Genomic DNA, 115,343 nt, shown 5'->3' with positions numbered 1-115,343 from the left:
CTTGTTCGATTATCTTTTGGGTTACTTCACGATCTTTAGCCGAGCCAAACAACCACACTTGGTAACCTTGCTTTATCATCGCTGTCGCTGCTGTTGCAAAGTGATTATCAGGCCAACGTTTCGCAGGGCCAAACTCAGCACCAGGACATAAACCAAGGACAGGCCTTTGATTGTTTAAACCAAATTGCTCCATAGCCTCTTGTTGGCTGGAGTCAACAACTTGTAGGCTTGGAAAAGGTAATGATGACAATTCACCTAAACAACCACTACCCGTCATTTCAGCTTTAGTGTGCGCTAACGCTACATATCGCTCTAACATGTATTGAAACGCTTTTTTATTGGTTCTAACGTCATTAAGCAAACCAAAACGCATTTCACCTTTCCAGCCAACTCGTTCAGGAACGCGTGCAAATAGGGGAATTAAAGCTGATTTCGCGGAGTTAGGTAATACGTACGCTTTATCGTACTGTACTTCCCTCAACGATTTGCCGATCTTATAACGAGATTTCAGATCAAATTGCCCATGCCCTAGTGGCATTTCAAGAGCTTGATTGACTTGTGGCATTCTTTCCAAAATAGGCTTACACCATGCTGGCGCTAAAACATCAATTTTTGCGTCAGGATACTGTCTTTGTAACTCAATATATAAGCCTTGAGACATCACCATGTCTCCAACCCATGACGGGCCAATAATCAGAATTTTCATTTGTCTTGCTCATTAATAGCGTGTTCGTTAATAGCTTGGCCAGATAGTCTAAAATATTCTTGAAGTGTTTTAATGCAAACCAATTTTTCTAGTTGTTCATCTTGGAAAGGAGCAAGGTATTCATGCGCATTTTTGATCATCTGTTCAGACTCTTTAGGGTTGTCTAAATAGTATTTTATTTTTTGCTCAAAATCCGACCAGTCATCCTTCACCTCTACATAATGTATGCCTGGTTGCAGAGTGCCTTCCATAAACCACGTTTCAAACTTCATTTTTGGAGTAACGACAAGTGAGTTCGAAGACATCGCCCATTTCAAGTTTGATGCAACATCGTTCCCTTCAAGGCAAATAATAAATTTGTACTGAAGCTGCTCTTCTACTGTCATAAATGGCTGTTGCCACTCTGGGTGCTGCTCTGAAACATTCGATTGACCTGCATTCATCAGTGGATGACCATACAGAGTTTCCATAAAACGAATTCTGTGTGGTTGAGTCACGGCACCACGAAACACAGCCATATTTTTTTTATCAGAAAAACTTAAGCTATCATCTACGAATCGGAAATGACGACGCTTATCTAATTTAAATAGTACAGAGTTACTATTGTTCCCATCAATCGGACGAGCTTTAAATAAAGTTGGAACTGGCTCTATATGCGTTTCATCACCAAAGTAGTAACTGAAACGAAAGTACTTTGGAAAATAATGAAGAAACTCTTTAAGATCAAAGAAATAAGATGTATATCCTTTTCGAGAATAATTATTAATCTCGCAGCTTAGACTAGCCTTATCAAAGTCGCCGAGCCCTTTCACATAATAATTTACTCTGGTTTTTATATAGTCAGCTTGACCGGAATATGAATTTTCCAGCTTTTCAAACTGTTTTGAAAAATACAAACGAGGTGCGATAGAGAGCAGGGCATGTTTTAGATAATAAAATATCTTCATAGTTTCTCTTTATATTTTATTTTTGCGTAATGTAACGAAGGCAAAGTCAGCAGCCATAGGTAAGGAATTATCTACAAAGCTCTAGAGGTAGACTCTGCCTTTAGAAATGAAGACGACAAATTCCACAATAATACCTGTAATTTTATCAGATAAAGTGCCCTAGACACAGCTTCAAGTGATATCAACTTCTGTATTGAGAAGGACACATCTATACCTGACAGCTAGAGCAATAAAACGTGTTTCTTTGCCCGATTTTAAGTTCCTGAATCAGCTCTTCACAGTTAGGACACTGTTCACCAGCCTTACCATACACTTGCAGTTCTTGAGCGAAGTATCCAGGCTTGCCATCCGCTTGGGCGAAGTCTTTGAGTGTGGTGCCGCCTTGTTTGATGGCGGTAGCGAGTACTTGTTTGATCTCTTTGGTTAACAAGACCCACTCTTCTTTTGTCACTTGGCTTGCTGCGCGAAGTGGATGAATTCGCGAAGAAAACAGCGCTTCATTAGCGTAGATGTTACCCACACCTACCACTACTTTGTTGTCCATAATGAACTGTTTGACGGCAACCTTACGCTTTTCTGCTTTCTCAGCAATGTAATCTGCGTTGAAGTCGTCAGTTAGTGGTTCAGGGCCAGAGCCTAGTAGCACAGAATGAACCTCATCCGATGCCGACCACAACCACGCACCAAAGCGACGCGGATCGTTGTAACGCAATATCTTGCCATTGGTTAACTTAAGATCCACGTGATCGTGTTTTGCTGGCGGGAAATCGGCATCCAACACGCGCAGTGAACCCGACATACCAAGATGCACAATCGCAGTGCCTGTATCTGTCTCAATCAATAAATACTTTGCGCGACGCGAGATTGAGCGAATCACCTGCCCTTCTAATCGCTTAAGTTCTTGAGGGATATCCCAGCGCAGTTTAGGAGTACGAAAAGTCAGAGTTTTAATCTTCTCTCCGACTAAATGAGGCGAGATCCCCATGCGGCTTACTTCAACTTCGGGTAATTCAGGCATAGTTATTCGTCCGATTTAGGTGGTTTTTCTGATATAGATAGCTTGTCTGACTTAAATGAATCTTCTGAGCCAAAGCTTGGAAACAAGTAACTCTCTTCAATAGACACCGCCAACCACTGATCATTCCAGTTTTTTAGCAACCAAAACTCAGCAAGTTGATAATAGGTAATACGCTGTGGCTCTTCTTGGTCTTGATACCAAACTTCAATGGTGTGCGGCGTATTAAGCTGGGGAGTCAGGTCGGTATAAGTTTTAGCGTCGACTTCCGTGCCTACTAGCTGTTGCCAGCGTTGCGATAATTCTTGGGCACTCACACTTTGCTCTGAGACAGACTCTTTCATTTGATAAACCCAATGGCCGTCTTCTTGCACTACCGACCACTTAGTAAAGTGTAAGGCTTGAAGTTCTGCTTTTGGGTTTAAAAGATAAGGGTAAGGGCTGCTTGCCTGAAGTTCAGGCTCAGGTTCGATAAGGTACGTTTTGATCAATGTTGGAAGGTTTAGCACCCCAATAAAAGCGATCACGCTTAACATGAGTATGTTGTTCCATCGACGTCCACGATATCTCATCTGATTCTGCTCATCTAACCTATTGAGTGTTCAGTATATCGTGAAAATGGCGACACATTCTATCCTGAGTAATTTTCTATCACATAAGCTCATCGGCAAGTGTAACGTCTACCGGCTAGGTGCCAAATTGAGCCCATACTGCTGACACTTATCAAAAACACTGAGTCTTCTCGAAAAACTTAAGCTTGTCAAAAAGCCTCAGGTTTCTCAAACACAGGAAGGGGCTTCCCAAATTTTGGGCATAAAAAAACCCAGCTATAAGCTGGGTTTTTAATTTATTCTTCTATAAAAGAAGAGACAAAGGGGCTATCAATTACTTGATTTTAGCTTCTTTGTACATAACGTGCTGGCGAACTACTGGATCAAACTTTTTGATCTCAAATTTGCCTGGCATGTTACGCTTGTTCTTGTCAGTTGTGTAGAAGTGACCAGTTCCAGCAGAAGATACTAGACGGATTTTCTCACGAATGCCTTTAGCCATTGCTTAATTCCTCTTAAACGTTTTCGCCACGTGCACGGATATCAACAAGAACAGCATCGATGCCTTTCTTATCAATAATACGCATGCCTTTAGCAGTTAGACGTAGTTTAACAAAACGTTTTTCGCTCTCTACCCAGAAACGGTGAGTTTGTAGGTTCGGCAGAAAACGACGCTTGGTAGCATTGCGTGCGTGTGAACGGTTGTTACCCGTTACTGGACGCTTACCAGTTACTTGACATACTCGGGACATGAATGTCTCTCCAAATCGTTTCAGCTCGATATCAACCTTGGTGGCCGAACCTCTCTATCAATTCTGAAAATAGAGGTAAAAACCATAATGGAAAATCCATTCAAGGCTATCAAAGGTCGCGTATTATACTAACTTGACATGCATTGCTCAAGACCCGAACAGATCCTTTTTAAGGATTTCGTGATCTTTTTTTGAACAGGGCAGCTATTTGAGTAATCAGAGCTGATTTAAGGTTCTAAAATGTGGGCGGAATGATAGCAGATTTAACGCAACTAACAACCTAAAATGTGATTCAAATCCATCCGCGCTCTGCAAAAGAGATAACTTCGCCATCTCCAACGACAAAATGGTCGAGAATTCGGATGTCCACTAGTGCCAATGCGTCGGTTAATCTACGTGTAATTCGCCTATCTGCTTGGCTTGGCTCCGCGACACCGGAAGGATGGTTGTGCGCTAGGATTAAAGCGGCTGCATTATGATGAAGTGCCCGTTTAACCACTTCTCTCGGGTAAACAGATGCTGCATCGATGGTTCCTTCAAACATCACTTCATCCTTTATTACTCTGTTTTGGTTATCTAGGAACAGTATATAGAAGGCTTCTCGCTGGCGATCACGCAATATACTCGAAAGATACAACTTGGTGTGACTTGGGCTAGTTAGTGCATCCCCTCGAGATAAAGTCTCGGCCAAATAACGTTGCGTCATCTCCAAAACAGCCTGCAACTGGACATATTTCGCCTGCCCCATCCCTTTATGGGCACAAAACTCAGCCTCCGTTGCAGAAAAAAGATGGCGAAGCGAACCAAAATCTTTGATCAACTTGTCTGATAGCTCTAAAACATTCATTCCTTGTGTGCCCGTTCGAAGAAATATCGCTAACAACTCCGCATCACTTAAGGAGTCGGGGCCTCTACTCAGTAACTTTTCTCTTGGCATCGACTCAACAGGCATTTTACTTATAGGCATATAAAGGCTATCTAGGGTGATGAATACGATCCATCAGCCTAAACCGTTTGTCTACGGAGAGCTTCCACTGCGTTATAAAGAAGACTAATGCCTAGCAAAACCGTGTAATTGATAAGTTTGATAACATCAACTTGATGAGTGTCAAACCTGTTCCAATTCTGCTTCTAGGCACTAATCCTTTGTTCTGATATCGTTAGTCCCAGAGAAATTAAGGAACAGAATCATGCAAACATTGGTTAATCAACTGGATAACGCTGACCAACAAGGCCTAGCTGGAAAAAAAATCCTACTTGGCATTAGTGGTGGTATCGCAGCTTATAAATGTGCCGAACTGACTCGACGCTTAATCGAACGTGGTGCGCAGGTACAAGTCGTCATGACTAATGCGGCTAAGGAGTTCATTACTCCTCTCACCATGCAAGCTGTCTCTGGAAGGCCAGTGTCTGATAGTTTGCTTGATCCTGCTGCTGAAGCTTCCATGGGGCACATCGAACTGGCGAAATGGGCTGACCTAGTCTTATTAGCACCCGCAACCGCAGACCTTATTGCGCGTATGGCCGCAGGCATGGGTAACGACCTACTGACCACTTTGGTTTTAGCAACCGATGCGCCAGTTGCGGTATCCCCAGCAATGAACCAACAAATGTACAGCCACCCTGCAACTCAAGAGAACATCGCAACGCTAAAACGTCGTGGATGTGAAATCTGGGGTCCGGCAGCTGGTGAACAGGCCTGTGGCGATGTTGGTATGGGGCGTATGTTAGAGCCAATGCAACTGGTCCATCGTTGTGAAGACTTCTTCCAACCTAAACCTCTGACTGGCCGTTCGGTGTTAATTACTGCGGGTCCAACTCGCGAAGCGATCGACCCAGTTCGTTACATTACCAATCATAGCTCGGGCAAGATGGGCTATGCACTGGCTGAAGCGGCCGCGAAACAAGGTGCTACGGTAACTCTAATTAGTGGCCCTGTATCACTCGCGACACCAAATCAGGTTAATCGCATTGATGTAGACAGCGCACAACAGATGTTTGATGCCGTGAATGCCAATGCTGCTCAGCATGATATTTTCATCAGCTGCGCTGCGGTTGCTGATTACCGCCCAGAGACCATTGCAGACCAGAAGCTTAAAAAAGTCGATGGTAAAGATGACATGACCATTCAAATGGTTAAGAACCCAGACATTGTGGCTTCCGTTGCCTCAATGATCGAAGATCGTCCATTTACTGTCGGCTTCGCAGCAGAAACTCAAGATGTCGAGAAGTATGCGCGCGGAAAATTGGAAAGAAAGAACCTCGACATGATTTGCGCCAACGACGTTTCTGTCGAAGGCCAAGGCTTCAATACCAGTAGTAATGAGTTGCACCTTTATTGGAAAGGTGGCGATAAATCTCTACCTCTAGATAGCAAAAACTCTCTTGGTTTCCAGATCCTTAATCAGATCCAACAGCTTATTGACGTATAAACGCACAAATTTTACCCTGACAATACGCTGACACCTCTCGATTCTGTTGACCTAGGTCTTACAAAACTAGGAACAGAATTGAATGGTGTTTATAATCCTTCTTCACTCAATCCTCATCTTTAGGAAAGGAAGTAAATAGATGGCCGGTACTCGAAAATCAAACCGTCGTGAAGAAATCCTGCAAGCTCTAGCACAAATGTTGGAATCGACCGAAGGCGCTTCTCGTATCACAACGGTAAAGTTGGCCAAGCAAGTTGGTGTTTCTGAAGCTGCGTTATACCGCCACTTCCCAAGCAAAGCTCGCATGTTTGAAGGCTTGATCGAGTTCATTGAAGAAGCGTTGATGTCTCGAATCAACCGTATTCTAGATGAAGAGAAAGACACACTAGAGCGCATACGCCTAGTGCTACAACTTATCTTGGTTTTCTCAGAACGTAACCCAGGCCTGACTCGAATTTTATCGGGTCATGCTCTAATGTTTGAAAATGAACGCCTACGCGATCGCATCAATCAGCTTTTCGAACGTATTGAGACACAACTTCGTCAAATTCTACGAGAAAGAAAGCTTCGTGAAGGGAAGTCATTCCCGGTTGATGAAAAAATCTTAGCGGCTCAATTGTTAGGTCAGGTTGAAGGAAGTTTAAATCGATTTGTTCGCTCGGACTTCAAATATCAACCGACAGAAAACTTTGATGCTTATTGGGCTCTACTCAGCGCTCAGATTAAGTAAACTCAATATCTTAAGTGATGGTTATGACGACGAAAAACTCTCCTGCAAGTAGCACGGTACAACACGTTATTAATAAGCCACCTTTTACCCTAGCACTACTGCACCCTAAATATTGGGGAGTTTGGTTTGGCTTTGGGTTACTGGCTTTTATAGTCAACATTCTACCTTACCGAGTATTACTACTATTAGGCCGTTCGTTAGGTGCTCTTGGTGCCCGCTATGGAAAAAAACGCGTAGCGGTAGCGACACGTAACTTGGAATTAGCCTTCCCCGATAAGCCAGCAGATGAAGTCGCGGCAATGGTCAGCGAGAATTTTAAAAATACTGGTATGGCATTGGTTGAAACCGGTATTACGTGGTTTTGGCCAACATGGCGCTTCAAGCGCATCCTAGTTGATAAAGATACCGAAGTTCTTCGTAGTCATCAGGCTAACGGTAAAGGCGTTCTACTATGTTGTGTTCATGCCTTGAATCTAGAGATCACAGCCCGAGCAATGCCGATCTTGGGTATTCCTGGCCTAGGTGTTTATCGCCCGCATAACAACCCAGCTTATGAGTTCATTCAATACCGCGGTCGAACTCAAAACGGCAACCGTCTAGTTCACCGTAAAGACGTAAAACGTATGATCCGAAGACTGCGACAAGGTGAGACCCTTTTCTACCTCCCTGATCATGACTACGGTCGCAATAAATCTGTATTCGTACCTTTCTTTGCAGTAGAGGATGCAAGCACCACCACTGGAACCAGCATTTTGGCTTACACCAGTCGATGCGCGGTCGTTATTGGGTCTGGCTTTAGAAATGCCGACGGAAAATATGAAATCATGGCCGACGAATCAATCGAAGATAACTATCCGCAGAAAGATGAAAAAGCGGCAGCAGCGTATATGAACCGCTATCTTGAGAAGATTATCTTAAGAGCCCCAGAACAATGGATGTGGCTACACAAGCGCTTCAAAACCATGGAAGATCCAGAAGCGGAAAAAGGCATTCGTTACAAGTAAGCGAGCCTTGTTCTGTCCAATAAGATTTAAGTAAAAAAATGCCCGAAAGAGTTTCATCTCTCGGGCATTTTTCTTTTTTAAGCTCTAAACCTAAGGCACTAAACCATTAGGTTCAACTTCTTCAGTTTACGAATTAGATTCCGTATTGAGTTCGGTACGCTTTTACTGAATCAAGATGTGCTGCGTCTGTGCCTTTCTCTTCAAGAAAAGTCACTAAATCAGTCAGGCTAACGATTGAGATAATCGCACAGCCGAAGTCGCGCTCTACTTCCTGAATCGCAGACAACTCGCCTTTGCCCTTCTCTTGACGGTCGATAGCAACAAGCACACCCGCTAAGTCAGCGCCGTTTGCTTGGATGATTTCCATCGACTCACGGATTGCAGTACCTGCAGTGATCACGTCATCCACTAACATGATGCGACCTTCAAGTTCGCTACCGACTAGGTTGCCACCTTCACCGTGGTTCTTTGCTTCTTTACGGTTGAAGCAGTAAGGCGTGTCCACATCGTGGTGATCAGCAAGTGCAACCACTGTTGTTGTTGCGATTGGGATACCTTTGTATGCAGGGCCAAATAGTACATCGAACTCAATACCTGAATCTGCTAATGCTGCTGCGTAGAAGCGACCTAAGCGTGCTAGGTCACGACCTGTATTAAACAATCCAGCATTGAAGAAGTAAGGGCTCTTACGGCCAGACTTTAAAGTAAACTCACCAAACTTAAGTACTTCTTTCTCTAGTGCAAATTCAATAAATTCACGTTGATATGCTTTCATGTTCTTCCTCTACGTTTATTCAATAAAACTTAACTTACGCTCTGCACTACCCTTTCGGGTTTTACAGACAAAAAAATAGCTCCTTGTGAAAGGAGCTATCTAAAAACTATTCTGCTAACGCCGACTTCTGCGCTTCAACAATATCGGCAATGCCCTTATTCGCCAGGGCTAAAAGCTGCATCAGCTCTTCGTGGCTGAACGGTTCGCCTTCTGCGGTGCCTTGAATCTCAATCATCTTACCGTCTTCCGTCATTACAACGTTCATATCGGTATCGGCTGCTGAGTCTTCAACGTACTCAAGGTCACACAGTGCTTGTGCACCAACGATGCCCACTGAAACTGCCGCTACGTGGCCTTTCATTGGGTTCTTCTTCAGTTTGCCGCTTGCTAGTAGGCTGTTGATAGCATCAGCCATTGCAACGCTTGCACCTGAGATAGAAGCAGTACGAGTACCGCCGTCTGCTTGGATAACATCACAATCGACAGTGATCATGATTTCACCCATTACTTTCAGGTCAACAACAGCACGTAGGCTACGAGCGATCAGACGTTGGATTTCCATCGTACGACCACCTTGCTTACCGCTCGCCGCTTCACGACGGTTACGAGTGTGCGTCGCACGTGGAAGCATGCCGTATTCAGCCGTTACCCAACCCTTTCCTTGGCCTTTCAACCAACGCGGTACGTTTTCTTCTACCGTCGCATTACATAGAACTTTAGTGTTGCCGAACTCAACTAATACAGAACCTTCAGCATAAGCAGTGTAGTTACGAGTAATTTTAATTGGACGAATTTGATCTACAGCGCGGTCATTTGGACGCATTGGTATCTACCTTATTAACAGTCTGAAGTGATTTACTATCGAAAGAGTGCATCACCTAAGAAAGGGGTGAGACAGTTTTGATTGGGGCAAGATTATATAGCAGTTTATCTTTCAAATCTATTTACCATTCAAAGTGGCCTACTACTTAAGGCGACTTACGACTCAAAGATACTTACCGTGAAGGCTATTTATAACGGAAAATCGACAAGCTTCGGGAGCACACCATATCGTGATACTATGCGTGCGCGTTATTTTCAGAATGATAAAAGACAGGAAAATTCGATGATTTATAGTATGACCGCGTACGCGCGCAAAGAAGTAAAAGGCGATTGGGGTACAGCAGTATGGGAAATCCGTAGTGTAAACCAACGCTACCTAGAAACTTACTTCCGTATGCCTGAACAGTTCCGTGGTTTAGAGCCAATCCTACGCGAGCGTTTCCGTAAGCGTCTAGCTCGCGGCAAGGTTGAATGTAACCTACGTTTTGAAGCAAACCCAGCAGCGAAAGGCGAGCTAAGCATTAACGAAGGTTTGGCTCAGCAAGTAATCAATGCTGCTAACCAAGTAATGACGATGACAGGTGAAGACAGCCGTTTGAACCCATTCCAAATTATGAACTGGCCTGGCGTAATGGAAACGCCAGAGCAAGACATGGATGCCATCAACAAAGATCTACTTGAAGCATTCAACGATGCAATCGCAGAGTTCATTGACGCTCGTGCTCGTGAAGGCGAAAACATGAAAGCGCTCATCGTTCAGCGTTTAGATGCAATCACTGAAGAAGTCGTTAAAGTTCGTGCACGCATGCCTGAGATCCTAGAATGGCAACGTGAGCGTCTTCTTACCAAATTTGAAGATGCGAAGATTGAACTTGAAGGTTCTCGCGTTGAGCAAGAGCTTATCCTACTGGCTCAGAAGTCAGACGTAGCAGAAGAACTAGACCGCCTAGACTCTCACGTGAAAGAAGCGAATGTAGTATTGAAGAAAGGTGGCGCTTGTGGCCGTAAACTTGACTTCATGATGCAAGAGTTCAACCGTGAATCAAACACGCTAGCATCTAAGTCTATCAGCACAGACATCACAGCATCGGGCGTTGAGCTTAAAGTTCTTATCGAACAGATGCGTGAGCAGATCCAGAACATTGAATAACAGTTCGTCAGTAACACACTGTGGATAGCCACTAGCTGAATCAGTGTTGATTAGATCAAGATAAGCTCCTAGTTTTAGGGGCTTTTTTTATGGATACAATAATGACAATCAGGATGAGTAAGTTGAGCAGGTTGTTACGCAGGAGATGTACTTAGCACAAAAAATAGATACAGCGATAGATAGAACTGATCAGGTGTACAAAAGGATTTTTAATATTTAGAGGAGGTGTTGCAAGTGGAGGAGAATGTTACGGTAAAACTGAGGGGAAACTGGTTTGAGAGAGAAAGTGACGCAAGTTGCTATTGCAACCTGCGCCGACTTAAAATCTTATAGAGCTACAACGTTTGCAGCTTGAAGACCTTTTTGGCCTTGCTCTACTTCGAAAGACACTTGTTGGCCTTCTTTAAGAGTCTTGAAACCTTCAGAAGCGATTGCACGGAAGTGTACGAATACGTCAGCGCCGCCGTTGTCTTGAGTTAGGAAACCGAAGCCTTTCTCTTCGTTAAACCATTTTACTACGCCGTTTGTTTTGTTAGACATGATGTGTCCCTTATATAAAAATAAAAAATTAATCGCCAAAAGTGCGATGCGCTGAAAGCTTGAATTATTTAATGTATCTATGAAGCCAAGGGAAACACTGAGAATAACAATGAAGCAATACTAAGGGTTTTACTTTACAACTGGATGTTTCATTTAATAACCCTGAAAACAGAGCAAGCACATTCTTGGTGATCCTGACCAGGTTGTAAAGCGTTATTTGAATAAAATGACTATTTTTTGTTCAATTAACTTCTATTCAGCCCCACAACATCACTGAACTTCATTTACAAAGCTATGATCTGAAGAAATTTACTCTTCCGCGGTTTGGTTCGGGCAACACACACGGCCAGTAATAATGTTCTACTAGAATCAAGAGTACGACAAAAGCAAAAGCAAGCGCCGTGGCAGCACTCTCCACGTAACTAAACTACCTGTATCTTCACACCAAGTTCTCGTAAAGCATCAAGCACCTTAGGGTCAGCGCCGTCATCTGTAATCAATGTGTCAATCTGAGAAGCGGTAGCGAGTAACTTTCCACCATGTTTACCTACTTTGCTGCTATCTATCAGAGCCACAATACGATCACCATACTCCAGCAGCTTTTTCTCTGCCATATAGACCAATAGATCAGAGGTATGCACACCAGCTGTCGTAACACCCGTACCCGTAAAGAAGACAAAACGACTTTTATGGTCATCTGCTGCTTCTTCATCTGGAGAAATAGTGATCTGACGTTCGGGTAGATATTGACCACCAAGTATGATGATACTTTGATGATCTTGACTAATCAGCTGATAAGCCAATGGCATAAAATTCGTCACAACTTGCACATCACGATGCGCTAAATGCTCTCCCATCAAAAAAGTCGTATTGCTACCACTCACAATAATACTGTCGTGTTCTTCACACATATCTGCCGCAGCTTTAGCAATTCGCTTTTTCGCTACATAGCTTTCTATATCTGTTTCGCAGGGGATAAAGCTGCTTGGTGCATGAGTTGCGGCTAGGGACGAGTCAAAATTGATTACCTCTGCCCCATTACGGATTTTTTTCAGCCTCCCTTCTTCCGCCAACTTTGTAATGTCCCGACGAGCTGTAGATAAAGAGATATCTAACATCTTCACATAGTCATTTGTCGTTATAAACGTATGACTCGTTAGATGATCTAACAAGCTTCTATGACGCTGAGCTTCATTCATTGTTCATACCATTAAGTTCTTTTGAATTATTTTGACGCATTATGAACTTTTGAGCAATTAGATTCTCAAAATGAACTCTTTTGAATTAATTTGACTCACAATGTGTGATCGAAACCATTATTTCGCTCATAATAAATCAAAAATGACTTTACGTGACCGCATTTGACCACTTATAGTCACTTTGCGTCATGAGATATCACTGGAGAGTAAAATGAAATACCAAGCAGTAATGATTGATTTAGATGGAACACTGTTAAGTGATGCTGAGCAGATCTGCGTGACTAACAAACAAGCGATTTGTCTTGCCGTTAATAATGGATATCAGGTGAGCTTGGCGAGTGGTAGACCGCACCAGTTGATGATGCCATATGTTGACCAGCTTCAATTATCACAACCAATCATCTGCTGCAATGGTGCCTATATTTATGACCCTAAAACACAACGTGTTCAACATCAGCACACAATTAGTCATGAATCACTAACGGGTCTGTTGAGCTTACTGAATGATGGACATTTCGCCTTCACCATCTATTCAAGTAAAGGCATCTTTGCTCAAAAAGAATCAACTCATACAAAGGGTTTAGAAAAAAAGGCTGAGGTTATTAATGCCGCAATGGAGCTGCAGATTATCCCAACGCTGACCGAACTCATCGCTCGCAGTGGCGATGTATACAAAGTATTAGTGTCTAGCCAAGACAAAGAATCTCTAAACCAGTTACGAGATTCCTTAAAAACGCACTTCCAAGCTGACTTATCAACACCGAATAAATTGGACATTACGTCTAAAGCAGCCACCAAAGGTCACGCTCTTCAACAGTGGCTAAATGACCAAAGAATTTCATCTCATAACACCATTGCTTTTGGGGATGGGGACAACGATGCCTCTATGTTCCGACTTGTCGGAGAGCCTGTCGCAATGGCTAATGCCAGCCCTGCTTTAAAAGGCATGGCTAATCTAATTGTTACCAATAACAACGGCTGTGGAATTGGCCAGTACCTTCGCTTGATAGTGCAAGAAGGCCAACACACATGCCAAAACACTTTTAGTTACTAAGGATAAATCATGAAAAAAGTAAAAATTGCCGCAGGATTAGCACACGTAGATTACGGCCACATTGCAGACGTAGTGAAAGAAGTATCTGATGCTGGTGCCGATTACATCCACTGTGATGCAGCAGATATGCATGACCTGAAAAACCTGCAATTGATGGGGGGGCATCAAATTGTTGAAGGCATTCGTCCTTACACTGAAAAGCCAATTGAAGTTCACGCTTACTTCAAAGATTGCGACAAATTATTTATCGATAAAATCGCAGCTGCTGGTGCAGACATGCTGATTCTACCAGCTGAGCATTTTATCGGTGCTCCTCTGTGTTACATCATTAAGTACTGTCAAAACCACGGTATGAAATTTGGTTTAACCGTTGGTGCATTAACGCCAGTGTCATTTGTTAAAGAATCTATCTACTACCTAGACCGTTTACACATTGTTATTCACGGCATTACTGATGGCGATGATGAATGGTTATGGCGCAAATCTGCGATTGCAATGATCCGCGAAGCACGTGAACTCATCAACGAACGCAACCCTAACTGTGAGCTATGTGTAGATGGCGGTATCCGTAACCACAACATCGAAGAACTGCTTAATGAAGATATTGATGTGATGGTTGCATCGACAAATATCTTTGGCCACAAAGACGGCATCACAGCAGGCGTTCGTGACTTCCGCGCAGCAATCGACCAACTGGAAGATAAAGCAGCGGCAGATACAAAAGAAGTCGAAACCGTTTAAGTAATTGCCTAGCGCAGTTTCTATCGAATCGATGCGCCACAGCAATCTAGAAATAACGGTGCTAAACCTACCCCCCTCTATGCTCGGGTTTGGCACCACTACCAAGGATTAAACCATGACACAGTTTCAACACTATCAACCGACCAAGCTAACCTTTGGTGCGGGTGAGATTCAGAAAATAGGTCAGCTTATCGCTCAATATGGCACACGTTGCCTAGTAGTATCCGAACCTATTTTTGATGCAGTAAAGCCAGCCTATGACCGCATTTTTACTTTGCTTTCAGAGCAAGGAATTGAAGTGACTCATTTTGATGGTGTCGTACCGAATCCGCCTACAACCGTCGTTGAACTTGGCCGCCAAGTGGCCATCGGAAATAACTGTGATGTGGTTTTGGCTATTGGTGGTGGTTCATCGATTGATACAGCAAAAATCATTTCGGCAACGATCAATACAGAGTCTCTAGATTGGGCCCATTGGTTTGCCACTTATAATTCACCGTTTGGGGACGTCAACCCACTACCCGCGAAAGTCGTACCTTTGATCGCTGTACCTACAACATCGGGAACTGGCTCTCAAGTGACGCAAGCGGCAGTGATTACCGACCTTGAGCAACATGCAAAACTAACACTGTTTCACCCTGAATTTTTCCCTTGTGAAGCGTTAATCGATCCAGAGCTCATGCTGACACTGCCTCCACGTATGACAGCTATGACCGGATTTGATGCTTTTTCACATGCGTTTGAATCATTTACGGGTACTCGACCATCTCCATTTGTTGATGGTATGGCGTTAGAAGCAATGAAGCTTGTCATTGATCACCTACCGAGTGTTGTCGACAACGGCGCAGATTTACATGGCCGCTGCCAACTCGCGAAAGCAGACACACTTGGCGGGATCTCGCTAGCTAATGGCGGTGCGGGGGCACCACACCCTTTAGGCGAAATCTTAGGTAGTAGCAAAACAAACCTACCACATGGGTTAACACTCGCAGTGGTTTATCCAGCTTATGTACAACTTCAATGGCGCAAGCAACCAGAGAGATTTGCTCAAGTGGCTGAGTTATTTGGTGCTGTGGGAAGTACCGAAGAAAAAGCTCAATCATTAGCGGCTGCTCTTGTGAAATTCCTTGAACGTATCGGTCTTGAATCGAACTTAACTCAAGTAGGTGTCACCAAAGAAGATGTTCAAAAGTTGGAGCCGGCTTTTTGCTTTGATCTACCACTAACCAGTGGTGAAGAAATGAAAAAAGTATTGCAGGCCAGTTTGGTTGAATAAGCGACAGTCACGAATTCACGTTTGTCATAATTAAAGAAAATGGAGATTGAAACATGGAATGCAAGAACAACACTTTAGGTCATACAGCTTTGAAATTGGAAAGAGAGGAATTCATTGCCAGTAACCTAAAAGCGTTGGTCTTTGACTTCGATGGCCTTCTCGTCGATACCGAAACCTGTATGTTCAAAGCCTGGGAAGCTTTGTTAAAACCATACGGAGTTGAAGTTTCGCCACTCCAGGTTGCTGGCCTAGTTGGGAGCTCAGCGCCAGCAACCTACCTTTATCAACTATTCAACAAAGCGTCGAATCAAAAGCTGTCCGATTCACAAATTCGCGATCGAGTGATCGCTCATGCCTACCAATTAATTGCTTCAATAACAGAACGAGAAGGTGTCCGTCAGTATCTAGACTTTGCTAAATCACACTCATTGAGCATTGCACTGGCCACCAGCTCAGAGGCTGAACATTACATGCCAATTCTGAATCGTTTGAACCTTACACCCTATTTTGACTGTTTTATCGGAGCAGAAGACATTGCCTCAGATAGACGGAAACCACATCCCGATGTGTATTTAGCGGCATTAGAACAACTCGGTGTATCTGCCCATCAAGCCATCGCTTTCGAAGATTCCCCTCCTGGAATTATGGCGGCTCGATCGGCAGGAATACCAACAGTTGCAGTAACCAATTTGCTCACTCGTCACCTCGATGTCTCGCTAGCCAACGTGGTGCTGAGTTCGATGAATGATCAAACGCTACTGCAATTGATAAACCAACTTACCGAGAATGAACGATGAATAAATTAGAACAACTGAAAAAGCACACCACTGTCGTTGCCGACACAGGTGATATTGATGCTATTGCTGCATTTCAACCTGAAGACGCCACAACCAACCCATCTCTAGTACTAAAAGCCGCAGAAATGCCGCAATACGATCTCTTAATCGCCGATGCGATCACTTGGGCAAAAGCACAAAGCAACGACAAATCACAACAGTTGATCGACGCTGGAGACAAACTGGCGGTCAACATTGGTTTAGAAATTCTAAAAACGGTACCGGGGCGCATCTCAACAGAAGTTGACGCTCGTATGTCATTCGACAGAGTCGCAAGCTTGGCAAAAGCTCGAAAGCTTATCGGCATGTATAACGAAGCTGGCATCAGTAACGACCGAATCCTAATTAAGTTAGCGTCAACTTGGGAAGGCATTCGAGCAGCTCAAGAGCTAGAGAAAGAAGGCATCAATTGCAACCTAACGCTGCTGTTCAACTTTGCACAAGCCAAAGCCTGTGCAGAAGCCGGTGTATTCTTAATCTCACCTTTTGTCGGTCGTATCCTAGATTGGTACAAAACCAATACCGATAAAAAAGAGTACCTTCCTCATGAAGATCCTGGTGTCGTTTCAGTCTCTGAAATTTACAACTACTACAAAGATCATGGCTACAACACGGTTGTGATGGGCGCGAGCTTCCGCAATGCCGATGAAGTCCTAGCATTAGCGGGCTGTGACCGTTTGACCATAGGCCCTGCAATTTTAGACCAACTTGCAGCACAAGAAGGCTCTGTTGAGCGCCTACTCTTTGCCGACCGTGACACCATCAAAGAGACACCAACAGCTATGACTGAAGCACAGTTCCGCTGGGAGATGAACCAAGACCCGATGGCAACAGAAAAGCTCGCCGAAGGCATCCGTAACTTTGCCGTCGATCAAGGCAAGTTAGAAACCATGATCGAAGCACGCCTGTAGGAGAAGCAGAATGATTACACGAACTAAATTAGCTGACGCTATTCGCGTTCTAAGCATGGACGCTGTACAAAAAGCAGGCTCGGGCCACCCCGGAGCACCGATGGGCATGGCCGATATCGCTGAAGTTCTATGGCGTGATTTTCTAAAACACAACCCGAGCAACCCTAACTGGGCCGACCGCGACCGTTTTATCTTGTCGAATGGCCATGGCTCAATGCTTATCTATAGCTTGTTACACCTATCTGGTTACGAGCTATCAATGGATGACATCAAATCTTTCCGTCAATTACACAGTAAAACCGCAGGTCACCCTGAATACGGTTACGCTCCAGGCATTGAAACCACTACCGGCCCATTAGGACAAGGCATCACCAACGGTGTCGGCATGGCTTTGGCTGAAAAGGTTTTGGGTGAACAGTTCAACCGTGAAGACCACGATATTGTTGATCACCACACCTACGTGTTCATGGGTGACGGCTGCATGATGGAAGGTATTTCTCATGAAGCATGTTCACTTGCCGGTACGCTTGGACTAGGGAAGCTGGTCGCTTTTTGGGATGACAATGGCATTTCGATTGATGGCGAAGTCGACGGCTGGTTCTCTGATGACACACCAAAACGTTTTGAAGCCTACGGTTGGCATGTTATTGCTGATGTTGATGGTCATAACGCTGATGATATTCACAAAGCGATTACTGAAGCTAAAGCCGTAACAGATAAACCAACCTTAATTTGCTGCAAAACCGTGATTGGTTTTGGCTCACCAAACAAGTCAGCCAGTCATGACTGTCATGGTGCTCCGTTAGGTGCTGATGAAGTCGCATTGGTTCGACTCAACCTCGGCTGGGACCATCCTGAATTTGAAATTCCTCAAGATGTATACCAAGCATGGGATGGGAAAGATAAAGGACAAAGCAATGAAGATGACTGGCAAACACGTTTCAATGCTTATCAAGAGGCGCACCCAGAATTAGCCGCTGAGTTTTTGCGTCGTAGCCAGAACCTATTACCTGAAAATTGGGATCAGCACACTCAAGATCTAATCCAGACTTTGCAAGCGAATCCACAAACCATCGCGACTCGCAAAGCATCACAAAATACTATAGAAGCATTCGGACCATTACTGCCTGAGTTTTTGGGAGGTTCAGCCGATTTAACCCCTTCAAACTTAACTAACTGGTCAGGCTCAAAAGCAATTACCGCTCAAGATGCGTCAGGAAACTACTTGAGTTACGGCGTTCGTGAATTTGCGATGTCTGCAATGATGAATGGCGTGGCGTTGCATGGTGGCTTTATCCCATACGGCGGTACGTTCTTGATGTTCATGGAGTACGCTCGTAACGCGCTTCGTATGGCAGCACTAATGAAGCAACGCAGTATCTTCGTTTATACCCATGACTCTATCGGTTTGGGGGAAGATGGTCCGACACACCAACCGGTTGAACAAATCGCATCGCTTCGACTTACTCCAAACATGAGCACTTGGCGTCCTTGCGACCAAGTAGAAACCGCGGTGGCTTGGAAGTCTGCTATCGAACGTTTTGATGGCCCAACGTCATTGATTTTCTCTCGCCAGAACCTTGTTCAATTCGAACGTGATCAAGATACGCTTTCCAATGTAGCAAAAGGTGGATACATCCTTTCTGACTGTGAAGGTGAACCACAGCTGATTCTAGTCGCTACGGGCTCTGAAGTGGCACTCGCCATGGAAGCAAAAGCACAGCTAACTCATGTTCGTTGTCGTGTTGTTTCAATGCCGGCCACCGATATTTTTGATGCACAAAGCGCGGAATACAAGGAACAGGTTTTACCAAGCCATGTTACAGCACGAGTTGCCATAGAAGCTGGTATCCGTGACTACTGGTTCAAGTATGTCGGGCTACACGGTGACATTGTGGGAATGACAAGCTTTGGTGAATCAGCACCAGCAGAACAACTCTTCGAAATGTTTGGATTTACGGTTGAAAACATCGTTGAAAAATCCCTAGCGGTTCTGGAGAAGTAATATGAGCATGGCACAACGCTTTATTGAAAACCAAAGCCAAGACTGCCTGCGAACTAAGGCTGCAAAAGTAGCCTTAGAGCAAGTCCTAAAAACGCTAACACCTTCTAGCGTGATTGGTATCGGCACTGGTGCAACAGTTGAAGTCTTCATTCAACTATTGAAAGAAAGTGGCGCTGAGTTTGCTCATTGCGTATCCAGTTCGGTTCGCTCAAGTCGAGCTTTATCCTCTGCAGGGCTGAATGAGATATCCATATCTGAATGTGGCCGTGTTGATTTCTACATTGATGGCATTGATGAAGGTCTTACAACCGGCATGACCGTGAAAGGTGGTGGTGCAGCACTGGCTCGTGAAAAAGTACTCGCGACGCTTGCTCTAAGCTTCATCACCATCGCAGATAGCGGTCGATTGGTCACTCAACTCGGAAAGTTTCCACTCCCTGTAGAGGTTTTACCTGCCGCACAAACCGCTGTGTTTAATGCCTTACAAAGCCTTGGTGGACACCCGACGTTGCGCCAAGACTGCACCACTGATAACGGCAATATCATTCTCGATGTTGCTCATTTGGACATCGCTGAACCAAAGCAATTAGAACTCCAAATTAACGCTATTCCTGGCGTCGTCGAGAACGGTATTTTCGCGCAAAGAACGGCCGATTTCATGGCTTTTTCGAATGCAGAAGGTACGTATTTATTATCAAAGCAACACGTTCAATAGCTGGGATTTATAATCAAAATGAGACCTCGCTTGCAAGTCTATTTACAAGCATGTCAGTAAGGATAATTTAGGAATAAAACATGACGGAAAGCAATTTTTCAGCTCAAACACTGCGCTATTTTGATTCAAATATTGAAACGTTTACGCATGATCTATCTGAGCTAATTGCTATTCCGTCTGTACGAGATATCAGCAGCTGTTCACCCAATGCTCCTTTTGGTTTACCGATTAGAAACGCATTCGACTTTCTCATTTACTGGGCGAAACGAGAAGGGTTTGAAGTCCGTGATCATGATGGTTATGCCTTGGACATCAGCTTTGGCGAAGGCTTACAAGAAATCGGCATATTGCATCATGTAGATGTGGTAGAAGCAGGTAATTTGGACTCATGGTTAACCCCTGCATTTGATATGCACCAACAAGGTGATGACTTATTGGGGCGAGGCGTTACCGACAACAAAGGCCCGTTAATGGCCAGTCTGTATATTCTCAAGATGTTTAAAGCGCTTGATGTAACACTCGACAAAAAAATAAGAGTGATCATCGGCGGCGCAGAAGAGACAACTTGGGAATGTGTAGAGCATTATTTTAATCATAACCCTCAACCGGATTATGGTTTCTCTCCAGATGGCGACTTCCCAATCGTTAATGGAGAAAAAGGCATCCTATATGCGTCATTGCAACGAGAATTCCCAACTCACAATGGCCTAGGAACTTGTCAGATCGTAAGCATTGAAAGTGAGCGTGACAGAACATCCACCTGCTATCAATTATCGATTTATCTGACAGGAGAAAAAGCGGCTGAAGTAGCAGCAACATTTGAAACTTCAGCAACGGTCACTCTTGCCAATGTGGCACAAAGTGACAACCACCAACAAAAGGAGTTGTACTGCGTTGAGTTGTCAACGCCGTGGGAGAAATCTCGCAACCCGCATAAGGTCGATAACTGTATGGATCAGTTTGTTCGTCACATGCGACATGTTGAAGGGTTAGACACTAACTCTCGAAATTTAATTGATTTACTAGACGCGTGTTTTAGTGATTCCAATGATGCTTCGAAATTAGGGCTAGCACACCAAGATAATGAAATGGGGTCGACTACATGCTGTGTCTCCTCCATCAATTTGAGTCAACATGGCTACAACTTGGATTTTGATTTTCGGTTTCCTAAAGGACTGACTATCGATCAAGCTCGTACCCAACTCCAGTATGTATCCCAACAATACGGAGTGAGATTGATTGAACACCAGTACTTACCTCTATCTTACCTCTCACCCGAAAGTGAACTTATCCAAGCAATGGGAAAAGCTTATTCCGAAGTTACCAAAATGGACGCTCAATGCTTTAGCAAAGGTGCAGCTTCTTACGCGCGCGCGCTAAACAATGGTGTGGCATTCGGACCTACTTTTCCTGGTGATGTGACTCGTGTCCATGAGCCCAATGAAAGGCTCAGCCTCGAGTCATTAAAAAGAGCAATAACAATATACGTGAAAGTTCTCATATCACTTTAGGAGTAAATTATGAGAGATAAGGTTCAAGCACTTGCTGGAGGTATGATGGTATCCATCATCGTACTGGTTATCGCAGGTATATTTATTGGTGTAGGCGCTGGTGTTGTAAACCAAATGTCTGCTACCGACTCTGTTATTTGGGCATTCTTTAAGCTGATGTTAGATCTTGGCTTGATGGTCATGCGCAATCTACCGCCTTTCTTTGCGATTGGTCTAGCGTTCGCGCTGGCGAAATCTGAAAAAGGTTGGGCAGCCTTCACTGGCTTTACCATGTTCATGTGTTTCAATGTCGCTATCGGATCGATCGCTGCATTTCACGGATGGACTCAAGAAACTACAAGCGTTGCGTCATTAATGAATGATGCTGGCTACGACAAAGTAGCAGCGCAAAACTTCAACTCTTTATGGGGTGAGTCTTTAGGTATCTTCGCTTACAACATGGGGATCTTTAGCGGTATTCTTGTTGGTTGCATTACGGCTTGGATCCACAACCGTTACTACAAATTCGAAATGCCTGCACTCTTGAGCTTCTTCTCTGGCCCTCGTGCCGTAGTGATTTTCGCTTACTTCGCTATCATGCCTATCGCGCTGTTTGTTTACTACGCTTGGCCGCCGATCGCTGGGGCACTGCAGTCCATCACTACCTTGATTACTAGCTCAGGTATTTTTGGCTCTTTCCTATTTGGCGTATTTGACAAAGGCTTATTGCCATTTGGCTTACATCACCTTATCGCCTTCCCTATTGAATACACTCGTGTTGGTGGCGTAATGGAGATTGATGGTGTTGTTTACGAAGGTGTTCGTAACATCATGAATGGCCAAATGAGTTCACCAGAGGCAACGAGCTACATTACACATAACTTTACCAGCGGTCGTATTCCAATCCAAATTGGTGGCCTAACGGGTGCTGCTTATGCAATGTACGTAACAGCAAAAACAGCCAATCGTAAGAAGGTAGCCGCTATCATGGTGCCTGCAGTATTTACGGCTGCTGTTATCGGTATTACCGAGCCACTGGAATACACCTTCCTATTCGTCCAACCATTCCTATTCTTTGCAGTGCATGTTCCGCTAAATGGTCTTGCTTATGTGATCACCGAAATGATGGGTGTTTCAATTCACGGTAATCAGCTGCTATTTATGGTGCCTAACCTACTACAACCTGAAAAGGTTCATGCTTGGGCTCTATTGTGGATTATCCCACTATACTTCGCGATTTACTTCTACACATTCAAGTTCTTCATCCTGAAGTTTGATTCAAAAACTCCAGGTCGCGAAGACGAAGATGGCGATATCGCACTTTACTCAAAGGAAGACTTTAAAAAGAAAAAAGAGCAAACCTCAAAAGGTCTGCCAGTTGAAATCATTGAAGCGCTTGGCGGTGCAGACAACATCGAGAACGTAACAAACTGTGCGACTCGACTGCGTGTTTCGCTGCACGACGAGTCGCTAGCCGCGAGCGATAAAGTATGGAAACAACAGCTCAACGCTATTGGAGTCGTCAGAATGAACAAAGGCATTCAAGTGATATACGGAGCGAACGTTATTACGATTGCGTCTGGTATCAAAGAAGCCCTTGGCATTGATTCTTAACCAAGCACTTCCTCGGTAACCCTACCGTTACGAGTTTATAAAACCTTAGCAATTGCAATCTCTCCTGTGGCTACAAGTCACAGGAAGGGGTTCGTGCACCTGAAATATGGAAATTATAAAAATGAAAACAATAACTAAACATGCAGTTACTTTACTTGCTCTTTGTGTTTCTGGCGTCCTACACGCAAACGAAAATACAACATCAAGCTGGTCTGAGCGCAACCCTATCGCCTTCTGGGGAGATAGAGCCAATGAAGACTGGAGCTATGTCGATGGTCTAGACGAAAGTCAAAAAAGCTTTTCAGAAAAACTCAAACGCTTAGATATTGATGACAGTGGTGACTGGAAAGTCTCATTTAGCGGCAATGTAAAAGCGGCACTCGATAACCGTTGGAATCACATGTACGACGGAGAAAACCGCAAGAAAAATGAACTGCGTACTCGCATGCAATTCTCCACCGATGTGACTTACCAAGACTGGATGCGTGTATTTGGTGAAATTCGAACCAATTACACTAACCTCGATAGTCCGGGTCCAGTAGACGATGCCGGTACTGACTTCCACCAGTTGTTTACCGAATTCAAATTACTCGATGACGGTGAGCAATACCTAAGTACCCGCCTTGGTCGCCAAGAAATATACTTAAATGAATGGCAAATGATGAACCGTGAACCAACGCCAGTTCAATCAAGTTGGAATGCAGCCAGCGCAAAATACAGCGTAGCAGGCATCAATTTTGACGCATATTACGGCGAGGAAGTATTCCCTCTCTACAAAGATGGCAGCTTCGGTGGTAACTGGGATGATAAAACCAATGGCAAAAAATCGACCGGCTTATTCGCTAATTGGAGAACTGACTTCGGGGCAATGCAAGCCTACATAATGAGTAACAAACTCACCAATGAAAGCTTTGTTAATGCACCAGGCGGTGACGTCGACATTCAAGTTTTAGGCTTACATGCACATGACTTTGTGAGTGAAGGGTTTGGTTACATGCTCGACGGTGTTTACCAATTTGGTGATCATGCAGGTAAAGATATCTCAGCCTACATGGCTTATGCCGATTTGAACTACAACTGGAAAGCAGACTGGAACTATCGCTTAGGTCTGAACCTACATTATGCATCAGGTTCAGATAAAGACAGCGACAAAGTGAACACGTTTAACCCTTTGTGGACAGGTGACCCACTGGGTTTCGCGCATGACGGCGCTTACGGCAACGCAATGCAGGTCGGTTCTTACACTGTGATTGAGTATCAGCCGAAACAATCCATCATCGCTGGCTTTATGTCGACATGGCGTGCCAACACAGATGATGCAATCTACACACTCAACCAAGATGTATTATTTGGTGCAGAGTCTGACGAAAAATACGCTTACACCCAGTTCTATCTGCAATTCCATAATTACATCACAGGCAACTTAAAGTCTGAGTTAAATATGTACTACGCATTAGATAGCGACTACACACGTGACGTAGTCGGCAGTAGCAGTGATGACATTTCCCGTGTTGAAATCGCACTGATCTATAACTTCTAACACTGCTTATCAGGTTAGTATGTTACTAAATGAATTCGCCCAGCAGTGCTGGGCGAATTTTTTAGATCATCATATTTCAGTTAATTGAATTACTCATCCGGCTGCTTGGTTCGAAGATCCACATATGGCCAGTAATGGTGCCCGACTCGAATCAAAAGTGTTGCTGCTGCTAAGATAAACGCTGCAACAGACAACCAAACGATGAGTACTGCATCTAACTCTTTCATGCCTAAAGTGATGTAGCGAGCTATTGCCATCATCGCGATGTAAATCGGATATCGAACCGGGATCTTACCGTTCATCACAAACTGCTGAACCATCGCCAACACTTCTAAATAGATAAACATCAGTAGAATATCGGTCAATTGCACTCGACGTTCAGCAAAAACATGCATGAACTCTTCGACCATCGCAAACAAGGTCGCCAGTGTGATCGCTACCAGTAATACCGCTTCCATAATGTGAAATACTTTTAAAAACGGCTTACTAAAAGATTTAGGTAAGTGAGAAGGCATAGTCACTCTTCAAAAAATAATTAATCCAGTCTCTACATTAGCATGCGCTCTAGAGAAGCGACGAATACAAAAATGGCCCCACATTCACTGCAGAGCCATCGACTTGTTTTTTTACTTAGCCACTTTCTAGTGGCTAACTAACCTTACAACAGAATCAGGTACGTTAAGAACACCACACACAGCCCGTAGATCAATGGGTGCACTTCTTTGCGCTTACCTGCAACAACCATTGTGAATGCGTAGCTGATGAAACCCATCGCCATACCGTTCGCTGGTGAGAAGCTTAGCACTGTGAACATGATGGTGAAGAAAGCTGCAATGCGTGACTCTTTCTTTTCCCAGTTAATCTGACCAAGACGACCCACCATGTAGATGCCTACCACAACCATCGCAGGCGCGACCATTGCCGCTGAGAAGATAGAGAAGATTGGGTATAGGAATAGAGACACTAGGAATAAGCCAGCCACCATGACTGCCGCTAAACCTGTTTTCGCACCTTGAGAAGAGGCAATACCCGATTCAGAGAAAGCAGTAATCGATGTGGTACCTAGAATTGAACCAATCACAGTACCGCCCGCATCAGCCACTAGCGCCGATTTTGCATTCGGCACTTTACCGTCTTTGTCGATGATACCTGCATCACGGCCAACACCCACAATCGTGCTCAATCCATCGAAGAAATCGACAATCAAGAAGATAAGTACGATGAACAACAAATCGAACATTTTCTCAGGCGTAAAAGCTGAGAAGTCAAAGATAGCGCCAAAGCTGCCTGCCATACTTGGTGGCATTGAAACGAATTGGTCAGGGATTGGGGCGTTTGATGTGCCCATGAATACATCAGCAAGAATGGTCAGTACGATAGCTGAAACAAACGAGATAAACGTGGCCAACTTAATATCACGAACCATACAGCCCAATGCGATGAAGATGCTCACATAAGCGATGATCACTTTTGGATCGGAAATGTCACCTAAACCAACCAGTACGAACGGGTTAGAAACGATGATACCCGCATTCTTAAGGCCTAAGAAAGCAATAAATAAGCCGAGAGATACGGTAATCGCTAGCTTCAAATCTTCAGGAATTGATTCAATCATCGACTTACGGATATTGGTCAACGAGAAAGCGAGATAAAGGATACCGGATAGGAAGATACCAAATAGCGCTTCATTCCAAAGTACCGCCACAGAACCGCTTAACAGTAGACCTTTGAAGAATCCGTTCATACTCATGCCCGGAGCCAGCATGACTGGGTAGTTACCCCAAATACCCATGATAAGCGTTGCGATAGCAGCAGAAAGAGCGGTAGCCGTAAAGACTGCCCCTTTGTCCATCCCCGGGATGCCCCCCAGAATTGCTGGGTTAACCGCCAAGATATAACTCATCGCTAAGAAGGTAATAAAACCTGCGTATAGCTCAGTGCTGATCGTGGTCTTTCTCTCTGAGAGTTTGAACAGGGTGTCAAGCGAGCCAGACGTTTTCTGGGCTTTCAGGGTGGAGTCGGTATTCACAACAAAACCTATGTAATAAATTAAGAAATTTGAGATTCAAATGCTGTGAGAATAGAGGGGTCTCTACACTAAAAACTGTAGTCACCAAGGTAGGCTCGGTAGTAGAAACATCTAGTCCATATCACTAGATATATACAGCATTTAATCGTTTGCGCGGATTGTAAGGATTGAGATTAAAACTTCAACAAATTTTGTCCAGATCACATAAAAAAGTGAAGATGACGAGCCATTGCAGTTATACAAAGATCCTTGAAAAGATCATTCGCTGATAAATAACGATCAAGCCAGTTGTTCTCAATCATCTAAATATGCTACTCTTCGCCTCCATTTTTCTGACCTAATTTTCACCAGTTGCACCTATTAGTTTTACTAGTTATTCCTTTATAGACGTAACCACCGGAACAAAAATTAGGGTCAGTGCTATCTTTTATAGTGTCGGTTTATCGCCTTCACTCAATCCAACCAACAGTGGAAATATACAGATGGGCATAGGTACTCTTTACATCGTATCTGCACCTAGTGGCGCAGGTAAATCGAGCTTGATCTCAGCAATGCTGGAAACCAATCCAACCTACGCAATGAAGGTATCTGTTTCACACACCACTCGCGGTATGCGCCCTGGTGAAGAGAATGGTGTTCACTACCACTTCGTAGAGAAACATCACTTTGAAGACCTGATTAAGAAAGGTGAGTTCCTAGAGTACGCTGAAGTGTTCGGCAACTACTACGGCACTTCACGTGTTTGGATTGAAGAAAACCTAAACCGCGGTATCGATGTATTCCTAGATATCGACTGGCAAGGTGCTCGTCAGATCCGTGAACAAATGCCTCAAGCGAAGAGTGTCTTCATTCTTCCACCATCAAATGGTGAGCTAGAGCGTCGTTTGAATGTTCGCGGTCAAGATAGCGACGAAGTTATTGCGAAACGCATGAGCGAAGCAAAATCTGAGATTTCTCACTATGCAGAATACGATTATGTGATCGTAAATGATGACTTTGATGCAGCCCTAATGGACTTCAGAGCTATCATTCGTGCGGAGCGCTTAAAAGAAGATAAGCAAGCAGCGAAATACAGCGGCATGCTTACAGCACTACTAGCGGAATAATCTCTGATACCAATCGTAGTAAACAACTGGTCATTCTAGCTTGTGAAAAAGCCTGATAACGTCGTTAGAATTTTTGATTGTAGGGTCACTACTTGTCGAAAAATTCTGCCTTGTTCTCAAACTTTTGTTCGGCGCTATCTCTGAACACTTATTTACTGTGATTGGTATAACTGGATTTTCCATTGAGATAAGTATACGGTGAACTAGAAAGTCTCTAGTTAAACTTGTATACTTTCTCGTCATCAAAAATTTATTAGTTAATTACTATTTGGAGTCCTCATGGCACGCGTAACTGTTCAAGACGCTGTTGAAAAAGTTGGCAACCGTTTCGACCTAGTTCTTATTGCGGCTCGCCGCGCACGTCAAATGCAAACTGGCGGCAAAGATTCACTAGTGCCTGAAGAAAACGATAAGCCAACGGTTATCGCTCTTCGCGAAATCGAAGAAGGTCTTATCACTAAAGACGTACTAGATGCTCGTGAGCGTCAAGAGCAACAAGAGCAAGAAGCGGCTGAGCTTGCAGCAGTAAGCAGCATCGCTCACACTCGCTGATAGAATCAACGTCATTCGAACTAATTAACCTTCCGGGCCTTTAATTTGTATCTATTCGATAGCCTCAAAGACGTTGCCCAAGAATACCTAACAGAGCCTCAAGTTGAGGCTCTGCGTCAATCTTATGTGGTAGCGAGAGACGCCCATGAAGGGCAAACCCGTTCAACGGGTGAACCATACATTATTCACCCTGTAGCCGTTTCAAGAATCCTGGCAGAAATGCGTCTGGATATAGAAACTCTGCAAGCAGCCCTACTCCACGATGTAATTGAAGACACTGAAGTTACAAAAGAGGAGCTAGAAGCTCAATTCGGCAATACCGTTGCTGAACTGGTTGATGGTGTATCTAAGCTGGATAAGCTTAAATTTCGTGATCGCAAAGAAGCGCAAGCAGAGAACTTCCGTAAGATGGTTCTCGCGATGGTGCAAGACATCCGCGTTATCTTGATCAAATTAGCTGACCGTACTCACAACATGCGTACGCTTGGGGCACTTCGTCCTGATAAGAAGCGTCGTATTGCTCGTGAAACCCTAGAGATTTATTCTCCGCTAGCTCACCGTCTTGGTATTCATAACATTAAGACAGAACTAGAAGAGCTGGGCTTCGAAGCCCTTTATCCTAACCGTTATCGCGTCCTGAAAAACGTAGTGAAAGCTGCGCGTGGTAACCGTAAGGAGATGATCCAACGTATCCATAGCGAAATCGAAGGCCGCCTTGAAGAAGTCGGTTTGCCTGCTCGCGTACTTGGTCGTGAAAAGAACCTGTTCTCCATCTATAACAAGATGAAAACCAAAGAGCAGCGCTTCCACACCATTATGGACATCTACGCTTTCCGCGTGGTGGTTGATACACCAGATACTTGCTATCGCGTACTTGGTCAGGCCCACAGCCTGTACAAGCCTCGTCCTGGCCGCATGAAAGACTACATTGCAGTACCGAAAGCCAACGGCTACCAATCTCTGCACACGTCAATGATCGGCCCTCACGGGGTGCCAGTTGAGGTCCAGATCCGAACTGAAGATATGGAGCAGATGGCAGATAAAGGTGTCGCGGCGCACTGGTCTTACAAAGGCAATGGCTCACGCAGTAGCAACGGGACAACCGCACAGGTTAAAGCACAACGTTGGATGCAGAGCTTACTTGAGCTGCAACAAAGCGCAGGTAACTCATTCGAATTCATTGAAAATGTTAAATCTGATCTGTTCCCAGATGAGATCTTCGTATTCACGCCGAAAGGTCGCATTGTCGAACTTCCAGCAGGCGCAACAGCAGTCGATTTTGCTTACGCGGTACATACCGACGTCGGCAACATGTGTGTCGGTGCTCGTGTAGACATGAACCCTTACCCACTCAGCAAATCGCTGAAGAATGGCCAAACTATTGAGATCATCAGTGCTCCGGGCGCACGTCCGAACGCAGCATGGCTCAACTATGTAGTGACCTCACGTGCGCGTACGAAGATCCGTCAGGTTCTGAAAACGATGCGTCGTGAAGAGTCGATTACCCTTGGCCGTCGCCTACTGAACCATGCACTTGGTGAACACTCTATTGCCGATGTCGGTCAAGAGAATATCGAACATGTATTGTCTGATCTACGTCTCGATAACATTGAGGACTTGCTAGCATCGATTGGTCTTGGTGAGCTGATGAGTATCGTTATTGCTCGTCGTTTATTGGGCGATGCTGATGAACTAACTGAAGTGGTAAACAACAGCGATACGTCTAGGAAGAAATTACCTATCCGTGGTGCTGAAGGCCTATTACTGACGTTCGCCAACTGTTGTCACCCGATTCCAGATGATCACATTATTGCTCATGTATCTCCAGGTCGTGGTCTTGTGGTGCACCGTGAAACGTGTCCAAACGTTCGTGGTTACCAGAAAGAACCGGATAAATACATGGCGGTTGAATGGTCTGACGATTACAACCAAGAGTTCACAGCAGAACTTCAGGTCGAATTGCAGAACCATCAAGGTGCGCTGGCTGAGCTAACTAACGTTATCTCGAAAACAGGCTCGAACATTCACGGTATCTCAACCGAAGAACGTGACGGACGCTTGTACACAGTGACTATCTTGTTGACCACGAAAGATCGTGTTCATTTAGCGAGCATTATGAAGAAGCTACGTGTGATGCCACACGCGCTCAAAGTAAGACGTCGTAAGAACTAACGTTCGAACTTATTGGCAACTTTGCTAAGAATTGAAATCCCCTTAATGCTTTATCGTTTAAGGGGATTTTTTATAACTGAATCCTCGAATTTATCTGACTCCATTCCTGCCTGTACAAAAATCCAGTAAAATGCTTGAATAGATTATCTCTCTTACGTTTATGAGCCTTGTTATGTCACAGCTTTTATCTGCTATCCCTCTCAACTCTTTATCTGGAGTCGGCGCAAAAGTCGCAGAGAAACTGGAAAAGGTTGGGCTTAACAATGTACAAGACCTGCTATTTCATCTGCCTTTGCGCTATGAAGATAGAACTCGTATCTATCCCATCGTAAAGCTGCATGCCGGACTGTGGGCTGCTGTGCAAGGCAAGGTGATGCATGTTGATACCATTTTCGGTAAACGTAAGATGCTCGCAGTAAAGATCAGCGATGGTAACGGCACGATTACTCTGCGCTTTTTCAACTTTACTGCAGGAATGAAGAATAACTTTGCCGAAGGCAAACAAGTGCATGCTTATGGTGAGATCAAGCGCGGCAATATGGGGCTTGAGATTGTTCACCCTGACTACAAATTCTTTGCTCCTAGGCAACAACCAGACGTTGAAGCCAACCTGACTCCAGTGTATCCAACCACTGAAGGGCTAAGACAAGTCACGCTGCGTAACCTCACTGACCAAGCCTTAGAGCTGATCGACAAGGCCGCGGTTAACGAGCTTCTCCCATCAGGTTTATACGACCACCAAATTACCCTCGCACAAGCACTGCATACCATTCACAGACCACCTCCGGGAATTGACCTAGAGCTGTTTGATGAAGGCAAGCACCCTGCGCAACTGCGCCTAATTATGGAAGAGTTACTGGCTCAAAACCTGTCTATGTTGTCTGTTCGTAGCAAAGGGCAGCAAGACAAGGCAATGCCTTTTCCTCCAGTAAACACTCTTAAAGATAAGCTACTGGCTCAGCTGCCGTTTTCACCAACCAATGCCCAAGCACGAGTGACCAAAGAGATCGAAGCTGACTTGGAAAAGCCGCACCCTATGATGCGTTTAGTGCAAGGTGATGTGGGCTCTGGTAAAACCTTAGTCGCTGCACTCGCGGCGGTTCGCGCACTCGAACACGGTCAACAAGTAGCACTGATGGCACCAACTGAACTACTCGCAGAACAACACGCGATTAACTTTGCCAACTGGTTTAAGGCAATGGGTATTCAAGTTGGATGGCTAGCAGGTAAGCTCAAAGGTAAGGCTCGTGAAACTGAACTAACACGTATTGCCAGCGGCGAAGCACAAATGGTGGTGGGAACTCATGCGCTATTTCAAGAGCATGTCGAATTCAAAAACCTTGGCTTAGTGATCATCGATGAGCAGCACCGATTTGGTGTCCACCAGCGATTAGAGCTGCGTGAAAAAGGCGCGAAGCAAGGTTATTACCCTCACCAACTGGTGATGACCGCGACCCCAATCCCACGAACGTTAGCAATGACGGCCTATGCCGATCTTGAAACTTCTATTATTGATGAGTTACCACCGGGGCGAACCCCAATTCAAACCGTCGCGATTCCTGATACCAAGCGCGATGACATTGTTGAACGTGTGAAAAATGCGTGTCTCAATGAAGGCAAACAAGCTTACTGGGTGTGTACGTTGATTGATGAATCAGAAGTACTGGAAGCTCAAGCTGCAGCGGATACGGCAGAAGAGCTGCAACGCAAACTGCCCGACGTAAAAATTGGTTTGGTTCATGGCCGAATGAAACCCGCAGAGAAACAAGCGGTGATGCAGGAATTCAAAGAGAATAAACTGCACCTGTTGGTTGCTACAACCGTGATTGAAGTAGGTGTAGATGTACCGAATTCGAGCTTAATGATCATCGAGAACCCAGAGCGTCTTGGTCTAGCGCAACTGCACCAACTGCGTGGCCGTGTTGGCCGAGGTTCGGTCGCAAGCCATTGTGTACTGTTGTACCACTCCCCACTATCTAAAACCGCTCAGAAGCGCTTAGGGGTACTTCGTGAAAGTAACGATGGCTTTGTTATTGCTCAGCGTGATTTAGAGATTCGTGGCCCCGGTGAACTACTTGGTACCAAACAAACAGGCTTGGCTGATTTCAAAATTGCCGACTTAGTCCGTGACCAACGTTTGATACCTGAAGTGCAGCGTATCGCGCGTCATATTCACGATAGCTACCCAGACAACGCCAAGGCGATCATCAACCGCTGGCTGGGTGAACGCGATGTGTATTCTAAGGCGTAATTCGCCCTCATATCTTGCTTAAAACGTAAAAAGGCTTCTACAAGGAAGCCTTTTTCGTGCGTATAGCCTAAGGTTTCACAGGGAAACTGATCTGCGCCTTCAAGCCACCCTCACTGCGGTTATTCACCACCACCGCACCTTGGTGTTGGCTGACAATACGTTTCACGATCGCTAAACCTAAACCTGTCCCTTCACTACCACGAGCCGTGTCACCACGAGTGAACGGTTCAAACAACTTCCCGATCTGGTCTTGTGGAATACCCGGACCGTTATCTTCTACCGTTACCCAAGCCAGTTTGTTATCAGCCGTCATACCAGTCGATACTTTGACCCAACCATTACCGTAGCGCAGCGCGTTCACCACCAAGTTACTCACTGCACGCTTCATCGCGATCGGGTTACCCAACGCAGGTTTCATGGTTTCTGGAATATCGGTTTCAATCTGAACCTCATAGCCTCCTTCAGAGCTAGAGACCTCACGCGCAATATCATCGACAAATACCGCCTGGAATGAGTCTCGGTCCACAGGCTTTAAGTAATCCATAAACTGACTGATGATCTCATTGCACTCTTCAGTATCACTGATGATCCCTTCCGCTAGATAACTATCTTCTGGCGACATCATCTCAGTCGCCAAGCGAATACGCGTGAGTGGTGTACGCAGATCATGGCTGATACCCGCCATTAGTAGGGCTCTATCTTCTTCGAGTTCTTGAATGCCTTTCGACATCTGATTAAAGGCTCGAGTTACCGAGCGAATCTCTTGCGCCCCTTGTACTGGTAAGGGCGGTGGAATATCACCTCGCCCAACACCTTGCGCGGCTTTCTCTAGGGCTATCAACGGCCGATTTTGCAAGCGGATAAACAGCCACCCACCAGCAACAATCAACAACGCCATGATCAGACTGTTACGAAATAGAGGCGCAAAGTCTTCTTCTTGCAGCTCAGACAGGGGAATACGAATCAAGGAGTTAGGCAACTGCGCAATGTCCATCCACAACACGTAACTTTCTTTGCCCAAAACTAATCGCACTTCGGTCTCAGAGCCGAGCTCTTTGGTCATCTCCTCACTCATCAGGTCTATCGCGACCGCATGGTAGTACTCGCCCGACGCTTCACTGTCCTTGGCATGAACCGTAACCCCGAGCTGCTCAAGTACACGCTGACGCAATGGCGCATCAATCTCGATATCACTGCCTTGGTCCAATACTAAGTTTAGTTCGTGAGCCAGGATCTTATTAAACTGCTGCAAACTCGGCATCAATGCATAATTGAACACCGCGTAATAAGAAAAGATTTGGCTAGCAACCAACAGGGTTAAGAAGAGCACTATCGACTGAGTAAAGGAGCTACGTATGCGCATAGAAGACCTAAAGTGAGGGATGATAAAGGGATATAGTGGGAACTATAGCTGTAATACCAATCACAGTAAGTAAATGATCATAAATAGCGCCGGAAAAAGGCTTGAGAACAAGGCTGCAATTTTTGATAAGTAGTTATTCTACAATCAAAATTTCTAACGAAGTTATCGAGCGTTTTAACAAGCTAGGATGAGCAGTTATTTACTACGATTGGTATCTCTCATTGTGCTGAATACAAAACGGGCCATCGCATATTAATGAGATGACCCGTAAATAAGAAATTCTGAATCACAGAACGAGCAAAGCTAGATTACACAGCTTTGCCATCTGGAACGAATACATAACCCAAGCCCCACACCGTTTGGATATAACGAGGTTTACTTGGATCTTCTTCTACTAGACGACGCAAACGCGAAATCTGAACATCGATAGAACGTTCCATCGCTGAATACTCACGGCCACGAGCCATGTTCATCAGCTTATCGCGAGACATTGGCTCACGAGCGTTAGTGACCAGTGATTTCAGAACCGCAAATTCACCTGAGGTAAGAGGCATAGGCTCTTCACCGCGGAACATTTCACGTGTACCTAGGTTTAGGCGGAACTCACCAAACTCAACCACAGACTCTTCTGTGCTTGGCGCGCCCGGTGCTTCAATCACTTGGCGACGCATTACCGCTTTGATACGAGCAAGCAGTTCACGTGGGTTAAATGGTTTTGGCAGGTAATCATCAGCACCCACTTCCAAACCCACGATGCGATCCACTTCGTCACCTTTTGCGGTCAGCATCAGGATTGGTAGCGAGTTGTTTGCGTTTCTTAGACGACGACAGATAGAAAGACCGTCTTCGCCCGGCAACATTAAATCCAATACCATCAAGTGAAAGTTTTCACGGGTTAACAGGCGGTCCATCTGCTCACTGTTTGCCACGCTACGCACTTGAAAGCCTTGCTCTGACAGATAGCGTTCTAGCAGTGCACGTAAACGAGCATCGTCATCGACCACTAAAATTTTGTAGTTTTCTTGCATGTAATGGTTCCACCTATTAAAGCTTAAACCTAAGGTTAAGCATTCTTGGTAAATTGTATATTGGTATAAGACATTAAAAATGTAACATTATTGAGGGAAAAGTCGCCTAAATAATTGTTAACGTATGTTGCCTTTCTATATATTCTATCTTAGATCATCATTTCATTAAGTCAGATTTATGAAAACCAAACTTATCACCCGCGAAGGTTATAACAAGCTCAAAGCAGAACATGACCACTTATGGCACGAGAAGCGTCCAGAAATAACCAAAATAGTCACTTGGGCTGCAAGCCTTGGAGATCGTTCAGAAAACGCAGATTACACCTTCAATAAGCGTTTGCTTCGTCAGATTGATCGCCGAGTGCGTTTCCTACGAAAATTCCTACCAGATGTCACTATCGTGGATTACTCGCCACAACAAGAAGGTAAGGTATTTTTCGGTGCTTGGGTCGAAATTGAAAATGATGATGGGGAAATTAAGAAGTTTCGAATTGTCGGCCCAGAAGAGATCTACGGCGATGCTAAAGGCTATATCTCTATCGACTCACCAATGGCTAGAGCTCTGCTCAAGAAAGAAGTAGATGACGAGTTTACGGTAACCACACCGGAAGGCGACAAAGAGTGGTTCATTAATTCGATTCGCTACGCAGGCGACGAATAATCAAACCTAATAAACACTTAGCGATGAGCTGAGTGTTCAAGCAAACCCAAACGCCAGATAAAAGAAAACCCCGCAAGGCTTTCGCCTAGCGGGGTTAAGTCTCTATCGCAGCAATCCGGCTACTGTTTATCTCTTCGAGATAAGGTGCTCCCTGCATCTTTCCTTGATAGTGGCTAAATCCTTTAACCAATTTCCTTTTTGTTCATCGCCATCCTAGCGGTGTCCATTCTAGCCTGTCATCCTGACTGGCGAATCTCATCCAGAGATTATCACATCCTTGCTGACCACTCATCCTAAGTAATCAAATCTTCATCCTGAAGATACCTAGTCCGTTAGGCTTTTTCCTGTTCCTGCCAACTCCCTGTCGACAAGTTAAATATTACGGTATTTGGGCGAGTTTCCTAGACAGTCCCAAAAAATATTTCAGGCGAGAAATACGCCCACAAACACACAAACACACAAACACACAAACAAATAAAATCAGTAACTTAGATTTATTTTAAGACGATTTCATCGATTTAAAGTGACTTAGTCGCACACCACGTGTGAGAGATCTCGCACAAAGTGGGTATCAGAAACGGAAATTGGACTTCTGACAGGATAATTACACAGTCAAAGCTAGAAAAAGCGTACGCTCACCCCCATGTATTTGTCATGATATTAAATAAGAGATTCATCGGATGAGCCAAGCTATCTGTCGACTGATTGCTGAAGAACTGAATGTTCGTTCAGAGCAAGTCATCGCCGCAGTCAACCTAATTGACGACGGTAACACCGTTCCCTTTATTGCCCGCTACCGTAAAGAAGTCACGGGTGGCTTAGACGATACCCAACTGCGTAACCTTGATAGTCGCCTTTCATACCTTCGCGAACTTGACGATCGCCGCCAAACGATTCTTAAGTCGATTCAAGACCAAGGCAAGCTCACGCCAGAATTAGAGCGTGACATCACTCAAGCCGACAGCAAGACGCGCCTAGAAGATTTATACCTGCCATACAAACCAAAGCGCCGCACCAAAGGTCAAATCGCGATTGAAGCAGGCTTAGAGCCACTTGCCGATACACTTTGGAATGAACCACAACACGATCCTGAAACCGAAGCCGCTAACTTCATCAGCAGCGATAAAGGCATTGCTGATACCAAAGCGGCACTGGATGGTGCACGTGCAATCGTGATGGAGCGTATTGCAGAAGACGCCAACCTACTTGAAAAGATTCGCCAACATCTAACACGCAACTCTGAGCTCGTTTCACGTGTAGTGGCAGGCAAAGAGCAAGCCGGCGAGAAATTCAAAGATTACTTCGAACACAACGAAACACTCAATAAAGTACCTTCACACCGTGCGCTTGCTATGTTGCGAGGCCGAAATGAAGGCTTCCTAACGCTGGCAATGAATGCTGACCCTGAGCAAGAAGAAGGTGTACGTGGTTCATACTGCGAAAACATCATCTCTGATCACTACGGTATTACCCTGAGCAGCGCACCTGCAGATGCATGGCGTAAGCAAGTGATTAGCTGGGCATGGCGTATCAAGGTTTCCATGCACATGGAAACTGAGCTGATGGGCGCGATGAAAGAACGCGGTGAAATCGAAGCGATTGAAGTGTTCGCAACCAACCTTAAAGACTTGTTGATGGCGGCGCCTGCTGGCCCTCGAGCAACTTTGGGCTTGGATCCGGGTTTACGTACCGGTTCGAAAATCGCAGTGGTGGATTCAACCGGTAAGGTTCTAGCAACAGAGACCATTTACCCTCACCCACCACAGAAGCAATACGATAAATCTGCACACGTGGTTGAGCAGATGGTTCGCCAATACAATGTTGATTTGATTGCGATTGGTAATGGTACCGCTTCACGCGAAACAGACAGTTTTGTTGCTGATGTGATTAAACGCGGCAACCTAACAGCACAAAAGATTATTGTCAGCGAAGCGGGCGCATCGGTTTATTCCGCGTCTGAGTTAGCGGCGAAAGAATTCCCGAACATGGATGTATCGATTCGTGGTGCGGTGTCCATTGCTCGTCGTCTGCAAGATCCACTGGCAGAGCTAGTGAAGATTGACCCTAAATCGATCGGTGTGGGCCAATACCAACACGACGTGAGCCAAACTATGCTCGCTAAGCGTCTAGATGCGATTGTCGAAGACTGTGTAAACGCGGTTGGTGTTGATGTGAATACGGCCTCTGCCGCACTGTTAACTCGTGTTGCTGGTCTTTCTAACACCATCGCCCAGAACATCGTGGACTTCCGTGATGAAAACGGTCGCTTCGAAGCGCGTACAACACTCAAAAAAGTCGCTCGTTTAGGGCCAAAAGCGTTTGAACAGTGTGCGGGTTTTCTAAGAATCATGGATGGTAAGAATCCACTAGACGCATCTTCGGTTCACCCAGAAGCTTACCCATTGGTGAAGGCCATCGCCGAGAAAAACCAGAAAGACATCAAGTCTCTGGTGGGTAATACAGACTTCTTACGTGGTTTACATGCGGTTGATTACACCAATGAGAACTTCGGTGTACCAACGGTAACCGACATCATCAAGGAGCTGGATAAGCCGGGTCGAGATCCTCGTCCTGAATTCAAGACAGCAACCTTCGCCGATGGCGTAAATAGCATGTCTGACCTAGAACCCGGCATGATCTTAGAAGGTGTGGTTTCAAACGTAGCTAACTTTGGCGCCTTCGTTGACATTGGCGTTCACCAAGACGGTTTAGTACATATATCAGCGCTAACCGATCGTTTTGTGTCTGATCCTCATGAAGTCGTGAAAACGGGAGAAATCGTCAAAGTGAAGGTGATGGAAGTGGATGTTCAACGTAAACGTATCGCACTAAGCATGCGTATGAAAGATGAACCAGGCCAAGACAACCGAGCGCAACGTTCAAGTGCGCCTCGTACGCAAAGCCGACCAAATCAAAACTCACAAGGTGGACAACGCCGTCGTGAGGAGCCGCAACAAAACGCTGCGATGGGCGGTGCTTTCGCAGCTGCCTTCGCTAAAGCGAAAAAGTAACCCGTTAGCTCATCTGCAAAACGGATGTGCTTAAAACAGAAAACCTGCATCCCTTAGGGTATGCAGGTTTTTTTATTATGTGTTCAAAAAAGACATCGAAGCTTGGTTGGGTCATAAGTTTTCGACTTACAACACGACTAGCATCTCTGATGGAGCATGAGGCGCAACAGCATGACCATAATGATATTTTATGACCTTACGTCGTTTCTCCATCTGTCCCTCCTGAATCGCCGCATCTAAAACATGCTTTGGCAGGCGGAAACGCATGGTATAGCCCTTTCCTTGATCAGCACTGTATGTTCTCAGAGCCAATAAGCTGAACAGCCTGTCAAAAGGATCTTGTGGCTTTTCATGGCTAACCGAATTGGCCTCTGACTCGTTCTCCATTTCATAACCTGGATGGTCTGAAGGATCCCAAGCCGACTGCTGCCTTCGTTTATCGTCTGATTTGACCTTACGCTCTGCATTGGTTCTCGCCAATGCTACTGCGGGAGCAACAGGTTCTCGGACTCTATTATCACGCGCAACTTGCTCTGTTTGCACATTAACGGACGGGGCGATTAGTGGCACACTTACTGCAGTTGCAGGTGACACAATCATCGCGAACTCTCCTCAAGAATCGCCCATCACTGTTGCCATAACACTGTCGTACTGAGTCAGCACAACAGGCATAGCCCAACTTACCGCAATCAACTCATGAGAGAGTTAGGTCTGAGTATCATGCAATGCCTTGGTGTTATACCAATCGTAGTAAATAACTGCTCATCCTAGCTTGTTAAAATGCTCGATAACGGCGTTAGAACTTTTGACTGTAGAATAACTACTTATCAAAATTACTTGTCAAAAAAAAGCAGCCTTGTTCTCAAGCCTTTTTCCTACGCTATTTTTGAACCCTTACTACTGTGATTGGTATTAGGTTATATATCGACCAATCCGGCAATAAATTTAGTGATTATTTTTGCGCGAAGCTAACTAGTTCACTGCAAAAGGCATCGGCTTCTGTCATAAACGGCGCATGTGAAGACTGCGTGAATATATATTGCTCGGTATGAGGCAGCGCTCTACCCAGATCTTTTGCTACCTTGATTGGCACCAATCCATCCAGTCGCCCGTATAAACGCAGCATAGGCACTGAAATCTCCGGCAGTTGTTCACGCAAGTCAACATCAGACAGCATCTTTAAGCCGGCCAATAAAGAATCAGGATTCGGAAGCGGACGAGACAGTACCGCTTGCTTGAGTTGTTTTACATCTTGCCTTGCAGAAGGGCTGCCCATGGCTTGCAGTGCCATAAAGCGTTCGATAGTGGTTTGGAAATCTTCAACCAGCTGTTCGGTAAATGCGCTTAATACGTTTGGCTGAATACCTCGCCATAACACGGGTTCTTTTGCAGCGGCGAATTTAGGAGAACTGGCAACAGTCACCAATTTACTTACGTAATCTGAGTGATGCAAAGCCATGTGTGTTGCGACCAAGCCACCCAGTGACCAACCGACCCAAATAGCCCGCTTTGGAGCTTCGGCCAACAATTGCTGAGCTATCTCTTCAAGATCTTGAGCGTGGCAATGCGCGCTGTGTCCATACCCAGGAAGGTCAACAACATGCACTCGAAAATCAGCTTCTAACGCATCAACGGTTTGTTGCCATACCGCACCGTTCATTCCCCAGCCGTGAACCAACACTAAATCAGGCCCTTGCCCAGAAACATGCCAATATAACGTGTCACTCATTCTCGATATTCCCTACTTTTTCCATCAGCGATAATCCGCGCTTTTCAGTATTGTGAGTAAAAGGAACACCATAACCCAAAAGCATCACGAGCTATGTTATCCGATTGGCTACAAAAACACACACCACGTCTGGTCACACCTCAATGCGACCTGTGTAAGCTAGATAAGTCGCACAGCGATACTCACCCTAGATGGTGTAATTATTGTCTCAAACTCTTTGATCCAGTTCCTCGCTGCCAACGATGTGGTTTAAAAACGCTGCTCACAGTAGAGCAGTGCGGGCAATGTTTATCACAGCCTCCACCTTGGCATCGTCTCTATTGTGTTGGGGACTACACCTTTCCAACAGCACGTTACATTCAGCAAATGAAGTACGCCGATAAGTTTTGGTTTGCACGCGATCTGTCAAAGCTATTAGCTTCACGTATCGAACATCCTGCTTCGATGATCACCAGTGTCCCTCTGCATTGGCGTCGATATATTCATCGTGGCTTTAATCAAAGTCAGCTGCTCGCTAATTACACAGCTCAAGAACTTGGCGTTAAAGATGAGGTGCTGTTCCGTCGAATTCGCTCAACAGCTTCTCAGCAAGGGCTAACTAAATCCGCGCGATTACACAATCTAAAGAGTGCTTTTACGCTTAGAAAACAAGACTTTCATGGAAATATCCCCTCTCACGTCGCGATAATTGATGATGTTGTAACCACCGGCAGTACTGTGTATCAATTATGCCAATTACTACTTGAAGTAGGTGTGAAAAGGATTGATATTTACTGCATCTGCCGCACTCCTGAGCCCTCTGGATAGAAGCTGTGAATCGCTACTTGTACAGCAATCCAACAAAAAAGGGCTGAATTACAAGTCTGACAGGAGTAGAATGGCGCTAATAACCTACAAATCTACTCAGGTATTCGTCGTGTCAAATATTACTATTACAGAAACAGCTCAAACTCACTTTGCCAATCTGCTGTCACAGCAGCCTGAAGGTACAAACATTCGTGTGTTCGTGGTAAACCCAGGCACACAAAACGCTGAGTGTGGTGTTTCTTACTGCCCAACAGATGCTATCGAAGCGTCTGACACTAAGCTTTCTTTCGACGCTTTCTCGGCATACGTAGATGAGTTAAGCCTACCATTCCTAGACGAAGCTGAGATTGACTTCGTGACTGACAAAATGGGATCTCAACTAACGCTTAAAGCACCAAACGCTAAAATGCGTAAAGTATCAGACGACGCAACTCTGATAGAGCGTGTTGAGTATGCAATCCAAACCCAAGTGAACCCACAGCTTGCTGGCCACGGCGGTCACGTTAGCCTAGTAGAGATCACTGAAGAAGGTGCTGCTATCGTTGCATTCGGCGGTGGTTGTAACGGTTGTTCAATGGTTGATGTAACGCTAAAAGAAGGCATCGAGAAAGAACTTCTTCAACAATTCGAAGGTGAATTGACAGCTGTTCGTGATGCAACTGAACACGATCGTGGTGAGCACTCTTACTACTAAGCTCTTTTACGACTAAGCACTCATATAGTCTTAGCCAGTAGATAGTTAAAGATTCAATCAAAAGGTTGATGCGCAAGCATCAACCTTTTTTTGTGTTTAAAACAGCAGAAGCACTCCTGAACCGTATATTTCTCGTTCAATGCTAACAATAGTGAGGCGTTACCATTTGCAGTAAGGTATTCAAGTGATCGCAATCGGTTCCTGCTCCAATAATTCTAGGATATGAAAGCTAGGATCTAGGAACTCACCGTCATTTCCCCTATATTAGAATGACTTTATAAGAAAGAATTCCAATGAGTTAAGGAGTGAGCGCAATGACAAAAAGGACCAAACCAGAAATTTTGGCTCAGCAAACTGTCGCTCAATCAAAACTGTTCTCTATCGAGTCTCTCGATTTACGCTTTTCAAACGGTGAAGAGCGCACTTACGAACGTATGAAGCCCAGCGGCCGAAACGCAGTCATGATGGTTCCGATTACTGAACAAGGCGATATTCTGTTAGTGCGTGAATACGCTGCGGGCACAGAGCGCTATGAACTCGGCTTCCCAAAAGGTCTAATTGATCCAGGCGAACAACCAAATGAAGCCGCCGTTCGTGAACTAAAAGAAGAGATTGGCTTTGGTGCCAACAAGCTGACTCCTCTAAAAGAAGTGATCCTTGCACCCTCTTATTTCTCTAGCAAAATGACGCTGTTTATCGCAGAAGAGCTCTACCCAGAGAAACTAGAAGGTGATGAGCCAGAGCCACTCGACATTGTCCGCTGGCCACTTGCTCAAGCCGAGGAACTGTTAACGCATCTCGACTTCTGTGAGGCTCGCAGTATTACAGCTCTACTATTAGCCCTTCGTGTATTAAACAATAATTAGAACATTCAGGCTCGCTCGAAGAGTAAGAGAATATTTATGCCAATAACAAAAGATTTGTCTCACCTCCTCCCTCCAGTCATTGAGATCGCACGATCGGCTGGACAGCTCATCTTAGAAATCTATGAGAAAAAGGATTACGAAGAGTTCACCAAGAGTGATGACACACCCGTAACCAGTGCCGATCTTGCAGCACATAAGCTGATATTAAAAAAACTCAGTGAATTGACGCCTGATATTCCCGTATTATCCGAAGAAGACGCCGACATCAGCCTAGAGCAACGCTCTCAATGGGATCGTTACTGGTTGGTTGATCCGCTGGATGGTACGCAGGAGTTCATTGCAAGAAGTGGTGATTTCGCGACAATTATTGCCTTAATTGAGCATAACAAGCCGGTAATGGGCGTCGTGTACGCACCCGTTTCAGGTGTGAGTTATTACGCTTACAGTGGTAAAGGTGCATGGAAAATTCCAGACCTTAATGACAGCGTTAAAATCAAAACGCATCGTCACGAGCTGCCAAACCAATCGATCGCGATGGCAATCAGTCGCCGCCAAGACATCAATCGAATCACTAATCGTATGAGCTCTGCTTGGAACTACGACTTAGTTCCTCTTGGCTCTGCTGCGCTTAAGGCATGTTTAGTCGCAGAAGGTGCTGTGGACTGTTATCTACGTATTGGACCAACCGGAGAGTGGGATACCGCAGCAACCCAGTGCATTGTTGAAGAAGCTGGCGGACGAATCTTAAGTACCCAGTTAGAGCCGCTTTCGTACAATGAAAGAGAGACGCTTGAGAACCCGAACTTCATTGTGCTTGGTGATGCTGACTTACCGTGGGCAGAAATCTTACAAGGTAAAGACTAGGCTTACTTGCTCTCTTTAACCGTCAGATATCCTCTAGATTCTCAGAACAAATAAAACGGGCACCTCACTGAGGTGCCCGTTTTATTTATATTTCGTCGTTTAGTAACCCTTAGCTATTTAGCTAAAAACGGCCTTGATAAGTAAATTGGTACTTACCTTGGCTGTCAGGGTTGCCCAACCACTTAAGCTGACTCTGCATCGCAGGTGGGAATTCAGCGCCCGGCTTAAACCATGCGGCCGAGGTGTAGCTTTGATTTGGCGTTACGCTCGCAGAAAACTCACTATCAACTTGAGCACTCTTCTGATTACCTTTCGCTGAAACAGTGCTGTTTTCACAACTGATGTCAGCAATCACAGGGCCAAAATCTAACGAGCCAACCGGAGAATCAACCGCAGCGCCAGACCAAGCAAGCGTACCTTCACCCGATTGGCACCAAGGTTGAGCATGAACCGCATGTTTGATAGTCAGTTCAACTTGTCCTGCAATAGACACTGGCACAGGTATCGCTGGCGCATACTTCATCACGTTACTAGCTGGCATTGATGCCACTAATTTTTCCGCGTAAGCACCGCTCATGCTATACCCGACAAGCCCTTTACCAGATAAGTTCATATCGCTGTTACGTCCAAAGCGAACCGCAAGTTCTACTTTGGCTTGGAATAGTTTAGAGAACTGGAAGTCCCACTGCACTGAGCCGTAATTGACACGCTGCCACGCAATATTGTTAGCGCGACCTTGCCAAACCGTACCCTCAACACCTTCAATGCTTAAACCACGTACAACGGGCGCATGTTTGAGAACAAAAGAAGCCGGCAAGTGCAGCAACAAACTTACCGAGAAAAAAACGATAAAGATGCTGCTAAATAACAAACCATACTTAAAAGATAAACCGCGTTTCACATTAACCTCATTTAAACTGTAGTCGGTTGACGTCAATAACCCCAAGGCTATCAGAGCGATCAATATCCATAAACTCAACCTCAACACCCTGCTTTTCTTTCAGGTATGTCAGCCAATCAACAAATTGATTAAATGGCAAAGGTTTAATCCACACTTGCAGCATCTCGCCACGTGGTTGCACTCGTATCAATTCAATCTTGAAGCGACGCATAGATGCGGGCACGGATTGATTCAGAGGCTGACTAGCACTAATGCCACCATTGCCTCTTAGTTCAACCACCTCATTGGCTTTATTGGTAACCCAAGCCAGTAGTTGCTTTTCACTTTGAATGCGACTCTGTGCCAGTTCAGCTCGCTGACTGAGGGGCTGTATTATCCCCCAATAAATGATACCTACTACCAATAAAATTGAGCAACCAACGACTAATCGTTGCTCTCTTTGACTTATTGAAGTCCACCACGCTTGGAGTGGCTCAATTATATTTCTCATCACTGATCTCCTTGCGCAGTTACTGACGGGGCTTAAGGGTAAAACTGCCAAATACGGCATCGCCATTACGGTTCAATGGCCCTTGTTCAACGGAAAACTTCTCTTCAAGTTTCACTTTAGCCGTCTCAAAATGTTGAAAATCAGCGCTTTTAGCTTGTAATCGAACTTCAGAGCGATTGCCATCATAGCGAATGCTTTCGACTTCGATCGATTTCACTTGTCCTAACGTTTCTGGCAGCAATGCTAACCAACCAAGTAAGGAGTCACCATCGCCTGAGCCACCGTATTTCTTAGCTTCATCATTCATCTGACGCTTAAGGTAGCTTACTGTAGGAATTCGTTGTTTGCCTGGCAGAACGGCTCTAAAGATACGCTCACTCTCCATGCGATAGGCTTGTGCTTGTGCTTCGTATTGCTGCACCTTCAACACTTGTTGAGTCACAATCACGGCCACCAACAAGCAAGCAGCGATCGCCACCTTCTGCCATACACGCCAATATTTACTGAAAGAAGATTTGGTTTTAAAGGTGCCCGTCAGTAAATTTACGCCACTGGTGATCGCTTGTTGGCTCAATAAGGACATCACCAATTCCGCAGGCTTTGCTTGCCATTCCATACCGCTTTGCTGCTGTACATCGTCGCTCGGCATTGCGGTATAGCTGAAGATAGTCGTAGGTTGGTCTTCGTCGTCAGCCACAACCCAATCACTTTGCAAAAACATCGCTAACCATGCTTCGCTGATTGATACGGCTTGATAGTTACCTTGACGTTGAGAGTGACCTTGACGTAATAGCCAATGCTGGTCGATTTGCAATGCACTGATGCCTTGATCTTCAACAGGCACGGCTAGTGTATCTGGTAGCACCTTACGGAAAATAATATTGGCTTTGCGAAACTGGTCTAAAGCTTGTTTTAACCATTCGCGATCTACACCACACACAGTAGCGTGCGTTGCATCTTTATCTAAAATGGTTAGATGTAAGTCTTCGATATCTTGTGCCACTTCATCTTCTAACAAAAATGGCAGCATAGAGTCGAACTGGCGAGCAGCACCTTTCGGAATTTCAACACGCTTAATTAAGCACTCATTTCCCGGCAATAAAGCGATACAGCTACGCTTTTCAGCGTAAGGCGTTAACTCATCAAGCTGATCCCAGCTAGACAGCTCACCACTTGCTATCACTTCTTGTTGGCTTGTCGACCAAACCAACCACTGCACTGGGCTTTGTGGTTCGCTACTCAGTCGAACGGTCAGAAACTCGCTCACGGATTCCTCCAAAACGACGGCGTACTACCGTCACTGTTTCTCTATTACTACTATAGAAAAGCGTTCGTATACGTACACGAGACTGCTCAACTAATACCTCTGCATCTAGCTCAAAATAGGCGCTATCTACAGTTAAATATGCTTTCGCTTGTTTGCTGACTTCAGCACTCACACCAACAATAGCAGGCTCAGCCATAAACGCATCCACCGAATCCCAGCCATCAAATGGGCGCTTGTCTATCAGCTGTTTGGCGTCCGATTCACTTAGACCGGGTGCAAACATTGCTTCCAGTAAAGATGCCTGCTTTTCCGAGATGGTATTCACGTTTAATCGGAAATCATCAGTGGGCAAAGCGCAAATAAATGGATGTACCTTTTCCATTGCCTCACCAGAGACCTGATAAACGGCTCGCAGCTCCGATTCATCTGCTATTAAGCCATTCGCCGCCAAATAAGCTGGCTTCATCGCCTCATAAGTGCTGTCTTCTACACCCGTAGAAGAGGTGGCTCGAGTATCAGAGTCCAGAAATTCCCAACTTGAATTTGCGATAACCTCAGCCTGATAAGGCTCCACATCTTGGTTTTCCAGCAAGGTTTGCCAAACCTTCACTAAATAAGGGGTTTGGTTACTTGATGTCGTCGTAATCCCAGCGAGCGCATTAAGATTGAAACAAGCCTGCGCATCAACGATACGCCCTTTAACTTGGCCATAATCCAATGGGTATACCTGCTCTTCTAACGCCCATGGCTGGCTTAAGTTCACCGTATCACTATCTTTATAACTTTGCCTAATACCGTCTTGGACAAGCGCTTCTACACCAATGCTATACCAGTAAGCCTGTTGGTAATTCAGTTGATTGCCAACGCGCTTGAATTGCGTAAACAGACGCTCCGACATACTGCCAGCTATTGTTGCCATGATCGCCAAAAGCATCAGAATAATGATCAGCGCGACACCACGCTGTTTACGACCCACAGCAGACCTTGTCAGTGCAGGCTTATTAGTTTGATGAATCATTATTCCCCTCATTACTGCCTGAAGAGTCACTATTTGCAGAATCATCGACCTGATCTAAGGCGCCACTTGGTGTGAGATAAACACGTTCTATCTCACCGTAATCTTTCAGTGTCAGCTTAAGTCTCACCGCTTTAGGCAGTGATTTATCGGTTTGCCACTCTTTGCCCCAGCGGCTTCCGTCATAAAACTCGAACTCCAGGTTCTCAACATCATCAAGCAGAGGAGTAATCACACCTTGTTGGCCGGCAGGTGTATCGGGGTAACGCCACCATACACGCTCAAGCGTTTCCTCTTTTATGCGGTAGCCTACTTTGGTGACTTCTCCGCGAGGGAACTGCTGCTGTGGGTTGTGCCAACCAAGGCGAGTAAACATAATGCCAACACTGTCGGAATCCAGTAAATACTCTTTCATTAGGATCAGCTTAGATGATGCTTCTTCACCATTGGTACGAAATTGTCGTACCGCCATCTGGCGAAAATCATTATCTAAAATGACTAAACTGCGTTGCAGTTGATTTAAACGAGCACTGCGCTCAATAGAGAGTTCATTGCTTCGTTGGACCTGATTTACCACCTGATAAGCCGCCATGCTTAACGTGGAAAAGATGGCAATCGAGACCAAAACTTCGATTAAAGTAAAGCCTCTCCCTTTTGAAGATAGACCTTGTTTACGAGGCTCTCGCTTATTGGCGGACATGCTCTCGCTTGGCGACTTGCTCTTAGCTAACGACACGCTTTTAATTGACCACATAACTGCGCACCGTGACCACTGGAGACGCTTTCTTACTGGTTGCTGCACTCACATCAAACGCCTTTAATAAATTATCGCTGGTATCGATGGGAGTCACCTTCCAGAACCACTCTCTTCCCGCTAACTCTTGCGTGCCCTGCGCTTTTTTAAGCTTCTCAGGATGCAGCATGACTAAGGCCATCTGGTTATCAACAACCATCGCCGCGAAGGTTTTTTCTTCTAAATAACTGAGGGTATTAATGTGTTGGGTGACAGCACGAATCACACTGATCGCCGCCGTAGCGAAGATAGCGAGCGCAACTAATACTTCAAGCAGAGTCATTCCTCGAGAACCAAAAGGCATACCACGAGAACGATAAGGAGAACGGTTATTCCTCTTCATCTTCTTCTCCCGGCTCTAGCAGTCGAATCACACCATTATCCAACACCCGAATACGCCAACCATCTTGTATGGTGTCTCCGGTATTTGGATAAAACGATAATACAAATGGCGTCATTTCAGCACTCGACAAGATGTATATCTGAGGTGGCTTGGGCTTTTTTTCCTCTTCAAGATCCGCAAACATATCTTCATCAAACAAGCTTCCGGGATTGAACAAACGATCATCGTCTTCCCATGCGCCACCACCTAAAGTCAGTGACAACGCGAGTTCTTCCGGTAATTCAGTTGAAGAGGGGATTTTTTCAAATTCGACTTCTTGCCAACCTTCTGACTTCAGAGCCATCAGAACGTAAGTCGATTTCTTTTCATCGACACGAACGCCAAAATCCAAGCCACTCAAAATAGCCTCTTCATTGAGTAATTGAACTCGTTGATAAAAACTTTGAGCGTATTTTTTGGCGACATCTTTGCTATTGGTCGGAATAGTCGCGATCACCGCGACCGCCGTTACTGACAGTAATACCAACACCAAAAGAATCTCAATCAAGGTGAAACCTGGCTGTGTTTGCTGAGTTTTCACCTTGTAGACTCCATCTGTTTACGTCCTACCATCAATAACGTATCAAGCTCAATAACTTATCAAACAATAAGCCGAAGCTTATTGGAAATCCTGCATGTTCCAGTTACCGATATCCGCAGCGATACCTTCACCGCCTTCTTGGCCGTCAGCACCAAGCGTAAAGATATCGATAGTACCGTTATCACCTGGGCTTAGGTATTGATACTCATTGCCCCATGGGTCGTTAGGCAGACGCTTAATGTAGCCACCGTCACGGTAGTTACGAGGCTCTGGACTGCTTGGCTTAGAAACCAATCCATCAAGGCCTTGATCCGTTGTTGGGTAAACACTGTTATCCAGTTTGTACATATCTAGCGCGTTCTCTAGCGCCACGATATCCGTGATGGCTTTCTGTTGATCCGCCTTCTCTTTGTTACCCAAAAGGTTAGGAACAACAAAGCTGGCTAAAACACCAAGAATAACCACAACAACCATCACTTCCAATAGAGTAAAGCCTGACTGTTTTTTCATTTTATTTTTCATTATTTTCTCCAAATTACAGATAGCGAGTTGAAGGTAATAATGCCCTTCTTCTCGATAATCCAAAAACTAACGTCTGATGAGCAGTACGTTATCCACTCATTAAATTGTTCATTTCAAGCATCGGCATCAGTGTCGCCATCACGATAAACAGCACCAAACCGGCCATCAACGCGATAAGCGCTGGGGTGAAAATGCCTAACGCGATATTGACCGTCGACTCAAAGCTTTGGTCTTGGTTGTCTGCCGCTCTTGTCAGCATCTGTTCCAACTGACCACTCTGCTCACCACTGGCAATCATATGCAGCATCATCGGTGGAAAGAGTTTGGTTTGATCCAACGCTTTACGTAGGCTTGCGCCTTCTCTAACACTGTCTGAAGCCTGTAATACTTGTTGTTTCACATGTTGATTCGACATCACATCAACCGCGACCTTCATCCCTTCAAGGATTGGAATCGCACTCGAGGTACAAATTGAGAGTGTTCGTGCAAAACGAGAGGTATTGATCCCTTTCGCAATCTTGCCGATCAGCGGAATACTCAATAGTTTGCGATCCCAGTTCATGCGAACACCCGGCTTTTTTAGCGCGGTCTTAATCAACACAATCACACCAATGATCAACAACAGTAATTGGATGCCCCAATTCTGGATAAATTCACTCGATGCCAATAAAAATTGTGTCGACTGAGGAAGCTCTTGGCCCATTTGGATAATAGGCTCGACGATCTTAGGTACCACGGTTGCCAACAGGAACGAAACAATCGTCACCGCAAACACCACCAGAACCACAGGGTAGATCATCGCTTGTAGCAGCTTAGAGCGCATCTTCTGACGATTTTCTGCGTAATCGGCCAGTCGATCCAATACCGCATCTAAGTGACCAGACTTCTCACCCGCCGCAACCATGGCCCTAAACAGTTCATCGAAGATGTGTGGATAATCAGACAAGCTATCCGCTAGCGAATAACCTTCTGTCACTTTAGATCGGACTGCCAGTAACATAGTTCGAATACGTGGCTTTTCAGACTGCTCAGCTACCGCTTTCAAGCACTCTTCTAGCGGCATACCTGATTGAACGAGCGTGGATATTTGACGAGTAATCAACGCAAGATCTGGCGTACTGATACCACGCTTAAAGCTGGTCGAAGGCTGAGTACCTTTCGCATTTTTCGCCTTAGCTTCGGTCATCTCAACCGGCATTAAACCTTGTTCTTTTAAACGTTGGCGAGCCTGGCGAGCATTATCCGCTTCAATCGAACCCTTTTTGCTCTTACCTTTGGCATCCAGCGCTTTGTATTCAAATGCCGCCATACTAGACTTCCTTAGTCACTCGCATCACTTCTTCTAAGGACGTTACCCCTTTCAGAACTTTGCTCAAGCCATCATCTCGAATACTTGGGGTTGTGCCACGAATCGCTTTCTCAATTGCCTGTTCACCAGCTTCACTGTGAATCAGCTCTTGTACCGAATCGTCAATCATCAGTAGCTCATGAATACCGGTACGACCTCGATAACCTTTATGGCCACACTCTTCACAACCTTTTGCATGGTAAAGTGTGAGGCTCTCTTTCTTCTTCATACCAAACAGCTTTTTCTGTTCTTTATCTGCTTCGTAAGGTTCTTTACAGTCGTTACACAGAGTACGAACCAAGCGCTGAGCCAAAACACCCAGCAGAGAAGAAGAGATCAAGAAAGGTTCAATGCCCATATCACGCAGACGCGTGATCGCACCGATTGCCGTATTGGTGTGAAGAGTCGACATGACTAAGTGACCCGTCAAAGAGGCTTGAACAGCGATCTCAGCAGTCTCTAAATCACGGATCTCACCAATCATTACCACATCCGGGTCTTGACGAAGAATCGCACGTAAGCCGCGCGCAAAGGTCATATCAACCTTAGGGTTTACCTGTGTTTGACCAATACCATCAATATCAAATTCGATTGGATCTTCAACGGTAAGGATGTTGCGTTCGTTACTGTTGAGTTCTTGCAGGCCAGCGTACAAGGTCGTTGATTTACCCGAACCCGTAGGACCGGTAACCAAGATAATACCGTGTGGGCGCTGAATAAGTTTACGGAAGTTCTCGTGGTTCTCTGCCGTCATACCCAAACTGTGTAGATCTAGACGAGTGGCGTTTTTATCCAACAGACGCATTACCACACGTTCACCGTGTGAAGAAGGCATGGTAGATACACGCACATCAACCGCTCGGCCACCGATACGTAGAGAAATACGACCGTCTTGTGGCACGCGTTTTTCCGCAATATCCAGCTTAGCCATAACCTTGACACGCGAAACCAACAGCGGAGCCAACTTACGGCTTGGTGCTAATACATCGCGCAGCACACCATCAATACGGAAACGGATCGACAGTGACTTTTCGAAGGTTTCGATATGAATATCCGAAGCGCCTTCTTTAATCGCCTCACCCAACATCGCATTAATTAACTTGATGATCGGTGCGTCGTCTTCTGATTCAAGCAAGTCTTCGTCTTGTGGCAACTCTTCCGCTAACGAGAAAAAGTCGTCATTGTCGGCACCAATATCTTCCATTAACTGTCGAGCTTCCGACGAGTCACGCTGATACGCGTCCGTCAGTTTTTTATCAAATTCGTCTGCGCTGATCGCTTGTGGCGTGAAGCCATTTTTCACAACACGGCTCACTTCAATGATCGCCGCCGATTTCAGAGGTTCAACATAATAAAGCACCGGCGCGCGCTCCGGGTGCTGATATTCCAACACCATCTTGTAGCGATTCGCAAAGCTAAACGGCAAGCGCTGATAAGTACGTGCCGCCCCTACCAATTCAGCCATTATTCTGCTTCCATTTGATCGATGAAGGCTTGGATTTCAGCAGGATGATTCATGCTATCGCCAAACTTAGGAAGTACTGGAATATTATCGTTATCCATCAGTTTCAAGCCTTGCTCTGCCTTGTACAGTTGCTCAGCACGAATAAAGTTGTATTTGCGCTGCGTGATACCATCTGCAGTCATGCCATCACGAATAATGGTTGGCTTGATGAATACCATTAGGTTCTTTTTCTCAACCTGAGTACTGGTTGATTTGAACAGGTGTCCAAGGACAGGAATATCACCCAAGAATGGGACCTTAGACTCACTCTCCAATGCGCGCTCATCAATCAGGCCACCCAACACCAGCATTTGACCATCTTGAACAATCACTGACGTATTTAGCTGACGCTTAGCAAAACGAACATCTACTGCTCCGTTTGCCCCTAATACGTTCGATACTTCTTGTTCTATTTGCAGTTGAACCGAGTCACCTTCATTGATTTGCGGCACGACTTTTAGCTTAATACCCACTTCTTTACGTTCAACCGTTTGGAATGGATTATCGTTGCTTGAACCTGCTGTAGAACCGGTTAGAACGGGCACCTCTTCACCCACAATGAATGAAGCCTCGCCGTTATCCATTACCGTAATACTTGGAGAAGACAGAATGTTTGAGTTTGAATCGGTTGCTACCGCACTGATCAACGCTGTCCAGTCGCCCATAACCACACTCATTGCAGCACCATTAACGCCAGAAAGAGCAGATGCTAACGTTGAATAGTCACCCTTTTCTGTCGTGGTTTCATTACGTAGGAAATTATTATCCTTATCGTAAACCGCTTTAGTTGTTGTCGAGTCTTTTGCTTCTTCTAGACCCACCATCACACCGCCAATCGATGCACCGGTATTGCTGTACTGAATCATGGCACCCGTTTCTAGGTTGCCCCACTGCACACCCAGGTTAACGCCGTCACCTTCTGCCATTTCAACAATTAAGGCTTCAATCAAAACTTGAGCACGACGGATATCGAGTTGAGCGATCACGTCTTGCAGCGCGTTCATGATGTCTGGCTGTGCGGTAATCACCAACGAGTTAGTATCGCTGTGAGCCGAAATCATCACTTGGTTGCGCTGCGATGAACTGCCTTTGGTTGATGTTTGTTTCTCTGATTGCAGGTTGTCAGACACGCCTTTCAGCACATCGACTAAGTCTTCCGCTTTTGCGTATTTAAGGTAGATAACTTGGTTGTTACCCTTAGTCGCCATTTCAACATCAAGCTGTTCAATCAACTTTCTTAAACGACTGCGTACTTTAGGGTCGCCTGAGATAAGAATTGCATTGGTACGCTCATCGGCAACTAATTTAGGCTGCAGGAAGGCAGGGGTGTTTTTAGCATCTGTGGTTTTACTTAGTGCATCGACTATACGCACCATCTCCGCGGCGGAAGCATTCTTTAGTTCAACGACCTCAATCTCTTTATCACCCGCTTGGTCTACACGCTTGATGATCTCTGCTAAACGGTTTACAACCGCCGCACGGCCGGTAATCAAGATGATATTTGCAGGATCGTAGTGCACCACGTTGCCCGCGCCCGCGTTGTCATTCAGTTGACGAAGCAGAGGAGATAGCTCACGAACCGAGACATTACGAACCGTCACAACACGTGTCACAACGCTGTCGCCTGTGATCGAATCACGGTCGCCAACAACTGGGATTGCCGAGGTTTTAGAATCTTTCGCTTTGATGATCTTAAGAACACCCGAGTCCATTTCAACGACTGCATAGCCGTACACTTCTAATACGTTTAAGAAGAAGCTGTAATATTGCTCTTCATTGAGTACGTCGTAGCTGCGTACATCGATTTTTCCGCGCACCGAAGGGTCGACGATGATCGTCTTCTCTAGATTACGACCAACAATATTAATAAACTCTTGAATATCAGTGCCTTTAAAGCTGGCACTAAAATCACTCGCGATGGCGGCGGGTGTGCAGATTAAGCTTCCTGCCAATAACCATGCACTTTTCTTAAACCAATGCTTCACGTACTTCTCCTACACTTTCGTCCTTCGTTAGACGCAAAGTTTTAAAATTCAATAAACACTTCATGTTGTTGACCATCTCTCTCGACGACGAGATTTAGCTCTGTCAGCTCTGAGATAGAACGGAATATGTTGCCCATAGCAGCGGGGTCTGTCAGGTCTTGCCCATTTAACTGAGTCGCGATATCTCCGTTTTGGAGCCCTACTGAGTTAAAAAGTTCTGAATCTTTGCCTGGACTCACTCGATAACCAATCACTTTATCGTCGCGCTTGACCTGGGACAGTCGAACATATTGGAAGATTTGTTGCGGATCTTTCATTATCTTCGCTTTAATTTCATCTAGCTTTTGCTCTGCTGAAACAGGGTTATTACCACGAACCGAAGAAGAAGCGCGAGGTGGCGCAGGGGCTGAGACAGCTAAACGCTTGTACTCAATACCTTCAAGCATCAAGGTTTCGTCTCGACCTGAGTTATCAATAATGACACGGTCGACTAATACGGCTTTAAGCTTAGCTCTAGTGCCTTCTATCTCTTCATTAATTCCGTAGGTCGCCTGCGTACCGCGATTAGCGATCACCGCTAAGCTCCGTTTTGGATTAGAACTGGCAACAGCACCGACTAAAACTAGATTTAATCGTGTCTTTGGCGCATCTTGGATAACTTGCTGTTCAACCACAACTGGCGTGCTTGGGTTATAGGCACCAAAAAGGTTGCTCCGCTGCAAAGAAGAGATATCAAGGGTCGATTGAGGAGTAGAAGACGATGAAGCTGTTGCTTTCCAAGGCACGACGGTTTGCTCAGCAGGTTCAATAAACCATGCAAGCTGTCCTAAAATCCATGCGGAAGCTGCAATCAACATACAACACATCGCTAGGCTTAGTTTCTGCTGAAGTACAAATCCATTTTCTAATAAGCGGCTCAACACAGGAGAATTTCCTGCGCGATTCTTGAGCTCTAAAAAGTTCACTTTCCTTGCCCCTTTTCATGACGACAAATGCTGCAAATCATTAAACTTTCAGCTTTTTTATTCATTCGTTCGATACCAAGCTTATTTAAGCATAAGATCCTGAACTATATCATAGCAAATCTATAAAGCGGCATTACATGGCTATTTTGTATTATGACTTGAAAAAAATGCCAACCGCCTCCACTTTAAGCTTCTACTTAATGTAATTAAAAGCATGTTGCGCACTGTTCATTACAGTTAAACCGCATTCATTTCTCACTTAATAAGGCACAGCCCTATATGAAAACTACTAATGAAGCTGTCAGACTCGATAAATGGTTGTGGGCAGCTCGTTTTTACAAAACCCGGTCTATTGCTCGCAATATGGTCGATGGTGGCAAAGTCCACTATAATGGTCAGCGCAGCAAGCCAAGTAAAATTGTCGAACTTGGAGCAGTGATTACCCTGCGCCAAGGTAATGAAGAAAAGACGGTGACAATCGAGAAAATCTCGGCCCATCGTGGTGGAGCTCCTATAGCTCAAACCCTCTATGAAGAAACCACCGAGAGCTTGGCAAAGAGAGAAGAGTTTGCAACACAACGTAAACTGAACGCTCATAGCCCAGCACCAGAACGTCGCCCAGATAAAAAGCAACGTCGTGACATAATCAAGTTCAAGACTCAATAAGCTAGAAGGAATAGCCAAATGGCCAACCCAATGTCTACAAGTAATGTTTTAAATCGCTACCTATTTGAAGACCTATCAGTTCGTGGTGAATTGGTACAGATGGACGAAGCGTACCAACAGATTATTTCTAGCAAGGAATACCCAGCGCCAGTACAAAAGCTGTTGGGTGAGCTACTGGTTTCAACGACGCTACTAACAGCGACTCTAAAGTTTGAAGGCTCTATCACGATGCAACTGCAAGGTGATGGCCCTGTATCTCTAGCTGTTATCAATGGCGATAACGATCAGAAGATCCGTGGCGTTGCTCGCTTTGATGGTGACATTGCCGACGACGCTGGCCTGCACGATCTAATAGGTAAAGGTCACCTAGTGATCACTATCGATCCTAAGAAAGGTGAGCGTTACCAAGGTATCGTTGGTCTTGAAGGTGACACTTTAGCTGAAGTCCTTGAAGGTTACTTCGCAAACTCTGAACAGCTAAAGACACGTCTATGGTTGCGCACTGGTGAGCATGAAGGTAAAGCACACGCTGCTGGTATGTTGCTACAAGTGATGCCAGACGGCACTGGTACGCCAGACGACTTCGAGCACCTAGAGCAGCTAACTGACACAGTTAAAAATGAAGAGCTATTCACTCTAGAAGCAAACGAACTGCTTTACCGTTTGTACAACCAAGAGAAAGTACAACTGTTCACACCACAACCGGTTGAATTCTTCTGTGGTTGTTCACGTGACCGAAGCGGTGCCGCTATCATTACTGTCGCTCAAGAAGAGATCTACGACATTCTTAGCACGGAAGGTAGCGTTGCTCTACACTGCGATTACTGTGGCACAAACTACTCGTTCGACAAGAATGATGTTGACGCTCTGTATGCAGAAGCAGCAGATAAAGGCAGCAATACGGTTCATTAATTTACGGCGTACCAAAAACACGTAATTTACCCCAAAAAGGTCAGCGCAACGCTGGCTTTTTTTGTGATCAAAATATCGCAAACTCCGTAACATCTCGTAATAAAATCACCTCTTAATTTTAATCAATTAATAATGTTCTCTCCTCTAGCGCAAAGGTTTGCGTACAGGATAGACTAGTCAGGCCAATATGTGATGAGGCGCTTAAAACCCCATGGTTAATATGGATATTTTTTGAGCTATATCCCTGTTTCCCCCGAGCCTCGTTGCTAGCATGGTGAGCAGATAACAATAAAAAATTAATACAAAATCCCTACAAAATATCCTACAAGGAGCACCTATGACCGTTATGGAACATACTAAGGCTGCACAAATTGATCTAACTAAGCACGGACTGACTGGCGTTACTGAAGTTCTTCGTAACCCTAGCTACGAGCAGTTATTCGTTGAAGAGACACTGCCAGGTTTGGAAGGCTACGAAAAAGGCGTAGTAACGGAACTAGGCTCTGTTGCGGTTGACACTGGTATCTTTACTGGCCGCTCACCAAAAGATAAGTACATTGTTAAAGATGACACCACGCGCGATACCATGTGGTGGTCAGATCAAGGCAAAAACGACAACAAACCGATTACAACTGAAGTCTGGGGTGAGCTTAAAGAGCTTGTGACAACTCAGCTATCTGGCAAGCGCCTGTTTGTCATTGACGGTTACTGTGGTGCTAACCCTGATACGCGCTTAAGTGTACGTATTATCACTGAAGTAGCATGGCAAGCGCACTTCGTTAAGAACATGTTCATTCGTCCAACAGACGAAGAGCTAGCAACGTTCGAACCTGATTTCGTGGTAATGAACGGTGCTAAAACAACTAACCCTAACTGGGAAAAGCAGGGTTTAAACTCTGAAAACTTCGTTGCTTTCAACCTAACAGAGCGCGTTCAAATCATCGGTGGTACTTGGTACGGCGGTGAGATGAAGAAAGGCATGTTCGCAATGATGAACTACCTACTTCCTCTGCAAGGCATTGCTTCAATGCACTGTAGTGCTAACGTCGGTGAAGAAGGCGATGTAGCGATTTTCTTCGGTCTATCAGGCACAGGTAAAACAACCCTATCAACCGACCCTAAACGTGAGCTAATAGGTGATGATGAGCACGGTTGGGATGACGATGGTATCTTCAATTTCGAAGGTGGTTGTTACGCCAAGACCATTCGCCTATCTAAAGAAGCAGAACCTGAAATCTACAATGCAATCCGTCGCGATGCGCTACTAGAAAACGTAACGGTTCGTGGCGATGGTTCTATCGATTTTGATGACGGCTCAAAAACCGAGAACACTCGTGTTTCTTACCCGATTCACCATATCGACAACATCGTTAAGCCAGTATCAAAAGCCGGTCACGCTCAAAAGGTTATCTTCCTGACTGCTGATGCATTTGGTGTGTTACCACCTGTTTCTAAACTGACTCCAGAGCAAACGAAGTACCACTTCCTATCTGGCTTCACTGCGAAACTAGCAGGTACAGAGCGTGGTATTACTGAACCAACACCAACGTTCTCTGCGGCATTTGGGGCGGCATTCCTAACTCTTCATCCAACTCAGTACGCTGAAGTACTTGTGAAGCGTATGGAAGCAGCTGGCGCTGAAGCTTACCTTGTGAACACTGGTTGGAATGGCACTGGCAAACGTATCTCAATCCAAGATACTCGTGGCATCATCGACGCTATCCTAGATGGCTCAATCGACCAAGCTGAGACTAAGGTTATCCCTATGTTTAACCTAGAAGTACCACTAGCGTTGCACGATGTTGACCCAGCGATTCTTGATCCACGTGACACGTACACTGACCCTCTACAATGGGAAAGCAAAGCGAAAGATCTAGCAGAGCGCTTCATCAACAACTTTGATAAGTACACAGACAACGCTGAAGGTAAGTCACTGGTTGCGGCTGGCCCTCAACTGGACTAACCCAATCATCTGCTCGGGCCAAGCCAAAAGCGAACGCCCAATTTAAAATGATATTTTTGTAGCAAGCCCCTCTTTTGAGGGGCTTTTTTGTTGATGCTTGACCCTTTTTGTTCCACTCTGTTTTAAGACGATTGAAATTTAAGGCTTTCAGGGAATGAAAAAGGTATTCATGGTGTTCGGCATTGCGTTGGCTATCGCCGTTGCAACTATCGCAGCATTGCTATTAAGCCTGCAAACCCAATACCGTACGGATATTACTAACTTTTTTATCAAACATGCGATTGAACAACCTGTGCTCATTGAAGATGTTGAGTACCAGTCGCCTTATCACATCACCTTAATGGGCATTACCCAAAGCCAACCTGAAAAACAAACACCGCTGTATATCGACAAGATTGACCTTTGGTTCAGCTCCAGCTCGATTACGGAGGCCAAACTGGTCTTTGAATCTGTTTTGATCAGTGGCCTACAGTTAGAAGCCGACGACCTAGAAACGCTCACCTCTTTATTTACCCAGCCAAGCATTAAGATCCACCAGCTGGCCATCAACAATCTCGACTTTTCAACCCCAGACTTTAACGCGCGAGGCATCGACCTTCAGATCTCCGACCCAACGTGGAACAACGACAACTCACTTCTACCTTATGGAAAAACCCAACTTTCTGCCTCACAGCTGTATTGGCAAGGCGAAGCGTTCGATAACCTGTTGATTGACCTAGATCTTAAACCAAGTGATAGCACCCTGTATGGCGCTTCGTTTGACTGGCGTGGTGCCAAAATTTCTGGTCAAGCAGAGCAGTATCAGCAAGATTGGTCGTTGGTGAATGTGACCGTCGATGGCTTGCGACTCAATCAGAAACAGACCCAAAGCCTACTAAGCAAAGAATGGGATGTGGCAGGTATTCAGATCAATCACATCAATAGCTTAGATATTCTGCGTAGCGATGTAGAGTGGCAAGATGGCCACCTCGCAGCTTTTGATGCCTCGTTAGAAAATATCCAACTGCCTTTTGAGCTGTGGAAGCAACAGAGAGCCATTTTCTCTCTGCAAGCAGAGGGAGTGAGCATTGATGATGACATGTTCATAGAGCCAAGTATCAAGCTCAATTTAGATCCGAACCAGATTCTGATTGAAGACTTCTATACTCAATTCCTACAGGGCACTGTTCAACTTAATGGCAAAGTAACCCCTAACAGCATTCTATTAGCACAGCTCGACCTGCAAGGTATAAAGTGGATTACGGAAAGCCAAGATAGCCCTCTACCCGCCACTCGCTTGATACCTTGGCTCACGCAGCTCCAGAATGTCGAAATTAGCCGAATTAACATAGAACGCAACCAACTTATCCAACTTGCACAAAAGCCTTACTGGCAGGTCTCAGGATTACATATCGAGGGGTATCAAGTTCAACTTTTACAGGATAGAAAGCTAGGTCTGTGGCAAGGAAAGCTGATGGCCAGCGCGAATGATGCCAGCTATCAAAACATTATTAGCGCACAGCCGGTGGTTGAGATGAATAGCGAGCAAGGAAAATGGACGCTGACACGCCTGTTTATGCCACTAAAGCACGGCTATATTGAAGCCAACGCAACACTCGACTTCAACAAAATCAGTAAACCATGGAGCTTAGAGATCTCTGCCGATGGATTACCGATAGCACCCATGTTACAGCAACTTGAACTACCGCTCGACGCAACCGGTTATGGCGAATTTGAACTTAAAGCTGCGGGTTTATACGGCGATTCATTAATGCTCGGCTATTCCACAACAGGTCAACTCACTGGTAGCGTTCGCCAAGGTGTGATGACCTTTAATGATAAGCTTTCTGAAACATCGACTGATAACGTATTTGAAATCCCAGAGCTCAATGCGAATTTTGACCGTGGACGCTTCACACTTGAACCAGTGCACATTATTGGTGCATCGGCAGCAGAGCAAAGCGAACAAAGGATTCAAACGTTAAATGGCGAAATTTCTGGAGAGCTCGACTTGCTAAAAACCGAGCAACACACTCTCTCTATTTCACTATCCGACCCATGCCACCAAATATCAGGAAAGCTCACCCAAGCTGAGTATTCCGAGATTAACGACTGCCAACAAAAAAGCGCCACTCCACAAGAGTAGCGCCTTCTATCTGTATCTTTATCTGCTAGCCATTGTCAGCTATACGCTTACGTTGGAGTCTGTTGATAATCTCTTTTTGTAGTCAGGGATCAGCATATAGGTTCCCGTAAACTCAACCGCCTCCACGTCGCCACTGTTAATGGTCACGTGAATGATGATACGAGCTTTTCTTCCAGACGCGAGGCGATCTAAATCGCCACTGATCCCATCCAATGACGTGGATGCCACTGGGTTTTGCTCAACTGGATGACGGTAACGAATATTACTATCTGCTAGTACGATATCACCTGTCAACCCACGCTCCTTCATTAGTAACCAAGTCATACCCCAACCGGTTAAGGTCGCCAAGGTAAAGGCTGAGCCAGCAAACATGGTGTTATGAGGGTTAAGGTTTGGATTCAACTGAGCACTACACTCGAACTGATAACCCGTGTATTGGTTAATCTTGATGCCCATCTTGTCACTGATCGGGATCTGATGCTCCCAGCGCTGCTGAAGCTCATTACACCATTCTGGTTTGCGCAGTACATCAGCCATTGGATCAAGAGGTTTTACCATCTGTTGGTGACGCACAGGCCCACGTTGGTCGTTAATCTCACCACGACGCTCAAACTCATTCTTCTCATAGAATGAGATCGCATCTTCACGAGCATTACACACCAAACGCTTCGCACCTTCTTGACGTGCCAGTGACTCTAGCGCAACCAAGATAAGTGAGCCCATGCCTTTGCTTTGGCGAGAGTTCTTCACCGCCATATAGCGAATCTGCCCCTCTAGATCTGGGGTGATATAGAGACGACCAATCGCCATCGGGCGACCTCGACCATCAACAATCATGCGATGGTGACTCATTGGGTCATATTCATCGCGCTCTGAACCGACCGGCATTCGCCAAGGTTCACGGAGCATTTGCCAACGAAAATGGTAATACTTGTTCAGTTGATTTTCGGTGGTCGGGGTTATGAGTTTAAACATGCTTATTCCTTTAAGCCTAAACCTGCAGCCAGAATGTCACTGGGCCATCATTAACCAAAGACACTTTCATGTCGGCTGCGAATCGGCCACGTTCCGTTGGCAACACTGATTCACATTGGTCAGAGAAGTAGTTGTAAAGACGCTCTGCATCTTCTGGGTGAGCACCGCGAGAAAATCCAGCTCGTGTCCCTTTCTTGGTGTCAGCTGGCAAAGTGAATTGAGACACCACTAATACCTTACCTTCTACCTGCTTCACGTTAAGGTTCATTTTATCGTCTTCATCTCCAAAGACACGATAAGTGGTCACTCGTTCCATCAAACGTTTGGCTTTGGCTTCGTCATCACCTTTTTCTACACCTAACAGAACTAATAAGCCTTGCTCAATCTCACCCACTACTTCGCCATCAACACGGACGGCAGCTTCACTTACTCTCTGGATCAGTGCTATCACTGTTGTTTCCTTGCTCTGTAATTTTGTCTTTATCCGACGAGTGTACCATTTCTTGAGAGTCACTCCACTGTTCCTGCTCGCCCAACGCGGCCGTCACTTCAGCACCCACTAACACAATCAACCAGCACAAATAGACCCAAACAAAAAGAATGGGAATCGCCGCTAATGCGCCATAAATCAACTGGTAAGACGGAAACTGAGTAATGTAAGCTGCAAAGCCTTTCTTGCTGAGTTCGAACAACAGAGCCGCCACTAGAGAGCCAGCTGCCGCATGAGAAAAGTGAATCTTTTTGTTGGGAACCAACAGATACAGACCGAAAAACGCAAAGAATGAGGTAATCAAAGGGAGCTTGCGAATCACTGTATTAAAAGCACTCGACACGACTTCGTTTTGTAACAAGTTTAATGATGTCACATACGACGTTGCAGCAATGCTCGCTCCGATCAAAATAGGCCCAAGAGTTAGCACCATCCAATACATCGAAAAAGACAACACAGCACGTCGCTTTTCCGTTACTCGCCAGATGTAGTTTAGGTTTTTATCAATATTGGAGATCAGCATCAGAGCGGCAATGAATAAGAACACACTGCCCACCGCCGTCATCTTGCCGGTATTAGCAACAAACTCCAGTAAAGCACCATGCACCGCATCCCCGGAAGCGGGAACAAAGTTGGTAATAACGAAGTTTTGAATCACTAAACCAACATCAGCAAAAACTGAAAATGACGACAAAATAGAGAGCAAAACCGTCAACATCGGTACGATAGAGAGCAAAGTAATGTACGCCAAGTACCCCGCATTCACATTAACTCTATCGTGCGTCATCCGCGTAAGAAGATAGCGGGAAAACTGGATGCTTCCTGTAGCTGCCTTTTTTATCTTCAACTTGTAACTCCCTGGTAACTCGTTCATAGTCCTAATTAATATTCCGTTATATTAATCACAGTAAGTAAATGTTCGAAAATAGCGTAGGAAAAAGGCTTGAGAACAAGGAAGAGTTTTTCGATAAGTAGTCATTCTACAATCAAAAATTCTAACGCCGTTATCGAGCATTTTAACAAGCTAGGTTGAACAGTTATTTACTACGATTGATATTATCTAACTATAGGAAACTAGGATGCCTTATTTAATAGTTATAGTCCTCTCTATTTTTACTCTTACTGGATGCCAATCAGCTTATTACTCCGCAATGGAGCAAGTGGGTTACCACAAGCGTGACATTATGGTCGACAGAGTGGAAGACGCTAAAGAGTCGCAACAGGACGCTCAGGAAGAGTTTACTAGCGCACTTGAAGCTTTGAGTAGCCTGACTAATTTTAGTGGCGGCGACCTTGAAGACATGTACAACAAGATTAATGATAAATACCAAGACAGTGAGAAAGCCGCACAAAATGTCAGTGACCGAATTGCTGCGATTGAAGATGTGTCGGATGCGCTATTTGCAGAGTGGCAGGGAGAGTTGGACCTTTACACCAGCGATTCACTGCGTCGTTCAAGTGAGAAAAAGCTGCGTGAAACCAAATCATCTTACCAGACCATGCTGTCAGCGATGAAACGGGCTGAGAAGAAAATGGATCCGGTACTCAACACTCTTCGCGACAACACGCTTTATCTCAAACACAACCTCAATGCGAGTGCCGTTGGTTCATTGCAGGGAGAGTTTATGAGCTTAGAAAAAGACATCGCCTACGCGATAGAACAGATGAATGCGGCGATAGCAGAATCGGATAAGTTCTTGGCTCAACTGAACCAGAAGTAGCACTACAGAGAAACAACAGCATGCAGCCTATCATTATTACTGGCGGCCCCGGAGCCGGAAAAACAACTCTGATTAATGCCTTGGGTGACATAGGTTACCCAACCTTCGCAGAATCCTCTCGCCAATTGATAGAACAACAGAGCCAACTTGAGAACGGTATCTTACCTTGGTTAGACCTACCGGGCTTTGCTCGCTTGTGTTTAGACGTGATGAGCGAGCAAAAAGAGCAAGCGAAGCAGCACCAAATTGCTTTTCTTGACCGTGCGATTCCAGATATCTGTGGTTACTTAGATCAGGCTAATCTTGAGATTGATGCGAACTACCGAGAAGCGAGCCAAGGCTACCACTCACAAGTCTTGTTCTGTCGTCCTGAGGCATCGATTTACGTACAAGATGATGTGAGACCTTATCCGTTTGAGGAAGCGTTAGACATTCACCACGCGCTAGTCAGAGTCTATCAAGAGCTTGGCTATGAGGTTGTCGAGGTGCCATTTATATCAGTCGATGAGCGGCTTCAATTCGTTGAGCGTTACTTAGGTATCAAAAGCTAGATCCCCAACTCGGTCGTCCCTCCCTCTTGAGGATGACGAATACTTAAACGCCTTTCGTATCTCGCATCTCGTTTACCCGTATCAACTCTAACACCACATAAAACAAAAGCCCCGAGCAGCTAGGCTACTCGGGGCTTTCTTATTTATTCTAAAACGTATTGCTTGAATAGCTAGAAGCTAGTCAGCTGGCGATTAAGCCTTAGCTGGACGTGCTGCACGCTTACGTTCGTTTTCAGTAAGAAGCTTCTTACGGATACGTACGTTTAGTGGCGTTACTTCTACTAGTTCATCTTCATCGATAAACTCAAGAGCTTGCTCTAGAGTGTGCTTGATCGGTGGAGAAAGAACTTGTGCTTCATCAGTACCAGATGCACGAACGTTCGTTAGTTGCTTACCTTTCAAACAGTTTACTGTCAGGTCGTTTGAACGGTTGTGAATACCGATTACTTGACCTTCATAAACTTCATCAGCGTGCTCTGTAAATAGACGACCACGAGCTTGAAGGAAGAACAATGCGTAAGTCAGTGCTTTACCAGTCGCGTTCGAGATTAGAACACCGTTGTTACGTTGACCAATGATACCGCCTTTGTAAGGACCGTAGTGATCGAACGAGTGGTAAATAAGACCAGAACCAGACGTCATTGTAAGGAATTCAGTTTGGAAACCGATAAGACCACGAGAAGGCATCATGAAGTCCATGCGAACACGGCCTTTACCATCTGGTGCCATATCTGTTAGCTCACCCTTACGTAGACCGATGCTTTCCATGATCGCACCTTGGTGCTCTTCAACTACATCGATAGTAACCGTTTCGAACGGTTCCATTTTCTGACCATCTTCTTCTTTGATGATTACTTCTGGACGAGATACTGCTAGCTCGAAACCTTCACGACGCATGTTTTCGATCAGGATAGAAAGGTGAAGTTCACCACGGCCTGATACGCGGAAACGGTCTGGACTTTCAGTTTCTTCAACACGTAGTGCAACGTTATGAACCAATTCTTTTTCAAGACGCTCAAGGATGTTACGTGAAGTTACAAACTTACCTTCTTTACCCGCGAACGGAGAAGTGTTTACTTGGAACGTCATTGTTACTGTTGGTTCATCAACAGACAGTGGTTCCATTGCTTCAACAGTGTTTACGTCACAGATAGTGTCTGAAATTTTCAACTCACCAAGACCTGTGATTGCAATGATGTCGCCAGCGTTAGCTTGTTCTACTTCGTGACGCTCAAGACCTAGGTAACCAAGTACAGTACCTACTTTACCGTTACGTTTTTTGCCTTCAGCATTCACGATAGTTACTTGTTGGTTTGGCTTAACAGAACCACGAGTAACACGAGCAACACCGATAACACCTACATAAGAGCTGTAATCAAGTTGCGAAATTTGCATTTGTAGTGGACCGTCAAGGTCAACTGCTGGCGCTTCTACTGTATCAACAACAGCTTGGAACAATGGTTCCATGTTCTCGCCAGTTTCACCTTCAGTCATTGTTGCCCAACCGTTTAGAGCTGAAGCGTAAACAACGGTGAAGTCTAGTTGCTCATCTGTAGCACCTAGGTTGTCGAAAAGGTCGAATACTTGATCCATAACCCAATCAGGACGAGCGCCTGGGCGGTCAATCTTGTTGATTACAACGATTGGCTTAAGACCGTGTGCGAATGCTTTTTGCGTTACGAAACGAGTTTGAGGCATTGGGCCATCAACTGCGTCAACGATAAGCAGAACAGAATCAACCATAGACATGATACGCTCAACTTCACCACCGAAGTCCGCGTGTCCCGGAGTATCTACGATGTTGATGCGGTAATCATTCCAGTTGATTGCTGTGTTCTTAGCAAGGATTGTAATGCCACGCTCTTTTTCGATGTCATTCGAATCCATGACACGCTCTTCAGCTTCACCACGAGACTCAAGAGTGCCTGACTGTTGTAGTAGTTTATCAACCAAAGTCGTTTTACCGTGGTCAACGTGCGCGATGATCGCGATATTTCTTAACTTATCAATCTGTGGAGTAGACATGGATTCTCGATTCACTCATAAAAGTAGCCGTCACTTATCTCAAAAGTTTGGATAATAACCGCTAGCTTGATTTAAAAAACGGTCAATAATATACCAGATTCTAGACAAAAACCCAGAAATATGTGATCTGAACCAAGGCTTTTTTCTTTATTAGCGATTCATATCCGCTTAACTTTGGTTCCGTACAGTGTCTAGTCGACTAATTCGTAGGGTTATCGAAAAGTATCACCCGCGAAGTGGGCAACCAAATCTCAGGTAAAATAACAAAAGTGGATTGACAACTTAGGCAATTCATTGCTGAATGGTGTTCGCTTATGTCTCATATTGGTGCACAGATAAATGGCTGCACCAATACAGTGCAACCAAAGATCATTTTGGTGCAAAAGTCAGAGTTCGCAAATCAAGTAAACAAGTAAACCATTGAAATTAATGGAATAATTTTTTTGGCACGTTTTTGGCTATAGATAAATCAGCATCGATTAATGCACGTATAGACATTAATCAATGCTGGTTTCAACCGAATCGAGCTAATACCGAATTAATAACACTGGAGGTTATCCAAGATGTCAGTAGAAAATGTACTATCCCTGATCCAAGAGAACGAAGTTAAATTTATCGACTTACGTTTTACTGATACAAAAGGTAAAGAGCAGCACATCTCTATTCCTTCTCACCAAGTTGATGCAGACTTCTTCGAAGAAGGCAAAATGTTTGACGGCTCTTCAGTCGCTGGTTGGAAAGGCATTAATGAATCTGACATGGTAATGATGCCAGACGCAGCTTCTGCTGTACTGGACCCATTCACAGAAGATGCAACGCTAAACATCCGTTGTGACATCCTTGAGCCTGCAACAATGCAAGGCTACGACCGTGACCCACGCTCTATCGCTAAACGTTCTGAAGAATACCTACGTTCTACGGGTATCGCAGACACAGTTCTAGTGGGTCCAGAGCCAGAATTCTTCCTATTCGATGACGTTAAGTTCTCAAACGACATGTCTGGTTCTTTCTTCAAAATTGATGATGTAGAAGCAGCTTGGAACACAGGTTCTGACATCGAAGGCGGTAACAAAGGTCACCGTCCTGGCGTTAAAGGCGGTTACTTCCCAGTAGCTCCTGTCGATTCATCTCAAGATATCCGTTCAGCAATGTGTCTAGTAATGGAAGAGATGGGCCTAGTTGTTGAAGCTCACCACCACGAAGTTGCAACTGCGGGTCAAAACGAAATCGCAACTCGCTTCAACACGCTAACAACAAAAGCGGATGAGACTCAAATCTACAAGTACGTTGTACACAACGTTGCGCACGCATTTGGCAAAACAGCGACATTCATGCCTAAGCCACTAGTTGGTGACAACGGTTCTGGCATGCACGTTCACATGTCATTGAACAAAGATGGACAAAACTTGTTTGCTGGTGATAAGTACGGCGGCCTATCTGAAATGGCTCTTTACTACATCGGTGGTGTAATCAAGCACGCTCGCGCAATCAACGCATTTGCTAACCCATCAACGAACTCATACAAGCGTCTTGTACCTGGTTTCGAAGCACCTGTAATGCTTGCTTACTCAGCACGTAACCGTTCTGCTTCTATCCGCATCCCAGTAGTACCAAGCCCGAAAGCACGTCGTATCGAGCTACGTTTTGGTGACCCAGCAGCTAACCCATACCTATGCTACTCAGCAATGCTTATGGCTGGCCTTGACGGTATTAAGAACAAGATCCACCCTGGCGAAGCTATGGATAAAGATCTATACGACCTTCCTGCAGAAGAAGCAGCTGAAATCCCAACAGTTGCAGAATCTCTACAAGGTGCTCTAGCAGCACTTAACGAAGACCGTGAGTTCCTAACGGCTGGTGGCGTATTCTCTGACGACTTCATCGATTCTTACATCACACTGAAATCTGACGACGTACAGCGCGTGAACATGGCTACACACCCACTTGAGTTTGAACTGTACTACTCAGTTTAATCCTTAGTCGGTTAGCATGTAATTCTTACTGCAGTAAAAGCTATTGCAACATGTAAGAAGCACTAAAAAATATTAGGCTCGCCTCGCAGGCGGGCCTTTTTTCTATTCTCCCTCCCCCTGCTTCCTCGTACCATATCTTAAACAAAGCCCTTAGAGGCTGTTGCTATAAATACAATAAAATCAATAACAAAACTAACGTCAAACGTGAAAACACCTAACGGTGGAAAGAGGCTAACGATATGAAAAACATACTGTTCCTAATCGGATTAACAGTCGCATTCTCGTGCTCTGCTCAAACGGTGTACACCTGGGAAGATGAGGATGGTGTGCTTCACTTTAGTGATACCCCTACAGATCAAGGTGCGGAGGCTCTTCGCCTACCTGACGTACAAGCTTCCGCGCCAGCCCCTAAATTTGAGGCCTCAACGCCTGTTGACGCTGCAGATCCCTCTACAACAAAAACTGCAACACCAGCTCACGCTCAGGAAAAAACAGATAACACGAAACGAGAGGTACCCGCTCAGTTAGCCCTCAGCATGCTGACTCCAGTTCATGATCAAACCATCCGCAGCAACCGTGGCTTAATCCCAATAAGAATAGAACTCAACCGCAAGCTTGGTATTGGAGAGCAGCTGCAATTGATGCTCGATGGTCGTCGTTATGGCGCTCCACAAACCCAACCTAATTGGGAATTGAAAGGTATCGATCGAGGCACTCACACCATTGCAATTCAAGCACATAGAAGCGGCAAGCTTATTGCATCTACTAGTCCAGTCACCGTGTATTTACATCGAGCGACGCTCAAGTAAGCCAATGTGTTAAAAGAGGCAAAATTACCTCTACTTTTCACCTGATCGAAGCAGCTTTCAGCAACTCTAATGAATTATCTTTAGCTTCTGGTTGATATGCGCCATACTTGAACTTAGCTTCGCACCAATTTGGTGCAGTGAGAAAAACACCAGTTCAAGGACGAAATAGTGAATCGATCAGCCAAAAGCGACAGCATAGATACACATCATCTTTCCAGCGCCATTCTCGACAATATGGTGACCTCAACATTGATGCTCGATGAGCAACTGTATGTCCGATATGCCAACCCGGCGGCTGAACAACTCTTTTCGCAAAGTGCACGACGTATCGTTGATCACCCTCTGAGCCAACTTATCCAGCACGCCTCACTGGATTTAGCGCTGTTGACTCAACCGCTACAAAGTGGCCAAAGCATTACCGACAGTGACGTTACCTTTGTGGTTGATAACCGCCCACTAATGCTTGAGGTAACAGTGAGCCCAATATCTTGGCAGCGAGAAACGCTGTTATTGGTTGAGATGCGCAAGATAGACCAACAAAGACGCCTCAGCCAAGAGCTCAACCAACACGCACAACAACAAGCGGCTAAACTATTGGTGCGCGGATTAGCCCATGAGATTAAGAATCCATTGGGCGGATTAAGAGGAGCCGCGCAGCTACTTGGTAAAATGCTCCCTGATCAGTCCCTTAATGAATATACGCAGATCATTATTGAGCAAGCCGACCGCCTGAGAGCTTTGGTCGATCGCCTGCTTGGCCCACAGAAACCGGGGACCAAATCGGAAGAGAATCTTCACCAAATACTTGAAAAAGTAAGGCAACTCGTCGAGCTAGAATCAGGTTCAACACTCGTCATCGAACGAGACTACGACCCGAGCTTACCGGACATCTTGATGGATTCAGCACAGGTAGAGCAAGCCATGCTCAATATAGTGAGCAACGCAGCTCAGATTCTGAAGACTCAAGAATCAGGAAAAATCATCATTCGCACCAGAACGGTGCATCAAGCAAACATTCATGGTCAGCGACACAAACTCGCCGCTCGCATTGAGATCTGCGACAACGGCCCGGGTATCCCCGATGAATTGAAAGACACCCTGTTTTACCCAATGGTCAGCGGACGAGAAGGAGGAACAGGGCTAGGGCTATCGATATCTCAAAACCTGATCGATCAACACAATGGGAAAATTGATGTTGAAAGCTGGCCGGGCAACACCACATTCACGATTTATTTGCCGATATAAGCAAAGCTGTGTCTCTCACTGGAAACAACGTTTCATTGGCAACACTGAATACCGAACAATAAAAACAACAATGATTATCACAATAGATTTGGCTGCAAAGGAATTGAATTATGAGTAAGGGATACGTTTGGGTCGTCGATGACGACAGCTCTATCCGCTGGGTAGTAGAGAAAACACTTTCATCTGCGGATATAAAGTGTGAAACATTTGCTGATGCAGAGAGCGTATTACTTGCTCTTGAGCGCGAAACGCCAGATGTATTGGTATCTGATATTCGCATGCCCGGCATTGACGGTATTGAGCTTTTGCATCAGGTTCATCAACGCTCTCCCGACCTGCCAGTGATCATTATGACCGCGCACTCAGACCTTGATGCGGCGGTCAATGCTTATCAAAAAGGCGCTTTTGAGTATCTGCCTAAGCCGTTTGATATCGATGAGACACTGACTTTAGTAGAGCGAGCAATCGCCCACAGCCAAGAGCAAAAGCGAGAACAAGCCAGCGAAGTAGCCGAAGACACCAACGCGCCAGAAATCATTGGCGAAGCGCCTGCGATGCAGGAAGTCTTCCGCGCCATTGGTCGTTTGTCTCGGTCATCCATTTCCGTGCTAATCAATGGTGAATCAGGTACAGGTAAAGAACTAGTCGCACACGCCTTACATCGTCACAGCCCAAGAGCGAAAAAACCCTTTATCGCCCTGAACATGGCAGCCATTCCCAAAGATCTCATTGAATCAGAGCTGTTTGGCCATGAGAAAGGCGCGTTTACTGGAGCCAACAGCGTTCGCCAAGGACGCTTCGAGCAAGCCAACGGGGGAACTCTGTTTCTTGATGAGATTGGCGACATGCCACTCGATATTCAGACTCGACTACTGCGCGTGCTGTCTGATGGCCAGTTTTATCGCGTAGGTGGACATTCTGCGGTTAAGGTCGATGTTCGTATCGTTGCCGCAACCCACCAAGATCTTGAGCGCTTAGTACATGACGGTGGTTTCCGTGAAGACCTTTTCCATCGACTCAACGTTATCCGAATCCATATTCCGGCACTGCGCGAACGTAAACAGGACATTGAAAAGCTGACTCACCACTTCCTAGCATCAGCCGCTGAAGAGCTTGGCGTAGAAGTGAAGACACTACACCCAGAGACCATTCTGAAGCTCAATCAGCTCAATTGGCCGGGTAACGTACGTCAGCTTGAGAACATTTGCCGTTGGTTAACAGTAATGGCAAGTGGTAGTGAAATACTTCCTTCGGATCTACCTCCTGAGTTGTTGGAAGATAAGGTAGTGATCAGCGAAGGTACTGATGGTAATTGGCAACAACTGCTGGCTAATTGGGCCAAGAGTGCGCTTGATTCCGGCGAAAAAGAGCTGCTGACTTATGCTCTACCCGAGTTTGAACGTATATTATTAGAGGCCGCACTCAACCATACTAATGGCCATAAACAAGATGCAGCGAAAGTTTTAGGATGGGGAAGAAACACCCTGACTCGTAAACTCAAAGAGTTGTACTGATCTATATATGCCTTTAGATACATATTTTTTAAAGCTAAAAAAGTGTCGCTTGCTTTGAATAGTATCGGTACAATTACAGTACACTATCTATCCAAACTGTAGCTAAAGATGTCTTTGAAAACACAAATTACCTTGAGAACCGCAGTGGTTCTGCCATTCGTGATGATATTTCTCTTCACTATGGGCGTAATGATTTTCACTCAAAAGCAAAGCTACAAGGAGATGGTGAGTGATATTAGTGCGCGCCAACTAACATCACTCACTGATAACGTTCATCAAAGCCTTGCCGATTTTTTAGAAAAGCCATTTCACGCTAACCTTTCACTAAGTCATAACATCGGTTATCACAACCTTTATAAAGAGGGAGATCTTAGTCAGGTTCAAGACTACATCCTTTATAAATTTTCTCGTCATTTCCAAGCTGTTCCCCAACTAGATGTGATTAGTTTTGGCTCTGCAGACGGTAGCTACGTCGGTTTTCGAAAAGAAGTTAACAACGGCTACACTTTGATGGCCCGAGATGACCGAACCCAAGGCCAGCTGGTCATTTATCGTGGCCACACGATTAGCGAAGACATTCGAACCGTGATTTCAGCTTACGACCCAAGAGTTCGCCCTTGGTACACACCTGTCGTAGCACAGAACAAGGCATTATGGTCATCAATTTATGCCAATGCAGATGAACGACAAGAGATCACTTTATCGGCTCTTGCTCCTATCTATAGTGATAACGAGCTCAAAGGTGTCCTTGCCAGCGATATCAAGATCAACACTTTTAATGCATTTCTCAAAGAACTAAAAGATGAAACAGATGCTTCTGTTTATATTATTGATAAGCAACAGCGCTTAGTCGCTCATTCGGGCGGAGGCAGCGTGGTCTCTTGGGGAACAGGACAAACAGACAAAGGCCAGCGCTTGTTAGCAACAGAGAGTGCTAACGCGGTAATACGTGAAAGTGCCCGTTATGTAGATAAGTTTCATCTAATCGATGATTTAAATGTGCAGCGCTTTAGTTTTAATTTAGATAACGAACGATATTTCAATCAACTTACCCCTTATGAAGATGAGTACGGCATCACTTGGATTATTGGTATGTCGATCCCAGAAAGTAGCCTACTTGGTGAATTACCAAAAAACCAAAGAAACAGCTGGTTACTCGGTCTAACGCTCAGTTGCATTGGTATTATCGCTGGATTAATTGCCTTTAATCGCGTAACTCAACCCATCACTTCAACAGCAGGGGCAGCAAAGCGCCTCGCCAAAGGTGACTGGGATACGAGCATGCCAAAAACGGGCAATATCTATGAAATTAGCATGTTAACTGCGTCATTTAATGAAATGACCAACAATTTAAAGGCTTCTTTTCAGGTGTTACAGGCTCAACTTACCTATGACTCATTAACTAAACTGTATAGTCGTGAAGGCTTTATTGATACAGCCAAGAAAAACCCTGAAAACGAAAAAGGTACACTTTACTTAATTGGTATTGACCGCTTTCGAGATATTAATGATAGCCTCGGCCATTACAATGGTGACCAACTGCTTATCATTGCGGCTGCTCGTTTAAGAGGTACGCTGCCATCGAACTTCCTGTTAGCTCGAACTGGCGGGGATGAATTTGCGATTTACGCTCCTAACATCAATCAAATAGATGACGTCCAGCTACTGACGAGCCGCTTGCTTCGAATCTTTACCTCCCCATTTGCCATGGAATCAGAAAGCGTGGTGATCAAAGTATCAATGGGTGTAGTGAATGTCTCGAACGTCAACGACATTACACTGCTGCTACGCAACAGCAGTATAGCCTTGAGCAACGCAAAGCAAGACAAAACCAGTGTCAGTATTTACAACCCAGAAATGGGCAAAGCATCGAGATATCGTACCAAGATGCTGGCACGTCTTAACAAGGCAATTGAGCTTCAGCAGTTCGAGCCCTTCTATCAGCCTATAATCGACCTGGAATCCGGAGCTACCATAGGTGCCGAGGCTTTGGCTCGTTGGGTAACGGACGAGGGTATAATCTCACCTTTGGAGTTCATTCCTTTAGCAGAAGAAACAGGATTGATCTACGACATTGGTAAGCAGATTTTGCACAAGTCATGTCGAGATACCGCAATCGCGATTGAGTCTGGAAAATGGAATAAAGACTTCTCTATTCACGTTAACCTATCTGTCGACCAACTGAGTGAAAGCGGATTCATTGAATTGGTTAAAAGCACGCTGCGTGACACCAAATTACCAGCCCAAAACCTGACGCTAGAGATCACTGAATCACGCATCGTCGACAATGACCAAACCATCATCGATAATATGCTGACGCTAAAAGCACTAGGTATCTCGATTGCAATTGATGACTTTGGTACCGGCTATTCGTCACTGGCTTACTTACACAAACTGCCATTTGATTGCTTAAAGATCGATCGCAGCTTCGTCAGTAAGTTGGAAAAAGAGAACCTAGACAGCTCCATCGTCGCGGCCATCGTCAACATCACCAAGGGTTTCAAAGTAAGTTTGGTAGCAGAAGGCGTTGAAACACAACAACAAGCTGAACTACTCAAGCAGCTTCAATGTCCGTTAGCTCAAGGGTTCTTATACAGTCGTCCAGTTCCGTTTGACCAATGGCCTACCGACCTCGGCACCAAGCAAAATGCCAAGTTTAAAACGAATAACGAAATCGAACAAAACGCAGAGGCCAAACAGAGCACCAAAGAGAACCTCGCCTAAATCAGGCACAAATCGAATGAGTCAGATACAAAAATGCCAGCATGATGCTGGCATTTTTTATGTTTCTATTCTCTATCGATTTATTAGATGACGCGAGAGAATTGCTGTTGGCGAGCCTTGGCACGTAGGTATTTATCAAAACACATACAGATGTTACGGATCAGCAAACGGCCACGCAAAGTTACGCGGATTTCTTTGTCATCGACTTCAACCAACTCATCGTTGATAAAGGTTTGTAGAAGCTCTAAGTCTTCTTTGAAGTAGCGATTAAAGTTAACCGAGAACTCAGATTCGATCATTGTTTTATCAAGCTTGAAGTTACAAATCAGCTGCTTGATCACTTCACGACGTAGAAGGTCGTCACTGTCTAGAGCAACACCTTTCCAAAGTGCATGACGCAGGTCATTCACCTGAGCGTAGTACTTCTTCAGCTCTTTCTGATTTTGTGCGTAAGCATCACCAACCATAGAAATCGCAGAAACACCGAAGCCAATTAAGTCAGCTTCACCTTGGGTCGTGTAGCCTTGGAAGTTACGATGCAGAATACCTTCACGTTGTGCTACGGCTAGCTCATCTTCAGGTAGTGCGAAGTGATCCATACCAATGAACTGGTAACCCGCACCGGTTAGCGTCTCGATAGTATCTTGTAAGATAGCCATCTTCTCTTTAGCTTCAGGTAGGTCTTCATCTTTTATCTTACGCTGCGCAGCAAACAGTTGCGGCATGTGTGCGTAGTTAAATACAGATAAACGGCCCGGCTTCATTTCTAACACTTGCTTCAATGTTTCAGCGAACAAAGCTTGAGTCTGCTTTGGTAGGCCGTAGATCAAATCCAGGTTAGTTGAACGGAAGCCTAGCTCTGTCGCACGTTGAACCATTGCAATAATGAACTCTTCATCTTGCTCACGGTTAACCAGCTTCTGTACTTCTTTATTAAAGTCTTGCACGCCAATGCTCAGGCGGTTGAAGCCTTCATTTCGAAGGTGGTCAAGTACGTCTAGCTCAATCTCACGCGGGTCAACTTCAATACTGATTTCAGCGTCAGCGGTGAAGTTAAACTCTTCACGCAAAATGCCCATCAAACGAGTGATTTGTGTTTTGGTCAAGAACGTTGGTGTACCACCACCGAAGTGCAGTTGAGTCACTTTACGGCCATTCAATAAAGAGGCGCGCTGGCGGATTTCATGTTCAATCACATCCAAGTACTCATCCGCTTTATGCGAGTGACGAGTAATGACTTTATTACAACCACAGTAGTAACAAAGCTTGTGACAAAATGGGATATGCACGTAAAGAGAGAGTGGACGATCAGGATATTGAGTACACGCCATGTCGTAATCAGCGACAGTAAACGCTTCATGAAACTCCAACGCAGTTGGGTATGAGGTGTAACGAGGTCCCGAATAGTTGTACTTGTTTAAGATTTCTTGATCCCAAACGATTTGCTGATTCGTTGTTACTGGCTTGCTCGACATAGCGGTACTTCCAATTTAGATCCGCGAGAACCTAAGGTCTCTCAAATCATTTTACATACATTAAAATATAGACGGGTTATTTTGCCACACGACCAGTAAGGTCGTTCCAAGACAAAATCAATTTTTCAGACAAAAACTCAGAACTGCTAGCTTGATCACTAACAAAGCGTCGGAATTAACGAGACGCAAAAGGTAAGAAAGCTCATTTAACATTGTCTATTAAAAAGCAAGACGACTTAAAAACAATATGCCTTTAAGGCAAAGTGTCTTAAAGGCATAGGTATTAAAAGCAGCACGTCTTAAAAATAGAGTATTAAACAAGCCTCTACATTAAATAGTCTTAGTGACTAGATCATCTGAATGTTGATTTGGTTGTTGAGAGGCTTAACCTTCTCCTGCAACCTTTTCAAATCTTCGATGACCGCATCATTCAAGCGAGTCTCTGCCTTATGGCGCGTGAGATTCTGCTGCATGCGATCTTTCTTCGTCAGTTCCTGTCTTGCATCTCCGCGAGCCATATCTTTTACGATATGGTACAGCTCAGAAAGAGCAGGATACTCAGAATCAAAATCGACACGCTCATCACCCTGAACGTTATCCATAATGATACACACTCGGATACTGATCTCAGGTAAGTCACACTGGCCTTGAATACCCGCTAAGCACAAAGTATTTACGTTTTCGTAAATCGTCGCGTTACGTTTTTCAATGGCAAGTGCTTGATGCTGCTTTTGCAACTCCGTCTGCTTCTTCACTTGAAGTAGAAGGTAACCTGCGTAAGAGCCCAAGCCGAGAATGATAATTCCACCAGCAATTGCTAATAAGGTTACGTTCATTGGCTATTAACCTTTAAAGCTGTCTAAGTCGAAATCTTCGAATTGAGATAGCAAGTCTTCGTCAGAGCTTGCTTTCTTCTTAGAGGCAACCGGTGCTTCTTCGAAGATCTCTTCTTCATCGTCTTCTGGCTCTAGCAGACCTAAGCGGCCCATTAGGTGTTCGATACGATCAAGCTTCTCATCAACAAACTTCTGCAGACCTGCACCTAGGTTTTCACCATTTTCGATACGATCTAGCAATGTGTTCAGTTGAGCATCATTCTCAAGCATCTCTAACTCTTGTTCGTTAGATAGCTTGCGCTCTTGTTTCGTCGACTTCTTCGCTGGTTCAACAATCAGCGGGATTTTTTTCTTGCTGCCTAAACGAGGGTCGCGAGCTAGTGCAGCTTTACGCTGTTTTGCTTCGCTACCATCAGAGTGACGGCTGCCAGACTTAAGGCCTTTACGCTTTTTAACACGCTTACGTTCACGACCTTCAACATCAGATTCACTACGGTTACGAGTAACCATAGGTTCCGGAGCGCCAAGTGCTCCCGGTTTTCTTGATTTCTTACTACGACCCATTACTGCACTTTCCTCAGTAAAATTACATCATTTCCAAAAAATTCTAGTTCGAGCTTATCCCGCTCTGCCAAAAACTGGAATGTTTGACGACTAAAGAAGACGACATGTGTCGGGTCATTCTTGTAGTGCCAACCAGCAAACGCGTCTACGTCTATTACTAGTTTAGTCATAAGACCAATCCAGCCCTTGGGTTTAACTAAATTCAACCATTGCTGCCACACTTTGTCTGGGTGATAAAGATGCTCTATCACCTCCGTGGCAGTCATAAAGTCATACGTTTTTTCCAACACAGAAGCTTCTGGGTGGTAATAGATATCGTACAACTCCATGGTGTGTCCGGCTTCTTCTAACATAATAGATAGCGTAGGGCCTGGGCCACAACCAAAATCCAACCCGTGTGAGTTAGATGAAATTTTGTCTGTTAGTGGATCCGCGATGCGAGATAGAAAACGGCGATAGCCTGCATCACTAGGATCGTTCTCATGGAGATCATAGTGTGCTTTCTCTTCTTTTGCTTCTAACCTTTGTTCAGGTTTAACAAATACCAGTTCACATTGCTGACACTGCAGATAGGCTCTGCGTTTGTCTTCAAAATAGTGATTCACGCCTTGGTGATGGCATAAGGGACAAGTATACATAGCACATCCTTAAACAGGGATGCGAAACATACCAGAAACTGAGTTTATAGTGGAGAGGTATTGGGTGTTTTTTCATCAAATCAATAAAAAAAGCGATAGGAAAACCTATCGCTCTCTAAATCTGCCTATATCGGCCAAAATTTGCATACTCAACTTGGTACACAAATCTCCATTTGTTATTGGTGCTTTCCATGCCAAATTTGTTTGTTGTTCATCGTCCTGATGAGTTTTGGCTATCCTTTTCTAACACCTTGTTGCTGGGCTGTCCTAGCCTGATCCGTTTCTGTCTATACCGTTAGACTAGATGACCATCCGTATCTAAGTCAGCTCCTAGCTGATGGCGGCTACTTTACCTTTTTACAAAAAGACTACAAGAGTGCGAGCTCACACTTTTGTACACAATTCGAACACGCATTGATAAATTAGACATTAACACAAACCGGATATATAAAATCAATACAAAAGAAAACGCCCCAACCATTACTGATCGGGGCGTCTCTTCAATCTCGCTCGAACGTACATTTCATTACTCTGGCTAAGAGCAAGAAACCGACATATTAGTGTAAACCACCAACGTACTTCGATAAGGTATCAATATCTGCGTCTGTTAACTTTTTAGCTACATCACGCATCATCGCATTCATGTCGTTATTACGGTTACCATCGCGGAATTTCTCAAGTTGAGCCTTGATGTAATCTGCGTGCTGACCTGAAATCTTAGGGAAACCAGAAAGTTCGGTACCATTACCACGAGGGCCGTGACAAGCAATACAAGCCGTTACGCCGCGTTCTGCGTTACCCGCAGTGTAAAGAACCTTACCTTCATCTACTACATTTTCAGGAGTAGAGTTACTAGAGATAGGGAGAGATGCGTAGTATGCCGCTAGGTCAGCCATATCTTCTTCAGATAAAGGCATCGCCATTGCACCCATTACAGGCTCGTAACGACCTTGTTTACCACCACTCGTCATACCTAGCTTAAGCTCTTTTAACTGCTTCTCTAGATACTTCTCATGTTGACCAGCCAGCTTAGGATACTGAGTGATCAGACTGTTGCCGTCAGCACCGTGGCAGGCAACACATGTTTGTGATTTGGCTTTACCAGCTTCAATACTACCTTGAGCCCATACTGAGCAGCTGGCTAAAAGACTCAAAATTAGCGCTAATTTCTTCATGACATTCCATTATAATTATCAAGCTTCCAGTACCACTCTATGTTGCCACTCATGGTACAATAGGCGACCTTATGCCGAGCACGGTTATTTTACACAAATTCACAAAAAAGTAATCAATCGACTACACAAAGTCGAGATGGAGTTAACAGTGAGCGTAAAAATTCATTATCAAAACACGCATTTCATTACCAGTGCACCTGATATTCGTCACTTACCAGAAGACGAAGGGATCGAAATTGCGTTTGCAGGACGCTCCAATGCTGGTAAATCTAGCGCACTAAACCGCGTTACAAACCAAAAAAGCTTGGCGAAAACCAGTAAAACCCCAGGTCGAACTCAGCTAATTAACCTATTTAAGGTTACCGACGGCTGTCATATTGTCGATTTACCGGGATATGGCTTCGCTCAAGTACCGCTTGAGATGAAAAAAAAATGGCAGAAGTCGCTAGGTGAATACCTACAACGACGTGAAAGCCTAAAAGGTTTAGTGGTATTGATGGATATCCGTCACCCAATGAAAGACCTTGACCAACAAATGATCTACTGGGCTATCGATAGCCGCATCCCAGTACAAGTTTTGTTAACAAAAGCAGACAAACTGAAAAGTGGTGCGCGTAAAGCACAGCTACTGAAAATCCGTAATGATGCGAAATCTTTCGGTGGTGATGTTGCGGTTGATGTCTTCTCTTCAATGAAGGGCATCGGCGTTGACCAACTGCGTGCCAAGATGGATGAGTGGTTTGCACCTGTGTTTGCTGATCAAATCATTGATGAGCTAGCGGACGAAGAGCACAACGACTCAGAGTAATTCCTCTATCTAGAGCTTTATCTGTAATTAGAAGTTAAAGCACTTACAGCAAGTGATTTAGCCTTATTAATACCCTGCCTTTTATAGGTGGGGTATTTTTTTGCCCAAAAATTAGTGAGTTAAACCTAAGTCTTGAGAATTAAAGACAAGATTAATCAGTTAGAAACGAGAGAAGTAAACCATACTAAAAGACACATCTAAATAAACAGAACAATGAGAAAGGAATACTCATGTGGAAAACACCATTGGCCATCATTGCACTTATGTTGATCTCACTGACAGGGTTTGCCTCTGAAGCAGAACAAGAACAAGTCCCATTAATCAATGTCGATATGACTTTAGACCTAGATGGTATGGAAAAGTACGCAAAAGACGCGAGTGAGTCCCTTGAGGTGATATCACAATCTTTGCAGGCGATAGTCAACAACCCCAACCTCAGCAATGACCAACAACAAGCCTTGAATCAAACCGTTGAAAGCATCAATCAACTTGCGAGCTCCACCAAGACATCACTCAATCAACTCCCACAAGTCTTAGACCAATCTCGACTCGCCTTTAAGAAAACCAGTCAATTACTGCTAGATGATATCCAAACTAAAATCATTATTGCGTTGGCAGCCGTTATCACTGTCATTGTTATCGCGTTGACCGCTATCTATCTACTTATCCTAAAACCCATGCAGCAAACCTTGGTGGAAGCGACCAACAATATCTCTTCTATGGCGCAATCTATCCAGATCACGGCCGAAGCTCTGAAATACAGCACAGAGAAACAACAGGAAATCATGGACTACATTGAGCATTCACCCACTCAATGTACTGATAAATAAGACGTAAACGATCAATGCATTATGAATCACTTGTAAAATAAAAGTTATTTTCAAGAATAAAACAATGCACTTAGAGACGGATTAAAATTACCAATTGCTGATTGAGTTCCAGATCTAAGGCAATCAAGTGTTTATCACGCTGCTTGGGGGAAACGTAACAAAAGGCACTAAAAATGGGAGATTTTACGGGGGAATAGTAGGTTGGAGATATTTTTCTTTCGCACAAGAAAAAACGCCCCAGTCAAATACTGACTGGGGCGGCTGAATCAGCCTAATCCAATAACGTGAAACAAAAGGTCTGAAAGATAGAACATCTTACCTCTGTACCCTACAAGATTTAATGTACAACAATTGCTCAGAAATGAAAACCATTTTTGTAGTTTTTTTTCATGAACGTTTTATTAAAACACCCAAAATCTTCTTATGACTTAACTTTATTCGAGACAAAAAAAAGCCAGTGTTTGTGCACTGGCTCATACTAATTTACTCAATAAGGTCAAAAACTGATTAGTGGGCTTGATCCCAGTTGTCACCGTGGCCAGCTTCCGCGACAAGCGGTACTTCTAGCTCTGCGGCGGATTCCATCAATTCTTGTACTTTACTTTCAATTTCGGCTAAAGCTGACTCTTCCACTTCGAAGACCAATTCATCGTGTACTTGCATAAGCAGTTTCACACGACCATCGCCTTCCGCTTGAATCCATTCATCAACCAACAGCATCGCTTTCTTAATGATATCTGCTGCTGTGCCCTGCATTGGCGCGTTGATTGCCGCACGTTCAGCAGCCTTACGACGCATGCCATTTCGAGATTGAATCTCAGGAAGGTGCAGACGACGACCGTAAATGGTTTCAACAAAGCCTTGCTCTGAAGCCGCGCTGCGTGTGTCTTCCATATACTGCATCACACCTGGGTAACGCTCAAAGTAAGTATCCATGTAGTGTTGTGCTTCGCCACGAGGAATACCTAGCTGCTTAGCCAAACCAAAAGCACTCATGCCGTAGATAAGACCAAAGTTAACCGCTTTAGCACGACGACGCTGCTCAGTGGTCACACTATCAATATCAACACCAATGATCTCAGCAGCCGTTGCCGCGTGGATATCTTTGCCTTGTTGGAATGCTTCCAGCAGCGCTTTATCACCCGATAGGTGCGCCATGATACGCAATTCAATTTGAGAGTAATCGACCGCTAGAATCTTCCAACCATGCTGTGCAACGAATGCTTGGCGGATACGACGACCTTCTTCATTACGAATTGGGATGTTCTGTAGGTTTGGATCAGTCGAAGACAAACGGCCCGTCGCGGTCACCGCTTGATGATAAGACGTATGAACACGACCAGTCTCAGCGTTGATCATCTTCGGCAGTTTATCTGTGTACGTCGATTTAAGCTTCGCAAGACCACGATACTCAATGATCAACTTAGGTAGCGGGTAATCAAGCGCCAGATCTTGAAGCACTTCTTCGTTGGTTGAAGGTGCACCTGATGGCGTTTTCTTGATAACTGGCAGACCCATTTTCTCAAACAGGATCGCTTGCAGTTGTTTTGGCGAGTTCATATTGAACTCTTGCTCTGCTATCTCGTAAGCTTTCTGCTCTAGCTCATCCAGACGAACCGCAATCTCTTGCGATTGAGCCCCTAACAACATGTCATCAATGAATACACCTGTGCGTTCAATGCGAGACATCACAGGAATCAGTGGTACTTCGATTTCTTCATAGATGGTTTTTAGCTTTTCATCTTGCTCAATGTTTTCCATCAGGCGGTTATGAAGACGTAATGTCACATCAGCATCTTCTGCAGCGTATGGAGACGCCTCACCCAGTTCTATCTGGTTGAAAGTAAGCTGTTTCTTACCTTTACCTGCGATTTGCTCAAATGAGATGCAGCTGTGCTGAAGGAAACGCAGCGCTAGGCTGTCCATATCATGCTTGCCACCTACGCTGTTGAAAACGTAAGACGCCAGCATGGTATCGTGTTTGATGCCTTTCATCTCGATACCGTAGCGCGCTAGCACACTCATATCGTACTTCAGGTTTTGACCCACTTTAGCTTGAGCATCATCTTCAAGAATCGGTTTCAGTTGTTCAAGTACCCAATCACGATCCAGCTGTTGCGGTGCATCTAGGTAATCATGAGCAACCGGTACGTAAGCGGCAACGCCCTCGTCCGTCGCAAATGATAGACCGACCAGGTTCGCCACCATGTAATCAAGGCTGTCTGTCTCAGTATCAAAAGCAAACAATTCAGCTGCTTTAAGCTTTTCTAACCAAACATTGAATGACGCTTCATCTAGAATCGTTTCGTAGTTGCTACGATCAATCGTCACGGCAGACGTATTCATCTCTACAGTAGAAGCGCTGCTACGTACTGATCCAGCTCCCGCTGCGGAAGATTTCTCATCCGCCTCAACCACTCCGCTGCCACCTTCAAGGAGCTCGTTCAGCCAAGATTTGAAAACCAATTGACCGTATAGCTTGATCAACTCATCGATATTGGGTTGAGCTTTTACCAATGATTCTGGTGTCTCTTCAAGCTCAACATCTAGCTTGATTGTTGCAAGCTCGTAAGACATGTCAGCATTGGCTTTATTATCAGCCAGCTTCTTAGCCATCGTCTTCGAACCACGGAAACCAAGCGCCGCAATATCATCAAGATTCTGATACAACTTTTCGATACTACCAATGCCTTGTAGCAAAGCCGTCGCTGTCTTGTCACCCACACCCGGAACACCAGGGATGTTATCGACTTTATCACCCATCAGTGCCAAATAATCGATGATCAGTTCTGGCGGGATACCAAACTTCTCAATCACACCTTCGCGATCCATTACCACGTTGGTCATGGTGTTGATCAGAGTAACGTTGTCATCAACTAACTGCGCCATATCTTTATCACCAGTACTGATAAGTACAGGCATCCCCATCGCAGAAGCTTGAGAAGCAAGCGTACCAATCACGTCATCTGCTTCAACGCCAGGAATAGAGATAAGTGGCAAACCCATCGCACGAATCACATTGTGCAATGGTTCTATCTGGCAACGAAGATCGTCAGGCATAGGTGGGCGGTTTGCTTTGTACTCTGGGTACATGTCATCACGGAACGTTTTCCCTTTCGCATCAAAAATAACCGCAATACGATCAGAAGCAAATTGACGCATCATGCTGCGTAGCATGTTAACTACACCATAAACAGCGTTCGTTGGGATATCACCATTGCTCATGGTGCCAGGGTAAGCATGGAACGCGCGATATAGGTAAGAAGAGCCATCGATCAGAATCAATGGATTATCAGGAATACGAGCCATAATATTTGTGAATCCAGTAAGTACAGAAATTATCTGTTAAGAATGCCACGTCTGTTGGTTGGATTCCATGTTGTCGATCTGTATCCGTTCACTCGGTTGTATTCGTTATAATCGATTTGTTGTTATTTTTTGTTCTTAGACGCAAGCGTTCTGTGGATAACTCTGTTTATATTATTTATCCACCCTGTTGAGAAGTAAGGTTAACAAATCAAAAAACACCAGCAATACACTGAAAATAAAGAATAATTTTACAGATCGAACATATGATCAACGATCTTTTTACGATCCTGCATTGTGGAAAAGAATGCTGATGGCGTTTTATTCATAAAAAAACGTGCCACTAAATATGCATATTGTTGAATTGGAGGTATAAAAAAAGCGACACCCGAAGATGTCGCCTAGCAAAAACTGGTAAAGCCATTCAAATTGAATACCACAGCTTTACCTAAAAGCTATAAATTACACTGGAAGCAATGTGAGCAATGTCGTGTCAAAAAGAACTTAGTACAAGTTCGCGAGAATTCTGTTGGGTAACCAAGTTGATACTTGAGTACTTAACATCCTTGTGAACATTTCCTCATTCCCTAAGACAGGGTTAATAATAATGATTCTCATTTAATAGTCAACAAATAAATGATAATAAATCTCATTAAATTCATTTTAAATGATTTATCACCCCGATAAAGCAAATCATTAAGCTGATAATTGCTTCACGAAATGGATTCGATTTTCATTAATCTCTTCTTTTTCTTCCAATTTTTCAATTCGATATCCATTTTTCAATAGTAAACACAGCATCGCAGGAAACTGGTTACGAGATTTTACTTTCAGCTGCTCATAACCCCGCTCTTGTGCCCACTGCTCCTGAACATCTAATTGAGCCTGTGCGACCCCCTTATTTCTTGCAAGCGGTGACACACCACCAAACCAACTATAGAAAGTATTTGAGTTAAGCTCATAACCAATTTTAAAGCCGAGTAACACGTTCGCCTCTTCAGCCACTAAGATCAGGCTCTTTTTCCCTTCAAGCCGAGCTGCCAGTGAAGCGACACTCTCTTTTCTAGCAAATTCAGAGATCTGCTCGACAACAGACACAACCTCTCCCAGTGAACCTTCACGTACTATGACTGACATCTTCTTCCATCCTCATAAGCGAAAGGGCTGACACAATGGCCAACCCTTTTACTGAATATCACTTAAGTTAACGTTAAGTTGTTACTTTTCTTTTAAGTGCTTGGCTGCTTGTGCATTGTCTTCAGCAAGCCACTCTGCAACATCTTTAGCGAAGTAAGTCAGAATGCCATCAGCACCAGCACGCTTAAAGCACAGCAGTGATTCCATAACGGTGTCGCGTTCTTTCAGCCAACCGTTTTGAATTGCTGCTTTGTGCATCGCATACTCACCAGACACTTGATAAGCATACGTTGGTGCTTGAAGTTCATGTTTCACACGACGCACGATGTCTAAGTAAGGCATGCCTGGCTTAACCATCACCATATCCGCACCTTCATTAAGATCCATTGCCACTTCGTGAATCGCTTCATCGCTGTTGGCAGGATCCATCTGGTAGTTCTTCTTATTACCACCTTTCAGGTTCGAAGCACTGCCAACTGCATCACGAAATGGGCCGTAATAACACGATGCGTATTTCGCAGAGTACGCCATAATCTGAGTATGAATATAACCCGCTTCCTCTAACGCTTCGCGGATCTTACCAATACGACCATCCATCATATCCGACGGAGCAACCACATCTGCACCGGCTTCAGCATGCGATAACGCCTGCTGAATCAACACTTCAGTCGTTTCATCATTCATCACGTAACCATCTTCATCGATGATGCCGTCCTGGCCGTGAGTAGTAAATGGGTCCAGTGCAACATCAGTAATCACACCCATATTTGGCACGTGCTCTTTTAATGAACGTACCGCACGCTGCACTAAACCTTCTGAATTATGAGCTTCAGCCGCGCATAAGCTTTTAGCATCTTGGTTCACGACCGGAAACAGAGCAATCGCCGGAACACCCAATTTTGACAGGTAATCCGCTTCTTCAAGCATCAGATCGATCGACAAGCGTTCAACACCCGGCATTGACTCGACAGGCTCGCGGCGGTCTTTACCCATCAGGATAAACATTGGGTAGATGAGGTCATCCACAGACAATTGATTTTCTGCCATTAGGCGACGGCTAAAGTCGTGTTTACGCATACGGCGCATACGGCGACCTGGGAATTGACCTTGAATTGAAACAGACACTAGATTCTCCTTGCCTAGTCTAAGCACCGAAATGCTTAGATATGAAAAGTGCTAAATACAGGCAAAAGCATATCACTGATGGCTCAGGACGCTAGCAGTAAAATATAAAACCCACTCAAAAACAGGGATAAATGGCAAAAAATGACCTTCTCCTCACACTGCCGTATACTCATGACAACTCAGTAAAGACTGCTTTCAGGACAAAATAATGATCGACACCCATGCTCATATTTACGCGAGCGAATTCGATGAAGACCGTGAACAAGTCGTGCAACGCGCACTGGCTCAAGGTATTGATACCATTCTATTGCCGAACATCGATTTAGAATCTATCGAGCCCATGTTAGCGACGGAAGCTCAGTTTCCTGATGTGTGTCGTTCAATGATGGGCTTACACCCTTGTTATGTGGATGCGAATATCGAGCAAACCCTCAAAACCATTCGAGCTTGGTTTGATAAACATGACTTTATCGCCGTGGGTGAGATTGGTATCGACTTGTACTGGGATAAAACCTTCAAGGCTGAACAAGAGATGGCTTTCGTGACTCAACTGCAGTGGGCAAAAGATCTAGACCTACCTGTCGTGATCCACACGCGTGATTCCATTGAAGAGACACTTGCCCTACTTCGCCAAGAACAAGATGGCAGCTTACGTGGCGTATTCCACTGCTTTGGCAGCAGCTTAGAGGAAGCCCAGGCAATCAACGAGCTAGGCTTTCACTTAGGTTTAGGCGGTGTATCGACCTTTAAGAACTCAGGAATGGACAAAGTGATTCCACATCTTGATATGAATTACGTCATTCTAGAGACAGATTGCCCATACTTGGCACCAACACCGAATCGCGGTAAACGTAATGAGCCAGCCTACACGGAATTGGTAGCAAAACGCATCGCTGAATTGCGCGGGATTAGCCTTGAAGAAGTCGATACCACTACTTCAAAAAATGCTAGCGCTCTATTTAATATATAAGACCTTATTCCACATAACACTTTAGAGCTACTCATTGAAATGCATAGGTGTATGGTTTAATATTGATAATTATAATAGATCAAAATTAAATCGAGCTGATTATGCGTGAACACACTATTCACTTACAACGTCAACATCGAACCCTATGGCATAAAATTTTGGGCATCAAAGAGCTCTATATATGTCAGAACTGTGGCTATCAGTTAAAGGTTCGATAAAATCGACATAATAAAAAAGCGGCCTCGGGCCGCTTTTTTATTGTGTGATTTTTGCTGAAGGGCTCTAGCAAATTATGTTCTTACAGCAGAATCAAGACTCAGCTTCTTCCTCTTCATCCGCATCTGGCTTACGCACATAGAAACGCGCGAAGAACAGACCAATCTCAAACAGAATACACATTGGAATCGCCAACAGTGTCTGCGAGATCATATCGGGAGGTGTCAGCATCATACCGACGATAAAAGCACCGACAACAATGTACGGACGCTTTTCAGACAGAGCCTTAGGCGTTGTCGCCCCCGTCCAACATAACAAGATAATCGCTACTGGTACTTCAAAGGCAATACCAAAAGCAAAGAACAGCGCGAGTACAAAATCGAGATAACTTGATATGTCTGTTGCGAACTCTACCTGCCCTAAGGAAATAGCCGTGAAGAAACTAAATACCAATGGGAATACTACGAAGTAAGCAAACGCCACACCACAGTAAAACAGCAAAGAACTTGAAGCCAATAGCGGCATGATCAAGCGTTTTTCATGCTTGTACAAACCCGGAGCAACAAAGGCCCACACCTGATACAAAATAAACGGCACCGCGACAAAAATAGACGCGATTAAGGTTAGTTTTAGCGGTGTAAAAAATGGCGATGCAACATCCGTTGCGATCATCGTCGCCCCTTCAGGCAGACGATCTACCAAAGGTGCTGATACGAATTCATAAATATCATTAGCAAAATAAATTAGCCCGACAAATATCACTAGAACGGCGACAATCGCGCGTAGTAGGCGATTACGTAATTCTAGAAGATGGCTAATTAAAGGCTGTGTCTGCTCAGTCGAAGACATGTCAAACCTCTTAAACAGGAAGATCGAAAAGGAGCCGCGCACCTATCTATCCAGTTGAATTGGTATCCACTTGAATAGATATCTACTTGAATAGCTATCGACTTAAACATCTAGCGACTCAAGCATCTGGCGACTCCTCCTTGCGAGACTATTCGGCTTTCTTATCTGACGGTGCTGAAGCTTCGCTGTTGACCTGAATGGTTTCAGATTCCACAGTTTCCGTGACACTAGGTTCAGTCTCACTTGGCTTATCAGACTCAGGCTTAGCGTACGGACGTTGAACTTGAGCAGCGGCCTGCTTGAGTTCATCGACTGACGCTTTTAGGTCTGGAGATAAATCTTCCATACCCATTTTTTCCGCCTTGCGTAGGTTTTCTTGCAGCTCTTGCACCTTAAGCTCGTGAGAAAGTTCATCTTTCACACTGTTTGCCATGCTTTTCGCTTGTCCAACAAACTTGGAAATACTACGAATCGCCACGGGCAAACGCTCAGGTCCTAAAACCACTAACCCAACGACAGATATTAATACCAGTTCCCAAAAACCGATATCAAACACGATTTACGCCTGCTCTTTGTCTTTCTTTGTTTCAGCAGTTGTTTCAGCGCTAGCTTCTGTCTTCTGCTGTTCAATATTCTTTGGTTCAAAGTCTGCATCTTTCTTATCTGCAGGCTTGTCTTCATCGCTCATCGCTTTTTTGAAGCCTTTCACCGCTGAACCTAAGTCACCACCCATACCGCGCAGTTTCTTTGTTCCGAAAAGTAAAATTACAATTACAGCAATGATTAGAAGTTGCCAAATACTGATACCACCCATTGTCATTGTCCTCGGGTCTGTCTACACATAAAAAATATTAAGAGAGTCTACTGTCTAACGACGGTAAGCTCGCCAACTAAGCAACCAAAATGTGACACCTGCGATGCCACAGCCCATAGATAGCTGCTCATAAGGGCTTGAAACTAATATTGCGGAGCATACGACTAAAGTGGCTCCAACGCCAAACAAAAACTTTCCAGTTGCTTGCTGACGCTTACTATCTCGGTAACCTTGATAAAGCTGATCCATTCTGTGGTTCATCGCTTTACCTTGGCGTAAGCTGTCATAAAGCAGCTCTGGCAGCTCTGGCAGTTTTTCTGCCCAGAATGGCGCGCGCTCTTTTACTGCGTTGATCACAGCTTGCGGCCCTACCTGATTCATCATCCAGGTTTCAAGGAAAGGCTTGGCGGTTGCCCACAGATCAAGCTGCGGGTACAACTGGCGACCTAGGCCTTCCACATACAACAAGGTCTTCTGCAGAAGCACCAACTGAGGCTGAACCTCCATGTTGAAACGTCTTGCTGTATTAAATAAGTTTAGCAACACATGGCCAAATGAGATCTCGCCAAGTGGTTTTGCAAAAATTGGCTCACACACCATGCGAATCGCGAACTCAAAGTCGTTGACGTTGGTGTCGTGTGGCACCCACCCCGAATCCACGTGCAGCTCAGCGACTTTACGATAATCTCGGTTGAAGAAAGCCAGCAGATTCTCTGCTAAATAGCGCTTATCTTCACTGTTGAGTGTGCCGACAATGCCACAATCCAAACCAATCCACTGAGGGTTGTCTGGATTTTCAGGGTTAACGAATACGTTGCCTGGGTGCATGTCTGCATGAAAAAAGCTGTCTCGGAATACTTGGGTAAAGAAGACCGTCACGCCACGTTCCGCGAGCAATTTCATGTTGGTGCCGTTGGCGTTTAGCGTTTCAATATCTGAAACCTGAATACCATAGATTCGCTCTGACACCATCAAGGTTTCACTGCTTAAATCAGGGATAACCTCTGGAACATACAGCTCTTCACTGCCTTCAAAATTACGTCGAAGTTGAATCGCATTGGCCGCCTCGCGGCGCAGGTCTAGTTCATCAAGTAAGGTTTTCTCGTACTCATGAACCACCTCAACAGGTTTCAAACGACGTGCTTCAGGAAGCGACTTAGCGACTATACGCGCCATTCGGTGCATCAGTTTTAGATCTGCGTCAATCACCGGGCGAATATCAGGTCGAATTACCTTGAGAACAATCTCACGACCGCTCTCTTTAAGCTTTGCGGTATGCACCTGAGCGATAGAAGCAGAAGCCAGAGGCTCGATATCAAAGTCGGTAAACCAGTTATCTAAACTGCCACCGAGCGCCTTTTCCATATCTTGTTTAGCCAATTGACCATCGAATGGCGCAACTTGGTCTTGCAACAGTGCCAGTTGATCGGCGATATGAGGAGGGAACAAATCGCGACGCGTCGACATCATCTGTCCGAACTTGATCCACACAGGCCCAAGCTCTTGCAGCGCGAGACGTAAGCGATGACCCAACTCTTTATCTTGATGCTTGTTCTTAAGCCAAAACAGCGACTTTCGCGCCAGCAAAGGGGCTTTGGTCAATTGGTGCTCTGGCATCAACTCATCAAGGCCATATTCCAACTGTACCTTGATAATATGATAAAGACGTTTCAGTTCTGTTGGGGTCATGCTTTCTCCAACAGAGCGTTCAACTTAGCTTCAAGACGTGCTGCAGAGCTTTTCACGTCATCAACCTGATCGCAAAAGTGCGCGACTTCTAATGGCGCTGGTGCGATCTTCCACTCTTCAGTCAGAACTTGAGCAACATGGCTTTGATGTTTGGTGGCTTGCTTTGCCACAAAACCACCGACGTTTTTAACGCCTTGGACCAAGGTATGAGCAACCACATCACCCGTTACGCGCGATAACCACTCTTCCAAGTCAGGCTTGCAGTCTGTCATCAGTTGAGCGAATTTCTGAGCCAGTTGAATATCACCCTCTAAGATCAGCTTATCTTGCTTGATCAGCTTGGTGATGTTCGATTGCTCACGCAGTTCCGGTAACACCGATAAATTCAAAGATAGGTAGCAATCAGGCTGCCCTTCGTATTCCGACAACACATCAATTTGTTGGCTGAAAACGAAAGTGAGTGTTTTATTCAACTCTTTCAAATTAACTTGAATGATCTGCCCCTTTAAACGAGACAAACGACGAACCAAAGCTGGATCATCGTTCACGAAAGTATTTAAAGAGGTTTCAATAACCGCGGTGACCAATGGATCAAATGGCATGACTGTCCTTACCTTTGAAAACGGATAAGCCTTAACCTATCCGTTCTATCTTTATTCTTATTTTTAGCACGCTCAACGAGCCTGCTACCAAGTTCGACTAGAACTTGTAACCGCGGTGCAGCGCAACAATGCCACCCGTTAGGTTGAAATATTTAGTATTCTCGAAACCCGCTTCCTGCATCATGCCTTCCAAAGTCTCTTGGTTAGGGTGCATGCGGATAGATTCTGCAAGGTAACGGTAGCTGTCTGCATCGTTAGCAATCAGCTCACCCATTTTTGGCAATAGGTGGAAAGAGTATGCGTCGTAAACCTTTGATAGTGGCTCAAGCACTGGCTTAGAAAACTCAAGAACCAACAGACGACCACCCGGCTTAAGCACGCGGTACATTGAACGCAGCGCTTGGTCTTTATCGGTTACATTACGCAGACAGAAGCTGATGGTAATGCAATCGAAGTAGTTATCCGGGAAAGGCAACTCTTCAGCGTTCGCTTGTACATAGTGTACGTTGCCAACAATGCCGCTATCACGCAGTTTATCGCGGCCAACATTCAGCATTGAGTTGTTGATATCAGCAAGAACCACGTGGCCTTTTTCACCAACGATGCGCGAGAATTTCGCAGTAAGGTCGCCAGTACCACCACCAAGATCTAGGATACGTTGACCAGGGCGCACGCCACTGCAATCAATCGTGAATCGCTTCCACAAGCGGTGAACACCACCCGACATTAAGTCATTCATGATGTCGTATTTAGCGGCTACAGAGTGAAATACCTCTGCTACTTTCGCGACTTTTTGGTCTTTCGCGACTGTTTCGAAACCAAAGTGTGTGGTTTCTGACTCTACTGCTGAATTTGTCTGCACGCTTGTGTCCATAATGCTGTTATCTACCATGGTAAGTTCTCATCGACAGTACACTCTCTCTTTAGAGGCGCTGCGGCCGATTAGTTTACTTTATCCTCAGCGGGTTGTCTTTCTACTAAGGAGGCATTTTCTGAAAAAGCCTCATTTTGAGCGATTTCCGCCAAGCCAACCGAGATAGGTTTCTTCACCTCAACACCCAATTGCTTAAAGCTTTCGGCCTGACGAATCACGTTACCACGACCAGTCACCAGCTTATTCATAGCACCTTGGTAGCTTTGGTTGGCTCTGTCCAATGAGCTACCAAGACCTTCCATATCATCAACAAACAAGCGCAGCTTGTCGTAAAGTTTGCTCGCGCGCTCTGCAATGATTTGTGCATTCTGGTTCTGTCTTTCGTTGCGCCACAGGTTATCAATGGTACGCAGTGCCACCAGCAAGGTCGTAGGGCTGACCAAGATTATGTTTTGTTCCATCGCGTCTTTGACCAAGCTTGGGTCAGCTTGAATCGCGACTTGAAACGCGGGTTCTACCGGAATAAACATCAATACATAATCAAGGCTCTGTATACCTTTGAGCTGATGATAATCCTTCTGACTCAAGCCTTTAATATGCGCTCGCAGTGAAGCTAAATGATCACGCAGTGCTGCATCACGTTGTTGATCGGTCTCAGCGTTGAAGTAGCGCTCAAATGCCACCAAAGCCATTTTCGAATCGACCACCACTTGCTTATCTTGTGGCAGATGGACAATTACATCGGGTTGATAACGCTTGCCGGCATCGTTTTGTAGGTTCACCTGAGTTTGATATTCATGGCCTTCTCGTAAGCCAGAATCCGCCAACACGCGAGCCAGTACCACCTCGCCCCAGTTACCTTGTTGTTTATTATCACCCTTTAGCGCTTGAGTCAGGTTAACCGCTTCACGCGTCATGCTCTCATTGAGACGTTGTAGGTTCTTCAGTTCGTGTACCAAGGTGTGACGCTCTTTGGCTTCTTGACTGAAGCTGTCATTAACCTGCTTCTTAAAACCCTCTAACTGCTCTCTCAACGGTGATAACAAACCTTCAAGACTCTGCTTGTTCTGCTGATCGACCTTGGCGGTTTTGCTCTCAAACAGTTGATTCGCTAACAGTTCGAACTGCTGCTTCAATCGGGACTCTGCCTGCTCTAACAGCTGCAGTTTTTCACTGTTAGCGAGGTTTTCTTGGTCGTGCCTAGCTTCTTGCTCGCGAAGCTCTGCCTCCAACTCAGACTTATGCTCCTTAAGAACATTGATATCATCGGCATACTGCTGACGTTCTTGCTTCACGGCTTCAAAATAGCGCAGCTTCTCCATCGCAGCCATCACCTTGCCATGTGCCTGCTTAAGTTCAAATGCCGCTTTATCTCGATCATCATCTAACTCATCAAGCTCTTGTTGCGCCTCTGCGAGTGAGGATTTGAGCTGAGATTGTTGAGACTCATGCAGCAAACGGTCGGACTCTAGTTGCTGTTCAAGAAGTCGCTGCTGAAAAGAGAACTTCTGTTTGATCCACCAACCCACGACACCGCCGCTGACGAGCGCGCCAGAAATTGCAGCGATAAGCGTTGCCTGATGTTCGATAATCCATTGCATGATAATGATTTAGCCTAATTGGAAATAACTCATTAAATGGTATTTTGATACTGGATAAATGTCCAGTTTGCCGTATTAAAATTCGACAGATAGACTAAGCGCTCCCTATTCTACCCCATCAAATTAGAATGAGTTGCTATGAACGAACGTCGTGCCTTGGGCTTTGGCCTTGCTGCGGTATTACTGTGGTCAACAGTCGCTACTGCTTTTAAGCTGACCCTTGCTGAGTTTTCACCGATTCAAATGCTGACCATCGCCAGCATTGTGTCGTCGATTGCGCTAATCGCGGTTTGCGCGTTTCAAGGTAAGCTTTCTCAGCTGAGTACCACGTTTCTTTCAAACCCTTGGTATTACTTACTGCTCGGTTTGGTTAACCCACTGGCCTATTACCTGATTCTATTCAAAGCCTACGACCTACTGCCTGCATCTCAAGCTCAAGCCATCAACTACAGTTGGGCGATCACGCTAACCTTAATGGCTGCGGTTTTTCTGGGGCAAAAGATTCGTAAACAAGATTGGATTGCGTGTACCTTCAGCTATGCGGGTGTGGTAGTCATTGCCACCAAAGGTGATGTATTAGGCATGCAGTTCGATAGCCCACTCGGTGTGGCACTGGCGCTGCTTTCAACATTGCTTTGGGCAGGCTACTGGATTCTCAATACCAAAAACAAGGCTGACCCTGTGGTGGGTGTACTGCTTGGGTTCTTAGTGGCATTGCCATTCGCAATTGGTTTAACCATTTACGAGGGCGAGAGTTTTAGCCAAATCACAGCGAAAGGTTGGATGGCCGTGACTTACGTTGGCCTGTTCGAGATGGGCATTACCTTTGTCTTGTGGCTCTCAGCACTAAAACTAACCAACAATACGGCACGTATCAGCAACCTAATTTTTGCCTCACCGTTTATCTCGTTGATGCTACTTTCGACCATCATTGGCGAAGAGATTCACCCAGCGACACTGTTTGGTTTGATGCTGATTATTGCTGGTTTGGTGATTCAACAGATCAAGTTTTCAAAGAAAAACCCTACGTAAATAAGAGCTAAAAGACTCGATTGAGCACGAAAAGCTATCGATATAGTCTAATTTTCTCAATTAGATGTTAGATACAAAAATGGCGAGTCATATGACTCGCCATTTTTCTGTAAGATAACATTAAGTTGTAAGTCTCAATGTTCGATATTCAACCGTTGTTTTTCATATCAAATTTGGACTTAAATATCATGAAAAACAAGATCATAAATATAAAATCATTTACGCCATAAATTGTGTAAAACACGCCAGCCATCGTATCCGCTTCATATACTGGTGATAGCGTATTATTGGAAAGCCAATTCACCCAAATCACCACATAAACCAACTTTTCAATAAAGAAAGCACCAGCAAGATATTTGATGTTCGCATTGATTGTTGCAGCCCCAAGGTACGCTAAACCCCAAACGACGATCATAATCAATCCAAAGTTGGACATTACAACGGGATCGGCTTCGTTAATGGCACTATTCGTAAAAAAGCGTGAAAACAGTAAAACAGCACCAACATTCATCGCTCCTGCTGCCAATAGAATGCTTTTTACTTTTGTCTGATTCATTGCAAACCCCTCATTTAAATAATTAAAACATCAATCACTTATAATCTTTATCATTTGTGACGAAGTCATTTTTTCTACTGACTGAAAATGCTCTAAATGAATAAGCTTAGCCATCGCCAGTGTGCTATACGTTTTGGCCTGCAACCCACCCAGACGACCACGTCCATTGGAAGTTATAGCCCCCTAACCAACCCGTTACGTCCATTACTTCACCGATGAAATAGAGGCCAGGCACACTCTTACACTCCATGGTTTTCGAAGATAGGTGATCAGTATCCACTCCGCCTAGAGTCACTTCGGCAGTTTTCCTAACACAGTCCATAAGTTGTCAAAATACAATTTATCAATTCTGTATTTTATACTTCAAACTTAACTTGCAGCACTGTAAGTTCTCAAGAAACCGAACTGATGTAAAAACCAAATTAGCAATTCAACAATGGTTATACCCACATTTTTGAACCGCATTGGGGAGATGTCATGGGCTTTGCTAAGAACCCGAGAACATCAAATAGCAATGCATAACTATTCAACTAGTGTATTACATTGGTTGAACTGAGTTAGCCAAACGCTTTTCATGCCCTAGAGGTGTAGTATAAAAACGCTGCTCAATACCGTAGAGCAAATATTTCAGCTCATCGTCTGAATTGATTTCAAACTTACTGTTTTCTTTATCGAACGTTAACTTTTGCTCACAGTAACTATGAATATACGAGTACATTTGGTCTCGCTCTTCCACTGGTAATGCCGCCAGTGTATCCATTGCCAATGCGATACGTTTACGGTTAGGCTTTGATACCTTCGACGTATCATAACCATCAGCAAGCTCAATAAAGTCCTCTTCTAAGAACTTTTCAACCTCTTCTTTTGTTGCTTCTTTGTATAGCTCATCAATACCTTTAAAGATGCTAGATATTGTCGCTAGACTCTTAAATACTAACTTATCCTGCGCTTTGTAGTAGACAGCATCAGCCACTTGATTAACAACCAAACGCTTTTCAGTACTTTCAAGCTCCGCAGCTTCACCGAATGCAATCATCTTCTTGGTGACAAAAAGGGAAGGCGTTATTTTTTGGAAATAGAAATTATTGCCTTGAATCGCATAAAGCAGAGTAATGTCTTTAAACTTAGCTTTTGGAAGGTCGTCATAATCTTTTGAATCAAAATCGGCTTTAAGAATATCAACGCAGTATGGCTGCTGACTAAAGTTATCGATTTTAAACCACGAATCTTCGTCTAGGTTGTGGTCAGGGGCATAATCAACACAGGCATCATCAGTAACGAGCAACTCCTCGAACAGTGTTTCGTCTGAAAGCAGCTTAAATACATTCTTTTTACTGCGACCTTTAACTTTAGTCAGTACTGAATCCACGATTATCCTCGCTCAATAAATGTATAATTATTAATACGATAAGCTTTATCTATCACTATATCACCTGGTGTTTTATAACGCTCTTTGCTTATCAAAAAGATGGTTGCACCATTTTTCGTTTTGATGTTGTAGAACTCAAATCCAAACAATAAAAACAGCGGGTTGAAGTAAAGCGCCTGTGATAAGAAAGTAAACACAAACAGGACACCATAGACAAAAAACAAGGTTTCCCAACTGCCAATGCTTAGTGCCACAAAAAAGTAGCCTAAGTAACTAGGAAGAAAACTGTTATTAGCGTGTTCAACCTCAACCACCTGGCCTGGTTTGAATTCATCCTTACCAAGGTATCGACAGAGGAAGATGCTCAGCCCACTTAACGCTATTGGTATCAAGAGATAAAGAATGTATGAAATTGCGTTCGGCAACGTCGCTAAGTAAGTACACCTTTCAAAAAAGTGACCTAACGTGTAGCTTTTTTGCACCACAAATATTATCAACAACAAGGATGTTGCCGTTACAGTGAGCAGTAGCCGATACGAAATATTCATCATTTAACAGTGACTTGTCCGTTCATTAGCATAGGGAGAAGCCAATCGCGCAGCTCCACTAGCTTTTTATTTTCCTGTACAACAATATCTCTCCGCTGAAGTATAGGCTTACTGAGTTCTTCAAATCTATTAATAAGATATTGAGGAGGTAGCTCTGTTTTGTACCAGTTCACACCTTTCAGATCCAAGTGAAGAACCAACGTTCCTGATGCAAAGTGCTTGATGTAATTATGATAGTAATCAGAATTAAATAGCCTTTCTAGGTAAGTATTACCAAAATAGCTAGACTTAACCAAAGCAACATCACAAGAGATCAAAGCTCGCTTTTCTTCAAAAGCATCAGGAATAATAAATCCTTTACCTATAATATCAGCGTTTCTAGTGACATCGGTTATAGCAATCACTAAATCACCAGTGTTACATAACTTGTCAAGCTTATAACTCCCTGAAAAGTACTTTGTCCCGTTTAGCTTAAACCTCCCACTCAATAAAAAGGAATTGAGGTTCAATAATGGTGTGCCTGTTTCAGCAATATCTTTACTTCGGTAGGAAATCCCTCTACTAAACGTTATATGTTCACCTAACTCACAAACTTCCCATCCTTCTGGAATCTCACGCTTTAAAGTCTCATTAAACACCATTTTACCACCAGAGGCTTTATATGGTTTTCCATTCGTATCAGGAAAATCAAACTGAACAAACCAATAGTCGTACAGCGTTTTAAGCATAGCTTCAAGCTCAGTATCAATTCGGTTATTGAGTTCAATTTTTTCATTCAATAAGCAAAGTAGATCACCAACTTTAACTTGCTCATCAAACTCCGGTAAAAGCAGATCCAAATAAGAAAAAATAGCCTCATTTAAACTAGCACGCAGAGTCATGACTGCATTATTTGTCATGGTCTTTCTAAACATTGGGCTTCTAAGATAAAAAGCCATAAACTTTGAGTATGTTATATCTGATTGAGTTGGACGAAGACGCTTTACAAAACCACTAAATGCCGCATTAGGGTAATCTTTTGTCGCTACGCAACTCATAGCAAGCTCATCGACGACTTCACTTGTACGAGTAAGAAAAATATCTCCATTTTTAATAGAGTAAGTCTCTTTTTCCTTTTCTGATGTAGCCATTAGGTCAGTTAATTCATCAGGAACAAAGTAATTTTTGAACACAGTAGAGAATGATAAGAATGGACTACCATGACCAGCTTGTTCCTTAGTAGAGGATATGCCAGAAGACATAGTATACAATTCACAAAACCGATATTTCTTTAAATTACTCATAAATCAATCCAGAAAGCTGTTTTTTTATCTCTGCATCAATATCACTAGACTGACTAAATAATTTATCTAATTTATTACTAAAGGTACTCATTCGTTCAGAATACTGCTCCTTAGTCATATCCACATACTCAATTTTAACTTCATAATATTGACCTGCACTGAGGCTGTAATTTTTCGCAATAATATCGTCATAACTAACAGCTACCGATAAATCATCTTCTGTCCATTTATTATTGAACACATCAATGATCTGTTGCTCTTCTTCTGGAGCAAGGACAGTTTTCAGGTTCTTCCCTTCTTTGACCTTTTGACCAAGGTTAGACGCATCAACCAGTATCACCTTATTTTTATTACTACTATCAATAAACAAAATCGAAACATTCGTCCCTGTAGTAGCAAAGATGTTCGATGGCATTGATACAACACCAGCTAGCATTTGGTTATCAACTAAATACTGACGAATTTTCTTATCAATACCCGACTGAGCGGTCATAAACCCAGTTGGCAACACAACTGCAGCTTTACCATCAGGTTTCAGTGAATAAATAATATGCTGCAAGAAAAGCTGATAGAAGGCCATTTTATCTTTAGCTTTTGCTGGGATTTTAGGTACACCAGCAAAGAAGCGTTTTTTATGCTCTTTACCTTCCAGCTCTTCATGTATTTCACTAAAATCAAGCTTAAATGGTGGATTAGAAACTATATAATCAAATTGCTTTAGACTGGCCCCTTCTTTGTGCTGTGGGTGCCGCATAGTGTCACCTTCAATCACATTAGGAATTGAATGCACAAGGTTATTTAAGATTAAGTTCAATCGTAAAAGGTTCGATGACTTTTTCGAGATATCCTGAGTAAAGATAGAACAACGACTTTCACCAATGGCGTGTGCAACGTTCATCAACAAAGTACCTGAGCCGGCTGATGGGTCATAACAACTTACGTTACTAATTTTTCCTTGCTGTTCTTCTGGTACAAGAATGTTAGCCATAATTCGAGCAACGGCATGAGGGGTATAGTACTCGGCATACTTGCCGCCTGAATTACTATTGTAGTCTTTTATTAGGTATTCAAAGATCACTGCATAGAAGTCGTACTTTTGGGTAAAAATACGCTCAAAGCTAAACTCAGCAATACTATTAATGATTGCGCGACAGAAGTCATCACGCTTACTAACGGTCACGTACTCACTGATCGATTCGAACAGTGCAACCTTCTCACCAGAGTCGGTCATAACTGAGAAGGTATCACTGTTGAGCATCGAGATATCGCGTAGTGTGTCATCGAACAACTTAGCGAAATCGGCTTCATTTTGTTTCGCAAATAAGGTGGAGATGAAATGCTCTTGTTTTAGCTCTGCTGCATCGGCTGGCAACTGCATCGCAAGCATTTCTCGCTCATCATCGCTTAGTGCGATAAACGCTTGCTCCCAGTTATCACTACTTTCCAGCTTGGGTTCAATTTGTTTCGTTTCATAAGTGAACTTATCGTTCAATAGCTTATACAAGAATACCTGAGTAATGATCTTAAACTCACTCGCGTCATTACCTAGGCCATTACGAGCACATGTTGATTTTAAATCATCGATCAGCTGTTTAGTTTTACTTTGGAAATCTTGTTCTACCATTTTGTCCTACCACGGAGTTCTACCGTTAAATTCGTTTAAATATTCACGTACTACCAACGTATTAATATGCTTCGCAGCTACGGGAGTTAAATTAATTTTTTGTTCCGTTTTAAACTGTTTGATGGTGTTAGGCATCACTTTACGTTCAAAATAGCTCTCGTTATTGAGCAGCTGCTGATTGTTCAACACTTGCTCATCAGTTAACTGCTTGATTACTGCCAGCGCTTCAAAAATACGGCGTTCAACTAAGTTTTCAGTATTCTCAAACAACTTACTATGCTGGCCTTCTCCTCGTTTCCCCTCTAGGAGCCGCTTATGAGTTCTAGCGTACTTTTCATCACCTAAGTATTTAGCCTTATAACGGCTGTTTTCTTGGTTAAGCACCTTTACTCGCTCATGAATCTTTCGCAAAGCACCAATGTTCTGATCCATCTGTTCTTGACTTACTTCACTCAAATTCTTGGTTTTGAATAGGCGTTCTAACTCTTCTTTCAAAGCAATAAATTTCGGGTCAGCTTGGTCTATGTTGCCAGCCAAAGCCTCACGGGTTTTGCGTAAGGTGTTTTTAAGTTCGTCTGCTAACTTGAGTTCACTTTCACCGACCTTAGTAAACATAAAAACGACATCTTCTAGCGCTGCGTTTAGTAAGTTAGTGGTATCGGTACTGTTCTCTATTTGCTCTTTTAAGTTCAAGCTTCCCAAGTGATCATTTGTATATCTGTACAAGACGTTAAGTTTAGCGAAATCTAACTCTTGAAGCTGCTCAGTATCCCCTTGAAGGCGGATGATATTATACAGGTCTTTTGCACTCTCTAAGGCTTTTTTTAAAGCGAGCATCTGCTTGCGATCTGAAATCTGGCTAATCTGCTGCTGGAACAACTCACTGTTCTCTGTATCGAATTGGAACAGCACATCTTTTATGTGCTCAATCTCTTCGCACACTTCTTCATGACTTTTGAACAGGTTTGAATAGCTGTCCATTTCATCGCCAAGTTCACTTTTTAGCTCATCAAAGTAGGCTTTATTGGTCGCGTCAAACTCTGCACTAATATCAGCAAAATCGACCACATAGCCGTAACGGAACTCTTTGTAGGTCCGATTTACACGTGTTAAAGCTTGAAGTAGGTTGTGCTTTTTAATGACTCGACCTAAATAAAGCTTTTTCAATCGTTTAGCATCAAACCCCGTAAGCAGCATGTTGTAGACAAACACGAAGTCTATTTCGCCTGCTTTATATTGCTCTACCCAGTCTTTACGCTCTTCCCTGCTACCTACATCATGTAAAATCAGAGCAGCTGAATGTACTTGGTTATCTCGTTTTAACTTTCCGTTGTCGCTAGCCCTTGGCTCATGAATAGCACTTTCTTTTACCAGTGCCTTTTCAGACTTAGAACTGGCAGGTAAAACAGGCTTGGTGGCATAAATAGCATTAAACTGTTTGAACAATTCTTTTGCTTGTTCAGAGCTATCACAAATCACCATTCCACCAATACTGTTATCTCCCCACGAAGAGCGGCTTTTTTCAAAGTCCTGAACGATGTAGTTCAGCATAGGTTCTACGAATCTAGGGTGGGCATAAGCTTGCTTTTTATCAATACTGCCTTGCAGCAACTCGACCTCTTGCAGAGCTTCACGCATTGCCATGACATAATTACTAGCAATCTCTTCACGAATTAAACGTAAGGTATAGCCATCTGCAATTGACGCGTTGTAGTAATACTTATGGATGTAATTGCCAAAAATCTGTTTAGAGCTAAATGCTTTTGACTCTTTCGTAGGGTCTTTATCTTTTTCTGCTAACAGTAACGGGGTACCTGTTAAGCCAATCTTAATGGCATTGGGATCTGACTGGGTGAGGTTGGCTAAGAAACTACCTTTAGGGTTGTAGCTACGATGCACTTCATCTAAAAAGTAAACACGTTGGATATTGACGTCATAATCTACTGTGCGTACTACACTAGGGTCATCCTCGAACTTTTGAATGTTAACAACGGTGATCTCCGGCTTACCCGAGTCATTATGGATCACCTTAGTTGCTTTGATGCTCTGAGCAAAAGCTTCTTTAGAATTGACGGTATGAACCATTAGCCCACGACTCGTAAATTCTCTCTGTGCTTGAATAAGTAGATCTATCCGGTCAACAATAAAATAAAATTTAGGGATGATGCGTTGCTTTTGATAGTAGTCGGTTAAGTGCCTTACGTTGTAATAAGCCAGAGCCGTTTTTCCACTTCCCTGAGTATGCCAAATAATGCCTTTTTTAATGCCTTCGCTTAACTTGTTCTCAATCGCTTTGGTCGCAAACAACTGCGGATAGCGCATTACGTGTTTTTGTAGGCCGTCGGTTTCTTTTACATAAGCCAGAGCATAACGCAGCATAAATGCTAGGCGCTCAGGGTGTAATAACGATGTACAAATTCGGTTTGTGGGGGCGTTGTGATCTTTATTGGTAACAAACTCGGGGCTGTGCTTAATAACTGTGTAGTTATTATCCTTTAAAACAAAGTTTTCGATGTCATCAGCTAAAGGCTTAAGTAGTTTTGTAAGGTCGAATACTTCTTCTTCTCGGAAGTAGTTGAAAATAGGCTTTGTATAAGACGAACTCGCATAGAACGCGCCCTGGATAGGCTCCGAGCTACCATCATCGTATTCCATGTTATTAGAAAACAGCATGAGCTGAGTAATGTTAACGAAGCGTCTAAACTTTGGATTTTGAAAACGAGTGTTGATTCGATTTCTCTCGGCTATAACACCGTCTTTATTGTTTGGTTTTTTAACCTCAATAAAGACTAAAGGCATACCGTTAATGAGCAGAATGATATCTGGTCGAAACTCTTCATCACCATTCTTGTATGTAAGCTCTGTTACTACGTGTAGGCTATTTTTTGAGAAATCATCAAAATCGATGAGTTTTATGCCGGAACGACTCGTCAGTTTTTCGTAAAAAGCACGGCCTAAATCTTCATTGTCTAGGCTTAACTTTAAGTCATCTAAGCAGCGTTCAATATCCCCACCATCCATTCCAGGATTAATACGTTCGATCGACTCTTTGAAGATATCCGGGAAAATGTTGGTCTCAGTGCACCAAGTAGCCTGCTTTAAAGATAAGTATTTATACCCTAAGCGGGTAAGGTGCAATATGGTTGGTATCTTTACCCGTGTATCTTCGTTTTGTTTGGTCATGATGTTCCTGCTCTGAAGTAAAGCCTTCATTCAATCTAAATTCCAGCCACACAGAGAATATTTGAAAATCTATCACCTGACCACAATTAGGTGCATATATGAATCAATAACGTTAATCCTATCTCTTACCTGACCGTTGCAGGAACAACCAAATTAAAAACAAGACACTAGTTGGTTTTCATTCCACATCGCAAGTTGCGATGTGGATAGTAATGTTAGAATCTTCAGGGAAAAATGAGCTAGAAATTTCCAAACTTGAAGCAATGAATTACCTCACGTTTGGAAAAGCCATTGAAATCTAAATAAATCAAGAAGCAGTAGGCCGCAGGTAGCGCGTAATAGAGCCATTTTTTGTGGCTCGTGTCTGTGTTAGAAAAGCTAAACTATCTCCCTTCAAATTTGCCACGTTAATATGTGGGTCATAAACATTTAGGGGCAAAAATAAGTTCATTTCGCAGGTTGCGATTCGCACACTGCGAAATGAATTTCTAACTCGAAAAGGAGCATAAACGCGCTAATGGTGACCGTGTTGGCATGTATCTGGACAGAGTAAGCTTGCCACATTCGGTTCTTAGCTTTAACATAAAGTTGAGAGCCTCGGGTATCCCTGCTTTTTCTTGGAGTTACTACTTACTGCCTGATCAGAAGTAATGGTATCGAATTGAACTTGGCTTAATTGCAAAGCAGACCACCGAGGACATACGATAGCCCAGCCCTCTTCCGCTATAGAGTATTGACCACAGGTTGCGCGTAATAGAGCCACTACAATTAGTGGCTCTTGTCGTTTCTGGCATTCGGAAAAAAAGCCCCTACGCCATCGTTAAGCTTACTTATAGTACTGATAACGTCGTTTAGAATTATGCTTCCAACTTTTTGCTAGGTCATGCACATACGCCGGATAGTCATCCCACGGGTTAGCCAAAGATCTTCCTCGTGCAGCCCGTAGTTTAATCGGGTACCCTCTGCACTCAATCATGTGAAGAAAGTAATAGCCCTTCTCCTGTTTTGTTGAAAATTGCTTGTGGATTCCACTGCGAATGCTGGGATAAAAGCCCCAAAGATATTGACGCTGGTATTTAATTCTTTTTCGGTACTGCTGTTTCAGTTTTTTCATTTACCCTCCTGGCTTGCATTACCTAGAAGGGGTCCTCTGCAAAGTAATTCATTTCGTCACCTCAACGTACTTATCATCAATCTAGCCCATGCTTTCCCCCGATCACATGGAGGTAAAAGCCGAAATCACTCTCTGTCTAAATGCACCAAGCCGCAATTCATCAAACGTCCCTAGTGTTCCATAAAGGTTGTTTGAATTGCCCGTACGGCTTTCCCAAGATACTGTTACGTCGATACTATTTAGAGGCTCTCTCGAAAGCTTAGCCGTTAAATTATTCTGTCGATTAACTAGCTCTGTCTCCATTGGTTTTCCCATATTCACATAGATACAAGATTCTGGAATATCATCTTCAATTCGCTCTGCAAACTGAATGAGGTTCTGTTCCGCAAACGTAAATAGCCATGCTTGCTGAGCCATGGAAGAGTCGATACGAAGAATACGTCCTAATACTTGTCTGAAATATAATTCCGTTTTGACAGAACTCATATGGCAACACACTTGGAGTCTAGGTATGTCTGTCCCCTCACTTATCATTCCGACACTAACAATCCATTGAGAGTTACCTTGTCGATAACGGTCTATTTCTGCGAGTGGTTCTTCATGCCTATAAGTGACAATTGAAACGGTTTGGCCAAACTTTAGAGAGAGTATATCTTTGATAGCTTGAGCATGTTGAACTGACGCTGCAACAACTAATCCTCCGGCATTGGACGAGTCAATACGTACTTTTGCTAGCCGATCACATCCTAAACCGAGTAAATACTCCATCGCCTCTTGGTTATGTATCACACTCTGATAAGACGCTTTCGTCTGTTTCAGCATCTCTAAGATCGATGAAAATGATTCCACTTTTTCGCTACTACTGACAGACAATTGCTCATTATCAACCAATACAATCTTAGGTGTTCTGCATACACCATCATCAATGGCCTGTTTAAGGGGGTACTGAAAGTCGACAAGGAGTTGCCCGTCTGGGTCGCTGTATTCCCCCATAACAATAGGTAAAGAGTCTGAGCGCCACGGAGTCCCCGACATCGCAAGAGTATAAGTCGCGAGTCCCTGAATTTTAGTGAGTACTTGCTGCCCCCAAACGTTCGCATTTTCAAGCTCAGCCCCAGAACAATGGTGGATCTCATCAAATACAACAAACACTCGATGATTACGTAACGTCTCCCAAAATTCATCGTTAAGGAATTGAATGGATTGATATGTTAACGACTGTCCAATAGAGCCTAGACCACCGTTAAAAGTGCAATTAAGAGTCTGAGAAAAGGTTTTTTTAATTCCAGAAGAAACCGTTAAAGATGGGGAAAAACACAATACAAGATCGACCATATCATCATTAAGTAATCGTGATGCGACAGTTGCAGCGAGCACCGTTTTTCCAGAACCTGGAGTTGCCTGGCAAAAGAAGTGTTGTCGATTTTCTCTAAACTTCTGCAACGCATTTTCAGAACATTCAACCTGCCACTGCCTCAACACGGTTGGTTGCCCTCTGAAAGAGTTTTAAGAACATTCTCTAATCCATTCATCTTTCCAAGCAAGTGCGCAGAGCGTTCTCTTGCATGTTGTAACAATGGCATTAATCGGCTCTCGAGCTCAGGGAAACGGCACCTCAATGATTGATATTCATCTATTTCACCAAGCACGAGCTCCAACTCACCTTTGTATTCGTTACTCTCTCGAAATAAGACGGAATAATCCGGTGTAGCCTGTTTTGTCGAAGCTTCTCGTTCAACTTTTCTTCGGGGAGCGGCTTCAAGATCCATAAATTGCTCGGTTTGAAAGTATTTTTTATTTCTTCCTTCTCCTTCACTGCGAAGCCAACCCCTTTGTTGGTATTGCCATATTTGCCGATAAACCTTCTTCCGAGCTTCATCAAGGTTTTGTGTACCATCCCCATCATTTAATGAAGCATCCCTCGCCTCGATAACAGAAAAACCATCCATTCTTTTTTCAATCAACAGCTTAAACATTACCGCACTGATTCTAGTCGAACGTTTCACTTACTGCCTACATCATTCAAAATACTAAGGATTGCTTAGTATACAGAAATCAGTAAAACTAAGAAAATCTTAGTTACATAGCGCCTATTAATATGAATTCTAAATGTCGATCGACAACCCTATTCCTGTGCGGCTCAAAGAAGTTCGCAAAAAAGCAAAGATCTCCCAAAAAGAATTGGGGATGCGTATTGGTATCGATGAAAGTTCGGCTAGTGCGCGAATGAATCAGTATGAGAAAGGGAAACACACTCCAGATATCAGTACATTGAAGAAAATGGCTGACGAACTTGACGTACCTTTAAACTACTTTTTTTGTGAGGATGAAATCTCGGCAGAACTAGTTTGCCTGATAGCAAAAATGAGTAAGGCTGACAAGCAGAAGCTCATCAGCCTTATAGGTGAAAATATTCAAGATATTGAGAGTAAATAAATCTTATGCGTTTTGGCCTGCAACCCAACCAGACGACCAAGCCCATTGGAAGTTAAACCCTCCAAGATGACCTGTCACATCAACACACTCACCAATAAAGTAAAGACCAGGAATATCTCTAGCTTCCATTGTTTTAGACGATAAATAATTGGTGTCAACACCACCAATGGTCGCTTCAGCTGTTCTATACCCTTCAGTCCCATTAGGTTTAATTTCCCAAGAGTGAAGAGCAGAGCTAATATTCTCTATCTCTCGTTTATTCAATTGGCGCAGTGGTTTATTTTCAAACACATTAAGTTCGATAAAATACTCGACAAGGCGTTTAGGTAATACTTTAGACAGTGTTGTTTTAACCTCTTGTGCTGGGTTGTTTGCTGTTGTTTTTTCAATCAGCTCAATAGCGTTCAAACCAGGTAGCCAATCAACTTGAACTACATCGCCAGAGTTCCAATACGAAGAAATTTGCAATACTGATGGGCCAGAGATACCTCGGTGAGTAAATAAAAGAGCTTCTAGGAACTCTTGATGGTTGCAGCTAATTCGGACAGGGAGAGCAGTTCCAGTTAATTCTGTTAACCCCTTTTCTCGACCATCTAATGTGAACGGTACCAAGGCTGCTTGAGGAGAAACAACCCCTAAACCAAACTGTTCAGCGACTTTCCAACCCAAAGGGGTTGCACCTAAACGTGGCATTGAAAGTCCACCCGTTGCGACAACCAAAGACTTACAATTAAAAACTCCATTGGAAGTCTCTACTTTAAAGCTATTATCGGCTACACGTTCAATTGAAGTAATTTCACATTGGTACTTATACTTCACATTACCAGTTTCATCACACTCATTAATTAGCATTTTTACGATATCTTTCGAGTCATGATCATTAACACAAAACAATTGCCCGTGATCACGTTCTTCAAACTCAATACCATGCTTGTAGATCATCGAAATGAAATCCCAATTGGTATATTGAGCCAGTGCAGATTTAACAAAGTGGGGGTTTTGACTTAAAAAGTTTTTTGCTGTGACATCATAGTTGGTGAAGTTACAACGCCCACCTCCAGCAATAAGAATCTTACGACCAGGCCGCTTACCATGATCAAGCACAAGAACTGAACGCCCGCGTTGACCTGCACTAGCTGCGCACATTAAACCGGCGGCGCCTGCTCCAATAACAATAACATCTGACTGAATAGCTGACATGAAATAAGACTCTCAGGGCTATGAGTGATAAAGAAAAGAGCGACATAGTACGGAAAAAGGCATTCACCAGCAACAAGCTCACGCAGGTATCAACATACCTAGTCACTTATCAACTAGAAGGTTCGACTCTTCTTCAATCGCATTCAAGTTTTCTATTATAGGTTTTAAATCAACCTCACTATAATTTAGCCCCTTTAGCTGCGCTCTAGCATCACTCACCAGTTTCGATATCGCACTAAAACGTGAGTGTAAACTCTTCATTTGATAAGCATACTCAAAGACATCTAGCTCTTCCCAAGCTAGATCAATATATTCGTTCAAGCTTTTATGGTCTTTATGATCAGTGAAACTAGCAACTTTCTTGAGAATGGTTTCATAATCTTTATCATTAAAATTATGAGCGCTCTTCAAAGGGTTTTTATCCATGAAAGAAACAAGATGTAGCTTAACCATGTTAGTTACAAAACGATGTCTAAACATACTTTGACAGGTTTTAGTCACGATACCAGCCCTCAAGCTCAATCGCTTAAAATCCATATAAGCTGCAGACTGTTTTACAGATTTAGCTGTCTCTGAATTCAAATATATAAAATCATCCACCTCAGACTCACTAGATATAAGCTCATACCTTATCAACCTCTTGATGAACTTATCTCTATGCACTAACATAAAAATCTCGAGCCTCATCGCAACACTACGCTCTATGGGAATTATGCGAAATCGTGCCTCTTCACGTTTGTATGTAGGAATTTCAAGTTTTGCATCTTCAATGTGTTCTACATTCGAACTATAGGGAATTCGAACAAGTTCTATTGGTCTCAATCCCGTAGCTTCAAGCAATTCAAGCTGAATACGCCTTCTGTGGTACATATAATCAAGGTGAGCTTCTTGGTCTTCCTTGTCAAAAAGTTGAAGTAAATGGTCATTTAGCCGCATCACACCCCTTTCGCAATTCAATGTATCCCATAACCTCTTTATGACAGAGGCGGCAATAGCGGTTTTTGGCTTCGTTGCTGAAGTTGGTAAACGTGTAGGAAAAACTTCGGACGGTCCAAAATTTCGACCTTCCCGGCCTCTTTTTTGAATTATTTTGAGCTTAACTTGATACCTTTGCTTTGGTCTATCAACACCGATAATGTATTGAGTTGGGTAATGCTCAGCTTGAAGCCATTTCAGAAAGGCTACAAACTTAGGAAGAATTATAAGCCTAATAGTGTCGTTGTTACGTGCACGCGTTAACCCATCCGATTTCTTTTCAGCAACCAACTCACTGACTAACTCATCGATATGTATTGTTGTTAGATCCCAAAATTCAACGTTCTTCTTATAACAATAACGGACCAGATGAGATAGTGCAGAGGCATAAGTGCCAACTGTCCCCCCATCTTCTCGAGTAATTGTTACTGCACCTTCAGAAACTAAGTGCGCAAGATACATTTCAACAGGAAAGCAAGTTGTTCCATCAGGCCAACGAAACTGGTAAATACCCTCAGATATATCTTTATTTGTTAAGACTTCACCTGAGCTCTCATCAAAACGAAGTATTGAAGGAAACTCCACATCAGAAATGAAGGTGTATAGTTGACTTTTATTTTTCATTATCAACCTCTTTCTTTAACCCGAAATAATCTGCATACAAGTTTTTATGCTTGTTGTATTCAAGAGCATTTCCATTCGAGTTTGCAAGTAAATCAAGTACTAAACGATTAAGGTCGTTATAAGCCCTAACCAAAATAGCTTGGTCGCGTTGCAAGTTATCAATATGTTGCTTAGCTTCCTCCATCGGTGTCAGGTTTGGTCCTTCATTACTTGACTCTAAAGGGATATTTTTATGCCTTTTTATTAGCTCCTTTCTAAGGTTGTCAACGACTTCATAACCATTGAGGTTCCCTCCACATTGAATATAGTCTGTACAATACTTCTTGAAGGAGTTCAGAGACATCCCTTCAATGCCTCTGCCCTTACGCTTAAGATTGGCAAGGCTTTCTTGACGATCACATTTCGAGATTAGCCATGTATAAGTATTAGAGTTGTCATTGATAGCTTTTTTCATCTCACTGTATAGATTAATGACTGACTGAGCTTTTCTATTTAACATTACTTTCCTCCTCATCACCTTTGGTTACTTGGAAAGCAACTTTTGCTTTTTCAATCAAGCCATTACGCTCACTAATACTATAGAAAACAATCGAAAACTTACCTTTTCTCAAGCGAAGCGCTATGTAGGCTGCAAGATCATCCTCAGGGATTGATGTATAATTTTCAACCTTAAAGTGCTCACAAACAAGCCTATATAGTTCCTCTGTATTTTTCATTTCAAGTAAAGAACTTTGTTCATGAAAGTAGGTGACTTGTTGACGAGCATAATCAGCTTCAATCTCTGTCATTTCAGAGCCTGGACTGTTGGATTCAATATAAGAAAGGATATGTTCTGAGTTAGCATGACCTGCGATCCATCGGCATGCATCGATTGAGGAATGTTTAAAAGACCAAAAGAATGTCAGTAAAAATGTTTTCCTCATCTCGTGAACATTAATATACCAACGTCGACCATACTCATCGACAGTCGTCTGATAGTAATCACAAAATCGCTCCAGAGCTCCAATGATCAAATCTGAACCGAGGATACTTCCCATTCTATTATCTGAACCTGTATTTAATTGATAAAGCAGGTAACCCGACTCCCGCTTACTCACTTCATAAGCAAATTTCTGTGTGATTTTGTTGAGTTGTTGTAAGGTCTGAATCGCTCTTGCTGTAATCTTAGGGATCGGTTTAGCTGTTTCAGGAAGTTGGTCATTCACTCCAGACTTCATGAGAGAATGAACCATCCAGTAACCATCTCCTTCTTTGTGAAATAAACAGTCATATGGCAAACGAACAATTTCTTCCATGCGAATCGGTTTCAAGCCCGCAATCAAAATAAAACAAGACGCTTTCAATAACTCTAAGAGACATACAAAAGATAATCCGGTTCGATCTCCATTCATTTTATTCTTTGAGTACTCTTTAAACTCTTCATCAAGACGAGAAAAGCTCACTATATTAAAGTGGTTTTTGATCTCACTAGGCAGCAGTGATTTCAATACATCAATTTTTTTGTAGTTGTAATTATTGTCTCTATCCAAGTGCCCCTTAATCTCAAGCTCTGTTAACAAAGTCTCATAAAACTGAACGATGTTATCTGCATGATTAATTATCATATCGATAGACTTATTAAGAGTAAGCAGACTGGTTTCTAAAGGTATCCAAGGTGTGTGCTTTGTAGGTGTCGATATCCTAGAAATGTAGGCTGAAAGCTCCCCAATCCTTATTGCGTCAGGATTTGGTAAAAAAGCTTTAAACATATCCCAATACTGAAAACCTTTTCGGAAAAGCGTAACAATCGCTACTGCTGTTGTGTCTGTATATGTTTTTCCTCTTACATCTTTCATTAATGGGGTTCGGTGGGATGGAAAGTCAGTATATTGATTTACTGGCAATAAGACCTGGTTGTTTTGCTCAAGTAGATCCGGCTCGAACTGCCTAAAGAACAAAGTTCCAGCATGCCCATAGGCATCTTGTGCAGAGAGAGAGGTGTTTTTATAGAAACTTTGTCTATCAACCACCTTTTTTCCATGGCCGTTATCTCTATATAACTCGTTACTTTCAAAAAACGAAATGCCCTCTTTTATCGCTTTTTCATCTAACGTCAAAGGATCAACATGATGGTCTAGATGTAGACCAATCTCAGCCATCAAACGATGACCAAAGCGAAGAGCGCCGAATGAGCCACCAGATATAATTTCCTTTAAAAACAATTTGATATCTGATTGTGATAATTTAGAAAAACCATGTTTGCTCGGTTCGAACTTGTCTTTATGAAGATACAGCCAGTTGACGAAGGTTAATATTCTTGACCCCATATGCTGAACCGATATTGAAGCCATTCTTTCTTGGTTAATAGGATCATCAACTATTAAAAAGAACCACTTTTGTAACTGATGTAAGAAAGATTGGTTAACTATATCCGTAAGGACTGTTCCATCAGGCAACTGTCTATTCCAATTAACACTGACTGTATAACGGTACATCTCTCCTGTTTTTTTCAGTCGTTCTTTATTGTTTTTTCTAGTTTTTGAGGTTCTAACAACCCACTTTTCAGCATGAACATCCGAAAGCAACCACCGGGCTTTGTACTCCGTATAAACAAGGTTATCTATAGCATCAAAAGCCGAAAGAAAATCGACAATTTCAGCTTTTAAATGTGCTTGTTCTGGTCCGATATGAACACTAATAGGCTTCATTTCGCTTTCCCCTTAGATACAAACAAATCGCCCCAGCTTGTTTTATTCAATAGCTTGGTTGCCTGTTCGGTGGCTCTTATGTGTATTTGACTAATGCGTGATTCTTTACTTGTCGGAAGGAAATTGATGAGATGGTTTGCAAGTGTAATAAAAGCAAGAGGTGATAGCTGAGTTGCATCATCCACTATAGATAAGCTCTTTGAACACACCGAACTATTTAGTGCGGCTAATCGGTATAGGTATAGTGCAGTCAGAACATTTTCAGAAAGAGGAATATCTAATTTGCCTTTCACCTCACGGCTTACACCTTCCGAAGATAGGCTACGTAAATACTCAATAAGAGGACTTTTATTACCCTCGTCTTCTAGAAGCGTCAGAAGAAAGTGGTGTATTTCTTGCCAAGAATTAAAATCGACAGCCTCAAGACAGTAATCTTCCTTGAATGTCGCTGTCACGATAAGTAGATTCTGAAACCGTCGAACTAATCTTGTATTGTATTGAGCGATCAAAGGCTCTGGAATATAGTACTTAAGAGCAACTTTCTTTGTGTTTCCCAAAATTCGAGAAGCTGAAGCTATCGAACCAGTTCTGAACCACTCTAAAACACCCTCAGATGCTCGGATCTTAGAGTGATTTATGGCGCCCGGCCCTAACCCAATACCAAGTAATGAAGGGAAGTGACTTGATAAGTGTATCTGCTTATGACCTCGCTCAATTGAGCCTTTAAATTCGGTTCCTGTTATGATTTTATCCACCTTACAAGAGTCAGGATTAACTAGTCCTTTACTCATTCGGGAGTAAGCCAAAAATAGGAAGTTTTCTTGTTTCTTATTTTTTATTAAATGCAGGTGTTTTTTGTGGATTTCATGAAGAAATTCAATGATCTCTAAGCTAACGTCATCAAGGTTTTCTTTTTTCATATCTGACGCGCGAGCTTTAATAATAGAGAACGACACCCCTAAGTCATCAAGCTCCAATAAAGGTTTATTGTCTATATATTTAACCTTAGCTTGCAGCAGTGATATGTAAGTAAACTTGGGATTAAGCATCATCAATAACGCTATCAAGCAACCAATATCTGCGTTGCGCAGGTAACCGAAGCACCAATCAAATCGGTGAGAGAGGTCTATATTCTCGGTAGATTCAAAACCCAACTCAGGTAAACACACAACATCGTCACTTGTGATTCCGGAATCGGATATCTTGTTGGGTAACTTCACTTTGGGAAGCTCATGTATAGTGAAAATGCCATTACATTCAGAACCAACTACATACATAAGCAGCATTGAACCAAATAATGACGTTGGATTGGCTATATGTCTTCTGCGCGGAGGTTTTGGTTTACCGTTTTTACCTAGATCATTCTTGTCATAGAAGTAATCATAAAGATCACCATTTTTATAACGAGCCAATAATTGGGAGTGCTTTTTAGGGAACTCTTCCATCAAAGACTGAGCAAAGTCATAGTGTAATTTAATAGCTTGCCAGTATTTTAGTAAGCAATCATGCAATGCATCCCTTGAACGCTTCAAATCAAACTGTATCTCATCAAGGTATTCGGCATCACTTCTAGAAAGAGAAATTGGAACTAAGACATTGTTAATGGTGTCATCAACTTTAACTTCAGTCGCTTTTTTTTCACCGATCAGCACAGCCTTAAAGCTACTTTTTTTAGTAAGTTCACCTGTCTTTTTCATTCTAGGAATAATCACGTGGGGAGGTATAACGTCTCGATCCTTCAAGAACACTGTAAGCGCGTCATGAACCCCGCATTCTAATTAACCGGCACGAAGAATAAGATCATCTCTCCAACCCAAAGGAGAGTTGAAATGGCAAAACGACGCACCAACCTAGAATGG

Annotated in this window: 102 protein-coding genes, 1 pseudogene and 1 riboswitch (1 of these 104 running past the window's edge); of the genes and pseudogenes, 40 read left to right on the top strand and 63 right to left on the bottom strand. The window is 44.1% G+C overall.

The features are described from left to right. The 7 genes from waaF to radC form a co-directional block, all read right to left on the bottom strand. Positions 1-706 carry the 5' portion of a lipopolysaccharide heptosyltransferase II gene (gene waaF / locus ACED60_RS07685; RefSeq protein WP_371727254.1) on the bottom strand. 350 nt of this gene lie to the left of the window's left edge, so 706 of the gene's 1,056 nt are visible here — the first part of the coding sequence; its start codon is at positions 704-706; its stop codon lies beyond the left edge, outside the window. After that, positions 703-1,653 carry a glycosyl transferase family 90 gene (locus ACED60_RS07680; protein WP_371727253.1) on the bottom strand — a complete coding sequence of 317 codons (951 nt, stop codon included), beginning with the start codon at positions 1,651-1,653 and terminating at the stop codon, positions 703-705. The genes waaF and ACED60_RS07680 overlap by 4 nt, the downstream gene beginning before the upstream one ends. A gap of 208 nt (positions 1,654-1,861) precedes the next feature. Further along, positions 1,862-2,671 carry a bifunctional DNA-formamidopyrimidine glycosylase/DNA-(apurinic or apyrimidinic site) lyase gene (gene mutM, locus ACED60_RS07675; RefSeq protein ID WP_371727252.1) on the bottom strand — a complete coding sequence of 270 codons (810 nt, stop codon included), beginning with the start codon at positions 2,669-2,671 and terminating at the stop codon, positions 1,862-1,864. Positions 2,672-2,673: 2 nt separating this feature from the next. Beyond that, positions 2,674-3,240, bottom strand: a complete 567-nt coding sequence (locus ACED60_RS07670; RefSeq protein WP_371727250.1) for a hypothetical protein — start codon at positions 3,238-3,240, stop codon at positions 2,674-2,676. A gap of 313 nt (positions 3,241-3,553) precedes the next feature. Further along, the gene (gene rpmG, locus ACED60_RS07665) at positions 3,554-3,721 is read right to left on the bottom strand and encodes a 50S ribosomal protein L33 (RefSeq protein WP_002535344.1); all 168 of its coding nucleotides are present in this window, start codon (positions 3,719-3,721) and stop codon (positions 3,554-3,556) included. A gap of 13 nt (positions 3,722-3,734) precedes the next feature. Continuing rightward, the gene (rpmB, locus tag ACED60_RS07660) at positions 3,735-3,971 is read right to left on the bottom strand and encodes a 50S ribosomal protein L28 (RefSeq protein ID WP_004728407.1); all 237 of its coding nucleotides are present in this window, start codon (positions 3,969-3,971) and stop codon (positions 3,735-3,737) included. Between the two features lie 292 nt (positions 3,972-4,263). Continuing rightward, positions 4,264-4,938 carry a DNA repair protein RadC gene (gene radC / locus ACED60_RS07655; RefSeq protein WP_012603038.1) on the bottom strand — a complete coding sequence of 225 codons (675 nt, stop codon included), beginning with the start codon at positions 4,936-4,938 and terminating at the stop codon, positions 4,264-4,266. A gap of 223 nt (positions 4,939-5,161) precedes the next feature. Between radC and coaBC the strand changes: the two genes are divergently transcribed. The 3 genes from coaBC to ACED60_RS07640 all read left to right on the top strand — a co-directional run bounded on the left by coaBC (position 5,162) and on the right by ACED60_RS07640 (position 8,137). Then, on the top strand, positions 5,162-6,403 hold the full coding sequence (gene coaBC / locus ACED60_RS07650; RefSeq protein WP_102257559.1) for a bifunctional phosphopantothenoylcysteine decarboxylase/phosphopantothenate--cysteine ligase CoaBC: 1,242 nt from the start codon (positions 5,162-5,164) through the stop codon (positions 6,401-6,403). A 139-nt stretch (positions 6,404-6,542) separates the two neighbouring features. Further along, entirely contained in the window at positions 6,543-7,133 is a 591-nt protein-coding gene (gene slmA / locus ACED60_RS07645) for a nucleoid occlusion factor SlmA (RefSeq protein ID WP_004741428.1), read from the top strand. Positions 7,134-7,156: 23 nt separating this feature from the next. Continuing rightward, a complete protein-coding gene (locus ACED60_RS07640) occupies positions 7,157-8,137 on the top strand; it encodes a Kdo(2)-lipid IV(A) acyltransferase (RefSeq protein WP_029223859.1) in 981 nt (326 codons plus the stop codon). A 133-nt stretch (positions 8,138-8,270) separates the two neighbouring features. Here ACED60_RS07640 and pyrE read toward each other — a convergent pair whose 3' ends face one another. Together pyrE and rph are read right to left on the bottom strand one after the other, a co-directional pair. Then, positions 8,271-8,912, bottom strand: coding sequence for an orotate phosphoribosyltransferase (gene pyrE / locus ACED60_RS07635; protein ID WP_371727249.1), 642 nt, complete (start codon positions 8,910-8,912; stop codon positions 8,271-8,273). A 106-nt stretch (positions 8,913-9,018) separates the two neighbouring features. After that, positions 9,019-9,735: a ribonuclease PH gene (gene rph / locus ACED60_RS07630; RefSeq protein ID WP_019826449.1), complete on the bottom strand. Its 717-nt coding sequence runs from the start codon at positions 9,733-9,735 to the stop codon at positions 9,019-9,021. Positions 9,736-10,017: 282 nt separating this feature from the next. On the opposite strand from rph, the gene ACED60_RS07625 reads away from it, so the two are divergent. Beyond that, entirely contained in the window at positions 10,018-10,884 is an 867-nt protein-coding gene (locus ACED60_RS07625; protein ID WP_009847984.1) for a YicC/YloC family endoribonuclease, read from the top strand. Positions 10,885-11,211: 327 nt separating this feature from the next. Here the strand turns inward: ACED60_RS07625 and ACED60_RS07620 are convergent, their stop codons facing one another. Then, positions 11,212-11,424 (bottom strand): cold-shock protein, encoded by a 213-nt coding sequence (locus ACED60_RS07620; protein ID WP_004735656.1) that lies wholly within the window; start codon positions 11,422-11,424, stop codon positions 11,212-11,214. Positions 11,425-11,846: 422 nt separating this feature from the next. Beyond that, complete coding sequence (gene ulaR, locus ACED60_RS07615; RefSeq protein ID WP_012603034.1) at positions 11,847-12,623, bottom strand: HTH-type transcriptional regulator UlaR; 777 nt, start codon at positions 12,621-12,623, stop codon at positions 11,847-11,849. Between the two features lie 211 nt (positions 12,624-12,834). On the opposite strand from ulaR, the gene ACED60_RS07610 reads away from it, so the two are divergent. The 10 genes from ACED60_RS07610 (at position 12,835) to ACED60_RS07565 (ending at position 24,805) form a co-directional block, all read left to right on the top strand. Then, a complete protein-coding gene (locus ACED60_RS07610) occupies positions 12,835-13,677 on the top strand; it encodes a Cof-type HAD-IIB family hydrolase (RefSeq protein ID WP_371727248.1) in 843 nt (280 codons plus the stop codon). A 9-nt stretch (positions 13,678-13,686) separates the two neighbouring features. Then, positions 13,687-14,418: a ribulose-phosphate 3-epimerase gene (locus tag ACED60_RS07605; RefSeq protein WP_012603032.1), complete on the top strand. Its 732-nt coding sequence runs from the start codon at positions 13,687-13,689 to the stop codon at positions 14,416-14,418. A gap of 115 nt (positions 14,419-14,533) precedes the next feature. Beyond that, complete coding sequence (locus tag ACED60_RS07600) at positions 14,534-15,694, top strand: iron-containing alcohol dehydrogenase (RefSeq protein WP_371727247.1); 1,161 nt, start codon at positions 14,534-14,536, stop codon at positions 15,692-15,694. Positions 15,695-15,747: 53 nt separating this feature from the next. Next, on the top strand, positions 15,748-16,491 hold the full coding sequence (locus ACED60_RS07595) for an HAD family phosphatase (protein ID WP_017099279.1): 744 nt from the start codon (positions 15,748-15,750) through the stop codon (positions 16,489-16,491). Next, positions 16,488-17,441: a transaldolase gene (tal, locus tag ACED60_RS07590; RefSeq protein ID WP_371727246.1), complete on the top strand. Its 954-nt coding sequence runs from the start codon at positions 16,488-16,490 to the stop codon at positions 17,439-17,441. Before ACED60_RS07595 ends, tal begins: the two co-directional genes overlap by 4 nt. Positions 17,442-17,451: 10 nt before the next feature. Continuing rightward, positions 17,452-19,446 (top strand): transketolase, encoded by a 1,995-nt coding sequence (gene tkt / locus ACED60_RS07585; RefSeq protein WP_371727245.1) that lies wholly within the window; start codon positions 17,452-17,454, stop codon positions 19,444-19,446. Position 19,447: 1 nt separating this feature from the next. Further along, positions 19,448-20,161 carry a ribose-5-phosphate isomerase RpiA gene (rpiA, locus tag ACED60_RS07580; RefSeq protein WP_371701518.1) on the top strand — a complete coding sequence of 238 codons (714 nt, stop codon included), beginning with the start codon at positions 19,448-19,450 and terminating at the stop codon, positions 20,159-20,161. Positions 20,162-20,241: 80 nt separating this feature from the next. Further along, entirely contained in the window at positions 20,242-21,672 is a 1,431-nt protein-coding gene (locus ACED60_RS07575) for a Sapep family Mn(2+)-dependent dipeptidase (protein WP_371727244.1), read from the top strand. 9 nt (positions 21,673-21,681) lie between these two features. Then, positions 21,682-23,265, top strand: coding sequence for a PTS transporter subunit EIIC (locus ACED60_RS07570; RefSeq protein ID WP_371727243.1), 1,584 nt, complete (start codon positions 21,682-21,684; stop codon positions 23,263-23,265). 121 nt (positions 23,266-23,386) lie between these two features. Next, on the top strand, positions 23,387-24,805 hold the full coding sequence (locus ACED60_RS07565; protein WP_371727242.1) for a hypothetical protein: 1,419 nt from the start codon (positions 23,387-23,389) through the stop codon (positions 24,803-24,805). An 89-nt stretch (positions 24,806-24,894) separates the two neighbouring features. Here ACED60_RS07565 and ACED60_RS07560 read toward each other — a convergent pair whose 3' ends face one another. Together ACED60_RS07560 and ACED60_RS07555 are read right to left on the bottom strand one after the other, a co-directional pair. Continuing rightward, positions 24,895-25,320 carry a phosphate-starvation-inducible protein PsiE gene (locus tag ACED60_RS07560; RefSeq protein WP_009848000.1) on the bottom strand — a complete coding sequence of 142 codons (426 nt, stop codon included), beginning with the start codon at positions 25,318-25,320 and terminating at the stop codon, positions 24,895-24,897. A 143-nt stretch (positions 25,321-25,463) separates the two neighbouring features. Further along, on the bottom strand, positions 25,464-26,834 hold the full coding sequence (locus ACED60_RS07555; protein WP_065678261.1) for an NCS2 family permease: 1,371 nt from the start codon (positions 26,832-26,834) through the stop codon (positions 25,464-25,466). 58 nt (positions 26,835-26,892) lie between these two features. Continuing rightward, positions 26,893-26,992: riboswitch (purine riboswitch) on the bottom strand. Between the two features lie 324 nt (positions 26,993-27,316). Between ACED60_RS07555 and gmk the strand changes: the two genes are divergently transcribed. The 4 genes from gmk (at position 27,317) to recG (ending at position 32,915) form a co-directional block, all read left to right on the top strand. After that, entirely contained in the window at positions 27,317-27,940 is a 624-nt protein-coding gene (gene gmk / locus ACED60_RS07550) for a guanylate kinase (RefSeq protein WP_004735650.1), read from the top strand. Positions 27,941-28,219: 279 nt separating this feature from the next. Further along, positions 28,220-28,492 (top strand): DNA-directed RNA polymerase subunit omega, encoded by a 273-nt coding sequence (gene rpoZ, locus ACED60_RS07545; RefSeq protein WP_009848003.1) that lies wholly within the window; start codon positions 28,220-28,222, stop codon positions 28,490-28,492. A 45-nt stretch (positions 28,493-28,537) separates the two neighbouring features. Further along, a complete protein-coding gene (spoT, locus tag ACED60_RS07540; protein ID WP_102249008.1) occupies positions 28,538-30,664 on the top strand; it encodes a bifunctional GTP diphosphokinase/guanosine-3',5'-bis pyrophosphate 3'-pyrophosphohydrolase in 2,127 nt (708 codons plus the stop codon). Between the two features lie 172 nt (positions 30,665-30,836). After that, a complete protein-coding gene (gene recG / locus ACED60_RS07535; RefSeq protein ID WP_371727241.1) occupies positions 30,837-32,915 on the top strand; it encodes an ATP-dependent DNA helicase RecG in 2,079 nt (692 codons plus the stop codon). Between the two features lie 67 nt (positions 32,916-32,982). On the opposite strand, the gene envZ is transcribed toward recG, so the two are convergent. Beyond that, complete coding sequence (gene envZ, locus ACED60_RS07530) at positions 32,983-34,278, bottom strand: two-component system sensor histidine kinase EnvZ (protein WP_012603020.1); 1,296 nt, start codon at positions 34,276-34,278, stop codon at positions 32,983-32,985. Positions 34,279-34,586: 308 nt separating this feature from the next. Further along, entirely contained in the window at positions 34,587-35,306 is a 720-nt protein-coding gene (ompR, locus tag ACED60_RS07525) for a two-component system response regulator OmpR (protein ID WP_009848007.1), read from the bottom strand. 178 nt (positions 35,307-35,484) lie between these two features. On the opposite strand from ompR, the gene greB reads away from it, so the two are divergent. Further along, a complete protein-coding gene (gene greB, locus ACED60_RS07520; protein ID WP_371727240.1) occupies positions 35,485-35,967 on the top strand; it encodes a transcription elongation factor GreB in 483 nt (160 codons plus the stop codon). A 680-nt stretch (positions 35,968-36,647) separates the two neighbouring features. Next, positions 36,648-38,978, top strand: coding sequence for a Tex family protein (locus tag ACED60_RS07515; protein WP_371727239.1), 2,331 nt, complete (start codon positions 36,648-36,650; stop codon positions 38,976-38,978). 126 nt (positions 38,979-39,104) lie between these two features. Here the strand turns inward: ACED60_RS07515 and ACED60_RS07510 are convergent, their stop codons facing one another. After that, entirely contained in the window at positions 39,105-39,578 is a 474-nt protein-coding gene (locus ACED60_RS07510; protein WP_009848010.1) for a hypothetical protein, read from the bottom strand. 352 nt (positions 39,579-39,930) lie between these two features. Further along, complete coding sequence (gene bioH, locus ACED60_RS07505) at positions 39,931-40,707, bottom strand: pimeloyl-ACP methyl ester esterase BioH (RefSeq protein ID WP_012603015.1); 777 nt, start codon at positions 40,705-40,707, stop codon at positions 39,931-39,933. A 93-nt stretch (positions 40,708-40,800) separates the two neighbouring features. Between bioH and ACED60_RS07500 the strand changes: the two genes are divergently transcribed. From ACED60_RS07500 to cysQ, 4 genes are all read left to right on the top strand, one after another. Further along, complete coding sequence (locus ACED60_RS07500) at positions 40,801-41,514, top strand: ComF family protein (protein WP_012603014.1); 714 nt, start codon at positions 40,801-40,803, stop codon at positions 41,512-41,514. A 109-nt stretch (positions 41,515-41,623) separates the two neighbouring features. Next, the gene (gene nfuA, locus ACED60_RS07495; RefSeq protein WP_004735612.1) at positions 41,624-42,208 is read left to right on the top strand and encodes a Fe-S biogenesis protein NfuA; all 585 of its coding nucleotides are present in this window, start codon (positions 41,624-41,626) and stop codon (positions 42,206-42,208) included. A gap of 314 nt (positions 42,209-42,522) precedes the next feature. After that, positions 42,523-43,074, top strand: coding sequence for an ADP compounds hydrolase NudE (nudE, locus tag ACED60_RS07490; RefSeq protein ID WP_009848014.1), 552 nt, complete (start codon positions 42,523-42,525; stop codon positions 43,072-43,074). Positions 43,075-43,110: 36 nt separating this feature from the next. Beyond that, complete coding sequence (cysQ, locus tag ACED60_RS07485) at positions 43,111-43,938, top strand: 3'(2'),5'-bisphosphate nucleotidase CysQ (protein WP_017099555.1); 828 nt, start codon at positions 43,111-43,113, stop codon at positions 43,936-43,938. Positions 43,939-44,059: 121 nt separating this feature from the next. On the opposite strand, the gene ACED60_RS07480 is transcribed toward cysQ, so the two are convergent. The 12 genes from ACED60_RS07480 to gspC form a co-directional block, all read right to left on the bottom strand. After that, complete coding sequence (locus ACED60_RS07480; RefSeq protein ID WP_371727238.1) at positions 44,060-44,839, bottom strand: type II secretion system protein N; 780 nt, start codon at positions 44,837-44,839, stop codon at positions 44,060-44,062. A gap of 7 nt (positions 44,840-44,846) precedes the next feature. After that, on the bottom strand, positions 44,847-45,329 hold the full coding sequence (locus tag ACED60_RS07475; RefSeq protein ID WP_371727237.1) for a type II secretion system protein M: 483 nt from the start codon (positions 45,327-45,329) through the stop codon (positions 44,847-44,849). Between the two features lie 19 nt (positions 45,330-45,348). Beyond that, positions 45,349-46,596, bottom strand: coding sequence for a type II secretion system protein GspL (gspL, locus tag ACED60_RS07470; protein WP_102249014.1), 1,248 nt, complete (start codon positions 46,594-46,596; stop codon positions 45,349-45,351). Next, positions 46,565-47,614: a type II secretion system minor pseudopilin GspK gene (gspK, locus tag ACED60_RS07465; protein ID WP_017099558.1), complete on the bottom strand. Its 1,050-nt coding sequence runs from the start codon at positions 47,612-47,614 to the stop codon at positions 46,565-46,567. Before gspK ends, gspL begins: the two co-directional genes overlap by 32 nt. Further along, on the bottom strand, positions 47,598-48,365 hold the full coding sequence (gspJ, locus tag ACED60_RS07460; protein ID WP_371727236.1) for a type II secretion system minor pseudopilin GspJ: 768 nt from the start codon (positions 48,363-48,365) through the stop codon (positions 47,598-47,600). Before gspJ ends, gspK begins: the two co-directional genes overlap by 17 nt. Beyond that, positions 48,352-48,747, bottom strand: a complete 396-nt coding sequence (gspI, locus tag ACED60_RS07455; RefSeq protein WP_017099560.1) for a type II secretion system minor pseudopilin GspI — start codon at positions 48,745-48,747, stop codon at positions 48,352-48,354. Before gspI ends, gspJ begins: the two co-directional genes overlap by 14 nt. Further along, a complete protein-coding gene (gene gspH / locus ACED60_RS07450; RefSeq protein WP_017099561.1) occupies positions 48,734-49,327 on the bottom strand; it encodes a type II secretion system minor pseudopilin GspH in 594 nt (197 codons plus the stop codon). Before gspH ends, gspI begins: the two co-directional genes overlap by 14 nt. Before the next feature lie 78 nt (positions 49,328-49,405). Continuing rightward, positions 49,406-49,849 carry a type II secretion system major pseudopilin GspG gene (gspG, locus tag ACED60_RS07445; RefSeq protein ID WP_009848023.1) on the bottom strand — a complete coding sequence of 148 codons (444 nt, stop codon included), beginning with the start codon at positions 49,847-49,849 and terminating at the stop codon, positions 49,406-49,408. A gap of 88 nt (positions 49,850-49,937) precedes the next feature. Beyond that, entirely contained in the window at positions 49,938-51,158 is a 1,221-nt protein-coding gene (gspF, locus tag ACED60_RS07440; RefSeq protein WP_371727235.1) for a type II secretion system inner membrane protein GspF, read from the bottom strand. A 1-nt stretch (position 51,159) separates the two neighbouring features. Continuing rightward, positions 51,160-52,662 carry a type II secretion system ATPase GspE gene (gene gspE, locus ACED60_RS07435; RefSeq protein ID WP_009848025.1) on the bottom strand — a complete coding sequence of 501 codons (1,503 nt, stop codon included), beginning with the start codon at positions 52,660-52,662 and terminating at the stop codon, positions 51,160-51,162. Next, positions 52,662-54,686 carry a type II secretion system secretin GspD gene (gene gspD, locus ACED60_RS07430; protein ID WP_009848026.1) on the bottom strand — a complete coding sequence of 675 codons (2,025 nt, stop codon included), beginning with the start codon at positions 54,684-54,686 and terminating at the stop codon, positions 52,662-52,664. The genes gspE and gspD overlap by 1 nt, the downstream gene beginning before the upstream one ends. A gap of 41 nt (positions 54,687-54,727) precedes the next feature. Continuing rightward, positions 54,728-55,651, bottom strand: a complete 924-nt coding sequence (gene gspC, locus ACED60_RS07425) for a type II secretion system protein GspC (protein WP_371727234.1) — start codon at positions 55,649-55,651, stop codon at positions 54,728-54,730. Positions 55,652-55,930: 279 nt separating this feature from the next. Between gspC and hslR the strand changes: the two genes are divergently transcribed. The 4 genes from hslR (at position 55,931) to ACED60_RS07405 (ending at position 61,317) form a co-directional block, all read left to right on the top strand. Then, a complete protein-coding gene (hslR, locus tag ACED60_RS07420; protein WP_012603005.1) occupies positions 55,931-56,317 on the top strand; it encodes a ribosome-associated heat shock protein Hsp15 in 387 nt (128 codons plus the stop codon). Positions 56,318-56,335: 18 nt separating this feature from the next. Beyond that, positions 56,336-57,229, top strand: coding sequence for an Hsp33 family molecular chaperone HslO (gene hslO, locus ACED60_RS07415; protein WP_009848029.1), 894 nt, complete (start codon positions 56,336-56,338; stop codon positions 57,227-57,229). 337 nt (positions 57,230-57,566) lie between these two features. Next, on the top strand, positions 57,567-59,192 hold the full coding sequence (gene pckA, locus ACED60_RS07410; RefSeq protein ID WP_371727233.1) for a phosphoenolpyruvate carboxykinase (ATP): 1,626 nt from the start codon (positions 57,567-57,569) through the stop codon (positions 59,190-59,192). A 154-nt stretch (positions 59,193-59,346) separates the two neighbouring features. Then, positions 59,347-61,317 (top strand): AsmA family protein, encoded by a 1,971-nt coding sequence (locus ACED60_RS07405; RefSeq protein ID WP_371727232.1) that lies wholly within the window; start codon positions 59,347-59,349, stop codon positions 61,315-61,317. A 39-nt stretch (positions 61,318-61,356) separates the two neighbouring features. On the opposite strand, the gene ACED60_RS07400 is transcribed toward ACED60_RS07405, so the two are convergent. Genes ACED60_RS07400 through ACED60_RS07390 form a run of 3 tightly spaced genes read right to left on the bottom strand, consistent with a single transcriptional unit; the run spans position 61,357 to position 63,656 of the window. Beyond that, positions 61,357-62,292, bottom strand: a complete 936-nt coding sequence (locus ACED60_RS07400; RefSeq protein WP_009848032.1) for a bifunctional GNAT family N-acetyltransferase/hotdog fold thioesterase — start codon at positions 62,290-62,292, stop codon at positions 61,357-61,359. A 16-nt stretch (positions 62,293-62,308) separates the two neighbouring features. Next, on the bottom strand, positions 62,309-62,743 hold the full coding sequence (gene dtd / locus ACED60_RS07395; protein ID WP_004735590.1) for a D-aminoacyl-tRNA deacylase: 435 nt from the start codon (positions 62,741-62,743) through the stop codon (positions 62,309-62,311). Beyond that, the gene (locus ACED60_RS07390; protein ID WP_012603002.1) at positions 62,715-63,656 is read right to left on the bottom strand and encodes a virulence factor BrkB family protein; all 942 of its coding nucleotides are present in this window, start codon (positions 63,654-63,656) and stop codon (positions 62,715-62,717) included. Before ACED60_RS07390 ends, dtd begins: the two co-directional genes overlap by 29 nt. A gap of 205 nt (positions 63,657-63,861) precedes the next feature. Between ACED60_RS07390 and ACED60_RS07385 the strand changes: the two genes are divergently transcribed. Next, positions 63,862-64,503, top strand: a complete 642-nt coding sequence (locus tag ACED60_RS07385) for a DUF2959 domain-containing protein (RefSeq protein WP_017099256.1) — start codon at positions 63,862-63,864, stop codon at positions 64,501-64,503. A 20-nt stretch (positions 64,504-64,523) separates the two neighbouring features. Next, positions 64,524-65,054: an AAA family ATPase gene (locus tag ACED60_RS07380; RefSeq protein WP_371727231.1), complete on the top strand. Its 531-nt coding sequence runs from the start codon at positions 64,524-64,526 to the stop codon at positions 65,052-65,054. Positions 65,055-65,246: 192 nt separating this feature from the next. Here the strand turns inward: ACED60_RS07380 and typA are convergent, their stop codons facing one another. Then, a complete protein-coding gene (gene typA, locus ACED60_RS07375; protein ID WP_009848036.1) occupies positions 65,247-67,079 on the bottom strand; it encodes a translational GTPase TypA in 1,833 nt (610 codons plus the stop codon). Positions 67,080-67,642: 563 nt separating this feature from the next. Here typA and glnA point away from each other — a divergent pair. From glnA to ACED60_RS07350, 5 genes are all read left to right on the top strand, one after another. Further along, positions 67,643-69,052 (top strand): glutamate--ammonia ligase, encoded by a 1,410-nt coding sequence (gene glnA / locus ACED60_RS07370; protein ID WP_009848037.1) that lies wholly within the window; start codon positions 67,643-67,645, stop codon positions 69,050-69,052. A 239-nt stretch (positions 69,053-69,291) separates the two neighbouring features. Then, a complete protein-coding gene (locus tag ACED60_RS07365; RefSeq protein ID WP_371727230.1) occupies positions 69,292-69,861 on the top strand; it encodes a DUF4124 domain-containing protein in 570 nt (189 codons plus the stop codon). Between the two features lie 168 nt (positions 69,862-70,029). Then, on the top strand, positions 70,030-71,106 hold the full coding sequence (gene glnL / locus ACED60_RS07360; RefSeq protein ID WP_371701493.1) for a nitrogen regulation protein NR(II): 1,077 nt from the start codon (positions 70,030-70,032) through the stop codon (positions 71,104-71,106). A gap of 110 nt (positions 71,107-71,216) precedes the next feature. Next, a complete protein-coding gene (gene glnG, locus ACED60_RS07355) occupies positions 71,217-72,620 on the top strand; it encodes a nitrogen regulation protein NR(I) (protein WP_371727229.1) in 1,404 nt (467 codons plus the stop codon). Between the two features lie 108 nt (positions 72,621-72,728). Then, entirely contained in the window at positions 72,729-75,344 is a 2,616-nt protein-coding gene (locus tag ACED60_RS07350) for an EAL domain-containing protein (protein WP_371727227.1), read from the top strand. 83 nt (positions 75,345-75,427) lie between these two features. Here ACED60_RS07350 and hemN read toward each other — a convergent pair whose 3' ends face one another. The 5 genes from hemN to ACED60_RS07325 form a co-directional block, all read right to left on the bottom strand. Then, positions 75,428-76,819 carry an oxygen-independent coproporphyrinogen III oxidase gene (gene hemN, locus ACED60_RS07345; RefSeq protein ID WP_009848042.1) on the bottom strand — a complete coding sequence of 464 codons (1,392 nt, stop codon included), beginning with the start codon at positions 76,817-76,819 and terminating at the stop codon, positions 75,428-75,430. Between the two features lie 347 nt (positions 76,820-77,166). After that, on the bottom strand, positions 77,167-77,655 hold the full coding sequence (locus tag ACED60_RS07340) for a DUF2489 domain-containing protein (protein WP_009848043.1): 489 nt from the start codon (positions 77,653-77,655) through the stop codon (positions 77,167-77,169). A gap of 6 nt (positions 77,656-77,661) precedes the next feature. Further along, positions 77,662-78,219, bottom strand: a complete 558-nt coding sequence (gene yihI / locus ACED60_RS07335) for a Der GTPase-activating protein YihI (protein WP_004735577.1) — start codon at positions 78,217-78,219, stop codon at positions 77,662-77,664. Further along, a complete protein-coding gene (locus tag ACED60_RS07330) occupies positions 78,219-78,857 on the bottom strand; it encodes a class I SAM-dependent methyltransferase (protein WP_004735576.1) in 639 nt (212 codons plus the stop codon). Before ACED60_RS07330 ends, yihI begins: the two co-directional genes overlap by 1 nt. 557 nt (positions 78,858-79,414) lie before the next feature. Beyond that, on the bottom strand, positions 79,415-80,032 hold the full coding sequence (locus ACED60_RS07325) for a cytochrome c (protein WP_009848044.1): 618 nt from the start codon (positions 80,030-80,032) through the stop codon (positions 79,415-79,417). A 148-nt stretch (positions 80,033-80,180) separates the two neighbouring features. Here ACED60_RS07325 and yihA point away from each other — a divergent pair, with 148 nt between their 5' ends. Together yihA and ACED60_RS07315 are read left to right on the top strand one after the other, a co-directional pair. Continuing rightward, the gene (yihA, locus tag ACED60_RS07320; protein WP_017099574.1) at positions 80,181-80,840 is read left to right on the top strand and encodes a ribosome biogenesis GTP-binding protein YihA/YsxC; all 660 of its coding nucleotides are present in this window, start codon (positions 80,181-80,183) and stop codon (positions 80,838-80,840) included. Between the two features lie 230 nt (positions 80,841-81,070). Continuing rightward, positions 81,071-81,670, top strand: coding sequence for a GTP-binding protein (locus ACED60_RS07315; protein ID WP_371727226.1), 600 nt, complete (start codon positions 81,071-81,073; stop codon positions 81,668-81,670). Positions 81,671-82,177: 507 nt separating this feature from the next. Here the strand turns inward: ACED60_RS07315 and polA are convergent. The 3 genes from polA to hemB form a co-directional block, all read right to left on the bottom strand. Beyond that, entirely contained in the window at positions 82,178-84,979 is a 2,802-nt protein-coding gene (polA, locus tag ACED60_RS07310) for a DNA polymerase I (protein ID WP_371727225.1), read from the bottom strand. 693 nt (positions 84,980-85,672) lie between these two features. Further along, positions 85,673-86,113, bottom strand: coding sequence for a GNAT family N-acetyltransferase (locus ACED60_RS07305; protein WP_009848048.1), 441 nt, complete (start codon positions 86,111-86,113; stop codon positions 85,673-85,675). 81 nt (positions 86,114-86,194) lie between these two features. Further along, positions 86,195-87,238: a porphobilinogen synthase gene (gene hemB / locus ACED60_RS07300; protein WP_009848049.1), complete on the bottom strand. Its 1,044-nt coding sequence runs from the start codon at positions 87,236-87,238 to the stop codon at positions 86,195-86,197. A 208-nt stretch (positions 87,239-87,446) separates the two neighbouring features. On the opposite strand from hemB, the gene ACED60_RS07295 reads away from it, so the two are divergent. Then, positions 87,447-88,208 carry a TatD family hydrolase gene (locus tag ACED60_RS07295; protein ID WP_371695158.1) on the top strand — a complete coding sequence of 254 codons (762 nt, stop codon included), beginning with the start codon at positions 87,447-87,449 and terminating at the stop codon, positions 88,206-88,208. A 309-nt stretch (positions 88,209-88,517) separates the two neighbouring features. Here the strand turns inward: ACED60_RS07295 and tatC are convergent, their stop codons facing one another. From tatC to rmuC, 7 genes are all read right to left on the bottom strand, one after another. Continuing rightward, positions 88,518-89,273 (bottom strand): twin-arginine translocase subunit TatC, encoded by a 756-nt coding sequence (tatC, locus tag ACED60_RS07290; protein ID WP_009848051.1) that lies wholly within the window; start codon positions 89,271-89,273, stop codon positions 88,518-88,520. Between the two features lie 148 nt (positions 89,274-89,421). Beyond that, positions 89,422-89,829, bottom strand: a complete 408-nt coding sequence (gene tatB / locus ACED60_RS07285; protein ID WP_004735566.1) for a Sec-independent protein translocase protein TatB — start codon at positions 89,827-89,829, stop codon at positions 89,422-89,424. A gap of 3 nt (positions 89,830-89,832) precedes the next feature. Further along, positions 89,833-90,087, bottom strand: a complete 255-nt coding sequence (gene tatA / locus ACED60_RS07280) for a Sec-independent protein translocase subunit TatA (RefSeq protein WP_009848052.1) — start codon at positions 90,085-90,087, stop codon at positions 89,833-89,835. 54 nt (positions 90,088-90,141) lie between these two features. After that, on the bottom strand, positions 90,142-91,776 hold the full coding sequence (gene ubiB, locus ACED60_RS07275) for a ubiquinone biosynthesis regulatory protein kinase UbiB (RefSeq protein ID WP_048661277.1): 1,635 nt from the start codon (positions 91,774-91,776) through the stop codon (positions 90,142-90,144). Continuing rightward, positions 91,773-92,378 (bottom strand): SCP2 domain-containing protein, encoded by a 606-nt coding sequence (locus ACED60_RS07270; RefSeq protein ID WP_052880271.1) that lies wholly within the window; start codon positions 92,376-92,378, stop codon positions 91,773-91,775. Before ACED60_RS07270 ends, ubiB begins: the two co-directional genes overlap by 4 nt. Positions 92,379-92,475: 97 nt before the next feature. After that, positions 92,476-93,255, bottom strand: a complete 780-nt coding sequence (ubiE, locus tag ACED60_RS07265) for a bifunctional demethylmenaquinone methyltransferase/2-methoxy-6-polyprenyl-1,4-benzoquinol methylase UbiE (RefSeq protein ID WP_029222994.1) — start codon at positions 93,253-93,255, stop codon at positions 92,476-92,478. A 65-nt stretch (positions 93,256-93,320) separates the two neighbouring features. Continuing rightward, positions 93,321-94,853, bottom strand: a complete 1,533-nt coding sequence (gene rmuC, locus ACED60_RS07260) for a DNA recombination protein RmuC (protein ID WP_371727224.1) — start codon at positions 94,851-94,853, stop codon at positions 93,321-93,323. A 138-nt stretch (positions 94,854-94,991) separates the two neighbouring features. Between rmuC and ACED60_RS07255 the strand changes: the two genes are divergently transcribed. After that, a complete protein-coding gene (locus ACED60_RS07255; RefSeq protein ID WP_135385279.1) occupies positions 94,992-95,885 on the top strand; it encodes a DMT family transporter in 894 nt (297 codons plus the stop codon). Positions 95,886-96,033: 148 nt separating this feature from the next. Here ACED60_RS07255 and ACED60_RS07250 read toward each other — a convergent pair whose 3' ends face one another. From ACED60_RS07250 to ACED60_RS07205, 10 genes and pseudogenes are all read right to left on the bottom strand, one after another. Further along, complete coding sequence (locus tag ACED60_RS07250) at positions 96,034-96,441, bottom strand: hypothetical protein (protein ID WP_135380882.1); 408 nt, start codon at positions 96,439-96,441, stop codon at positions 96,034-96,036. Positions 96,442-96,565: 124 nt separating this feature from the next. After that, a pseudogene (locus ACED60_RS07245) lies at positions 96,566-96,748 on the bottom strand (NAD(P)/FAD-dependent oxidoreductase); the annotation flags it as partial. A 231-nt stretch (positions 96,749-96,979) separates the two neighbouring features. Next, positions 96,980-97,810, bottom strand: a complete 831-nt coding sequence (locus tag ACED60_RS07240) for an ATP F0F1 synthase synthase (protein WP_086050297.1) — start codon at positions 97,808-97,810, stop codon at positions 96,980-96,982. A gap of 2 nt (positions 97,811-97,812) precedes the next feature. Further along, the gene (locus ACED60_RS07235; RefSeq protein WP_198299331.1) at positions 97,813-98,358 is read right to left on the bottom strand and encodes a hypothetical protein; all 546 of its coding nucleotides are present in this window, start codon (positions 98,356-98,358) and stop codon (positions 97,813-97,815) included. Continuing rightward, positions 98,358-99,641, bottom strand: coding sequence for a restriction endonuclease subunit S (locus ACED60_RS07230; RefSeq protein WP_371727223.1), 1,284 nt, complete (start codon positions 99,639-99,641; stop codon positions 98,358-98,360). The genes ACED60_RS07235 and ACED60_RS07230 overlap by 1 nt, the downstream gene beginning before the upstream one ends. Then, complete coding sequence (locus ACED60_RS07225) at positions 99,634-101,265, bottom strand: class I SAM-dependent DNA methyltransferase (RefSeq protein ID WP_371727222.1); 1,632 nt, start codon at positions 101,263-101,265, stop codon at positions 99,634-99,636. Before ACED60_RS07225 ends, ACED60_RS07230 begins: the two co-directional genes overlap by 8 nt. Positions 101,266-101,271: 6 nt before the next feature. Beyond that, positions 101,272-104,448 (bottom strand): type I restriction endonuclease subunit R, encoded by a 3,177-nt coding sequence (locus ACED60_RS07220; protein WP_371727221.1) that lies wholly within the window; start codon positions 104,446-104,448, stop codon positions 101,272-101,274. 826 nt (positions 104,449-105,274) lie between these two features. Further along, entirely contained in the window at positions 105,275-105,562 is a 288-nt protein-coding gene (locus tag ACED60_RS07215) for a hypothetical protein (protein ID WP_371727220.1), read from the bottom strand. A 102-nt stretch (positions 105,563-105,664) separates the two neighbouring features. Further along, positions 105,665-107,044, bottom strand: coding sequence for a DEAD/DEAH box helicase (locus tag ACED60_RS07210; RefSeq protein ID WP_371727219.1), 1,380 nt, complete (start codon positions 107,042-107,044; stop codon positions 105,665-105,667). Continuing rightward, positions 107,038-107,568: a hypothetical protein gene (locus ACED60_RS07205; protein ID WP_371727218.1), complete on the bottom strand. Its 531-nt coding sequence runs from the start codon at positions 107,566-107,568 to the stop codon at positions 107,038-107,040. The genes ACED60_RS07210 and ACED60_RS07205 overlap by 7 nt, the downstream gene beginning before the upstream one ends. 103 nt (positions 107,569-107,671) lie before the next feature. Between ACED60_RS07205 and ACED60_RS07200 the strand changes: the two genes are divergently transcribed. Then, on the top strand, positions 107,672-107,998 hold the full coding sequence (locus tag ACED60_RS07200; RefSeq protein WP_371727217.1) for a helix-turn-helix domain-containing protein: 327 nt from the start codon (positions 107,672-107,674) through the stop codon (positions 107,996-107,998). A gap of 3 nt (positions 107,999-108,001) precedes the next feature. Here ACED60_RS07200 and ACED60_RS07195 read toward each other — a convergent pair whose 3' ends face one another. The 5 genes from ACED60_RS07195 to ACED60_RS07175 form a co-directional block, all read right to left on the bottom strand. After that, positions 108,002-109,198: an NAD(P)/FAD-dependent oxidoreductase gene (locus tag ACED60_RS07195; RefSeq protein WP_371727216.1), complete on the bottom strand. Its 1,197-nt coding sequence runs from the start codon at positions 109,196-109,198 to the stop codon at positions 108,002-108,004. A gap of 102 nt (positions 109,199-109,300) precedes the next feature. Then, on the bottom strand, positions 109,301-110,797 hold the full coding sequence (locus ACED60_RS07190; protein WP_371727215.1) for a tyrosine-type recombinase/integrase: 1,497 nt from the start codon (positions 110,795-110,797) through the stop codon (positions 109,301-109,303). Continuing rightward, a complete protein-coding gene (locus ACED60_RS07185) occupies positions 110,787-111,296 on the bottom strand; it encodes a hypothetical protein (protein WP_371727214.1) in 510 nt (169 codons plus the stop codon). Before ACED60_RS07185 ends, ACED60_RS07190 begins: the two co-directional genes overlap by 11 nt. Continuing rightward, positions 111,286-113,484 carry a hypothetical protein gene (locus ACED60_RS07180; RefSeq protein ID WP_371727213.1) on the bottom strand — a complete coding sequence of 733 codons (2,199 nt, stop codon included), beginning with the start codon at positions 113,482-113,484 and terminating at the stop codon, positions 111,286-111,288. The genes ACED60_RS07185 and ACED60_RS07180 overlap by 11 nt, the downstream gene beginning before the upstream one ends. Continuing rightward, positions 113,481-115,232 carry a hypothetical protein gene (locus tag ACED60_RS07175; RefSeq protein ID WP_371727212.1) on the bottom strand — a complete coding sequence of 584 codons (1,752 nt, stop codon included), beginning with the start codon at positions 115,230-115,232 and terminating at the stop codon, positions 113,481-113,483. Before ACED60_RS07175 ends, ACED60_RS07180 begins: the two co-directional genes overlap by 4 nt. Positions 115,233-115,343: the final 111 nt, after the last annotated feature.

The organism is Vibrio sp. 1F279 (genome assembly GCF_041439815.1).
Lineage (GTDB): Bacteria > Pseudomonadota > Gammaproteobacteria > Enterobacterales > Vibrionaceae > Vibrio > Vibrio tasmaniensis_A.
This window is presented reverse-complemented; position numbering and strand designations above follow the sequence as displayed.

Excerpts from the sequence above, each read along its gene's own strand:
- ACED60_RS07680 (WP_371727253.1), bottom strand. The coding sequence starts at position 1,653 with ATGAAGATATTTTATTATCTAAAACATGCCCTGCTCTCTATCGCACCT.
- mutM (WP_371727252.1), bottom strand. The coding sequence starts at position 2,671 with ATGCCTGAATTACCCGAAGTTGAAGTAAGCCGCATGGGGATCTCGCCT.
- ACED60_RS07670 (WP_371727250.1), bottom strand. The coding sequence starts at position 3,240 with ATGAGATATCGTGGACGTCGATGGAACAACATACTCATGTTAAGCGTG.
- rpmG (WP_002535344.1), bottom strand. The coding sequence starts at position 3,721 with ATGGCTAAAGGCATTCGTGAGAAAATCCGTCTAGTATCTTCTGCTGGA.
- rpmB (WP_004728407.1), bottom strand. The coding sequence starts at position 3,971 with ATGTCCCGAGTATGTCAAGTAACTGGTAAGCGTCCAGTAACGGGTAAC.
- radC (WP_012603038.1), bottom strand. The coding sequence starts at position 4,938 with ATGCCTATAAGTAAAATGCCTGTTGAGTCGATGCCAAGAGAAAAGTTA.
- coaBC (WP_102257559.1), top strand. The coding sequence starts at position 5,162 with ATGCAAACATTGGTTAATCAACTGGATAACGCTGACCAACAAGGCCTA.
- slmA (WP_004741428.1), top strand. The coding sequence starts at position 6,543 with ATGGCCGGTACTCGAAAATCAAACCGTCGTGAAGAAATCCTGCAAGCT.
- ACED60_RS07640 (WP_029223859.1), top strand. The coding sequence starts at position 7,157 with ATGACGACGAAAAACTCTCCTGCAAGTAGCACGGTACAACACGTTATT.
- pyrE (WP_371727249.1), bottom strand. The coding sequence starts at position 8,912 with ATGAAAGCATATCAACGTGAATTTATTGAATTTGCACTAGAGAAAGAA.
- rph (WP_019826449.1), bottom strand. The coding sequence starts at position 9,735 with ATGCGTCCAAATGACCGCGCTGTAGATCAAATTCGTCCAATTAAAATT.
- ACED60_RS07625 (WP_009847984.1), top strand. The coding sequence starts at position 10,018 with ATGATTTATAGTATGACCGCGTACGCGCGCAAAGAAGTAAAAGGCGAT.
- ACED60_RS07620 (WP_004735656.1), bottom strand. The coding sequence starts at position 11,424 with ATGTCTAACAAAACAAACGGCGTAGTAAAATGGTTTAACGAAGAGAAA.
- ulaR (WP_012603034.1), bottom strand. The coding sequence starts at position 12,623 with ATGAATGAAGCTCAGCGTCATAGAAGCTTGTTAGATCATCTAACGAGT.
- ACED60_RS07610 (WP_371727248.1), top strand. The coding sequence starts at position 12,835 with ATGAAATACCAAGCAGTAATGATTGATTTAGATGGAACACTGTTAAGT.
- ACED60_RS07605 (WP_012603032.1), top strand. The coding sequence starts at position 13,687 with ATGAAAAAAGTAAAAATTGCCGCAGGATTAGCACACGTAGATTACGGC.
- ACED60_RS07600 (WP_371727247.1), top strand. The coding sequence starts at position 14,534 with ATGACACAGTTTCAACACTATCAACCGACCAAGCTAACCTTTGGTGCG.
- ACED60_RS07595 (WP_017099279.1), top strand. The coding sequence starts at position 15,748 with ATGGAATGCAAGAACAACACTTTAGGTCATACAGCTTTGAAATTGGAA.
- tal (WP_371727246.1), top strand. The coding sequence starts at position 16,488 with ATGAATAAATTAGAACAACTGAAAAAGCACACCACTGTCGTTGCCGAC.
- tkt (WP_371727245.1), top strand. The coding sequence starts at position 17,452 with ATGATTACACGAACTAAATTAGCTGACGCTATTCGCGTTCTAAGCATG.
- rpiA (WP_371701518.1), top strand. The coding sequence starts at position 19,448 with ATGAGCATGGCACAACGCTTTATTGAAAACCAAAGCCAAGACTGCCTG.
- ACED60_RS07575 (WP_371727244.1), top strand. The coding sequence starts at position 20,242 with ATGACGGAAAGCAATTTTTCAGCTCAAACACTGCGCTATTTTGATTCA.
- ACED60_RS07570 (WP_371727243.1), top strand. The coding sequence starts at position 21,682 with ATGAGAGATAAGGTTCAAGCACTTGCTGGAGGTATGATGGTATCCATC.
- ACED60_RS07565 (WP_371727242.1), top strand. The coding sequence starts at position 23,387 with ATGAAAACAATAACTAAACATGCAGTTACTTTACTTGCTCTTTGTGTT.
- ACED60_RS07560 (WP_009848000.1), bottom strand. The coding sequence starts at position 25,320 with ATGCCTTCTCACTTACCTAAATCTTTTAGTAAGCCGTTTTTAAAAGTA.
- gmk (WP_004735650.1), top strand. The coding sequence starts at position 27,317 with ATGGGCATAGGTACTCTTTACATCGTATCTGCACCTAGTGGCGCAGGT.
- rpoZ (WP_009848003.1), top strand. The coding sequence starts at position 28,220 with ATGGCACGCGTAACTGTTCAAGACGCTGTTGAAAAAGTTGGCAACCGT.
- recG (WP_371727241.1), top strand. The coding sequence starts at position 30,837 with ATGTCACAGCTTTTATCTGCTATCCCTCTCAACTCTTTATCTGGAGTC.
- envZ (WP_012603020.1), bottom strand. The coding sequence starts at position 34,278 with ATGCGCATACGTAGCTCCTTTACTCAGTCGATAGTGCTCTTCTTAACC.
- ompR (WP_009848007.1), bottom strand. The coding sequence starts at position 35,306 with ATGCAAGAAAACTACAAAATTTTAGTGGTCGATGACGATGCTCGTTTA.
- greB (WP_371727240.1), top strand. The coding sequence starts at position 35,485 with ATGAAAACCAAACTTATCACCCGCGAAGGTTATAACAAGCTCAAAGCA.
- ACED60_RS07515 (WP_371727239.1), top strand. The coding sequence starts at position 36,648 with ATGAGCCAAGCTATCTGTCGACTGATTGCTGAAGAACTGAATGTTCGT.
- ACED60_RS07510 (WP_009848010.1), bottom strand. The coding sequence starts at position 39,578 with ATGATTGTGTCACCTGCAACTGCAGTAAGTGTGCCACTAATCGCCCCG.
- bioH (WP_012603015.1), bottom strand. The coding sequence starts at position 40,707 with ATGAGTGACACGTTATATTGGCATGTTTCTGGGCAAGGGCCTGATTTA.
- ACED60_RS07500 (WP_012603014.1), top strand. The coding sequence starts at position 40,801 with ATGTTATCCGATTGGCTACAAAAACACACACCACGTCTGGTCACACCT.
- nudE (WP_009848014.1), top strand. The coding sequence starts at position 42,523 with ATGACAAAAAGGACCAAACCAGAAATTTTGGCTCAGCAAACTGTCGCT.
- cysQ (WP_017099555.1), top strand. The coding sequence starts at position 43,111 with ATGCCAATAACAAAAGATTTGTCTCACCTCCTCCCTCCAGTCATTGAG.
- ACED60_RS07475 (WP_371727237.1), bottom strand. The coding sequence starts at position 45,329 with ATGAGAAATATAATTGAGCCACTCCAAGCGTGGTGGACTTCAATAAGT.
- gspK (WP_017099558.1), bottom strand. The coding sequence starts at position 47,614 with ATGATTCATCAAACTAATAAGCCTGCACTGACAAGGTCTGCTGTGGGT.
- gspJ (WP_371727236.1), bottom strand. The coding sequence starts at position 48,365 with ATGTGGTCAATTAAAAGCGTGTCGTTAGCTAAGAGCAAGTCGCCAAGC.
- gspI (WP_017099560.1), bottom strand. The coding sequence starts at position 48,747 with ATGAAGAGGAATAACCGTTCTCCTTATCGTTCTCGTGGTATGCCTTTT.
- gspG (WP_009848023.1), bottom strand. The coding sequence starts at position 49,849 with ATGAAAAATAAAATGAAAAAACAGTCAGGCTTTACTCTATTGGAAGTG.
- gspF (WP_371727235.1), bottom strand. The coding sequence starts at position 51,158 with ATGGCGGCATTTGAATACAAAGCGCTGGATGCCAAAGGTAAGAGCAAA.
- gspE (WP_009848025.1), bottom strand. The coding sequence starts at position 52,662 with ATGGCTGAATTGGTAGGGGCGGCACGTACTTATCAGCGCTTGCCGTTT.
- hslR (WP_012603005.1), top strand. The coding sequence starts at position 55,931 with ATGAAAACTACTAATGAAGCTGTCAGACTCGATAAATGGTTGTGGGCA.
- hslO (WP_009848029.1), top strand. The coding sequence starts at position 56,336 with ATGGCCAACCCAATGTCTACAAGTAATGTTTTAAATCGCTACCTATTT.
- pckA (WP_371727233.1), top strand. The coding sequence starts at position 57,567 with ATGACCGTTATGGAACATACTAAGGCTGCACAAATTGATCTAACTAAG.
- ACED60_RS07405 (WP_371727232.1), top strand. The coding sequence starts at position 59,347 with ATGAAAAAGGTATTCATGGTGTTCGGCATTGCGTTGGCTATCGCCGTT.
- ACED60_RS07400 (WP_009848032.1), bottom strand. The coding sequence starts at position 62,292 with ATGTTTAAACTCATAACCCCGACCACCGAAAATCAACTGAACAAGTAT.
- ACED60_RS07390 (WP_012603002.1), bottom strand. The coding sequence starts at position 63,656 with ATGAACGAGTTACCAGGGAGTTACAAGTTGAAGATAAAAAAGGCAGCT.
- ACED60_RS07385 (WP_017099256.1), top strand. The coding sequence starts at position 63,862 with ATGCCTTATTTAATAGTTATAGTCCTCTCTATTTTTACTCTTACTGGA.
- ACED60_RS07380 (WP_371727231.1), top strand. The coding sequence starts at position 64,524 with ATGCAGCCTATCATTATTACTGGCGGCCCCGGAGCCGGAAAAACAACT.
- typA (WP_009848036.1), bottom strand. The coding sequence starts at position 67,079 with ATGTCTACTCCACAGATTGATAAGTTAAGAAATATCGCGATCATCGCG.
- glnA (WP_009848037.1), top strand. The coding sequence starts at position 67,643 with ATGTCAGTAGAAAATGTACTATCCCTGATCCAAGAGAACGAAGTTAAA.
- ACED60_RS07365 (WP_371727230.1), top strand. The coding sequence starts at position 69,292 with ATGAAAAACATACTGTTCCTAATCGGATTAACAGTCGCATTCTCGTGC.
- glnG (WP_371727229.1), top strand. The coding sequence starts at position 71,217 with ATGAGTAAGGGATACGTTTGGGTCGTCGATGACGACAGCTCTATCCGC.
- ACED60_RS07350 (WP_371727227.1), top strand. The coding sequence starts at position 72,729 with ATGTCTTTGAAAACACAAATTACCTTGAGAACCGCAGTGGTTCTGCCA.
- hemN (WP_009848042.1), bottom strand. The coding sequence starts at position 76,819 with ATGTCGAGCAAGCCAGTAACAACGAATCAGCAAATCGTTTGGGATCAA.
- ACED60_RS07340 (WP_009848043.1), bottom strand. The coding sequence starts at position 77,655 with ATGAACGTAACCTTATTAGCAATTGCTGGTGGAATTATCATTCTCGGC.
- yihI (WP_004735577.1), bottom strand. The coding sequence starts at position 78,219 with ATGGGTCGTAGTAAGAAATCAAGAAAACCGGGAGCACTTGGCGCTCCG.
- ACED60_RS07330 (WP_004735576.1), bottom strand. The coding sequence starts at position 78,857 with ATGTATACTTGTCCCTTATGCCATCACCAAGGCGTGAATCACTATTTT.
- ACED60_RS07325 (WP_009848044.1), bottom strand. The coding sequence starts at position 80,032 with ATGAAGAAATTAGCGCTAATTTTGAGTCTTTTAGCCAGCTGCTCAGTA.
- ACED60_RS07315 (WP_371727226.1), top strand. The coding sequence starts at position 81,071 with ATGTGGAAAACACCATTGGCCATCATTGCACTTATGTTGATCTCACTG.
- polA (WP_371727225.1), bottom strand. The coding sequence starts at position 84,979 with ATGGCTCGTATTCCTGATAATCCATTGATTCTGATCGATGGCTCTTCT.
- ACED60_RS07305 (WP_009848048.1), bottom strand. The coding sequence starts at position 86,113 with ATGTCAGTCATAGTACGTGAAGGTTCACTGGGAGAGGTTGTGTCTGTT.
- ACED60_RS07295 (WP_371695158.1), top strand. The coding sequence starts at position 87,447 with ATGATCGACACCCATGCTCATATTTACGCGAGCGAATTCGATGAAGAC.
- tatC (WP_009848051.1), bottom strand. The coding sequence starts at position 89,273 with ATGTCTTCGACTGAGCAGACACAGCCTTTAATTAGCCATCTTCTAGAA.
- tatA (WP_009848052.1), bottom strand. The coding sequence starts at position 90,087 with ATGGGTGGTATCAGTATTTGGCAACTTCTAATCATTGCTGTAATTGTA.
- ubiB (WP_048661277.1), bottom strand. The coding sequence starts at position 91,776 with ATGACCCCAACAGAACTGAAACGTCTTTATCATATTATCAAGGTACAG.
- ACED60_RS07270 (WP_052880271.1), bottom strand. The coding sequence starts at position 92,378 with ATGCCATTTGATCCATTGGTCACCGCGGTTATTGAAACCTCTTTAAAT.
- rmuC (WP_371727224.1), bottom strand. The coding sequence starts at position 94,853 with ATGCAATGGATTATCGAACATCAGGCAACGCTTATCGCTGCAATTTCT.
- ACED60_RS07255 (WP_135385279.1), top strand. The coding sequence starts at position 94,992 with ATGAACGAACGTCGTGCCTTGGGCTTTGGCCTTGCTGCGGTATTACTG.
- ACED60_RS07250 (WP_135380882.1), bottom strand. The coding sequence starts at position 96,441 with ATGAATCAGACAAAAGTAAAAAGCATTCTATTGGCAGCAGGAGCGATG.
- ACED60_RS07235 (WP_198299331.1), bottom strand. The coding sequence starts at position 98,358 with ATGAATATTTCGTATCGGCTACTGCTCACTGTAACGGCAACATCCTTG.
- ACED60_RS07230 (WP_371727223.1), bottom strand. The coding sequence starts at position 99,641 with ATGAGTAATTTAAAGAAATATCGGTTTTGTGAATTGTATACTATGTCT.
- ACED60_RS07225 (WP_371727222.1), bottom strand. The coding sequence starts at position 101,265 with ATGGTAGAACAAGATTTCCAAAGTAAAACTAAACAGCTGATCGATGAT.
- ACED60_RS07220 (WP_371727221.1), bottom strand. The coding sequence starts at position 104,448 with ATGACCAAACAAAACGAAGATACACGGGTAAAGATACCAACCATATTG.
- ACED60_RS07215 (WP_371727220.1), bottom strand. The coding sequence starts at position 105,562 with ATGAAAAAACTGAAACAGCAGTACCGAAAAAGAATTAAATACCAGCGT.
- ACED60_RS07200 (WP_371727217.1), top strand. The coding sequence starts at position 107,672 with ATGTCGATCGACAACCCTATTCCTGTGCGGCTCAAAGAAGTTCGCAAA.
- ACED60_RS07195 (WP_371727216.1), bottom strand. The coding sequence starts at position 109,198 with ATGTCAGCTATTCAGTCAGATGTTATTGTTATTGGAGCAGGCGCCGCC.
- ACED60_RS07190 (WP_371727215.1), bottom strand. The coding sequence starts at position 110,797 with ATGAAAAATAAAAGTCAACTATACACCTTCATTTCTGATGTGGAGTTT.
- ACED60_RS07185 (WP_371727214.1), bottom strand. The coding sequence starts at position 111,296 with ATGTTAAATAGAAAAGCTCAGTCAGTCATTAATCTATACAGTGAGATG.
- ACED60_RS07180 (WP_371727213.1), bottom strand. The coding sequence starts at position 113,484 with ATGAAGCCTATTAGTGTTCATATCGGACCAGAACAAGCACATTTAAAA.